107 protein-coding genes, 4 tRNA genes and 1 pseudogene (2 of these 112 running past the window's edge) are annotated in these 113,535 nt (G+C 66.6%); 70 read left to right on the top strand and 42 right to left on the bottom strand.

Annotated elements, in window-relative coordinates:
- The 3 genes from V4U86_RS23915 to fadD8 form a co-directional block, all read right to left on the bottom strand.
- A protein-coding gene (locus tag V4U86_RS23915) for an RNA polymerase sigma factor (protein ID WP_395312188.1) crosses the window boundary here: on the bottom strand, positions 1 to 681 show its 5' portion. 525 nt of this gene lie to the left of the window's left edge; 681 of the gene's 1,206 nt are visible here — the first part of the coding sequence; its start codon is at positions 679 to 681; the stop codon falls past the left edge of the window.
- A 73-nt stretch (positions 682 to 754) separates the two neighbouring features.
- On the bottom strand, positions 755 to 982 hold the full coding sequence (locus tag V4U86_RS23910) for a hypothetical protein (RefSeq protein WP_395308344.1): 228 nt from the start codon (positions 980 to 982) through the stop codon (positions 755 to 757).
- Positions 983 to 1,056: 74 nt separating this feature from the next.
- Positions 1,057 to 2,658: a fatty-acid--CoA ligase FadD8 gene (fadD8, locus tag V4U86_RS23905; protein WP_395308343.1), complete on the bottom strand. Its 1,602-nt coding sequence runs from the start codon at positions 2,656 to 2,658 to the stop codon at positions 1,057 to 1,059.
- 60 nt (positions 2,659 to 2,718) lie between these two features.
- On the opposite strand from fadD8, the gene V4U86_RS23900 reads away from it, so the two are divergent.
- On the top strand, positions 2,719 to 2,967 hold the full coding sequence (locus V4U86_RS23900; protein ID WP_395308342.1) for a DUF3253 domain-containing protein: 249 nt from the start codon (positions 2,719 to 2,721) through the stop codon (positions 2,965 to 2,967).
- Positions 2,968 to 2,973: 6 nt separating this feature from the next.
- On the opposite strand, the gene V4U86_RS23895 is transcribed toward V4U86_RS23900, so the two are convergent.
- Complete coding sequence (locus V4U86_RS23895; protein ID WP_395308341.1) at positions 2,974 to 3,426, bottom strand: YciI family protein; 453 nt, start codon at positions 3,424 to 3,426, stop codon at positions 2,974 to 2,976.
- Positions 3,427 to 3,577: 151 nt separating this feature from the next.
- On the opposite strand from V4U86_RS23895, the gene V4U86_RS23890 reads away from it, so the two are divergent.
- The 5 genes from V4U86_RS23890 (at position 3,578) to V4U86_RS23870 (ending at position 10,026) form a co-directional block, all read left to right on the top strand.
- Positions 3,578 to 5,200, top strand: coding sequence for an amidohydrolase (locus tag V4U86_RS23890; RefSeq protein WP_395308340.1), 1,623 nt, complete (start codon positions 3,578 to 3,580; stop codon positions 5,198 to 5,200).
- Between the two features lie 30 nt (positions 5,201 to 5,230).
- Positions 5,231 to 6,790, top strand: coding sequence for a long-chain-fatty-acid--CoA ligase (locus V4U86_RS23885; protein WP_395308339.1), 1,560 nt, complete (start codon positions 5,231 to 5,233; stop codon positions 6,788 to 6,790).
- A 106-nt stretch (positions 6,791 to 6,896) separates the two neighbouring features.
- A complete protein-coding gene (locus V4U86_RS23880; RefSeq protein ID WP_395308338.1) occupies positions 6,897 to 7,850 on the top strand; it encodes an esterase family protein in 954 nt (317 codons plus the stop codon).
- Positions 7,851 to 7,874: 24 nt separating this feature from the next.
- The gene (locus tag V4U86_RS23875) at positions 7,875 to 8,834 is read left to right on the top strand and encodes an o-succinylbenzoate synthase (RefSeq protein WP_395308337.1); all 960 of its coding nucleotides are present in this window, start codon (positions 7,875 to 7,877) and stop codon (positions 8,832 to 8,834) included.
- 46 nt (positions 8,835 to 8,880) lie between these two features.
- Complete coding sequence (locus V4U86_RS23870; RefSeq protein ID WP_395308336.1) at positions 8,881 to 10,026, top strand: LLM class flavin-dependent oxidoreductase; 1,146 nt, start codon at positions 8,881 to 8,883, stop codon at positions 10,024 to 10,026.
- A gap of 123 nt (positions 10,027 to 10,149) precedes the next feature.
- Here the strand turns inward: V4U86_RS23870 and V4U86_RS23865 are convergent, their stop codons facing one another.
- Entirely contained in the window at positions 10,150 to 10,488 is a 339-nt protein-coding gene (locus V4U86_RS23865) for a type II toxin-antitoxin system HicB family antitoxin (protein ID WP_395308335.1), read from the bottom strand.
- Positions 10,489 to 10,578: 90 nt separating this feature from the next.
- On the opposite strand from V4U86_RS23865, the gene V4U86_RS23860 reads away from it, so the two are divergent.
- From V4U86_RS23860 to V4U86_RS23840, 5 genes are read left to right on the top strand one after another with little or no spacing between them, the layout of a single operon-like run.
- A complete protein-coding gene (locus V4U86_RS23860) occupies positions 10,579 to 11,541 on the top strand; it encodes a GlxA family transcriptional regulator (protein WP_395308334.1) in 963 nt (320 codons plus the stop codon).
- 9 nt (positions 11,542 to 11,550) lie between these two features.
- Complete coding sequence (locus tag V4U86_RS23855; RefSeq protein ID WP_395308333.1) at positions 11,551 to 12,261, top strand: DJ-1/PfpI family protein; 711 nt, start codon at positions 11,551 to 11,553, stop codon at positions 12,259 to 12,261.
- A gap of 10 nt (positions 12,262 to 12,271) precedes the next feature.
- Positions 12,272 to 13,060, top strand: a complete 789-nt coding sequence (locus V4U86_RS23850; RefSeq protein WP_395308332.1) for an alpha/beta fold hydrolase — start codon at positions 12,272 to 12,274, stop codon at positions 13,058 to 13,060.
- A gap of 9 nt (positions 13,061 to 13,069) precedes the next feature.
- Positions 13,070 to 14,764 (top strand): 2-succinyl-5-enolpyruvyl-6-hydroxy-3-cyclohexene-1-carboxylic-acid synthase, encoded by a 1,695-nt coding sequence (gene menD, locus V4U86_RS23845; RefSeq protein WP_395308331.1) that lies wholly within the window; start codon positions 13,070 to 13,072, stop codon positions 14,762 to 14,764.
- A gap of 47 nt (positions 14,765 to 14,811) precedes the next feature.
- Positions 14,812 to 15,312, top strand: coding sequence for a DUF3592 domain-containing protein (locus V4U86_RS23840; protein WP_395308330.1), 501 nt, complete (start codon positions 14,812 to 14,814; stop codon positions 15,310 to 15,312).
- On the opposite strand, the gene V4U86_RS23835 is transcribed toward V4U86_RS23840, so the two are convergent.
- The gene (locus V4U86_RS23835) at positions 15,270 to 15,932 is read right to left on the bottom strand and encodes a DsbA family protein (RefSeq protein ID WP_395312187.1); all 663 of its coding nucleotides are present in this window, start codon (positions 15,930 to 15,932) and stop codon (positions 15,270 to 15,272) included. The genes V4U86_RS23840 and V4U86_RS23835 overlap by 43 nt on opposite strands.
- A 96-nt stretch (positions 15,933 to 16,028) precedes the next feature.
- On the opposite strand from V4U86_RS23835, the gene V4U86_RS23830 reads away from it, so the two are divergent.
- Both V4U86_RS23830 and V4U86_RS23825 read left to right on the top strand, forming a co-directional pair.
- A complete protein-coding gene (locus tag V4U86_RS23830) occupies positions 16,029 to 17,171 on the top strand; it encodes a glycosyltransferase family 4 protein (protein ID WP_395308329.1) in 1,143 nt (380 codons plus the stop codon).
- 72 nt (positions 17,172 to 17,243) lie between these two features.
- A complete protein-coding gene (locus V4U86_RS23825) occupies positions 17,244 to 18,833 on the top strand; it encodes an MFS transporter (protein WP_395308328.1) in 1,590 nt (529 codons plus the stop codon).
- Between the two features lie 31 nt (positions 18,834 to 18,864).
- Here V4U86_RS23825 and V4U86_RS23820 read toward each other — a convergent pair whose 3' ends face one another.
- Positions 18,865 to 19,689: an SDR family oxidoreductase gene (locus tag V4U86_RS23820; RefSeq protein ID WP_395308327.1), complete on the bottom strand. Its 825-nt coding sequence runs from the start codon at positions 19,687 to 19,689 to the stop codon at positions 18,865 to 18,867.
- A 98-nt stretch (positions 19,690 to 19,787) separates the two neighbouring features.
- On the opposite strand from V4U86_RS23820, the gene V4U86_RS23815 reads away from it, so the two are divergent.
- The 3 genes from V4U86_RS23815 to V4U86_RS23805 all read left to right on the top strand — a co-directional run bounded on the left by V4U86_RS23815 (position 19,788) and on the right by V4U86_RS23805 (position 21,841).
- Positions 19,788 to 20,477, top strand: a complete 690-nt coding sequence (locus V4U86_RS23815) for a demethylmenaquinone methyltransferase (protein ID WP_395308326.1) — start codon at positions 19,788 to 19,790, stop codon at positions 20,475 to 20,477.
- Between the two features lie 80 nt (positions 20,478 to 20,557).
- The gene (locus V4U86_RS23810; protein ID WP_395308325.1) at positions 20,558 to 21,517 is read left to right on the top strand and encodes a CobW family GTP-binding protein; all 960 of its coding nucleotides are present in this window, start codon (positions 20,558 to 20,560) and stop codon (positions 21,515 to 21,517) included.
- A gap of 42 nt (positions 21,518 to 21,559) precedes the next feature.
- Entirely contained in the window at positions 21,560 to 21,841 is a 282-nt protein-coding gene (locus tag V4U86_RS23805) for a pyrimidine/purine nucleoside phosphorylase (RefSeq protein WP_395308324.1), read from the top strand.
- 7 nt (positions 21,842 to 21,848) lie between these two features.
- On the opposite strand, the gene V4U86_RS23800 is transcribed toward V4U86_RS23805, so the two are convergent.
- Both V4U86_RS23800 and V4U86_RS23795 read right to left on the bottom strand, forming a co-directional pair.
- The gene (locus tag V4U86_RS23800) at positions 21,849 to 22,835 is read right to left on the bottom strand and encodes a hypothetical protein (RefSeq protein ID WP_395308323.1); all 987 of its coding nucleotides are present in this window, start codon (positions 22,833 to 22,835) and stop codon (positions 21,849 to 21,851) included.
- Positions 22,832 to 24,460 (bottom strand): C39 family peptidase, encoded by a 1,629-nt coding sequence (locus tag V4U86_RS23795; protein ID WP_395308322.1) that lies wholly within the window; start codon positions 24,458 to 24,460, stop codon positions 22,832 to 22,834. The genes V4U86_RS23800 and V4U86_RS23795 overlap by 4 nt, the downstream gene beginning before the upstream one ends.
- A gap of 188 nt (positions 24,461 to 24,648) precedes the next feature.
- Between V4U86_RS23795 and V4U86_RS23790 the strand changes: the two genes are divergently transcribed.
- The 3 genes from V4U86_RS23790 to V4U86_RS23780 are packed head-to-tail and all read left to right on the top strand — an operon-like array spanning position 24,649 to position 28,834.
- Positions 24,649 to 25,755, top strand: coding sequence for a DUF2235 domain-containing protein (locus V4U86_RS23790; RefSeq protein ID WP_395308321.1), 1,107 nt, complete (start codon positions 24,649 to 24,651; stop codon positions 25,753 to 25,755).
- A complete protein-coding gene (locus tag V4U86_RS23785; RefSeq protein ID WP_395308320.1) occupies positions 25,752 to 27,494 on the top strand; it encodes a hypothetical protein in 1,743 nt (580 codons plus the stop codon). The genes V4U86_RS23790 and V4U86_RS23785 overlap by 4 nt, the downstream gene beginning before the upstream one ends.
- Complete coding sequence (locus V4U86_RS23780; RefSeq protein ID WP_395308319.1) at positions 27,491 to 28,834, top strand: hypothetical protein; 1,344 nt, start codon at positions 27,491 to 27,493, stop codon at positions 28,832 to 28,834. Before V4U86_RS23785 ends, V4U86_RS23780 begins: the two co-directional genes overlap by 4 nt.
- Here V4U86_RS23780 and V4U86_RS23775 read toward each other — a convergent pair.
- The gene (locus V4U86_RS23775) at positions 28,831 to 29,733 is read right to left on the bottom strand and encodes an oxygenase MpaB family protein (protein ID WP_395308318.1); all 903 of its coding nucleotides are present in this window, start codon (positions 29,731 to 29,733) and stop codon (positions 28,831 to 28,833) included. The genes V4U86_RS23780 and V4U86_RS23775 overlap by 4 nt on opposite strands.
- A 227-nt stretch (positions 29,734 to 29,960) precedes the next feature.
- On the opposite strand from V4U86_RS23775, the gene V4U86_RS23770 reads away from it, so the two are divergent.
- Positions 29,961 to 31,181 (top strand): TetR/AcrR family transcriptional regulator, encoded by a 1,221-nt coding sequence (locus V4U86_RS23770; RefSeq protein WP_395308317.1) that lies wholly within the window; start codon positions 29,961 to 29,963, stop codon positions 31,179 to 31,181.
- A gap of 2 nt (positions 31,182 to 31,183) precedes the next feature.
- Here the strand turns inward: V4U86_RS23770 and menJ are convergent, their stop codons facing one another.
- On the bottom strand, positions 31,184 to 32,398 hold the full coding sequence (menJ, locus tag V4U86_RS23765; RefSeq protein WP_395312186.1) for a menaquinone reductase: 1,215 nt from the start codon (positions 32,396 to 32,398) through the stop codon (positions 31,184 to 31,186).
- Between the two features lie 120 nt (positions 32,399 to 32,518).
- Here menJ and grcC1 point away from each other — a divergent pair, with 120 nt between their 5' ends.
- The 3 genes from grcC1 to V4U86_RS23750 all read left to right on the top strand — a co-directional run bounded on the left by grcC1 (position 32,519) and on the right by V4U86_RS23750 (position 35,080).
- Positions 32,519 to 33,526 (top strand): nonaprenyl/(2E,6E)-farnesyl/geranylgeranyl diphosphat synthase, encoded by a 1,008-nt coding sequence (gene grcC1, locus V4U86_RS23760; RefSeq protein WP_395308316.1) that lies wholly within the window; start codon positions 32,519 to 32,521, stop codon positions 33,524 to 33,526.
- An 80-nt stretch (positions 33,527 to 33,606) separates the two neighbouring features.
- Positions 33,607 to 34,473, top strand: coding sequence for a zinc metalloprotease HtpX (gene htpX, locus V4U86_RS23755; RefSeq protein ID WP_395308315.1), 867 nt, complete (start codon positions 33,607 to 33,609; stop codon positions 34,471 to 34,473).
- A gap of 70 nt (positions 34,474 to 34,543) precedes the next feature.
- Positions 34,544 to 35,080, top strand: a complete 537-nt coding sequence (locus V4U86_RS23750) for a hypothetical protein (RefSeq protein ID WP_395308314.1) — start codon at positions 34,544 to 34,546, stop codon at positions 35,078 to 35,080.
- A 15-nt stretch (positions 35,081 to 35,095) separates the two neighbouring features.
- Here V4U86_RS23750 and V4U86_RS23745 read toward each other — a convergent pair whose 3' ends face one another.
- Positions 35,096 to 36,121, bottom strand: a complete 1,026-nt coding sequence (locus V4U86_RS23745) for an NAD(P)H-dependent glycerol-3-phosphate dehydrogenase (RefSeq protein WP_395308313.1) — start codon at positions 36,119 to 36,121, stop codon at positions 35,096 to 35,098.
- A gap of 524 nt (positions 36,122 to 36,645) precedes the next feature.
- Here V4U86_RS23745 and V4U86_RS23740 point away from each other — a divergent pair.
- From V4U86_RS23740 to V4U86_RS23690, 11 genes are read left to right on the top strand one after another with little or no spacing between them, the layout of a single operon-like run.
- Positions 36,646 to 37,506 carry an MlaE family ABC transporter permease gene (locus V4U86_RS23740; RefSeq protein WP_395308312.1) on the top strand — a complete coding sequence of 287 codons (861 nt, stop codon included), beginning with the start codon at positions 36,646 to 36,648 and terminating at the stop codon, positions 37,504 to 37,506.
- A gap of 1 nt (position 37,507) precedes the next feature.
- Positions 37,508 to 38,365 carry an MlaE family ABC transporter permease gene (locus V4U86_RS23735; RefSeq protein ID WP_395308311.1) on the top strand — a complete coding sequence of 286 codons (858 nt, stop codon included), beginning with the start codon at positions 37,508 to 37,510 and terminating at the stop codon, positions 38,363 to 38,365.
- The gene (locus tag V4U86_RS23730; RefSeq protein WP_395308310.1) at positions 38,366 to 40,009 is read left to right on the top strand and encodes an MlaD family protein; all 1,644 of its coding nucleotides are present in this window, start codon (positions 38,366 to 38,368) and stop codon (positions 40,007 to 40,009) included.
- Positions 40,006 to 41,061 carry an MCE family protein gene (locus tag V4U86_RS23725; RefSeq protein ID WP_395308309.1) on the top strand — a complete coding sequence of 352 codons (1,056 nt, stop codon included), beginning with the start codon at positions 40,006 to 40,008 and terminating at the stop codon, positions 41,059 to 41,061. Before V4U86_RS23730 ends, V4U86_RS23725 begins: the two co-directional genes overlap by 4 nt.
- Positions 41,054 to 42,094, top strand: coding sequence for an MlaD family protein (locus V4U86_RS23720; protein ID WP_395308308.1), 1,041 nt, complete (start codon positions 41,054 to 41,056; stop codon positions 42,092 to 42,094). Before V4U86_RS23725 ends, V4U86_RS23720 begins: the two co-directional genes overlap by 8 nt.
- Positions 42,091 to 43,215, top strand: coding sequence for an MCE family protein (locus V4U86_RS23715; protein WP_395308307.1), 1,125 nt, complete (start codon positions 42,091 to 42,093; stop codon positions 43,213 to 43,215). The genes V4U86_RS23720 and V4U86_RS23715 overlap by 4 nt, the downstream gene beginning before the upstream one ends.
- Positions 43,215 to 44,474 (top strand): MCE family protein, encoded by a 1,260-nt coding sequence (locus V4U86_RS23710; RefSeq protein WP_395312185.1) that lies wholly within the window; start codon positions 43,215 to 43,217, stop codon positions 44,472 to 44,474. Before V4U86_RS23715 ends, V4U86_RS23710 begins: the two co-directional genes overlap by 1 nt.
- Positions 44,471 to 45,733: an MlaD family protein gene (locus V4U86_RS23705; RefSeq protein WP_395308306.1), complete on the top strand. Its 1,263-nt coding sequence runs from the start codon at positions 44,471 to 44,473 to the stop codon at positions 45,731 to 45,733. The genes V4U86_RS23710 and V4U86_RS23705 overlap by 4 nt, the downstream gene beginning before the upstream one ends.
- A 23-nt stretch (positions 45,734 to 45,756) precedes the next feature.
- Complete coding sequence (locus tag V4U86_RS23700) at positions 45,757 to 46,437, top strand: hypothetical protein (RefSeq protein WP_395308305.1); 681 nt, start codon at positions 45,757 to 45,759, stop codon at positions 46,435 to 46,437.
- Between the two features lie 12 nt (positions 46,438 to 46,449).
- Complete coding sequence (locus V4U86_RS23695; protein WP_395308304.1) at positions 46,450 to 47,241, top strand: RsiV family protein; 792 nt, start codon at positions 46,450 to 46,452, stop codon at positions 47,239 to 47,241.
- A complete protein-coding gene (locus tag V4U86_RS23690) occupies positions 47,241 to 47,522 on the top strand; it encodes a hypothetical protein (protein WP_395308303.1) in 282 nt (93 codons plus the stop codon). The genes V4U86_RS23695 and V4U86_RS23690 overlap by 1 nt, the downstream gene beginning before the upstream one ends.
- A gap of 69 nt (positions 47,523 to 47,591) precedes the next feature.
- Here V4U86_RS23690 and V4U86_RS23685 read toward each other — a convergent pair whose 3' ends face one another.
- A complete protein-coding gene (locus tag V4U86_RS23685; RefSeq protein WP_395308302.1) occupies positions 47,592 to 48,083 on the bottom strand; it encodes a YajQ family cyclic di-GMP-binding protein in 492 nt (163 codons plus the stop codon).
- A gap of 78 nt (positions 48,084 to 48,161) precedes the next feature.
- Between V4U86_RS23685 and V4U86_RS23680 the strand changes: the two genes are divergently transcribed.
- From V4U86_RS23680 to V4U86_RS23670, 3 genes are all read left to right on the top strand, one after another.
- Positions 48,162 to 48,247 (top strand) — tRNA-Tyr (locus V4U86_RS23680).
- Positions 48,248 to 48,330: 83 nt separating this feature from the next.
- Positions 48,331 to 49,512, top strand: a complete 1,182-nt coding sequence (locus V4U86_RS23675) for a serine/threonine-protein kinase (RefSeq protein ID WP_395308301.1) — start codon at positions 48,331 to 48,333, stop codon at positions 49,510 to 49,512.
- A 54-nt stretch (positions 49,513 to 49,566) separates the two neighbouring features.
- A complete protein-coding gene (locus V4U86_RS23670) occupies positions 49,567 to 50,157 on the top strand; it encodes a hypothetical protein (protein WP_395308300.1) in 591 nt (196 codons plus the stop codon).
- A gap of 1 nt (position 50,158) precedes the next feature.
- Here the strand turns inward: V4U86_RS23670 and V4U86_RS23665 are convergent, their stop codons facing one another.
- Complete coding sequence (locus V4U86_RS23665; RefSeq protein WP_395308299.1) at positions 50,159 to 50,539, bottom strand: DUF6319 family protein; 381 nt, start codon at positions 50,537 to 50,539, stop codon at positions 50,159 to 50,161.
- 306 nt (positions 50,540 to 50,845) lie between these two features.
- Here V4U86_RS23665 and V4U86_RS23660 point away from each other — a divergent pair, with 306 nt between their 5' ends.
- Entirely contained in the window at positions 50,846 to 51,223 is a 378-nt protein-coding gene (locus tag V4U86_RS23660; RefSeq protein WP_395308298.1) for a hypothetical protein, read from the top strand.
- A gap of 12 nt (positions 51,224 to 51,235) precedes the next feature.
- Here V4U86_RS23660 and V4U86_RS23655 read toward each other — a convergent pair whose 3' ends face one another.
- The 5 genes from V4U86_RS23655 to V4U86_RS23635 form a co-directional block, all read right to left on the bottom strand.
- Positions 51,236 to 52,432 (bottom strand): TetR/AcrR family transcriptional regulator, encoded by a 1,197-nt coding sequence (locus V4U86_RS23655; RefSeq protein WP_395308297.1) that lies wholly within the window; start codon positions 52,430 to 52,432, stop codon positions 51,236 to 51,238.
- A 91-nt stretch (positions 52,433 to 52,523) separates the two neighbouring features.
- Positions 52,524 to 54,503, bottom strand: coding sequence for an acyltransferase family protein (locus tag V4U86_RS23650; protein ID WP_395308296.1), 1,980 nt, complete (start codon positions 54,501 to 54,503; stop codon positions 52,524 to 52,526).
- A gap of 120 nt (positions 54,504 to 54,623) precedes the next feature.
- Positions 54,624 to 54,944, bottom strand: a complete 321-nt coding sequence (locus V4U86_RS23645) for a hypothetical protein (protein ID WP_395308295.1) — start codon at positions 54,942 to 54,944, stop codon at positions 54,624 to 54,626.
- Positions 54,945 to 55,022: 78 nt separating this feature from the next.
- Positions 55,023 to 55,496 (bottom strand): TspO/MBR family protein, encoded by a 474-nt coding sequence (locus V4U86_RS23640; protein WP_395312184.1) that lies wholly within the window; start codon positions 55,494 to 55,496, stop codon positions 55,023 to 55,025.
- Between the two features lie 67 nt (positions 55,497 to 55,563).
- Entirely contained in the window at positions 55,564 to 57,927 is a 2,364-nt protein-coding gene (locus tag V4U86_RS23635; RefSeq protein WP_395308294.1) for a lysylphosphatidylglycerol synthase transmembrane domain-containing protein, read from the bottom strand.
- A gap of 176 nt (positions 57,928 to 58,103) precedes the next feature.
- On the opposite strand from V4U86_RS23635, the gene V4U86_RS23630 reads away from it, so the two are divergent.
- Positions 58,104 to 59,414: a DUF4407 domain-containing protein gene (locus V4U86_RS23630; RefSeq protein WP_395308293.1), complete on the top strand. Its 1,311-nt coding sequence runs from the start codon at positions 58,104 to 58,106 to the stop codon at positions 59,412 to 59,414.
- A gap of 86 nt (positions 59,415 to 59,500) precedes the next feature.
- Complete coding sequence (locus V4U86_RS23625) at positions 59,501 to 61,270, top strand: bifunctional serine/threonine-protein kinase/transporter substrate-binding domain-containing protein (RefSeq protein ID WP_395308292.1); 1,770 nt, start codon at positions 59,501 to 59,503, stop codon at positions 61,268 to 61,270.
- Between the two features lie 21 nt (positions 61,271 to 61,291).
- On the opposite strand, the gene V4U86_RS23620 is transcribed toward V4U86_RS23625, so the two are convergent.
- Entirely contained in the window at positions 61,292 to 61,426 is a 135-nt protein-coding gene (locus tag V4U86_RS23620) for a hypothetical protein (RefSeq protein ID WP_395308291.1), read from the bottom strand.
- A gap of 152 nt (positions 61,427 to 61,578) precedes the next feature.
- Here V4U86_RS23620 and V4U86_RS23615 point away from each other — a divergent pair, with 152 nt between their 5' ends.
- A complete protein-coding gene (locus V4U86_RS23615; RefSeq protein WP_395308290.1) occupies positions 61,579 to 61,797 on the top strand; it encodes a hypothetical protein in 219 nt (72 codons plus the stop codon).
- 4 nt (positions 61,798 to 61,801) lie between these two features.
- Here V4U86_RS23615 and V4U86_RS23610 read toward each other — a convergent pair whose 3' ends face one another.
- On the bottom strand, positions 61,802 to 62,695 hold the full coding sequence (locus V4U86_RS23610; protein ID WP_395308289.1) for an NYN domain-containing protein: 894 nt from the start codon (positions 62,693 to 62,695) through the stop codon (positions 61,802 to 61,804).
- A 122-nt stretch (positions 62,696 to 62,817) separates the two neighbouring features.
- Here V4U86_RS23610 and V4U86_RS23605 point away from each other — a divergent pair, with 122 nt between their 5' ends.
- The 6 genes from V4U86_RS23605 (at position 62,818) to V4U86_RS23580 (ending at position 68,952) form a co-directional block, all read left to right on the top strand.
- The gene (locus V4U86_RS23605) at positions 62,818 to 63,906 is read left to right on the top strand and encodes a fatty acid desaturase family protein (protein ID WP_395308288.1); all 1,089 of its coding nucleotides are present in this window, start codon (positions 62,818 to 62,820) and stop codon (positions 63,904 to 63,906) included.
- A 119-nt stretch (positions 63,907 to 64,025) separates the two neighbouring features.
- A complete protein-coding gene (locus V4U86_RS23600) occupies positions 64,026 to 64,775 on the top strand; it encodes a GAF and ANTAR domain-containing protein (protein WP_395308287.1) in 750 nt (249 codons plus the stop codon).
- Positions 64,776 to 64,991: 216 nt separating this feature from the next.
- Positions 64,992 to 66,113, top strand: a complete 1,122-nt coding sequence (locus V4U86_RS23595; RefSeq protein WP_395312183.1) for a glycosyltransferase — start codon at positions 64,992 to 64,994, stop codon at positions 66,111 to 66,113.
- Complete coding sequence (locus tag V4U86_RS23590; RefSeq protein ID WP_395308286.1) at positions 66,101 to 67,117, top strand: glycosyltransferase; 1,017 nt, start codon at positions 66,101 to 66,103, stop codon at positions 67,115 to 67,117. The genes V4U86_RS23595 and V4U86_RS23590 overlap by 13 nt, the downstream gene beginning before the upstream one ends.
- Positions 67,114 to 68,592, top strand: coding sequence for a glycoside hydrolase family 130 protein (locus tag V4U86_RS23585; protein ID WP_395308285.1), 1,479 nt, complete (start codon positions 67,114 to 67,116; stop codon positions 68,590 to 68,592). Before V4U86_RS23590 ends, V4U86_RS23585 begins: the two co-directional genes overlap by 4 nt.
- Before the next feature lie 210 nt (positions 68,593 to 68,802).
- Positions 68,803 to 68,952: a hypothetical protein gene (locus tag V4U86_RS23580; protein WP_395308284.1), complete on the top strand. Its 150-nt coding sequence runs from the start codon at positions 68,803 to 68,805 to the stop codon at positions 68,950 to 68,952.
- 11 nt (positions 68,953 to 68,963) lie between these two features.
- On the opposite strand, the gene recD is transcribed toward V4U86_RS23580, so the two are convergent.
- The 3 genes from recD to recC are packed head-to-tail and all read right to left on the bottom strand — an operon-like array spanning position 68,964 to position 77,016.
- Positions 68,964 to 70,586, bottom strand: a complete 1,623-nt coding sequence (gene recD, locus V4U86_RS23575; RefSeq protein WP_395308283.1) for an exodeoxyribonuclease V subunit alpha — start codon at positions 70,584 to 70,586, stop codon at positions 68,964 to 68,966.
- Positions 70,583 to 73,846, bottom strand: a complete 3,264-nt coding sequence (gene recB, locus V4U86_RS23570) for an exodeoxyribonuclease V subunit beta (protein ID WP_395312182.1) — start codon at positions 73,844 to 73,846, stop codon at positions 70,583 to 70,585. Before recB ends, recD begins: the two co-directional genes overlap by 4 nt.
- A 5-nt stretch (positions 73,847 to 73,851) precedes the next feature.
- Positions 73,852 to 77,016, bottom strand: a complete 3,165-nt coding sequence (gene recC, locus V4U86_RS23565) for an exodeoxyribonuclease V subunit gamma (RefSeq protein WP_395308282.1) — start codon at positions 77,014 to 77,016, stop codon at positions 73,852 to 73,854.
- A gap of 140 nt (positions 77,017 to 77,156) precedes the next feature.
- Between recC and V4U86_RS23560 the strand changes: the two genes are divergently transcribed.
- Entirely contained in the window at positions 77,157 to 77,492 is a 336-nt protein-coding gene (locus tag V4U86_RS23560; protein WP_395308281.1) for a hypothetical protein, read from the top strand.
- Positions 77,493 to 77,569: 77 nt separating this feature from the next.
- Here the strand turns inward: V4U86_RS23560 and V4U86_RS23555 are convergent, their stop codons facing one another.
- The 9 genes from V4U86_RS23555 to V4U86_RS23515 all read right to left on the bottom strand — a co-directional run bounded on the left by V4U86_RS23555 (position 77,570) and on the right by V4U86_RS23515 (position 84,858).
- Positions 77,570 to 78,277, bottom strand: coding sequence for a crotonase/enoyl-CoA hydratase family protein (locus V4U86_RS23555; protein WP_395308280.1), 708 nt, complete (start codon positions 78,275 to 78,277; stop codon positions 77,570 to 77,572).
- Between the two features lie 11 nt (positions 78,278 to 78,288).
- Complete coding sequence (locus V4U86_RS23550) at positions 78,289 to 79,137, bottom strand: hypothetical protein (RefSeq protein WP_395308279.1); 849 nt, start codon at positions 79,135 to 79,137, stop codon at positions 78,289 to 78,291.
- 78 nt (positions 79,138 to 79,215) lie between these two features.
- Entirely contained in the window at positions 79,216 to 80,082 is an 867-nt protein-coding gene (locus V4U86_RS23545; protein ID WP_395308278.1) for a phospholipase effector Tle1 domain-containing protein, read from the bottom strand.
- Positions 80,083 to 80,280: 198 nt separating this feature from the next.
- On the bottom strand, positions 80,281 to 81,342 hold the full coding sequence (locus tag V4U86_RS23540) for a DUF4352 domain-containing protein (protein ID WP_395308277.1): 1,062 nt from the start codon (positions 81,340 to 81,342) through the stop codon (positions 80,281 to 80,283).
- Between the two features lie 88 nt (positions 81,343 to 81,430).
- Positions 81,431 to 82,150 (bottom strand): MBL fold metallo-hydrolase, encoded by a 720-nt coding sequence (locus tag V4U86_RS23535; RefSeq protein ID WP_395308276.1) that lies wholly within the window; start codon positions 82,148 to 82,150, stop codon positions 81,431 to 81,433.
- 43 nt (positions 82,151 to 82,193) lie between these two features.
- Positions 82,194 to 82,493, bottom strand: a complete 300-nt coding sequence (locus V4U86_RS23530; protein ID WP_395308275.1) for a hypothetical protein — start codon at positions 82,491 to 82,493, stop codon at positions 82,194 to 82,196.
- 2 nt (positions 82,494 to 82,495) lie between these two features.
- Positions 82,496 to 83,149, bottom strand: coding sequence for a DJ-1/PfpI family protein (locus V4U86_RS23525; protein ID WP_395308274.1), 654 nt, complete (start codon positions 83,147 to 83,149; stop codon positions 82,496 to 82,498).
- Between the two features lie 77 nt (positions 83,150 to 83,226).
- Entirely contained in the window at positions 83,227 to 84,189 is a 963-nt protein-coding gene (locus V4U86_RS23520; RefSeq protein ID WP_395308273.1) for a GlxA family transcriptional regulator, read from the bottom strand.
- Positions 84,190 to 84,198: 9 nt separating this feature from the next.
- Entirely contained in the window at positions 84,199 to 84,858 is a 660-nt protein-coding gene (locus V4U86_RS23515; protein WP_395308272.1) for an HD domain-containing protein, read from the bottom strand.
- A gap of 173 nt (positions 84,859 to 85,031) precedes the next feature.
- On the opposite strand from V4U86_RS23515, the gene V4U86_RS23510 reads away from it, so the two are divergent.
- From V4U86_RS23510 to rplA, 14 genes are all read left to right on the top strand, one after another.
- Positions 85,032 to 85,478, top strand: a complete 447-nt coding sequence (locus tag V4U86_RS23510) for an RrF2 family transcriptional regulator (RefSeq protein WP_395308271.1) — start codon at positions 85,032 to 85,034, stop codon at positions 85,476 to 85,478.
- Positions 85,475 to 86,638 carry a globin domain-containing protein gene (locus V4U86_RS23505; RefSeq protein WP_395308270.1) on the top strand — a complete coding sequence of 388 codons (1,164 nt, stop codon included), beginning with the start codon at positions 85,475 to 85,477 and terminating at the stop codon, positions 86,636 to 86,638. The genes V4U86_RS23510 and V4U86_RS23505 overlap by 4 nt, the downstream gene beginning before the upstream one ends.
- A 263-nt stretch (positions 86,639 to 86,901) precedes the next feature.
- Positions 86,902 to 87,582, top strand: coding sequence for a hypothetical protein (locus V4U86_RS23500; RefSeq protein WP_395308269.1), 681 nt, complete (start codon positions 86,902 to 86,904; stop codon positions 87,580 to 87,582).
- A 223-nt stretch (positions 87,583 to 87,805) separates the two neighbouring features.
- A tRNA-Thr gene (locus tag V4U86_RS23495) sits at positions 87,806 to 87,878 on the top strand.
- Positions 87,879 to 87,915: 37 nt separating this feature from the next.
- A tRNA-Met gene (locus V4U86_RS23490) sits at positions 87,916 to 87,989 on the top strand.
- Between the two features lie 27 nt (positions 87,990 to 88,016).
- On the top strand, positions 88,017 to 88,184 hold the full coding sequence (gene rpmG, locus V4U86_RS23485; protein WP_023985310.1) for a 50S ribosomal protein L33: 168 nt from the start codon (positions 88,017 to 88,019) through the stop codon (positions 88,182 to 88,184).
- 9 nt (positions 88,185 to 88,193) lie between these two features.
- Positions 88,194 to 88,670: a (3R)-hydroxyacyl-ACP dehydratase subunit HadA gene (hadA, locus tag V4U86_RS23480; RefSeq protein WP_395308268.1), complete on the top strand. Its 477-nt coding sequence runs from the start codon at positions 88,194 to 88,196 to the stop codon at positions 88,668 to 88,670.
- Complete coding sequence (gene hadB / locus V4U86_RS23475; RefSeq protein WP_395308267.1) at positions 88,657 to 89,085, top strand: (3R)-hydroxyacyl-ACP dehydratase subunit HadB; 429 nt, start codon at positions 88,657 to 88,659, stop codon at positions 89,083 to 89,085. Before hadA ends, hadB begins: the two co-directional genes overlap by 14 nt.
- Before the next feature lie 3 nt (positions 89,086 to 89,088).
- Complete coding sequence (hadC, locus tag V4U86_RS23470) at positions 89,089 to 89,601, top strand: (3R)-hydroxyacyl-ACP dehydratase subunit HadC (RefSeq protein ID WP_395308266.1); 513 nt, start codon at positions 89,089 to 89,091, stop codon at positions 89,599 to 89,601.
- 119 nt (positions 89,602 to 89,720) lie between these two features.
- Positions 89,721 to 89,793: transfer RNA gene (locus tag V4U86_RS23465), tRNA-Trp, on the top strand.
- A 69-nt stretch (positions 89,794 to 89,862) separates the two neighbouring features.
- Positions 89,863 to 90,318 carry a preprotein translocase subunit SecE gene (secE, locus tag V4U86_RS23460; RefSeq protein WP_395308265.1) on the top strand — a complete coding sequence of 152 codons (456 nt, stop codon included), beginning with the start codon at positions 89,863 to 89,865 and terminating at the stop codon, positions 90,316 to 90,318.
- 28 nt (positions 90,319 to 90,346) lie between these two features.
- Positions 90,347 to 91,132 carry a transcription termination/antitermination protein NusG gene (gene nusG, locus V4U86_RS23455; RefSeq protein WP_395308264.1) on the top strand — a complete coding sequence of 262 codons (786 nt, stop codon included), beginning with the start codon at positions 90,347 to 90,349 and terminating at the stop codon, positions 91,130 to 91,132.
- 52 nt (positions 91,133 to 91,184) lie between these two features.
- Entirely contained in the window at positions 91,185 to 91,613 is a 429-nt protein-coding gene (gene rplK, locus V4U86_RS23450) for a 50S ribosomal protein L11 (RefSeq protein WP_087031297.1), read from the top strand.
- A gap of 91 nt (positions 91,614 to 91,704) precedes the next feature.
- Positions 91,705 to 92,421 (top strand): 50S ribosomal protein L1, encoded by a 717-nt coding sequence (rplA, locus tag V4U86_RS23445; protein ID WP_395308263.1) that lies wholly within the window; start codon positions 91,705 to 91,707, stop codon positions 92,419 to 92,421.
- A 61-nt stretch (positions 92,422 to 92,482) separates the two neighbouring features.
- Here rplA and V4U86_RS23440 read toward each other — a convergent pair whose 3' ends face one another.
- From V4U86_RS23440 to V4U86_RS23430, 3 genes and pseudogenes are all read right to left on the bottom strand, one after another.
- Positions 92,483 to 93,307 (bottom strand): endonuclease/exonuclease/phosphatase family protein, encoded by an 825-nt coding sequence (locus V4U86_RS23440; RefSeq protein ID WP_395308262.1) that lies wholly within the window; start codon positions 93,305 to 93,307, stop codon positions 92,483 to 92,485.
- A gap of 194 nt (positions 93,308 to 93,501) precedes the next feature.
- Positions 93,502 to 93,768: a hypothetical protein gene (locus V4U86_RS23435; protein ID WP_395308261.1), complete on the bottom strand. Its 267-nt coding sequence runs from the start codon at positions 93,766 to 93,768 to the stop codon at positions 93,502 to 93,504.
- Positions 93,769 to 93,771: 3 nt separating this feature from the next.
- A pseudogene (locus V4U86_RS23430) lies at positions 93,772 to 93,963 on the bottom strand (protein-tyrosine-phosphatase); the annotation flags it as partial.
- A 928-nt stretch (positions 93,964 to 94,891) separates the two neighbouring features.
- Between V4U86_RS23430 and V4U86_RS23425 the strand changes: the two are divergent.
- The 6 genes from V4U86_RS23425 (at position 94,892) to V4U86_RS23400 (ending at position 102,697) form a co-directional block, all read left to right on the top strand.
- A complete protein-coding gene (locus V4U86_RS23425) occupies positions 94,892 to 96,433 on the top strand; it encodes a sugar transferase (RefSeq protein ID WP_395308260.1) in 1,542 nt (513 codons plus the stop codon).
- A 101-nt stretch (positions 96,434 to 96,534) separates the two neighbouring features.
- On the top strand, positions 96,535 to 97,920 hold the full coding sequence (locus V4U86_RS23420) for a hypothetical protein (protein ID WP_395308259.1): 1,386 nt from the start codon (positions 96,535 to 96,537) through the stop codon (positions 97,918 to 97,920).
- Positions 97,920 to 99,083, top strand: a complete 1,164-nt coding sequence (locus tag V4U86_RS23415; RefSeq protein ID WP_395308258.1) for a glycosyltransferase — start codon at positions 97,920 to 97,922, stop codon at positions 99,081 to 99,083. The genes V4U86_RS23420 and V4U86_RS23415 overlap by 1 nt, the downstream gene beginning before the upstream one ends.
- 48 nt (positions 99,084 to 99,131) lie before the next feature.
- Positions 99,132 to 100,205 carry a polysaccharide pyruvyl transferase family protein gene (locus V4U86_RS23410; RefSeq protein WP_395308257.1) on the top strand — a complete coding sequence of 358 codons (1,074 nt, stop codon included), beginning with the start codon at positions 99,132 to 99,134 and terminating at the stop codon, positions 100,203 to 100,205.
- 72 nt (positions 100,206 to 100,277) lie between these two features.
- The gene (locus V4U86_RS23405) at positions 100,278 to 101,495 is read left to right on the top strand and encodes a lipopolysaccharide biosynthesis protein (RefSeq protein ID WP_395308256.1); all 1,218 of its coding nucleotides are present in this window, start codon (positions 100,278 to 100,280) and stop codon (positions 101,493 to 101,495) included.
- A gap of 29 nt (positions 101,496 to 101,524) precedes the next feature.
- Positions 101,525 to 102,697, top strand: coding sequence for a glycosyltransferase family 4 protein (locus tag V4U86_RS23400; protein WP_395312181.1), 1,173 nt, complete (start codon positions 101,525 to 101,527; stop codon positions 102,695 to 102,697).
- Between the two features lie 58 nt (positions 102,698 to 102,755).
- On the opposite strand, the gene V4U86_RS23395 is transcribed toward V4U86_RS23400, so the two are convergent.
- Both V4U86_RS23395 and V4U86_RS23390 read right to left on the bottom strand, forming a co-directional pair.
- Positions 102,756 to 103,181 (bottom strand): methyltransferase domain-containing protein, encoded by a 426-nt coding sequence (locus V4U86_RS23395; RefSeq protein WP_395308255.1) that lies wholly within the window; start codon positions 103,179 to 103,181, stop codon positions 102,756 to 102,758.
- Between the two features lie 600 nt (positions 103,182 to 103,781).
- Entirely contained in the window at positions 103,782 to 105,968 is a 2,187-nt protein-coding gene (locus V4U86_RS23390) for an acyltransferase family protein (RefSeq protein WP_395308254.1), read from the bottom strand.
- Between the two features lie 328 nt (positions 105,969 to 106,296).
- Between V4U86_RS23390 and V4U86_RS23385 the strand changes: the two genes are divergently transcribed.
- On the top strand, positions 106,297 to 107,526 hold the full coding sequence (locus tag V4U86_RS23385) for a twin-arginine translocation signal domain-containing protein (RefSeq protein ID WP_395308253.1): 1,230 nt from the start codon (positions 106,297 to 106,299) through the stop codon (positions 107,524 to 107,526).
- A gap of 170 nt (positions 107,527 to 107,696) precedes the next feature.
- The gene (locus tag V4U86_RS23380; RefSeq protein ID WP_395308252.1) at positions 107,697 to 108,713 is read left to right on the top strand and encodes an NAD-dependent epimerase/dehydratase family protein; all 1,017 of its coding nucleotides are present in this window, start codon (positions 107,697 to 107,699) and stop codon (positions 108,711 to 108,713) included.
- 72 nt (positions 108,714 to 108,785) lie between these two features.
- Here the strand turns inward: V4U86_RS23380 and V4U86_RS23375 are convergent, their stop codons facing one another.
- The 4 genes from V4U86_RS23375 to V4U86_RS23360 all read right to left on the bottom strand — a co-directional run.
- Entirely contained in the window at positions 108,786 to 110,192 is a 1,407-nt protein-coding gene (locus V4U86_RS23375) for a polysaccharide biosynthesis tyrosine autokinase (RefSeq protein WP_395308251.1), read from the bottom strand.
- Between the two features lie 79 nt (positions 110,193 to 110,271).
- Positions 110,272 to 111,984: a DUF4012 domain-containing protein gene (locus V4U86_RS23370; protein WP_395308250.1), complete on the bottom strand. Its 1,713-nt coding sequence runs from the start codon at positions 111,982 to 111,984 to the stop codon at positions 110,272 to 110,274.
- Between the two features lie 216 nt (positions 111,985 to 112,200).
- On the bottom strand, positions 112,201 to 112,671 hold the full coding sequence (locus tag V4U86_RS23365) for a hypothetical protein (protein WP_395308249.1): 471 nt from the start codon (positions 112,669 to 112,671) through the stop codon (positions 112,201 to 112,203).
- Positions 112,672 to 113,384: 713 nt separating this feature from the next.
- Positions 113,385 to 113,535 carry the 3' end of a hypothetical protein gene (locus V4U86_RS23360; protein ID WP_395308248.1) on the bottom strand. 311 nt of this gene lie beyond the right edge of the window, so only the last 151 of its 462 coding nucleotides appear in the window; its start codon lies beyond the right edge, outside the window — the gene reads right to left on this strand; the stop codon is at positions 113,385 to 113,387.

Below are 113,535 nucleotides of genomic sequence, written 5' to 3'. Positions count from 1 at the left end.
GGAAGACTGGAACTCCATCAGGGCGACCAGGGCGTGCACCTCCGGCTCGTCCGGGGTCAGCGCCTGCAGGACCCGACCCAGACGCAATGCCTCACTGCACAATTCGTCGCGTACCCAGCGCTGCCCGGCCGACGCCGAATAGCCCTCGTTGTAGATCAGGTAGATCACCGACAGCACGGCTGACAGCCGTGGCCCGAAGTCGGCCCGGTCGGGGACCTCGAAGGCCGCTCCGGCGAGCGCCTTTTTGGCCCGGGTGATCCGCGCGGCGACGGTGGCCTTCGACGTCAGGAAAGCGCGGGCGATCTCGTCGACGGTCAGCCCGCCGACGATGCGCAGGGTCAGGGCGATCTGCGCCTCCCGTGACAGCGACGGATGCGCGGCGATGAAGATCAGCCGCAGCACGTCGTCGTCGATGCGGTCGGGATCCCAGAGTTCCTCGGTGTGCTGCTCCAGGTTTCGGGCCAATTCCGCGTACTTGGTGTCCAGGCTGTCCTGGCGTCGCCACATGTCGATGGCCTTGCGCTTGGCCACGGTGGTCAGCCACGCCCCGGCATTGCGGGGGACACCGGTGCTCGGCCATTGGGTCAGCGCGTCGACCAGGGCCTCCTGGGCCAGATCCTCGGCCAGCCCGATATCGCCGACGATGCGGGTCAGGGTGGCGACGATCTTGGCCGCCTCCATGCGCCAGACCGCGTCGACGGTGTCGCGTAACTCGGGCACTCCGTCACGTTAGCGCGGGCCACACCGGCGCGGGTCAGGCGTCGGCGGAGTCCTCGGCCTCGGCGCGGAAGAAGAACATGCTGGCCACAAAGCTGGCGAGGGACAGCAGCCCGACCGTGATCGTCAGGCCGATGCGTTCGAAGCCGAAAGTGCCGACACTCATCGCGAATCCGATGATCGCGAGCATGCTCAGGAACAGCGCCCAGGTGCTGAGCGCCTCGGACCGGGCGGGAGGAGCGGCGACAACGGTGCGGTCGTTCATCGGATGGTCCTATCTCGAAGCGGTTAGCGCGTCTGTACCCCACTTTGTCCGGCGCCAATCCCGCTCCGGCAGGATCAGCCCACCGAACGCGCGGCGCCCTCCCAGAACTGCGCGCGGACGGCCTTCTTGTCCGGCTTGCCGAGCGCGGTGATCGGCACCGAGTCGACGACGACGACCTGCTTGGGCACCTGCACCGAGCCCTTGCGCTCCTTCACCGACGCCTGGATCTCCGCGATCATGGTGTCGATCGCGGCGGCGTCGGTCGGGGCGTCGGGGCGCAGCACCACCACGGCCGTCACCGCCTCGCCCCACTTCTCGTCCGGGGTGCCGATCACGCACACCTGTGCGACCGAAGGATGTTCGGCCACAACGTCTTCGACCTCACGCGGGAACACGTTGAAGCCACCGGTGACGATCATGTCCTTGGTGCGGTCGACGATGAAGTAGAAACCGTCGGAGTCCTCGCGGGCCAGGTCGCCGGTGTGCATCCAGCCGTCGCGGAACGTCTCCGCGGTGGCCTCGGGCAGGTTCCAGTAGCCGCCGGACAGCAACGGACCGGCCACACAGATCTCGCCGACCTCGCCCTGGGGCACCGGGTTGCCGTCCTCGCCGAGCAGCGCGACCTTCGCGAACAGGGTCGGTCGGCCACACGAGGTCAGCCGCTTCTCGTCGTGATCCTTCTTCGACAGGTAGGTGATCACCATCGGTGCCTCGGACTGCCCGTAGTACTGGGCGAAGATCGGCCCGAACCGGCGGATGGCCTCGGCCAGGCGCACCGGGTTCATCGCCGAGGCGCCGTAGTACACGGTCTCCAGCGAGGACAGGTCCCGGGTGTGGCTGTCCGGATGGTCCATCAACGCGTAGATCATCGACGGCACCAGCATCGTCGCGGTGATCTTCTGTTCCTCGATGATGCGCAGCACCTCGGCCGGGTCGAACTTGGTCAGCACGATCAGCTCGCCGCCCTTGACGATGACGGGGGTGAAGAACGCCGCGCCGGCATGCGAGAGCGGCGTACACATCAGGAAGCGCGGGTTCTCCGGCCATTCCCACTCGGCCAGTTGCACCGTCGTCATGGTGGTGATCGACTGCGTGGTGCCGATGACGCCCTTGGGTTTGCCGGTGGTGCCGCCGGTATAGGTCAGACCGCCGATGTGATCGGGCGGCAGGTCCGCGGCCACCAGCGGGCGGGCCGGGTACTTCGCCGCCTCGGCGGCCAGGTCCACCGCCACGTCGGACAGTTCGGTCGGGACCGGCCCGATGGTGAGGACCTGCTTGAGCGAGGGCACCTTCTCCAACAATCCCAGCGCCCGCTCGACGAACATCGGCTGCGGGTCGATGATCAGCGATGTGACTCCGGCGTCCGAGAGTACGTAGGCGTGGTCATCCAACGAGCCGAGAGGGTGTAGTGCGGTGCGGCGAAACCCCTGGGTCTGCCCGGCGCCGATGATCATCAGCACCTCGGGACGATTCAGCGACAACAGCCCGACCGCCGCACCGGTACCGGCGCCGAGCGCCTCGAAGGCCTGAATGTACTGGCTGATACGGTCTGCGAGCTCGCCACCGGTCAACGTGGTGTCGCCGAGGAACAGCACCGGCCGGTCCTTGTGGCGCTGCAGCGCGCCGACGGTGAGATGCCCGGAGTGCAGGAAATGGCGGAGCTGCGCGTCACTCATAGCTTCAGATTAGAACGTGTTACAGATTTTGTTTCAAGAGGCCGCGTGTTCACTGGAGTCATGAGCGTCGAAGCCGACCTGCGCCGGGCGATCCTCACGCTGGCCCGCGAACGTGGACCGGACAAGACCATCTGCCCCTCGGATGCCGCCCGCGCGGTCGGCGGGGAGCAGTGGCGCGATCTGATGGAGGACGCCCGCGCCCTGGCGCGGGAACTGGCCCGCCGCGGTGAGGTCGAGATCAGCCAGAAAGGTGAAGTGCTCGACCCCGACGCCCCCTGGCGCGGACCCGTGCGGATCCGCGCCAGATAGCGCGTCCTAGCGGCCGGCCGCCACCCGCGCCGACTGTGCGGCCTTCTCTGCCAGGTCGGCCTTCCACTGGATCTCCTTCTGGATCCACGGGTTGGACGTGTCGAACTCCTCGGTCTCGCTGACCCGGCGGACCTCCAGTCGCACCCCGGGCCCCAGCGGGCACTTGCGCGCCCACTGCTTGGCTTCCTCGACAGAGGAGGTCTCGATGATCCAGAACCCGTTGAACAACTCCTTGGCCTCGGTGTACGGACCGTCGGTGACCACCGGCGGGTCGGCGGCGAAGTCGACGACGAAGCCCTCCTCGGGTTCGCACAGACCCTCACCGGCCAGCATGACGCCCGCCTTGATGAGTTCCTCGTTGTAGCGGCCCATCGACTCGATCACCTCGTTGAAGTCGACGTCGGCGAAGTCCGCGGCGGCGGACGGGTCGACCCGCATGATCATCATGTAGCGCGACATTGTGTTCTCTCCTTGTTCCCTGGTGTGTCCATCGAAGGGCTGTCTGTCGGGCCCTCACCGATACGTCGAACGGAACCACTGGAGAATCGACACGCGCCACGAACTTTTTTCATCGCACGTTCGCCCCCTCGCTGGAACTAACGTTGCCGCCATGCCCAGCCCCCAGCACCCGGCCGATTTGGTGATCACCGGCACCGTCCTCACCGTCGACGAGGCGCGGCCCACCGCGCGCAACGTCGTCGTCGCCCACGGCCGCATCGCGGCGGTGGACGTGCCCGAGGACCAACTGCCGAGCTGGATCGGACCGGACACCACGGTGGTGTCCGCCGGTGACGGCTGTGTGTTGCCCGGATTCGTGGAGGCGCACGGGCACCCGCTGATGGAGGCGGTGGCGTTGTCGGACCGGATGGTCGACATCCGGCCGGTGACGCTGCAGTCGGCCGAGGATGTGGTGGCGGCGGTGCACGCCGAGGTGGCCCGCCGCGGCGCCGACGGTGCGTACCTCAACGGCTGGGACCCGCTGTTGCAGAAGGGATTACCCGATCCGACGTTGGAGTGGCTGGACGGTGTCGCCGACACCCCGCTGGTGATCCTGCACAACTCGGGGCACAAGGCATTCTTCAACACCGCGGCGGCGCGGGCGGTCGGGATCACCCGCGACACCCCGGACCCCGCCGGGGCGCGGTACGGTCGTGACGACGCCGGCGAGCTGGACGGCACCGCGGAGGAATCCGCCGCGGTGTTCTCGTTGATCGGCGGTGTCATCTCGGTCGGTGATTACCCGGCGATGCTGATGGCCGAGTGTGACCGGCTGACCCGGGCCGGCCTGACCACCTGCTCGGAGATGGCCTTCGACCCGATGTTCCGGCCCGTGCTGGCCGCCATGCACGATCGGTTGACGGTGCGGCTGCGTACCTACGAGATGTCCACCGCCGAATTGCACACCGAGGCAGCACCTTTCGACGGCGACGACATGGTGCGCCAGGTCGGCATCAAGATCTGGGTGGACGGTTCACCGTGGGTGGGCAACATCGACCTGACCTTCCCGTACCTCGACACCGAGGCCACCCGCACCATCGGTGTGGTGCCCGGGTCGTGCGGGCACGCGAACTACACCCGCGAGCAGCTCTCCGAGATCGTCGGCGCGTTCTTCCCCAAGGGCTGGCAGCTGGCCTGCCACGTGCACGGCGACGCCGGTGTGGACACCATCTTGGATGTCTATGAGGAGGCACTGCAACGCTGGCCCCGAGAGGATCACCGGCTGCGCCTCGAGCATGTCGGCGCCATCACCGACGAGCAGCTGGAGCGCGCACACGCGCTCGGGGTGACCTGCAGCCTGTTCGTCGACCACCTGCATTACTGGGGCGACGTCATCGTCGACGGCCTGTTCGGGCCGGAGCACGGTGATCGCTGGATGCCGTGCGGGTCGGCGGCCGCGACCGGGATGCGTATCTCCTTGCACAACGATCCACCGGTGACCCCGGAGGAACCGTTGCGCAACATCAGCGTCGCCGCGACCCGGACGGCTCCGAGCGGACGGGTGCTCGGTCCCGACCAGCGCCTGACGGTGGACCAGGCTATCCGGGCGCAGACCATCGACGCGGCGTATCAACTGTTCGCCGACGACCGGCTCGGGTCGATCGAGGTGGGCAAGTATGCCGATCTCGTTGTGCTGTCCGCCGATCCACGCACGGTGGACCCCGAAGAGATCGCCGGTCTGGAGGTCCGCGCGACCTACCTCGCCGGGCGGCTGGTTCATCCGAAAACCGCATGAGTTGACAGCTGTCATGGCAGGCTGTCGGGCATGTCTGAGCTTGCAGAGCCGCGCTTTCTCGACGAGCGCGTCGCACACTGGGCAGCCGCGAAGCCTGATGACGAGGCGGTCACCTATCTGAGCCGGACCTGGACCTGGTCTGAGTTCGACGACCGGATCCGCCGGGCGGCCGGAGCGCTGGCGGCACGCGGGATCGGCCGCGGCGACGTGGTCGGCTTCCTGGACAAGAACCACCCCGCGTGTGTGGAAGTGACGCTGGCGGCGGGATCGCTGGGTGCGGCCACCACGATCGTCAACTTCCGGTTGGCCGGCGACGAGGTCGAATACGTCCTCAACGACTGCGGCGCCAAGGTGTTGTTCGTGGGCGAGGAGTTCGTCCCGACGGTGGCATCCATCCGCGACCGGTTGCCCGGCGTGGCCGAGATCATCGTGGTCGCCCCCGAAGGCGACGACGAGTACGAGGCGGTGCTGGCCGCGGCCACTCCCGCCGAGCGTGCACCTGACCTGCACACCGAGGACACCGTGGTGGTGATGTATTCCTCGGGCACCACCGGCCGGCCCAAGGGCGTCACCATCAGCCACGCCAATCTGATCGCACACACCGTCAACGCCTTCGACGAGTGGCCGTTCAAGGATGGCGACAAGAATCTCGTCTCGATGCCGCTGTTCCACGTCGGTGGCACCTCGTACATGCAGTTCGGGCTCTACAACGGCGCCCCCAGCTACATGACCCGCGACATCGACGGTGCGGCACTGGCCGGTGGCATCCTGGCCGGCTGCAACCGGACCTTCCTGGTACCGGCCGTGCTGGCCACGGTGCTGCAGGCCGGCCCGGACGCGGTGGCGCTGTTCGGTGCGCTGAAGACCTTCTCCTACGGTGCCTCGCCGATGCCGTTGCCGTTGCTGCGCGAAGCACTCAAGGCCTGGCCGGACACCGACTTCATCCAGGTGTACGGGTTGACCGAGGTCTGCGGGGTGGCCACCCGGCTGGGGCCCGACGATCACCGCGGGGACAACCAGGACCGGCTGGTCAGTGCCGGTAAGCCGATCAACGGTGTGCAGGTGCGGATCGTCGATCCGGACACCCTCCACGACGTCGCGGTCGGCAAGCAAGGTGAAATATGGTTCCGGACAAAGCAGTTGATGAAGGGGTACCACAACCTGCCCGAGGCCACCGCGGAGGCCGTCACGCCCGACGGTTGGTTCCGCACCGGGGACATCGGCCGCCTCGACGAGGACGGCTATCTGTTCGTCGAGGACCGGATCAAGGACATGATCATCACCGGGGGTGAGAACGTCTACTCGATCGAGGTCGAGCGGATCCTGGCCGAGCACCCGGCGGTCGTCGAGGTCGCGGTCTTCGGGGTGCCCGACGAGAAGTGGGGCGAAGCCGTCAAAGCCGTTGTGGCACTGCAGGACGAGACTCCCGAAGCCGAATTGATCGGGTGGGCCCGCGAGCGTCTGGCCGCCTACAAGTGTCCCAAGACCGTCGATGTGGTGGCGGCGTTGCCGCGCAACCCCACCGGCAAGATCCTGAAGCGTGATCTGCGCCAGCAGTATTGGGAGGGTCGCGAGCGCGCCACCGTCTGAGTGACAGCGGCATCGCAGAAAAGACTGCGCTGTGCGGCTATTTTTCTCGGTCCGGCCGGAGTAGTTTTGCGCCCATACGTGTGCCCGAAGATACGGGGGATACGGCATGGCGGATACACGTGAATTTCAGAAACTGGTCCGGACAGCGGCGATCCTGACCGTCCTGCTGGTGACGGTCGGACTGCTCGGGCCGCCGCAACAAGCCGGCGCCTGGTCCAGGGCGGGGCTGCCGGTCGAGACGGTGATGGTGCCGTCGGCGGCCATGGGGCGCGATGTCAAGGTCCAGTTCCAGGGCGGCGGAACCCACGCGGTCTACCTGCTGGACGGCCTGCGTGCCCGCGACGATGCGAACGGCTGGGATATCGAGACCCCCGCCTTCGAATGGTTCTATGAATCCGGGCTGTCGGTGGTCATGCCGGTCGGCGGCATGTCGAGCTTCTACACCGACTGGTACCAACCGGCTGCGGGCAACGGCAGGGTGCAGACCTACAAGTGGGAGACGTTCCTGACCAGTGAGCTGCCGCAGTGGCTGGCCGCCAACAAGGGCGTGTCGACGACGGGCAATGCCGTGGTCGGCCTGTCGATGTCGGGCAACTCGGCGCTGATCCTGGCGGCCTTTCACCCACAGCAGTTCAGCTACGCGGGGTCGCTGTCGGCGTTCCTGAACCCGTCGGTCGGGGTCTGGCCCGGTCTGATCGGGTTGGCGATGAACGACGCCGGCGGATTCTCGTCCGCCGCCATGTGGGGCCCGCAGGGAGACCCGGCCTGGGCACGCAACGATCCGACGCTGCAGGTGGGGCGGTTGGTGTCGAACGGCACCCGGATCTGGGTGTACTGCGGGACCGGCACGCCGGGGGAGTTGGGCGGCGGCGGGGTGTCCGGGCTGCTGGAGAACACCGCGCTGCAGAGCAACCTCAACTTCCGCGACCAGTACGTCGCCGCCGGCGGGACCAACGCGGTGTTCAACTTCCCGCCGACCGGGACCCACAACTGGGGCTACTGGGGTGCGCAGCTGCAGCAGATGAAACCGGATATGCAGCGGGTGCTGGGCGCCGCCTGAGCGTGCTTCGGCATGATGGGCGACATGGTGAATGCGCCGTCGCTGGAGGAGATCCTGGCACGCCTGCATGTCGTCGCGCTGCCGATGCGGGTCCGGTTCCGCGGCATCACCGTTCGTGAGGTGGCGCTGTTCGACGGCCCGGCCGGCTGGGGCGAGTTCGGCGCGTTCCCGGAGTACGGGCCGGCCGAGGCCGCGCACTGGCTGGCTGCCGGGATCGAGGCCGCCTACCAGCCGGCACCCGCACCCGTGCGGGACCGCATTCCGGTCAACGCGACGGTGCCGGCCGTGGATCCGGCCCGGGTGCCGGAGGTGCTGGCCCGCTTCCCCGGCGCGCAGACGGCGAAGGTGAAGGTCGCCGAGCCCGGCCAGACGCTGGCCCACGACATCGCCCGGGTCGACGCGGTGCGTGCGCTGGTGCCCAAGGTGCGGGTGGATGCCAACGGTGGCTGGAGTGTGGCCGAGGCGGCGACCGCCGCGGCCGCCCTGGGATGCCTGGAGTATCTCGAACAGCCCTGTGCCACAGTCGAAGAGCTCGCGACGCTGCGTCGCCAGATCGCGACCCCGATCGCGGCGGACGAGTCGATCCGCAAGGCCGACGACCCCCTGCGGGTGGCGGCGCTGCGGGCGGCCGACGTGGCGGTGGTCAAGGTCGCCCCGCTGGGCGGGGTCCGGCGGCTACTGGAGATCGCCGGGCAGATCGGGATCCCGGTGGTGGTGTCCAGTGCGCTGGACAGCGCGGTCGGGATGTCACGCGGGCTGCTGGCCGCGGCCTGTCTGCCGGAGCTGCGGTACGCGTGCGGGCTGGGGACCGGCGGACTGTTCGTCGAGGACGTGGTCGATCCGGTGGCCCCGGTCGACGGCTGCCTGTCGGTCGGGTCGGTGGTTCCGGATCCGGCCCGGCTGTCCGGGTTGGCCGCGCCGGGGGAGCGCAGGCAGTGGTGGATCGACCGGATCCGGGAGTGCTACCCGCTCATATCCGAGTAGTCCACTACGCGATCCCCCGCGGTGCGACTGTCGGACACTGCTGGGTATGAGTCGTTTCCGGGTGGGGCTGATGGACCCGCTGATCGCGGGCCGGCCTTCTGCCGACACATTTGTCAGGGCCACATATCTGACCGCGCTCGCGACGCGGGTCGACTCGTTCTGGGTGCCGGACCATTTGAACGCACTGTTCCCGCGTTCGCTGTGGCAGCCCAAATACTGTGGTGCGGCCAAGTTCCTGCCCTCGGCTGACGCCTGCCTCGAACCGTGGACCATGCTCGGTCACATCGCCGCGCGCAATCGCGTCGGGCGGTTCCACCTCGGCGTCGGCGTCACCGACACCGGCCGGCGCAATCCGGCGGTCACCGCGCAGGCCGCCGCCACCATGGGCCTGCTCAGCAAGGGCCGGTTCATCCTCGGCATCGGTCCGGGCGAGCGCGAGGGCAACGAACCCTACGGGGTGCCGTGGGATCGGCCGGTGGCCCGGTTCGAGGAGGCGATGGCGACCATCCGGGCCCTGTGGAACTCCGGCGGCGAACTGGTCAACCGGGATTCGGAGTTCTTCCCGCTCCGCAATGCCATCTTCGACCTGCCGGCCTACCGGGGGAAGTGGCCGGAGATCTGGGTGGGCGCGCACGGGCCGCGGATGTTGCGCGCAACCGGCCGCTACGCCGACGCCTACTTTCCGGGGTTCCCGCACACGCCGGCGGAATACGCGCAGCGGTTGGACGTGGTTCGCTCCGCGGCCTCGGATGCCGGCCGCGACCCGATGGCGATCACTCCCGCCGTATGGCTGCCGGCCGTCGTCTGCCGCACCGATGACGACCTCGACGAGGCCTTGGAGTCCGAAGTCCTGCGGGCCGGAATGTTGAACGCCTCCGACGCCTATTTCGCGCAGCACGGGGCACAGCACCCGCTCGGCGGAGGCTTCGCCGGAGCGCAGGACCTCCTGCCCCAGGACTGGGACGAGCAGACGGCACTGGCGCTCATCGAGAAGGTGCCCAAGCAGGTGGCCCGCAACGCGGCGCTGTGCGGACGTCCCGAGGAGGTCCTGGAACGGGCGGCGGTGTGGCGTGATCACGGGGTGCGCCACCTCGTCATCGCCGATTTCACCGGCATGCAGCGGAATCTGCGGAAAGGGATTACGGCCAAGCCGTTGGTGGCGAGGGTTCTGCGGTCGCTGCGCCGGCTGTGAGTGCCGGTCCGGCACAGAATTTGGGGGCAGAACACCTTCGGAGAAGCAGTACTACCGGTAGTACCGCGGTCCCGGTGGTACTGCCGGTAGTACCACGTTTCGAAACGCATTGCGGCTGCCGACTCAGAAGTCGTGCCGATCCTGCCGATTCACCAGTTTCTGCACCACCCACTGATTGAGCGACACCCGCTGCTCGGCAGCCTCGACGGCCAGGTGAGCGTGCAGTTCCGGGGTCAGCCGCAGCACGAACTTCCCGCTGTATTCGCGGTCGGTGAGTGAATCCGGTGGTTTCCAGTCGGCGGCGAGCGCCCCGGCCACATCCTCGTTCACCAGCCGCTCGACGGCGGCGATGGCCTCGCCCGCCGTCTGACCTCGGCCGCGCAACCCGGGAAACTCGAGGCAGTGACCGATGTAGCACTGCTCGGTAGGCGACCACATCGCCCGGTAGGTGTACTGCTTCATCCCCGCAGCATCGTCCGACCGTCCGACATGTCCTGATCTGTGGGGACCATGGCGTAGACGCCATCCGGAAACTCCCTCACCATGAGATGCGTGAAGCGATCGGTGGTGCTGCTCGGCTATCCGGGCGTGCAGGCACTCGACCTGGTCGGTCCGTACGAGGTGTTCACCGCCGCCTCGCTGGCACTGGCCGGACTGGGGCGCCACGAGGACGGCTACGACGTCGTCGTCGCCTCCCCGGACGGTCGCCCCGCCAGCACCGGGACCGGTCTGGAGATCGTCGCGCACCGGCTGCCGGCCCACCCGGTCGACACCGTGCTGATACCCGGCGGCGCGGGGATCGACGATCTCCGTCGCGACCCCGCGGTGCTGGACTGGCTGCGGCGCTCGGCCTCCACCTCGCGGCGGGTGGTCAGCGTCTGCACCGGGGCGTTCCTGGTTGCCGAGGCCGGCCTGCTCGACGGCTGCCGGGCCACCACCCACTGGGCCTTCGCCGACCGGCTGGCCGAGGAATTCCCTTCCGTGGCAGTCGATCCCGATCCCATCTTCCTGCGCAGTTCGGACACGGTGTGGACGGCGGCCGGTGTCACCGCGGGCATCGATCTGGCGCTGACCCTGGTCGAGGAGGATCACGGCACCGACCTCGCGCAGACCGTGGCCCGGTGGCTGGTGCTCTACCTGCGCCGCCCGGGCGGGCAGACCCAGTTCGCCGCCCCGGTCTGGGCGCCGCGCGCCAAACGGGCCCCGATCCGCGAGGTCCAGGAAGCCATCGAGGCCGAACCCGGTGGCGCACACAGCATCAGCGATCTGGCCCGACGCGCCGCGATGAGCCCGCGGCACTTCACCCGGGTCTTCACCGACGAGGTCGGAGAAGCGCCCGGCGCCTACGTGGAACGGATCCGGACCGAAGCCGCCCGGCGCCAACTGCAGGAAACCGACGACACCGTCACCGTCATCGCCGCCCGGTGCGGCTTCGGTACCGCAGAAACGATGCGGCGCAACTTCGTTCGTCGCATCGGCATAGCGCCCGACCATTACCGCAAGACCTTCGCCTGAGGAGAGATGATGCAGATCGCCATCGTGCTGTACCCCGGATTCACCGCGCTGGACTTCATCGGTCCCTACGAGACGCTGCACTACCTGCCCGACGCCGAGGTCAGGTTCGTCTGGCATGAGCCCGGCCCCGTCACCGCCGACTCCGGTGTCCTGACCGTCGGCGCCACGCACTCCTTCGCCGAGACCCCGTCCCCGGACGTCATCCTGGTGCCCGGCGGGCCGACCACCTTCGAGCACGCCCGCGACGAGCCGGTACTGGCCTGGCTGCGCAAGGCCGACGCGACCTCGACCTGGACCACCTCGGTCTGCTCGGGGTCGGTGTTGCTGGCCGCGGCCGGGTTGCTGGAAGGACGCAAGGCCACCTCCCACTGGCTCGTGGTCCCGATGCTCAAGACCTTCGGGGTGAGCGCGGTCGGCGACGAGCGGGTGGTGCATCAGGGCAAGTACGTCACCGCCGCGGGGGTGTCGGCCGGTATCGACCTGGGGTTGTGGCTGGCCGGGCAGATCGCCGGTGAGGCCAAGGCCAAGGCGATCCAACTGGGCATCGAGTACGACCCGCAGCCGCCGTTCGACTCGGGCCACATCTCCAAGGCCTCGGCGGCCACCAAGGCCGGCGCCACCGCCCTGCTCTCCCGGGACGTGCTCAAGCCGGCCACCCTGAAGGCCAGTACAGCGCTGCTGTGGGACCAGGCGATCCGCAGGGTGCGCGCCCGCAAGTAGGCTCGAGCAAGTGAATCTTGCTTACGTCGACAAAGGCGGCACCGGCGAACCGGTGCTTTTCATCGCGGGCCGCGGCGGCGCAGGCCGCACCTGGCACCTCCACCAGGTGCCGGTATTCCAGCGCGCCGGCTACCGCGTGATCACGTTCGACAACCGCGGCGTCGGGGCCACCGAGAACGCCACCGGCTTCAGCACCGAGCAGGTGGTGGCCGACACCGCCTCGCTGATCGAGAAGGTGGTCGGTGGACCGGTCCGGGTGGTCGGGGTGTCGATGGGTTCGTTCATCGCCCAGGAGCTGATGGTCTCGCGACCCGAGCTGGTGAGCCAGGCCGCGCTGATGGCAACCCGGGGCCGGCATGACGGCGCCCGCGACTTCTTCAACAAGGCCGAACGCGAATTCCACGAGGCCGGCATCACCCTGCCGCCCAGCTATGACGCGAAAATCCGCCTGCTGGAGAACTTCTCACCCAAGACCCTCAACGACGACCGGGCCGTGCGGGACTGGGCCGAGATGTTCACCATGTGGCCCACCAAGTACACCCCGGGCCTCAAGAGCCAGCTTGCCGTTTCCCCGGAGGGCAACCGGCTGCCCGCCTACCAGCACATCAAGGTGCCGGTGCTGGTGATCGGCTTCGGCGACGATGTGCTGATGGCCCCGCACCTGAGCCGGGAGGTGGCCGACGCCATCCCGAACGGTCGCTATCTGGAGATCCCCGACGCCGGTCACCTGGGGTTCATCGAGCACCCCGACGCCGTCAACGAGGCCATCCTGGAATTCTTTGCTGAACCAAAGCTCTAGGCTGTTCTGGTGAACCCCTCGACGACCCAGGCCCGCGTCGTCGTCGACGAACTCATTCGCGGCGGCGTGCGGGACGTGGTGCTGTGCCCCGGGTCACGCAACGCCCCACTGGCGTTCGCGCTGCACGACGCCGACCGCGCCGGGCGGATCCGCCTGCACGTGCGTATCGACGAGCGCACCGCCGGCTATCTGGCGATCGGTCTGGCGGTGTCCGGGCAGGCCCCGGTGCCGATCGCGATGACCTCGGGCACCGCCGTGGCCAACCTGGGCCCGGCGGTGGTGGAGGCCAACTACGCCCGGGTCCCGCTGATCGTGCTGAGCGCCAACCGCCCCTACGAACTGCTGGGCACCGGCGCCAACCAGACCATGGAACAACTCGGCTACTTCGCCGGGCAGGTGCGGGCCAGCATCAGCCTGGGTCTGGCGGAAGGACCCGGGGGCGAGCGGAGCGACGGGGGGCGTCTGCGTGATCTGGCCGCGCTGAACGCCCAGTGGCGCTCGGCCACCTGCCGGGTTCTGGTGGCGGCCAAGGGATCCCGCAGCGCCAACGCGGGACCGGTGCAGTTCGACATACCGCTGCGCGAGCCGCTGGTGCCCGACCGCGACGACGCGGGTGACATTCCGGCGGGTCGCCCGGACGGCCGGTCCTGGACCCACACCCCGCCGGTCACCTTCGACCAGCCACTGGAGATCGACCTCACCCCGAACACCGTCGTCATCGCCGGACACGGTGCCGGGTCGCACCCCAACCTGGCCGGGCTGCCGACCGTGTCGGAGCCGACCGCCCCGACAGGCCTGCACGCGGCCAACCCGCTGCACCCGCTGGCGTTGTCGCTGCTGCACCCCGAGCAGGTCATCATGCTGGGCCGGCCGACCCTGCACCGGCCGGTGTCGGCGTTGCTGGCCGACCCGTCGGTGCCGGTCTTCGCGCTCACCACCGGCCCGCGCTGGCCCGATGTGTCCGGTAATTCGCTGGCCACCGGCACCCGGGCGGTCACCACCGGCACACCCGACCCGGCCTGGTTGCGGCGGTGCGCCGAGTTGAACGAGCGCACCTGCGCGGCCGTGCGGACCCAGCTCGAGCAGCACCCGCACACCACCGGCCTGCACGTCGCGGCCGCCGTCGCCGACGGACTGCGCGACGGGGACCAGCTGGTGCTCGGCGCCTCCAATCCGGTGCGTGACATCGCCCTGGTCGGGCTCAGCGCGCCCGGGGTCAAAGTGCGGTCCAACCGCGGCGTGGCCGGTATCGACGGGACCGTCTCGACGGCCATCGGCGCCGCACTGGCCCATGAACGCAGCGGGGAGGACGGCGGGTCGCCCCGATCGCCGAAGACGATCGCGCTGATCGGTGACCTGACCTTCGTGCACGACAGCTCCGGGTTGCTGATCGGGCCGACCGAGCCGCGCCCGCGCAACCTGACCATCGTGGTGTCCAACGACAACGGCGGCGGCATCTTCGAACTGCTGGAGCAGGGCGACCCGCGGTTCTCCGATGTGTCCTCGCGCATCTTCGGCACCCCGCACGACGTCGACATCGCCGCGCTGTGCCGGGCGTATCACGTGGACAGCCGCCAGGTCGAGGTGGACGCGCTCGCCGACGTACTGCGCGAACCCTTCGAGGGCATGCGGGTACTGGAGGTGAAGGCCGACCGGTCCTCGTTGCGGGCGCTGCATGCCGCCATCCGGGCGGCACTCGGGTGAACTCCCTCGCCGCGCTGAAAAGCCGCTGGTGGCACAGGCTTCCGCGGATGTTCGGCGACGGCACCGAAACCCGGGCGCAGCGCGTCATCCGGCGGGTGCGGGTGGGCATCATCCTCGGTGCCGCCCTGGTCACCTTTCAGTCGGTGCTGCTGGTCATCGGTGCCTGGGAGAACGACCGGCGGATCGAACGCAACATGGCGGTGGCTGCCGCCGAGGTGCTCGACGCCGGCCCGCGCCGTTCGACGATCGAGTTCGTCACCCCCGACCGGATCACCTACCGGCCCGAACTCGGGGTGCTCTACCCGTCCGAACTCGACACCGGCATGCGGATCTACGTCGAATACGACCGCACCGACCCCGATCTGGTGCGCGTGCGGGACCGCAACGCGGCGTTGGCCATCATCCCGGCGTTGTCGATCGCGGTGCTGGGCTGGCTGATCGCCGGCGTGGCGCTGCTGGTGGTCGCGGTGATCGCCCGGCGGATCGCCGAGCCGGTCGCCGCGGATCAGGTCGAGGCGACCAGTTTGTCCAGCCAGTCCTTGTCGTAGATGTCGACCTTACGATCGTTCATCAGGTCGTAGACCGTGGGTGTACCGGTGTTCAGCGGATCGATCAGATACAGGTATTCGTAGTTCATCTCGTCCATCTCGGCTGCGTCCACCGCGCCCTCACCGTCGGCGATACGCTGCGCCAGTTCCTCCGGGACCCCGGCGGTGCGGGCCTTCTCGGCCATCTCGTCGTCGGTCGGGCCCTTGCCGGACGGATCCTGGTCTGCCCACAGTTCCTCGACGAAGCGCTGGAATGCGACAGCCGGGGTGCGGTCATCCTGGGCCACCACGAACAGCGCATTGCTGACCCGCTCGGAGTAGTGGTAATCGGCGGTCTCCAGGAACGTCATCGGCCGGTAGGTCACCGCGAGTTGACCCGTCGCAAGGTAATGCCGGATGGAGTCGCCGGCGTCGCGCTGCAGGTCCGCGCAGTGTGAGCACTGCGGCTCGGCGAAGATCTCGATCTGCACCGGCGCGTCGGCGAACCCGGCGACCACCCCGTAACCGTCCTCGCTCACCTGCGTCAACGGCTTGTCGGGGTCCGATTGCGCGCTGCCTTCGATCTGGCGGCTGCAGCCCACACCGGCCAGCAGCGTCAAACCGGTGAGCAAGGCCAACATTCGATGCACGTGGCCCACCGTACCGTCGTCGAGGTGTTCGCACGCCCGATGCCCGCGCGCAACCGTGCCGCCACCCGGCGCTGAGACAGTGCTGGTGTGCGCGTTGCGATCGTTGCCGAATCCTTCCTCCCGAATGTCAACGGCGTCACCAACTCGGTACTGCGGGTGATCGAGCATCTCCGTCGCACCGGCCACGAGGTGCTCGTCATCGCGCCGGACACCCCGCGGGGCCAACCGCCCGCCGACCGCGTCCACGACGGTGTCCGGGTGCACCGCGTGCCGGCACACATGTTTCCCACCGTGACCTCGCTGCCGCTGGGTGTGCCGCGCCCCCGGATGGTCGGCGTGCTGCGCGGTTTCGATCCCGACGTGGTGCACCTGGCGTCCCCGGCCCTGCTGGGCTGGGGTGGTGTGCACGCCGCCCGGCATCTGGGGGTGCCGTCGGTCGCGGTGTTCCAGACCGATGTGGCCGGCTTCGCCGAGAGCTACGGCGTCGGCGTGCTGTCCCGGGCATCCTGGGCGTGGACCCGCCGGCTGCACAGCAAGGCCGACCGGACCTTGGCGCCGTCCACCTCGGCCATGGAAAACCTTGCTGCCCATGGTGTTCCCCGGTTGCACAAGTGGGGTCGCGGGGTCGACATCACGGGTTTCGTGCCCTCGGCCCGAGATGCCGCGTTGCGTGCCCGCTGGTCGCCCGGCGGTAGGCCGATCGTCGGCTTCGTCGGCCGGCTGGCACCGGAGAAGCACGTCGAGCGGCTGGCCGCGCTGGCCGCACGCCCGGACCTGCAGCTGGTCGTCGTCGGCGACGGCATAGACCGCGCCAAACTCGAATCCAAGATGCCGACAGCGGTTTTCACCGGTGAACTGCGCGGTGCGGCGCTGGCGGCGGCCTACGCCAGCATGGACGTCTTCGTGCATCCCGGTGAACACGAGACGTTCTGCCAGGCAGTGCAGGAGGCGATGGCCTCCGGTCTGCCGGTCATCGCGCCCGACGCCGGTGGCCCACGCGACCTGATCACCCCGATGCACACCGGCCTGCTGCTGGGCGTCGGCGAGTTCGAGTCCCGGTTGCCCGGCGCGGTCGAGCATCTGCTCGCCGAGCGGCCGCGTTACTCGGCCGCGGCCCGGCGCAGCGTGCTCACCCGGACCTGGCCGGCGGTCTGCGATGAGCTGATCGGCCACTACGAGGCCGTCCAATCCCGGCGGGCGCCCGCGTCTGTACGCCGACACGCCGGGTAGGCGGACAGTCTGCGGTCGCTCCGCGGCAATAAACCCGCCACGCCGGCCGCCCGCTCCACCGACAATTGGTCGGTGAGCAACTCCACCCAGTCCCCGTCGACGTGGGCGCCGCTGCGATCACCGATCTACCGCGCGCTGTGGATCGCGCAGCTGGTCTCCAACTTCGGCACCTGGATGCAGACCGTCGGCGCGCAGTGGATGCTGGTCGGCGACCCGCGGGCCGACGTGCTGGTCCCGCTGGTGCAGACCGCGACCACCCTGCCGGTGATGCTGCTGGCGTTGCCCTCGGGGGTGCTGGCCGACCTGATCGACCGCCGCCGGCTGCTCATCGCCACGCAGGCAGCGATGGCCGCCGGTGTGGGACTGCTGGCCTGCCTGACCGGCGCCGGGCTGACCACACCGACGGTCCTGCTGATGTTGTTGTTCATGATCGGCTGCGGTCAGGCACTGGTGGCCCCTGCCTGGCAGGCCATCCAGCCTGATCTTGTTCCCGCTCAGCAGATTCCGGCGGCCGCGGCGCTGGGGAGCATGAGCGTCAACCTGGCCCGGGCCATCGGCCCCGCCATCGCCGGCGTGCTGGTATCCCTGTCCGGCCCCACGTTGGTCTTCGCGCTCAACGCGGTGTCCTTCGGCGGAATCGTGATCGTGCTCGTGGTGTGGCGGCCGGTCGCGGTCGAACGCAGTGAACCGCCGGAGCGGGCGCTGGCGGCGCTGAGTGCGGGTGGCCGGTTCATCCGCAGTTCGCCGATCGTGCGGCGGATCCTGCTGCGCGCTGCCTTGTTCATCGCCCCCGGCAGCGCCCTGTGGGGGCTGCTCCCGGTGATCGCCAGCAGGCAACTCGGCCTCTCGTCTGCCGGGTACGGCGTACTGCTGGGCGCTCTCGGCGCGGGTGCGGTGCTGGGCGCGTTCCTGCTGTCGCGGCTGCGGTCGCGCTTCGGCCAGAACGCGCTCCTGACCACCGGCGCGGCGGGTTTCGCAGCGGCCACCACGGTGCTGGCGCTGGTGCCGAACTTCGCCGCCGCGGTGGTGGCCCTGCTGGTGGGCGGGGCGTCCTGGCTGCTGTCGCTGTCCACGCTGAACGCCTCCATGCAGCTGAGCCTGCCGTCCTGGGTGCGGGCCCGCGGCCTGTCGGTGTATCAACTGGTCTTCATGGGCGGGCAGGCGGTGGGCTCGCTGGTGTGGGGCCTGGTCGCCGCGGCCTCCACCAGCGTCACCAGCCTGCTCATCAGCGCCGGCCTGCTGGTGGTGTGCGGGCTGTCCTCGCTGTGGTGGCCCCTGCATGCGCGCACCGGGGACATCGACCTGACCCCGTCCACGCACTGGCCCGAACCGAACCTGGTGTTCGACCCGGCACCGCTGGACGGCCCCGTCCTGGTGATCACCGCGTACCGGGTCAGTCCGGAGAACGAGCACAACTTCCTCGCCGCGATGGAGGTGCTGGGCCGGTCCCGGCAGCGCACCGGGGCGGCCCAGTGGCGGCTGTTCCGCAGCGTCGAACACGAGTCGACGTTCGTGGAGACCTTCGTGGTGCGCTCCTGGGGGGAGCACATGCACCAGCACCACACCCGGCTCACCGGCCACGATCTGCTCGTCGAGCAGGCCGTCGAGCAATACACCGACGGGGTGCCGGTGTCAGAGCACTACCTCGCGGTGCGTGACTGACCCGACCTGGCCCGACCCCCGCGGAGGAAAATCAGCCCTGCGCCTCGATGGACACCGGCTGCCACTCCCGCCACGTCGCCAGCCGCTGCGCATAGTCGGCCTCGGCCAGCTGCAGCGGCAACTCACCGAAGAACACCCGCAGCGGCGGCTGCTCGGCGTCGACGATCTTGAGCACCGCGGCGGCCGATGCCTGGGGATCACCGGACTTCGCGGTGCGCTTGGCGCGGGCCTCCTGAGCCTGCCTGTGCGCCTCGGCATACTCCGGCAACTGGGTGGCGTGCCGGGCCGAGGACCCCGCCCAGTCGGTGTCGAAGCCACCCGGTTCGATCAGTGTGACGTGGATGCCGAAGCCGGCGACCTCCTGGGCGAGCGCCTGCGAGAAGCCCTCCAGGGCCCACTTCGAGGCGTGGTAGATCCCGACGTTCTGGAAAGCGGTGATCCCGCCGATCGAGGACACCTGGATGATGTGCCCGCTGCGCTGGGCCCGCAGGAACGGCAGCGCGGCCTGGGTCACCCACAGCGCGCCGAACACGTTCGTCTCGATCTGGTCGCGCGCCTGCGCCTCGGACAGTTCCTCGATGAAACCGAACTGCCCGTACCCGGCGTTGTTGACGACCACGTCGAGCCGGCCGAAGTGCTCATGGGCGGTCCGGACCGCCGCGAAGTCGGCCTCCCGGTCGTTGACGTCGAGGTGCAGCGGCAACAGCGCATCGCCGTACTTGGTGGCCAGGTCCGCCAGCGTCGCGGTGTCCCGCGCGGTGGCGGCCACCTTGTCGCCGCGCTCCAGGGCGGCGATCGTCCATTCCCGTCCGAAACCCCGGGATGCCCCGGTGATGAACCAGACTTTTTCAGCCATAACGTCTCTCCTCGTGATGCCGTCTTCTCAGGCGGTTCCAACGTCATCACGGAATCCCCATTCCCGGAAGGTCGGGACTCACAGGTAGTTTTAATCCGATGAGTAGGGCGTCGCTGGAGAAGGACCCGCACGAGGTCGCATCGATGTTCGATGGCGTGGCCCGCCGGTACGACATCACCAACACCGTGATGTCCCTGGGACAGGACCGGTACTGGCGTCGCGAGACCCGGTCGGCGCTGCAGATCGGCCCGGGGGACCGGGTGCTGGATCTGGCCGCCGGGACGGCGGTGTCCACCGTCGAGCTGGCCACCTCGGGGGCCTGGTGCGTGGCCGCGGACTTCTCCGTCGGGATGCTGGCCGCGGGTGCGAGCCGCGATGTGCCCAAGGTCGGCGCCGACGCCACCCGGCTGCCGTTCGCCGACGGCTCGTTCGATGCGGTGACCATCAGCTTCGGGTTGCGCAATGTGGTCGACCACGTCGCGGGCCTGCAGGAGATGGCGCGGGTGACCCGCCCCGGCGGGCGGCTGGTGGTGTGCGAGTTCTCCACCCCGACCAACGGACTCTTCGCCACCGCGTACAAGGAGTACCTGATGGGCGCGCTGCCGATGATGGCGCGTGCGGTGTCGAGCAATCCCGACGCCTATGTGTATCTGGCCGAGTCGATCCGGGCCTGGCCGACGCAGGTGCAGCTGGCAGAGCGGATCCGCGAAGCCGGCTGGGAAGCGGTGCGCTGGCGCAATCTGACCGGCGGGATCGTCGCGCTGCATGCCGCGGTGAAACCGCTCTGAGTCGCGGTGACCCGAGGACGAAGCTGAGTGAGCATCGCAGCGAGGCACGAGCGAGGAGCGGAGCGAAGCGGAGACGAGACATGAGTACGCCGGTCCTGGCGCTCGCCGGTTTCCTCGGTGCCGGTAAGACGACGCTGCTCAACCATCTGCTGCGCAACAGCCGCGGTGTGCGAATCGGGGCTCTGGTCAACGACTTCGGCGCGGTCAATATCGACGCCATGTTCGTCGCCGGGCAGGTCGACGCGATGGCTTCGCTGTCCAACGGGTGCATCTGCTGCGCCACCGACGCGTCCGAGGCCGCCGAGATGCTGGGCCGGCTGGCCGCGGTGCGGCCGGCCCTGGACCTGATCGTGGTCGAGGCCAGCGGCGTCGCCGAACCGCCGGTGCTGGCCCGCACCATCGCGACCGCGGGCGACGACCGGTTCCACTACGCCGGGCTGGTGCTCGTCGTCGACGCCGCCCAGCCCGCCGACCTGGGGCACGGGGTGCGGGTGGCGGATCTGGTGGTGCTCAACAAGGTCGGTGCAGCCGCCGATCCGGACGCGGTGGCGGCCCGGGTGCGCGCACAGAATCCGGTGGTTCCGTTGGTGCACACCGATTTTGCGCGGGTCGACCCGACATTGTTGATCGATCCGCCGGTGCGCCGGCCGCCGCAGGGGCCCACCCAGTTGTCGCTGGACGAGCTGCTGCGCGAGGACTCCGACCATCACGACCACGCACACCCGGCCTATCAGAGTGTGCAGTTCAGCGCCGAGGCGCCGGTGAATCCACGCCGGTTCCTGGCCTTTCTGCAGGACCGCCCGGCCGGGCTGTACCGGGCGAAGGGCTTCGTCGATTTCGGGGCGGCCGGCCGCTACGGCGTGCAGCTGGTCGGAAGCTCGCTGCGGTTCGACAAACGCGGTGCCGCGGGGCGGGGCAGCACGCTGGTGCTCATCGGCACCGGCCTCGACGAGGACGCGGTGTTGTCCGCGCTGCAGGACTGCACCCGCGAGCCCGCCGACGAGAACGCCATGCTGGCCGTGCACAAGTACATCGTGTGACCGGAGTATCCTGGCCGCTCGCCCGATCCACGAGGAGTCGCAGTGTTCAAGGTCAACGAGTATTTCGACGGTGCCGTCGCGTCGATCGCCTTCACCACTGCGGACGGGCCGGCGACGGCCGGGGTGATGGCCGTCGGCGAGTACGAGTTCGGCACCTCCCAGCTGGAGATCATGACCGTGGTGTCCGGCGCGCTGACGGTCCTGCTGCCCGGTCGCGACGATTGGGAGACCTTCGCCGCCGGAACACAATTCACGGTGCCCGCGGACAGCAAGTTCAAGGTCCGCACCGAGGTCGAGACCGCCTACCTGTGCGAGTACCGCTGACGCCGGACTAGGCGGCGACCCGGGCCCCCACCCCGGCGCACAGGGCGTTGACGTGGCGCACGGTGTGGGCGATGTGGTTGACGCCGGGCACCGCGTCGGTGGTGTCATAGCTGACGTGCGGTCCGGTCCGGGTGGCGATGAACTGCAGCGCCAGCACGGCCGCCTCGATGATGTCCACCACCGTGGCGCCGTGAGCGGCGCCCGGGGGCAGCACCGCGACTGCGGGGTTGTTCAGCAGCTGACCCGCCAACCCGGCGGACGGACCCAGCGCCGCCAGTCCGCCCAATCCGCCCAGCGGCCCGAGCAGGTCGACCAGCAGTTGCACCACACCGCGGGCGATCGACTGGACCATCGGCAGCGGTGTCGGGGCCAGACCGATGTCCACCCCCATCGAATAGAAGGTCCGGATGATCTTGCCGGCCCCGTTGAGCGGGGTGGCCGTGTACAGGTCGATACCCGGCGCGCCGTTGGCCGGCCCGTTGGCCGCGTAATGCCAGCGCGGATCGGGCACCGTGATGCGCGCCGGGCTGATGCCCGCACCCCCGGGATCGGGTGTGCCGCCGCCGGTCACCGCCTCCGGCCGCATCGGGTCGCCGAAGCTGAAACCGCCGACGAAGTCCGGGAATCGGTGCTCAAGCACCCCACCGGGCAGCAACTCCAGATACACCTCGCCCGCGCACTGGGCGCCCTGGCTGTACCCGCCGAGCCCGAAGGTCTGATGTGGGTGCGCGTCGATCCAGTCGATGGCCCACTGCTTGCCGATGGCCACACTCTGCCGGTAGCTGGGCGCGTTCGGGTCGGGGCTGGAGACCGGCCCGAACGACCACGGCGCCTGCGCCGGTACCTCGAAGACGAGGTCGGGGTCGGCGTTCTGCACCACCCAGGAGCTGTATCCGGTGCCCGGTGGCGCCCAGGTTCCCGAGAACGTCAGCCAGGCGTGACGTACCCGGCGCACCCCACCGATATCGGCGAGCAGGTCGCCGAAATCGGTCATTGCGGTACACGTTTCGCGGGCGCCTTCTTCGCGGCCTTGGCTGCGGGGCGTTTACGGGGGATCGGCCTGCCGTTCCCGTTGCCGTTGGTGCGCACCTCGCTCTCGACGAACGCACTGGGCGGCAGGCCATTGGCGGAGCGCCACTGGATCGCGAACTCCATCAACTCCAGCAGCACGTCACCGGAATCACGTTCGACACCGTCGGAAAACACGTGCCGCCAGGCGATCTGCTCGTTGATCGGCACGATCTGCTCGAAGGCGTCGGTGTGTCCGGCGTGCTCGGTGCCATCCGGCTGCCTGCGGTTCCACGGTCCGCGTTCGGGGTCGTCGACGATCTGATTGAACGCCCGCGGGTGACGCGAGTATGCGAAGCGCCACTCGAACGGCCAACCGTTCGCCGCGGTGCCCGTGGTGGCGTTGCGAATCTCCTGTGCATCGGTCATGGCGATATCTCCTGTCTGAGTGGTGGGTGTGAGCAGGGCTTTGAGTTCGGAACCCATGGCACGGCAGCGGTTCCAGCGCAGCATGCGGTCCTCCAGACCGTTCACCCCGCCGTTGATCCTGCGGGTCACGCCCTCCAGGTCGTCGGCGTCGGCCTGGGCGTTGATGTCGGGGCGCGCCACCGTCCAGTACCAGACCGCGCCCAGGAAACCGAACTCGTCGTTGCCGAGCAATTCTGGGGAGTCGACGAAGAAGGTCGGTGACGGCACCAGCCCACGGCTGTGCGCCCACTGCGACACCTGGGTGTAGTTGTGCCGGCCGGTCACCTGGATCGGGCCGCGGCCCTTGAAGCGGCGCCCGTCGTCGTGTTGGAGGTTGCCGAGGTCCCTGCGCCCCTCGTAGGCGCTACCGTCGGCGATCTCCTCCATGTACTTCAGCCCGCCGGATTCGTGCCCGATCTGCGCCAGCCACATGGCGATTCGACCCTCACTGGTGCAGTCACTCTCCTGCAAAGCCCGGGACACGGCGGGCAGCAGTGCACGGTACCGGTCGAAGGACACGCTGCCGCCCATCGCGCGCATCAGGATCTCGGCGGTCTGATCGCTCGGTGAATCCGGAGCCAACGGGTTCACGTCGACGTCGGCGTAGCAGTATCCCTTGGGCGGGATCAAGGTGGCAGCCTGGTCGAAGCTGATCCAGTAATTGAACGGGTCGAACCCGCTGTCGGCGATCCACAGCGCACGGCCGCCGGGGGTGTCGTCGTACCCCATGCACGCGACGTAGTGGAAGACGGTGCCGCCCCGGTACTTCGGGGAGGCGCTGCCCTTGACGCCACGCGGGTAGTTCGACGGCGGCGCCACCCAGTTCATCACCGCGCCGAACCCGCTGTTGATCGAGTCGACGATGTCGGACCACAGTTTGTCGCGCTGCGCGGCGGTCGGCGGATCGTTGGGCATGTTCACCGACGTGTACCGGGCGTCGGGGATCTTTTTGTCGAGTACCCGCTCGATGAGCCCGATGAAATCGGTTCCTGCTGTGGTGGTGCCGATCGCGCGGGCCAGGTCACCCTCGGCTTCCCGGATCCCCCGGGAGTTCAGCACCACCTGCGTCGAGGCAGGCCCGCACCAGAACGGTGTCTCCTGCACGACGATGGTCCGGTCGTACGGCAGAATCTTCTCGCTCATCACCACTCCCTGGTCGTCTCTGGCATCACTGGCGATCGTGACGCCGCCGGCGGTCGGTGATGTGCGTAGCCGGGTACTCGTTTATCCGCTCTGTGCCACGCTCGAATTCGAGTACCCGGCTACCCAGGTCGGTGGCCCTCGGCGCTCCTACCGTGGCGGTGTCGGTACCCATCCGCGGAGGAGTTTCGATGAAGAACATCGTGATATGTCTCGACGGCACCTCCAACGAGGTCAAGGCCAAGGCCGTCACCAACGTCTTCAAGATCGTCGAACTGCTGGACCTGCAGGATCCCGATCGCCAGCGCGTGTACTACGACCCCGGCGTCGGAACGCTGCCGGCGCCGGGCGCCTGGAGCGGTGTGGCCAAGCGGGTTTCGGTCCTCGCAGGACTGGCCCTGGGGCGCGGCATCCGGCAGAACATCGCCGAGGCCTACACCTATCTGATGCGGACCTGGGAACCCGGGGACCAGATCTTCGTCTTCGGGTTCAGCCGCGGCGCCTACACGGCGCGGGCGTTGTGCGGCCTGTTACGGACGGTGGGGTTGCTGCGGCCGGGTTCGGAGAATCTGGTGCCGTACGCCATTCGCGTGTATGCCCGGAATCCGCGGGACGCGGACCTGTCCGGCGCGGAAGGCTGGGACCGGATCAACCGGTTCGCCGGTGCGTTGGCACTGCAGACCCCGGGCGCCACGGTGTCCTGCCCCGTTCGCTATCTGGGAGTGTTCGACACGGTGAAGGCCACCAGCTTCATCGGACCCGACTTCAAATGGCCGTGGACGCGCCGGCTGGCGAACGTTCAGACCGTCCGCCACGCGGTGTCGATCGACGAACGTCGCCGGCCGTATCAGCCCTACCTGCTGACGTTTCCGCCAGCAGGCCAGGCGTACCCGCAGATGGAGGAGGTCTGGTTCGCCGGTATCCATTCCGATATCGGGGGCGGATTCCCGGACAACCCCGAGCTGGGCGATATCTCGATGCGCTGGGTGCTGGACGGGGCCGTCGACGCGGGACTGCACATCCGCGACGACGAGTACGCCCGGCGGTACACCCTCGTCGAATCCGACGCCCGCGTGCCGATCAGCCGGATGAGCTGGGGCGGCCGGCTCGCCGGCGCCGCACCGATCGGCAGCCGGCGGGCGGTGCCCGCGGACGCCGTCATGCACGGCAGCGTCGGGATCCGCTGCGATGCCGACGACGCGTATCGACGGTGCCTTCCCGAGTCGGTGACCTTTCTGGACCGGGGCGCCTGGACGGGCGTCCCCGGTGATCGGCCCGCCGCGGTGGGGGTGCCATGAACGCGCGGCACTGCACCGTCACCATCGTCGCGCAGGACCCGAGCGTCGAACGTAACGGGCAGGTGGTCACCGCGGAGGTCAAGATTCCGCGTGAAGACCTCGAGGACGGCCCGATGGGCTGCTCGCTGTATGTCGTCGACTACGACGCGTCCGCCCGCCGGATGTACCGGCCCGCGTCCGTCCGCAAGGGCCCGCCGCAGCTGAAGAAACGCGACGAGATCCTCGCCGACCCGGTGTTCCACGCCTGGAACGTGTACGCGATCGTCATCCGGACGTTGGTGCGGTTCGAATCGGCGTTGGGCAGGCGGGTGCGCTGGGGTATCCGCGGGCACCAACTCAAGGCGGTACCGCACGCGTTCGAGGACGCGAATGCGTTCTACTCGCCCGAGTCCGAGGCGTTGTTGTTCGGCTACGTGCGCGGGGAGACCGGAGCCGAGAACACCTACCTGTGTCTGTCCCACGACGTCGTCGCGCACGAGACCACCCATGCGCTGCTGGACGGGCTGCGCGGCAGTTTCATCTCACCGTCCTCGGCGGATCAGGCGGCGTTTCACGAGGCCTTCGCCGACATCGTGGCGCTGTTGTCGGTGTTCTCCCTGCCCGAGGCCGTCGAGTACCTGATCGACCCGGACGGTGACCGCGACCGGGTGCCGAAATCGGCGCTGTGCGTCGCCCGGCTGGCCGAGACCGACCTGTTCGGGCTCGGCGAGAACGTCGCCCGGGTGGATGCGCTGCGCAGGTCGGTGAAGATCGTTCCGAGCCCGGACCTGTTGCAGGAGGACACATTTCTGGAAGTACACCGGCGCGGTGAGATCCTGGTCGGTGCCGTGATGCGGACCTTCCTGCACGCCTGGCATGACCGGATGAACCGGCTCTTCCCGGGGGAGAACGTGGCCATCGAGCGTGGCATCGTGGCCGAACAGGGCGCCGACATCGCCGATGTGCTGCTGACCATGTGCATCCGGGCGATCGACTACACCCCTCCGATCCATATCACCTTCGACCACTTCCTGAGCGCGATGCTGACCGCCGACCGGGAGGTGCGGGCCGACGACAATCGGTACAGGCTGCGCTCGACCCTGCGGGAGCAGATGGCCGGCTTCGGCATCACCGGCGCCTCCCGCGGCAAGGACGGCTGCTGGCTCAGCCCCGGGGAAGCGGAAGGACTGGCGCACAACGGGGTCCACTTCTCGTCGTTGCAGACCGACGACACCGAGATGTTCCGCCACGTCTGGAACAACCGCACCAAACTGCATCTGAATCCGCACGCGTTCACCCAGATCAAAAGTATCCGGCCTTGCGTGCGAGTGGCGCCCGAGGACGGCTTCCAGGTTCGCGAGACCGTCGTCGAGTGCACCCAGTACCTGAAGATCCCGGCCAGCGAGTTGCCCGCCTACGGACTTCGGGAGCTGAAGTCGTTGCCCTCGGACACGCCCATCGAACTGCGGGGCGGGTCGACACTGGTCCTCGACGAGTACGGCGACCTGAAATACGAGATCTCCGACAAGCTACCCAGTCCGCTGGCTGTCGACCGGACCCCCGAGGCGGAACGGCGGCGGCGCTGCAAACGGTGGAACGACCGGATCCGGTTCATGTACTGCAGCGGGCAGTTCACCGGTTCCGGCAGCGCCGCGGTGTCGTTGGCAGTACGTCATCGGGACCGCAACACCGACCGTGACCTCGACGCCACCGCCGAACTCGACCGGCGGGCGCGCAGTGCGATGGAGGAGTGGAGATGACGCGCAGCCAGAAGTCGGTCAGACGGGCGGGTATCCGGGCCTACAACGTCGGCTTCGGGGACTGCGTACTGCTGTGGATGGATTACGACGACGGCATCCGGCGCGCCATCCTGATCGATTTCGGGTCAACCGAACTGCCGGGGGATTTCCCGAAGAACCACCTGGACCGGGTGGCCGAGGATATCCGCAAGGTGGTGTGTAACCGGACCGAGAACCCCGACCCGTCCATCACCGACGGGCGGCTGCAGATGGTGGTGGCCACCCACCGCCACGCCGACCACATCAGTGGGTTCGGCCGCGCCCGAGCCGCCGCGATCATCCGGGATCTGGGGCCTCGTAAGGTCGTTGCGCCGTGGACCGAGAACCCCCGGCTGCCCTCCGACGCGACCGCCCCGGTCGGGCACAAACGGCTGGTCTCCACGATCGACAACATGCAGTCCTTCGCGGCCGGGGTTCGAACCGAGGCGATCAAACTGGATCGGCTGCAACGCTTTCCCGACGGCGTGGGTGAGCGGTTGCGCTTCCTCGGCGAGAAGAACATCGCCAATGAGCGAGCGGTGCGGTGTCTACAGGACCTGGCCGAGGCCGGCACCGGGATGTACGTCAAGTACGGAGACGACCTGAGCGATCAGCGTCTGCTGCCCGGGGTGACGATCAAGGTCCTCGGCCCGCCGACGCTGGCCGAGGCGCCGTCTCTGGCCCGGCAGGCCCAGATGAACGAGCAGTTCTGGCATCTCGCGTCGAACTGGGGCCGCGCCGCCCGGGGCGGCGACGCGACGTGCGAAGACCTCCGGCCGCTGTTCGCCTCGACGATGACCCGGGTGCCGCAGGCGGCCAGGTGGTTGACCCCGCGCATCGACCGCGCGCACGCCGACAACATGCTCTCGCTGCTGCGGACCATGGATTCGTCCCTCAACAACACCAGCGTGATCCTGCAGATCCGGATCGGTGACTCCCTGCTGATCTTCCCGGGCGATGCCCAGATCGAGAATTGGAGCTGGATTCTGTTCCATGCCAACGGCTTGGAGGCCGACCGGCTGCGCGAGGAGCTGACCCGCACGAACATCTACAAGGTCGGGCACCACGGCAGCCTCAACGCCACACCCAAGACGATGTGGAATCAGTTCCTGCACCGGGGGGAGTCGGACTCCACCGCCAACCGGAGACTGATCACCCTGCTGTCGACCTTGGACGGCAAGCACGGCAGCCGGGAGGACAACACCGAGGTGCCGCGACAAACACTGGTGCGGGCCCTGAAAGCGGAGTCGACCCTGTACAGCACCGAGATCCAGAAGAGCCCGTGGTGGACCGACATCGCGGTACCCGTCCGATGCGATTAGATGAGGTCCTTCTTGCGCCTGATCCGGCGGCGGACATCGCCCATCATCACCTGGCTGCCGCCGTGCCGGATGAACCGCGGCAGGAACCGGTTGACGAACGACACGAACACGAACAGGTTCTCGAACCGACGCTGATCGGCGGCGGAGAAGCTCAAGCCCATCGCGTCGCGGAACACCGGCGCCAGTGACCCGATGGTGAGGAACTTCAGCAGCGGGCCGAAGGTCACCCGCAGCGGCCAGCGGACGATCTTCAGATCCACCATGCGCATCAGGTATTCGCGGATGTGGTCGTCGATGGCCACCCGCTGGCACGCGGTGTTCCAGTAGACGTCGAAATCGGCTCGGGTTGACGGCCATTGGTCCGCGGTGACCTGCAGGGTGGTGCCCAACGGCTGCGCCGAGCGGTAGAACTGTTCGGCCTGCTCGTCGGTCATCGCGCCGTGCAACAACTGGAAGGTGTCCTCGAACCCGACGAACAGGCAGGCTGCCACCCACAGTTGCAGCTCCCGGTCGAAGGCGTTGTAGCGCACCGGGCTGGCGTCGGTGGTCTGCACCTGACGGTGCGCACCGTCGACCGCTTCACGGAACGCGCGACGCTCGTCATCGGTGCCGAGGATGGCCACCGCCAGATACTGCGTGGTGGTGCGGGCGCGCTTCCACGGGTGTTCCATCAGGCTGCCGGATTTCACCCGGCTCTCGGCGACGCCATAGCCGACCTCGGGCCAGGCCAGCTGCATGATCACGTTGGCCGCCGCCCCGGCGAAGGACCAGAAGTCCAGCGCGTCCTGGATCGCCACGTCGCCCCGGTGCCAGCGCGGCGTGCGCTGCTCGATGGTGATCCGGGTGTCGGCGGTGGTGAGACGCGGTGGCGACCCGAAATCGAGGTAGCCCGCGGGCATGGCGCCCCTCCTCCCGAACTTGTCCGGCAACGTCGAAGACTGCGGTCTGGTGTGAAGCCTGTCACATCGCGCGGAGCCCACGCAAGGCGCTATGTGAATACAGATTCGCCCGCCGGAATCTCCCGTCCAATGGGAAACACAAGGTCATCTAACGAAGGACCGAGCCGATTAGTAAAGAGATATTCGCTCCGAGTGGAGATCGCGGGCAGATGCATTACCGTGGGGGTATGTCCACAGCCGACAGCCCCGCGCCACCCGCAGTACGGCGTCGGCCGCGGGACCGTAAGGCCCAGATCGTCAAGGCGTCGGCGGAGGCCTTCAGCGCGCTCGGCTACCACGCGGTGAGCATGGAGGAGATCGCCGCCCGCGTCGGTATCTCCGCGGCCGCGCTGTACCGGCATTCCTCGAGCAAGTACGTGCTGTTCCGGGACGCCGTCCTGGGGCTCGGGCAGCAACTGGTCGACAGCACCGACCTTCCCGATGAGGATCGGGACCCGGCCACACTGCTGACCGAACTCATCGAAGCGGTCGTGGACACCTCCATCGCCAATCGAACATCCGGCGGGATGTACCGCTGGGAGGGCCGCTATCTCAACGACGAGGATCAAGCGGCGCTGAAGAGCCAGATCGGGTTGGTCAACCGGCGGCTACAGAAACCGCTGCTGCAGTTGCGTCCCGAATTGACCTCGCACGAGCGCTGGATGCTGTCCTCGGCTGCGCTGAGTGTCACCGGCAGCGTCACCGATCACCGGGCGTCGCTGCCGGTCGCCGAGATCAGGGAGCTGCTGACCGGCCTGGCCTCGGCCGTGCTGACCGCGACGCTGCCCGCACCGTTCGACGAGCCCGAACCAGAACCTTTGGTGCCCAACAGTCTGAGTGTCGGCGGTCGCTACGAGCTGTTGCTGCAGGAGTCGCTGCTGCTCTTCCACAAGAAGGGCTTCCGGGAGACCAGCATGGAAGACATCGCTGCCGCGGTAGGTATGAAAGCCTCCGGCATCTACCGGTACTTCCCCGGCAAGGCCGATCTGCTCGTCGCCTCCTACCGGCGTTCCGCCGACCGGGTCTCCGGCGACGTGTCGAGTGTGCTTGCCGCGGAATCAGATCCGGAACAGGCACTGGCCAAGCTGATCGACCTCTATGTCGCCCGGTCGTTCCGCGAGCCCGAGATCGCGTATGTGTACTACGCCGAGCGCGGCAACATCCCCGAGGCAGAACGTGCACCCATCCGCAACATCCAGCGTGCCACGGTGGACGAGTGGGCCCGGCTACTCGCCGCTGCCCGTCCCGAATTCAGCCACGCACAAGCCACATTCGCGGTACACGCCGCGCTGGCCCTGGTGGTCGACCTGGGCCGGCTGGTGCGCTACGAGAACAGCGGGCATTCCCGGGCCTGCGTGCGGCTGCTGATGGAGATGACGCTGCTGGGGCGTGAGCCACACCTGGTTTGAGGTCAGCTGAACGGTTTGCGTTCGTCGATGCGGCGGGACGCCAGACCGGCCGAACGCCACACCCGCGCGATCCAGTCCTCGTCCTCCTCGGTGACCAGGTTGCCCATCATCCGCACCGCTACCTTCATCAGGAAATGCGAGCGCATCGCCACCGGTCCGGCGGCGGGCAAGAACCGCGGCAGCGTCAGCAACAACGCGAGTCGGCGCGCGGCGGAGAACCCGCGACCGTAATGCTCGGTCAGCACCGCCGGCCAGGACTCGGTCAGGTCGCCGGACCCCAGCAGCCCTGCGGCCAGTCGCCCGGTCTCCAGGCCGTAGTCGATGCCCTCCCCGTTGAGCGGGTTGACGCAGGCCGCCGCATCGCCGATCAGCATCCAGTTCGGGCCGGACACCCCCGATACCGCCCCGCCCATCGGCAGCAGGGCGGACAGCCCGGCCCGGGGCTCGCCCTCGAAACCCCACTCATCCCGGCGCAGCCCGCAGTAGTAGGACATCAACTTCGGCAGTCGGACTTCGGCCGGACGTTTCGCGGTGGCCAGCGCGCCCACCCCGATGTTCACCTCGCCGTTGCCGAGCGGGAAGATCCAGCCATAACCCGGCAGCACCTGGTTCTCCGGGGACCGCAATTCCAGATGTGAGGTGATCCACGGCTCGTCGGCCCGCGGCGAGGCGATGTACCCGCGGATCGCGACCCCGTACACCGTCTCCTGATGCCACGACCGGCCCAGCGTGCGGCCCAAAGTGGAGCGGGCGCCGTCGGCGACGATCAGCTCACCCACGCCGACCTCGGAACCGTCATCGAGGATCAGTTCCGATACCCGGCCCGCCGAGTCGTGGCGCACATCAACCACTTTGACGCCGAGCAACATCTTGGCGCCGTCGTCGGCCGCGACCATGCGGATCCGGTCGTCGAGTTCGGTGCGGGGGACCGCGCTGCTGTTCGGCGGGAAGGATGGCCCCGGCCAGGGGATCTCCACATCGGCACCGAAACCGGACATCCGCAGACCGTGGTGACTGATCCGGCCGCCGAGCCAGTCCCCGAGCCCGAGGCGCTGCAACTCCGAGATGGCGCGCGGGGTCAGGCCGTCGCCGCAGGCCTTGTCCCTGGGGAACTGAGCGGAGTCGATGACGAGCACGTCCCGGCCGGCGCGGGTTGCCCATGCGGCAGCCGACGCGCCCGCGGGTCCGGCGCCGACGACAACCACGTCTGCCTTGATCGTCCCCGAGCTGCTGGTGCGCCCCCGGTCCCCCGAGTCGCTGCGCTCTCCCCCGCGAGCGGGAGGTGCCCCCAGCCCGCCGTCTCCGGTGCTGTCCACGCCACCCAGTATGTTGGACGAATGAGGACACCGGCGAGCGTGGTGGCGGGAGTGGACTTCGGGGATCCCGAATTCGCTGCTTCGGTACGCGACGGCGTGGCGCGCATCGAAGAATTGATGGCCACCGAGTTGGGCCGGGCCGACGAGCTGATGGCCGAGGCCGTCCAGCATCTGTTCCAGGCCGGCGGCAAGCGGTTCCGCCCGCTGTTCACCGTGCTGGCCGGATCGCTGGGCCCGCGGCCGGACGACCACGAGATCACCATCGCCGGCGCCGTGATCGAACTCGTGCACCTCGCGACGCTGTACCACGACGACGTGATGGACGAGGCCCAGGTGCGCCGCGGTGCCGACAGCGCCAACGCGCGGTGGGGCAACAACATCGCGATCCTGGCCGGTGACTACCTGTTCGCCACCGCCTCCCGGCTGGTGTCCCGGCTCGGCCCGGACGCCGTGCGGATCATTGCCGACACCTTCGCGCAGCTGGTGACCGGGCAGATGCGCGAAACCCGCGGCGCGGCCGAGCACATCGACGAGATCGAGCACTACCTCAAAGTCGTCTACGAGAAGACGGCCTGCCTGATCGAGGCGTCCGGCCGGTTCGGCGCGACCTTCTCCGGCGCCGGCGAAGAGCAGATCGAGCGGCTGGCCCGGCTCGGCGGCATCGTCGGGACCGCCTTCCAGATCTCCGACGACATCATCGACATCGACAGCGACCCGGAAGAATCGGGCAAGGTGCCCGGCACCGACCTGCGCGAGGGCGTGCACACCCTGCCCGTGCTCTACGCGCTGCGCGAATCCGGGCCCGACGCCGACCGGCTGCGGGTGCTGCTGGCCCGGCCCGTCGAGGACGACGACGAGGTCGCCGAGGCGCTGACGCTGCTGCGCCGGTCGCCGGGCATGGTGCGAGCCAAGGAAACGGTGCGTGAGTACGCGGTCCGGGCCCGCGAGGAGCTGGACAACCTGCCCGCCGGCCCGGGCCGCGACGCCCTGGCCACGCTGGTGGACTACACCGTCACCCGGCACGGCTGAACTCCGCGCCTGCGGCCGGGTCGGAACCAACGAGCAAATTCGGGCGTTGGATCAGCAGAGACTTTCGTAGGAGGAAGCTGATGACCTGGCATCCCCATGCCAACCGGATGAAGACCTTCGCGCTGCTGGTCGGCATGTCTGCGCTGATCGTGTTCATCGGTTCGCTGTTCGGCAACCAGTCGATCCTTTGGCTATCGGTGCTGTTCGCCGTCGGCATGAACGCGTACGTCTACTTCAACAGCGACAAGATGGCGCTGCGCGCCATGCACGCCCAGCCCGTCACCGAGATGCAGGCGTCGGCGATGTACCGGATCGTGCGCGAGCTCGCGACCACCGCCCGCCAGCCGATGCCGCGGCTCTATATCAGTGACACCGCGGCGCCCAACGCATTCGCCACCGGCCGCAACCCGCGCAACGCCGCGGTCTGCTGCACCACCGGCATCCTGCAGATCCTCGACGAACGCGAACTGCGCGCGGTGCTGGGCCACGAGCTGTCCCACGTGTACAACCGCGACATCCTGATCTCCTGTGTCGCCGGTGCGCTGGCCTCGGTGATCACCGCTCTGGCCAATATCGCGATGTTCGCCTCGATGTTCGGCGGCAACCGCGAGGGTGGGGTGAATCCCTTTGCGATGCTGCTGGTTTCGCTGCTCGGGCCGATCGCGGCCACCGTGGTCAAACTGGCGGTGTCCCGTTCCCGGGAGTACCAGGCCGACCAGTCCGGCGCCGAGTTGACCGGCGATCCGCTGGCGTTGGCCAGTGCGCTGCGCAAGATCGCCTACGGCGTGCAGGCCGCGCCGCTGCCGCCGGAGCCGCAACTGGCCGATCAGGCCCACCTGATGATCGCCAACCCGTTCCGGGCCGGGGAGAAGATCGGCAAGCTGTTCTCCACCCACCCGCCGATCGAGGACCGCATCCGTCGCCTGGAGCAGATGGCCGGCCGGTGATTTCGGCGCGTTCACGTATGCAATACGAACTCCGAGCGCGCCGAAATCGCGGACGCGTTAGGGTGACGCCATGCGCATGCGAGGTTTGCTCACCACTCTGGGGGCCGCCGCCGTGATGAGTGCCCCGGCGATCGCCGGGGCCGAACCCGCACCACCGCCACCGCCGCCCCCGGGCCCCGCCATCAATGCCTGGGAACTGGTGATGCCGTCGGCCTACGCGGTCAACGACGGCAGTCTGTACGCCTTCACCACCCCGGGGGACATCACCTGCGTGATGAGCCGCGGGACCGGCGGCTACGGCTGCAGCGGCCCGTTCCCGGGTGCACCCAACGGCGCCAACGTGGTCTCCGGCGGCCAGGCGGGCGCGCCCGGTTTCGCATCCGCCGCCAACCCGATCTACGTCGGGGACAAACCGGCCCAGCCGCTGCCGCCGAACTCGCGGATCAGCTTCCAACACGTCAGCTGCGGCACGGACGGGGTGCTCACCTCGTGCCAGAACTCGTTCGATCAGTCCGGCTTCGTGATCGGCCCGGCGGGCAGTTACATCCTCAACCCGACCAATCCGCTGCTGGACCGGCCCGAGGGACGCAACCCCTACCTCAACTGACCGCCGCGCCCGGACTCAGAAGCCGGCGCCGTGCACCTCGTGGCCGGGCTTCTCCAGCATCAAGCCGCGGTAGGCGTCCTCGACCGTGCAGCCGCGGTTGATGACGCCGTCGACCTCACGGGCGATCGGCATCGGAATGCCGTACTGCTCGGCGAATTCCATGATGACCGAGGCCGCCTTGACGCCCTCGGCGACCTGGTTCATGGCCGCGATGATCTCGTCGACCGTCTTGCCGGACCCGAGCTCTTCACCGACGTGCCGGTTGCGGCTGCGCTGACTGGTACAGGTGACGATGAGATCGCCCATCCCGGCCAGTCCGCCGAAGGTGTCGCGGTGCCCGCCCATCGCCACCCCGAGCTTGGACATCTCGGCCACCGCGCGGGCCATCACCATGGCGCGGGTGTTCTCCCCGATGCCCAATGAGTAGCCCATCCCGACCGCGATCGCGTACACGTTCTTCAACGCGCCGGCCATCTCCACACCCACCACGTCGTCGGTGGTGTAGGTGCGGAATCGCCTGGTGCGGAACAGGTCCGCCAGGTTGGCGGCCAGATGCTGATCGGGCATCGCCAAGACCGCGGCGGCCGCGTAGCCCTCGGCGACCTCGCGCGCGATGTTCGGCCCGGCCAGGATGCCGGCCGGATGCCCGGGCAGCACCTCGTCGACGATCTGGCTCATCCGCATGTTGGTGCCCTGCTCCAGACCTTTGACCAGAGACACCACCGGCACCCACGGGCGCACTTCGCGGGCCAGTTCCTCCAGCACGCCGCGGAATCCGTGCGAGGGCACGCCCATCACGATGACATCGGCGCACTGGGCTGCCTCGGAGAAATCCGTGGTGGCCCGCAGCGCCTCGGGCAGCGCCACCTCGTCACCGAGATACCGCGAATTGCGGTGGTTGTCGTTGATGTCCTTGGCGGTGTCCTCCGAGCGCACCCATTGCAGGGTCGGGGTTCGTCGCGCGCAGATGGTGGCGACGGTGGTGCCCCAGGATCCTCCGCCCAGGACGACGACGTTGGGTTCGCGTTGCGCAGGTGCCATCCGGTCAGCGTATTGCCGTGGCCCGGCCGGTGACCGCAAGTTGCTGAACTGGCGTGTACCCGTTCGATCACGATGCCCAGCGGAAACGGCGTCGTCGGCCCTCCCGGGCCCGCGAAGAGGGTGTCGATGAGGGCCCGCCGAAGCGGCTAAGTTAATCGGTATTTACGAGTGTCCGGCTCCGTCGCGAAGTGTGCGGGAGCGCCCCTCACCACGGGCGTGTGGCGTCGCCGATGACCCGGCCCGGGCTACGGAATGCGTCGTAAAAATCCTCGATAACCCCATTCCGCGTGGTTCTACGCGGGGTGCGCGGAGCAACCTGTCGAGCCGAATCGAAACGATCAACGCGCTTAGCTGTAGGTGCTACGCTGCACACTCGATCTATGTGAATGGAAATTCTGCAAAACGTTGACGCCGGCGGAGCCGCGACGATACGGTGCCAAACACTGCGAGTGTTCTGCCGGAGGCGCCGGGGCTCGGTGTCGGGAGGGATGTACTTTGCCTGCTCTATCTCTGTGCGAGAGAGGGTGACCACGTCGCGCGAGCGTCCGTCCAACGGGGGAGACGGGCTCGAAGCCATCGGGGACTGGGCAACCGGGTACACCAGGCGCCATCCGATCGCCGCGCTACAGACCGTCGGTGACCAGTTCGTGTTGGGTGTGCGCACCCTCCAGCATCTGTTCATCGATCTGTTCACGGGTCGGTTCCAGTGGCAGGAGTTCATCCGGCAGGGTTCTTTCATGGCCGGCACCGCGGTGGTGCCGACGGTGTTGGTGGCGTTGCCCATCGGGGTGACGCTGTCCATCCAGTTCGCCCTGCTGGCCGGTCAGGTCGGCGCGACCTCACTGGCCGGTGCGGCGAGCGGGTTGGCGGTGATCCGGCAGGCCGCGTCGCTGACCGCGGCCATCCTGATGGCGGCCGCGGTGGGGTCGGCCATCACCGCCGATCTCGGTTCCCGGACCATGCGCGAGGAGACCGACGCCATGGAGGTCATGGGTGTTTCGGTGATCCGGCGTCTGGTGGTACCGCGGTTCGCCGCCGCAATCATGATCGGCGTCGCGTTGACCGGCGTGGTGTGCTTCGTCGGCTTCCTGGCCAGCTTCCTGTTCAACGTGTACTTCCAGAACGGCGCACCCGGCAGTTTCGTGGCGACCTTCGCCTCGTTCGCCACCACCGGAGACATGGTCGTCGCCCTCGTGAAGGCGGTGATCTTCGGTGCGATCGTGGCCGTGGTGGCCTGCCAGAAGGGGTTGTCCACCGCCGGCGGGCCGACCGGTGTCGCCAACTCGGTGAACGCGGCGGTGGTCGAGTCGATCCTGCTGCTGATGATCGTCAACGTCGTGATCAGCCAGCTCTACATCATGATGTTCCCGAGGGTCGGTCTCTGACATGGCCGCAACGACATTCGTGCCCAAGCTGCTGGCGCCCTGGGTTTCGCTCGGGCACCGCATGGCCATGCCGTTCGCCCGGCTCGGGCACATGGTGGTGTTCTTCGTCCGTGCCATCACCGCAATCCCGTTGGTACTGCGCCAGTACCGTAAGGAATTCATCCGGCTGCTCTCGGATGTCACCTGGGGCAACGGTTCTCTGGTCGTCGGTGGCGGCACCGTCGGGGTGGCGGTGGTCCTCGGTATCACCGTCGGCGCGCTGGTCGGGATCGAGGGTTACAACTTCCTGGACCTGCTGGGGCTGGGGCCCGCCACCGGCATCATCTCCTCCCTGGTGAACACCCGGGAGTTGGCGCCCATCGCACTGTCTCTGGCGTTCGCGACCCAGGCCGGCTGCCGCTTCACCGCGCAACTCGGCGCCATGCGGATCGCCGAGGAGATCGACGCGCTCAACGCGATCGCGATCCGACCCATCCCGTACCTGGTGACCACCCGGTTGATGGCGGCCACCGTGGCCACCGTCCCGCTGTACGTGGCCTGCCTGGCGGTCAGCTACCTGACCACCCAGATCGTGGTCGCGGTGATCAGCGGTGGGGCGAACGGTTCCTATACGCACTACTTCACACTCATGCTGTCCGGTCAGGACATCCTCTACTCGTTGATCAAGGCCGTGATCTTCGTGTGGATCGCCTCGACGGTGCAGTGCTACTACGGGTTCTACGCCTCCGGTGGTCCGGTCGGCGTCGGTGTCGCGGCCGGGCACGCCATGCGCGCCAGCATCACCGTGGTGATCATCGTCAACATGCTGCTCACCATGGCGCTGTGGTCGGTGGACTCCGGTGCAAGGTTCGGAGGGTAGATGTCGAGTCCCCTGGAAATCGACGGACGCGGGCCGTCCAATCGCCAACTGTTGGTGTGCGGCATCGTCGTCGCGCTGGTCGGCGTGCTCGTCGCGACGCTGCTGCTGATCAAATCCACCGGGCGCATGGACCCCTACGTCAAGGTGGTCGCCGCCCTGCAGAACGTCGGTGACGGTCTGCCCCAACGTTCCGACGTGAAGTACCACGGCCTGCTGGTGGGCATGGTCGACGGTGTCACCCCGGCCACCGACGGCCGGCCCAACTTCGTCGACATCAACCTCGACCCCACCTATGCGTCGGCGATCCCGAGCACGGTGACCGCGCGGGTGGTCCCGAGCAACGTATTCGCCGTGTCCTCGGTGCAATTGGTCGAGAACGGTCCCGGCCCCGCGATCACGGCCGGTGCCGAGATCGTCGAGGACACCGAACTGCCGACGGTGTTGTTCCAGACCACCATCAGCAAGCTGCGCGACATCCTGGCCGCCACCGGCCGCGGCCGCGAGGACGACACGGTGGGCGTGCTGGCCGCGGTCAACGCGGCCACCGAGAACCGTCGCACCGAGCTGTTGGCCAGCGGCGCCCAGTTGAACCGGATGATCGACGAGGTCGATTCGATCGTGGCGACCGAGCCGGGACCGACCACCATGTCGGCGCTCATCGACGCGGCCCGGGGACTGCAGACCACCGCCCCCGAGTTGGTGGATGCGCTGCACCTGGCGGTCAAGCCGATGCAGACCCTGGTGGAACAACGCGCCCAACTCGATTCGTTGGTTGCGGCCGGTCTCAAGACCACCGGCACCAGCCACACCGCGCTGAACAACCACACCGACCGGCTGGTCACCATCACCTCCGAGATGACGCCGGTGGTGGGGAATCTGGCCGATACCTCGCACCACTGGCTGCCCGCGTTCCGCAAGCTCAACGGGCTGTCGGACAAGTTCCTGGCCGAGGTGTGGCGGCCCGAGCGCGATGCCGGCAACATGCGGATCAACCTCTCGCTCACCCCGACTTACACCTATACCCGGGCCGACTGCCCGCAATACGGCGAGCTGAAGGGGCCGAGCTGTTACACCGCACCGCTGGTGGTGACGCGACCGGCGCTGCCCGACACACTGCTGCCGCAGAACTACCAGCCGCCCAAGGATCTGGCGCCGCCGCCGGGCACCATCGTCGGGGAGAACGGCAACCTGGTCGCGGTGGGGCCGCCGCTGGTCAATCCCTACCCGAACCTGGCCGACCCGAATCCGCCACTGCCGCCGGGCATGTTGCCGGCACCGCCGGTGCCCGGCACCGCGAACTCCGCGTTGCCGGTGGTCCCGCCACCGGCGGTGAACCAATCCCCGCTGGCCCCGGTGGCACCCAAACCTGGTGACCCGGTGCGCCCGCCGGCGCCCGGCCCCGCACCGGCGCCCGGCCCCGCACCGGTGCCCGCACCCGGCCCGGCCCCGGGTCCCGCGCCGGGGGCCGCGGAAGCCGCACCCGTCTCGTTCGGCGGCAATGTCGGCCCGGTCGGCAGCCCGCAGGAGCGCGCGATGCTCAGTGTGGTCACCGGCCAACCCGCCAGCACGGCAACGCAATTGCTGCTCGGCCCGGTGACCCGCGGGATGACGGTGTCGCCGGCCGGGGGAGAGGAGCCCCGATGAAAGCGCGTGGCGCCCTGATCGGGTTGTCTCTGTTCATGGTGGTGGCCCTCACGTTGACCTGGATGGTCTATGTGACGCTGCGCCGGGACGTGGCGGGTTCCACCGTGCCCTACGCGGCGGTCTTCACCGACGTGTTCGGGCTGCGCGAGGGCGATGACGTCCGGATGGCCGGCGTGCGGGTGGGCCGGGTCGAGTCGGTCGAACTCGAAGGCGCCCAGGCCAAGGTGTCCTTCGTGGTGCAGTCCGACCAGACCGTGTTCGGCAACACGGTCGCCTCGGTGACCTACCAGAACATCGTCGGACAGCGGTATCTCGGTCTGTCCCTGGGCAAGCTCGGTGAGACCACACCGTTGCCGGCAGGCAGCGTCATCCCGGTCGAGCGCACCGACCCGTCCTTCGACGTGGGCACCCTGCTCAACGGGTACGAACCGCTGTTCAGCCTGCTCGACCCCAAGCATGCGGACAACCTCACCAAGGGCGTCATCGCTTCGCTGCAGGGCGATGAGGGGTCGCTGACGGCCCTGATCGACCAGACCGCCGAACTCACCGACGCTTTCGCCGGACGGGACGAGGAACTCGGCGGGGTGATCACCGACCTCAACAAGGTGGCGGCCAACCTCGCCCAGCACAACGACGATCTCGACCACATCGTCGGTCAGGCTCAGACGGTGGTGTCGACCTTCGATGCCCGCCGGCCCGAGCTGGTGGACTCGATGGGCTCGATCGCCAAGGTGGTGCGCCAACTGTCGACCATCACCGATGAGGTCTATCCGTCGTTGAACGAACTCGTCCAGCGTCAGCCGGGTTTCGCCTCGCACATGGTCGGCATCGAACCGCAGCTGGCGTTCCTGGGAGCGAACCTCCCGCTGCTGTTGAAGGGGTTCGCCCGTATCACCGGCGAGGGCAGCTATGCCAACGCCTATGCGTGTGAGCTGAACGCCACCGGCTTCTTCCCCGGGCTCAACGACGTGACACCCATCATCGTCAACGCCGCGACACCGGGGAACAAAGCCCAACACACACCCAAGTGCAGGAACATGGCCAATGGCTGAGACAACGAAACCCAAGCGGCGCAGGGTGATCGAGAGCTACAGCCGGCTGTGGCTCGGCGTGATCGCGATCGCCGTGGTGTCGGTGCTGATCGGAGTCCTGCTGCTGGTGCGGGTGGCCGACGTCGGGTACACCACCTACACCGCGCGGTTCCTGCAGGCGGCTGCCCTCAAGGTCGGCAACCCGGTTACGGTAGCCGGCATCCCGGTCGGTGAGGTGAAGTCCATGAAGCTGGCCGGTGACCACGTCGAAGCGAAAATCAAGGTGCGCAACGACGTCGCCCTCGGCCAGGATTCCCGGGCAACCATCATGATCACCACGATCCTCGGATCCCGTTATCTGTCCCTGGAACCGGCCGGCCCCGGCGAATTGCCGGACCGCACATTCGATCTCACCCACACCGAGGTGCCCTATGACCTGCAGGAGGCGCTGACCGACGTCACCACGACCTTCGATCAGGTCGACTCCGATCAGTTCGCCGAGACGTTGCAGATTCTGGGCAAGCAGATGGAGACGCTGCCGCCGGTGGTCCCGCAGGCTCTGGCGAACACCCACACGCTGTCCTCGATCATCGCCGAGCGCCGCGACCAGTTGGGTGAGCTGCTCAAGACGACCGAACTGGTCAGTTCCACGCTGCACCGGCAGAAGGCGACGATCGGGAACCTGATGAATCAGGGCAACTCGTTGTTGAGTGAGTTCGTCGCGCGCCGGGCCAGTTTCCACGCCATGATGAACGGGCTCACCAACCTGGTGCAGACCTTGAGCAGCATCGCGATCGACGACCGGCCGGCACTGGAGAAGCTCCTCGACGATCTGAATGAGCTGTCCACGCTGCTCGGCAAGAACGACGGGATGCTGCGCAGCATCCTGCAGACCGCACCGATCGTAGTTCGCAACTTCGCCAACATGACCGGCACCGGCAACGCGATCGACTTCTACGCGGCCAACGGTCTGCTGGTCGACTCGTGGATGTGCGCAATCAGCGGCCGGGCCAAGCAGTTCAGCCTGATCCAGTACTACCAGGACTGCAAATGAGCGGTAAAAAGAGCAAGACCAAAGCCATCGTGATCGCCGCCGTCGGCGTGGCCGTGGCCCTGGCGGTCACCGCCGCGGCGGTGACCTTCACCAAGGACCGGTTGGACACCATGACCGTGACGGCCCAGTTCGACAGTGCGGCAGGCCTGTACGAGGGCAATGTGGTCGCGGTGCTGGGGATGCCGGTGGGTGAGGTCACCAAGATCACCCCGAAGACCGGATACGTCGAGGTCGAGTTCACCGTCGACAAGGACGTCGACGTTCCCGACGATGTGCAGGCGGCGACCATCTCGAATTCGATCCTGACCGACCGGCAGATCGAGCTGACCCCGCCCTACCGCGGTGGTCCGAAGCTGCAGAACCACGACACCATCGGGTTGAACCGCACCCGGACACCGGTCGAGTTCGCGCGGGTGCTCGACGTCCTGGACAAGCTGTCGGGTTCGTTGCGCGGCGACGGGAAGGGTAACGGCCCGCTCGCCGATGTCGTGAACTCCGGTGCTGCCGTCGTCGACGGCAACGGGCAGCAGACCAAGGACGCACTCGGGGAACTGTCCAATGCCTTGCGGCTCAGCTCCGATCGCGGTGCAGTCACCAAGGATCAGCTGACCACCATCGTGCGGAACCTCGGGTCGCTGTCGGAGGCGGCGGCCGAAAACGATGCCATGATGCGCGAGTTCGGTTCCTCGGTACGGGCGCTGAGCCAGATCCTCGCCGACGAAGACCTGGGCAGTGGCACCACCGGCAAGAAGATCAACGAGGTGCTCACCAATGTCGGTGAGGTGTTGGAGACCCACCGGGACGCGATCAAGGGCCTGGTGTCCAACGGCGAGATCGTCACCAAGACCACCGTGGAGCACGAACGCGATCTGATGGAGCTCCTCGACGTCGCCCCGATGACCCTGGACAACCTGTACAACGTGACCGACCAGAAGAGCGGTGCGCTGCGGGTGAAGGTGGTGACCGACAAGATTCTGTTCGAAAACCAGCTGGTCAAGGAGGTCTGCAACATGATGGGCCTGCGGCAATTGGGGTGTTCCACTGGCACTCTGCAGGACTTCGGACCGGACTTCGGGTTGAGCTACATGCTTGAGGGTCTCGCCGCGATGGGGCAGAAGTGATGCGGGCGAGCCGGGTTCGCCGGGGGGCCGCGGCGCTGGCGGTCACCAGCTGCCTGACCGTGTCCGGCTGCTCCGACATGAGTTTGGCGAGCCTGCCGCTACCGGTTCCCGGCGTGGGGTCCGGTGGCTACCAGTTGACCGCGGTGTTCTCGAACGCGCTGAACCTGCCCGCCAACGCGAAGGTGAAGCTGGCCGGTGCCGATATCGGCGAGATGGATTCGATGGAGGCCCGCAACTACACCGCGGTGGCCACCCTGCGGATCATGGACGGCGTGCAGTTGCCCCAGGGCAGCACCGCGGAGCTACGTTCAGCAACCCCGCTCGGTGACGTGTTCATCGCGATCAAGCCGCCGCCGTCGGCCGGGCCGTCGGTGCCGCTGTTGCGCGACGGCGACACCATCGGCCTGGAATCGACGGCTGCCGCGGCGACCGTCGAATCGGTGCTGAGTTCGGCGGCGATCCTGGTCAACGGTGGTGCGGTGCGCAACTTCACCAACCTCATCAACGGATTGGGCAAGGCGACCGGTGATCAGGGAGAGGCGTTCGGGACCCTGGTCCGCAAGACCAACCACACCCTGGGCACCCTGAATGCACGGTCGGAGGAAATCTCCACCGCGATGTCGGAGACTTCGCGCCTGGCATCGGCGATCGAGGCCAAGAATCAGATGCTCGGCGAGGTGATGGCACAGGCCCGCCCGGCCACTGACACCCTGGCCGAGCACACCACCCAGATTGCCGACCTGGTCACCGAGATCGGTGACGTGTCCGACCAGTTGCGGAAGTTCCCGTCCATCGCGGGCACCGACACCAGTGGCCGCAGCGTCATCGCAGACGCCAACCGGGTGGCGGGCGCGTGGAACGATGTGGCGCTGGCCCCGGACACGTCGCTGTATGCGCTCAACCGGCTGATCCCGTTGTTCGTCAAGCTTTCCTCCAGCAGTGCAATCGCTTTGGACGCGAGCATCGACCGGCTGGTGCTCGGCTCCATCCCGGACATCGGGTTCGCCGGAGACACCGGCCTGCACGGACCGAAACGCGCCGATTGGCACCAGTTGGTCGGCACGCTGAAGTACAGCCTGTTCCGCCTGCAGGAACGGGTGGTGGGCAAGGGCCCGAATGTGCCGCAGGTTCCGGTGATCCCCAGCCCGACGGAACCGGGCGAGATCATCGTGGATCCCCGTGCGCCGGAGGCTGTCCCGACGCCGGCCCCGGCAGCTGCCGAGGGGCCTGCCGCGGCGCCGGGGGAGGCCCCCCGATGATCGCCACTGCCGCTGACCGGATCGTCGGCCTCGTCCGCTACGGCTACCGCCGTCGGGCCTGGCTGTCCGCGCTCGGCCTGGTCATGACGTTGGTGGTGGCGACCGGGTATCTGCTCTTCGGGGCGCTGCGGGTGAATCCGTTCGCCTCGAGTTACCGGCTCACCGTCGAGCTGCCGGAATCGGCTGGGCTGCTGCCCAATCAGGACGTCACGCTGCGCGGGGTGCCGGTCGGCAAGGTCGAGCGTCTCGACATCACGCCGGGTGGCGTCAACGCCATCGTCAATGTCCGTTCCACGGTGCGGATCCCGGAGTCCAGCGATGTCCGGGTGTCGGGACTCTCACCCGCCGGGGAGCAGTACATCGACTTCGTCGACAACGCGGAGTCGGCCGGGGACTCGACCACGTTCCTCGCCGACGGCGCCGTCATCACGCAGGGCCGGGCCACCGTGCCGGTCAGCCTGGCCGATCTGCTGGCCAACGCCGACGGGGCGCTCGGTCAGGTGGATCCGGCCAAGTTGGAACTCATCAAGCGCGAACTGAGCATGAGCGACGCCGGTCCGCAGAAGCTCGCCGACATCGTCGACGGCGGTACCTTCTTGCTGACGACGCTGGATTCTGTACTGCCGGAGACCAGTTCGCTGCTGCGGACCAGTCGGGTGGCGCTCACCCTGGTCGGGGACAAGAACGCCGGCATCGCCGTCGCCTCGGACAACCTCACCGAGACCTTCGAGGGCGTCGACAAGATGCGCGAGGGTTATCGCCGACTGACCGATCAGACGCCGGGCACCCTGGCCGCGGTCGACAACCTGTTCGTGGACAACTCCGACACCATGGTGCAACTGCTGGGGAATCTGAGCACCACCTCGCGGCTGCTCTATCTGCGGGTGCCGGCCTTGAACGCATTGTTCCCGTCGTACCGCACCTCGGTGCTCGACGCCCTCGGCAGTGCGATGCACACCGGTGGGTTCTGGGCGACTGCCGAGCCCTATCCGCGCTACACCTGTGACTACGGCACACCGAAGCTGCCGCCCGCGTCGGCCGACTATCCGGAGCCGTTCATGTACACCTATTGCCGAGACGTGCATCCCGGGGTGCTGGTGCGCGGCGCCAAGAATGCGCCGCGGCCGGCCGGTGACGACACCGCCGGACCGCCGCCGGGTGCCGACCTCGGCAGGCAGACGGATCCCACCCCGAAGGGGCGGTACACGATCCCGACGCCGTACGGCGGCCCGACGCTACCGATCGAGCCGCCCCGCTGACCGAGCTGTCCAGCTAGGAGATGATGAAGTCCGTGAGCGACAACAAGGACACCGACGAGAAACCGGACGTCGTAGCCGAGACCGAGAAGACCGAGAAGGTAGACGAGACCGAGAAGGACGCCGCAGACGGGGCTGGAACGGCCGACGCGACCGAGATCGAGACGTCCGCTGCCGAGGTCACCGAGCCGGCCGACACCGCGACCACCGATGGGCCCGCTGCGCGCCGGTGGCGCCGCCCGGTGCTGATCGGGGTCGTGGTCGCCGCGTTCGCCGCCGTCGCGGGGACGGCCGGGTACCTGGGCTGGCAGCTCAACCAGGAACGTCAGATCGAGCAGGCCGGTGAGCAGGCCCGCCAGGCGGCCACCGACTACGCGCAGGTCCTGACGAGCATCGATTCGGACAAGGTCGACGAGAACTTCGACGCGGTGCTCGACGGTGCGACCGGCGGATTCAAGGATATGTACTCGCAGTCCAGTGCGGAGCTGCGTCAGCTGCTGATCGACAACAAGGCGACCGCCCACGGAGTGGTGCAGGAGTCCGCCGTGCAGTCCGCCAGCAAGGACGAGGTCGTGGTGCTGCTGTTCGTCGACCAGTCGATCACCAACACCAACGTCCCGGACCCGCGGCTGGATCGCAGCCGCATCAAGATGACCATGCAGTACGTCGACGGCCGTTGGCGCGCAAGCAAAGTCGAGTTGCCCTAAAGGAGACGCGTGATGCGCCTGCTGTCCTCTCTGGCCGTGGCCACCGCGGTGGCTGCCACCGTGGTGGCCGCCGCACCCACCGCCGCGGCGTCGGCCCCGTCCTTCTGCACGGATATCGGCGGCCAGTGGGACGGTCAGTACTGTCGCGCCACGGTGCCGTCGGAGCGAAAGGCGACCCGGGATATCAAGATCGCCATACCCGGCGATCTCGTCGACCACCCGGCCGTCGGGCCGGTCATCCGGGAGTACCTGGGCACGCTGATGAACAACTGGAAGACCGCGGGCGTGAAGATGGTCGCGGACAGCTTCGGCGAGGGCAACTACGAGATCTTCCGCCGCGGCGACATCCTCAGCATCGTCTTCCGCGAGACGTACCACGCCGACGGACCGGACTTCAACAACGGCTACCGGACGTTCACCTTCGACATGGCCGACGGCCGGCGGCTGCAGTTGGCCGATCTGGTGAAGCCCGGGCTCGATCCGCTGGTCGCCATCCCGCCGCTGGCCCAGCCGTTCGTCGAACACGCCCTCGACGTCGCACCGCCGCCGCACCAGCCGCGCACCTACCCGTTCGTCATCGAGCGGTGGGGCCCGGACAAGGTGTACTCCGGTGCGTACAAGGCGTGGGCGCTGACCCCCGACGAGCTCATCATCTACATGCCGGACTACCCGGTTGCCCGGGACCGTCCGATCAACTTCACCCCGGGCATCATGCAGTGGTCGATGGACGGCGGCACCGTGCAGGCGCACATCCCGCTGGCGGCGCTGAGCCCGGTGCTGCAGCCCCGGTTCGGCGGGAGCTGATGAACGTCATCGGCATCGGCCAGTTGCGCAGCTACACACGGGCCTACATCGAACGTGTCCAGGCCGGGGAGACCTTCGAGGTGCTGCGGCGCGGCCGTCCCATCGCCCGGCTGCAGGCAGTACGGGAATCGCCGCCCGATATCGACCCGACCATGATCCCCGTGCCGCTGGCCGATCTGCGTACCCGGCCCGCTCAGGTCCTGGACCGGCTGAGCGCCGGTAGCACCGTCCTGGTCACCTACGGGGGCCGTGACGTCGCCACGCTGCAGCCGGTCGACTGATACCACGCGCGAGACCGACGTTTCTGCGGTCCACGGCCTCGCCAGACCGCAGAAACGTCGCTCTCGCGGCTAGCGGTAGTTGACGAACTGCAGCGCCACTTCCAGATCGGCGCCGCGCAGCAGGGACTGCACGGCCTGCAGGTCGTCGCGCTTCTTGGAGCTCACCCGGATCTCGTCGCCCTGGATCTGCGCCTTGACCCCTTTGGGGCCCTCGTCGCGGATCAGCTTGGTGATCTTCTTGGCGTTCTCACTGTCGATGCCCTGCTTGATGTTGCCGATGACCTTGTAGGTCTTGCCCGACGGTTGCGGCTCGCCGGCATCGAAGGCCTTCATCGAGATGTCGCGGCGGACCAGTTTCTCCTTGAAGACGTCGACGGCGGCCTTGACCCGCTCCTCGGTGGAGGACACCAAAATGATGCCTTCCTCACCCTGCCACTCGATCGTGGTGTCGGTGCCGCGGAAGTCGAAACGGGTCGAAAGCTCCTTGGCTGCCTGGTTGAGGGCGTTGTCGACCTCTTGCCGGTCGGCCTTGCTGACGATGTCGAAGCTTGAATCCGCCACTGGATCCTCCTGCTGAGTGTTGGGCCGTTTTCGTCTTCGGTACATCCTCGTTGTACCCTGCTACTCGCACCAAATTCCGGCAGGTTGCCCGAGCGGCCAATGGGAGCGGACTGTAAATCCGTCGGCTAACGCCTACACAGGTTCGAATCCTGTACCTGCCACCATGATCAGGCCCCCTTTCGAGGGGGCCTGACGTGTTTGTGGGCACCGTGTTCGGGTCTCGCGGCGGGCGGCTACGTTGGACGACATGTCCGACCGCGAGATGCTGTTGGGCCGCTACGAGCTACGGGGAGTGCTGGGGCGCGGCGGGATGGCCGAGGTCCGCGACGGCTGGGACACCCGCCTGCACCGCGCGGTCGCGGTCAAGCTGCTCCATCCCGCCCTCGGCACCGACGCCGACACCCGGCGTCGGTTCGAGGACGAGGCACGCTCGGCGGCCGCCCTGAACCACCCCAACATCGTCAGCGTGCACGACTGCGGGGTCGACGACGGCCGGTTCTTCATCGTCATGGAACGCCTGCCGGGGCAGACCCTGCACGATCTGATCGCCCGCGGGCCGTTGCCGGCACCCCGGGTGCGGGCCGTCCTCGACGACGTCCTGGCCGCCCTCACGGTCGCGCACGGTGCCGGGGTGCTGCACCGCGACATCAAACCGGCCAACATCCTGGTATCGGCCGATGGCACCGCGATGAAGGTCGCCGACTTCGGCATCGCCAAGACCGCCGGTGCCGCACACACCATGACGGGCCAGATCATCGGCACGATGGCGTACATGAGCCCCGAGCGCCTCGGGGGCGCCGCGGCCTCGGTGGCCGATGACCTCTACGCCCTCGGCATGATCGGCTTCGAGGCCGCCACCGGGGGGCAGGCTCTGCCCCAGGACAACCCGGCGGTACTGGCGCGCGCCATCCTGGACGGGCCGGCGCCCTCGCTGGCCGGTGCGCGCCCGGATGTCGACCCGGTGCTGGCGGCGGTGGTGGACCGGGCGGTGTCGAAGGATCCGCGGCAGCGGTTCACCGATGCCGCGCAGATGCGTGCCGCTCTGACCACCGGCATGCCCCGGCCGGCCACCAAGGTGCTCGACGCGCCCCTGCCGCCGCCGGCGGACCCGGACTACTTCGTCCCGGCCCGCAAGCGCAGGCTCAGCCGCAACCAGACGTTCCTGGCCGCCGCCGCGGCCTTCCTCGTCGCTCTGGTGGCTCTGCTGCTGGTCACCGTCGACTCCCGGCCGGCCGGCGGCGGGACGGAGCCGGTGGGCACCAGCAGCGTGGCGCCGCCCTCGCCGCCGCCGAGTTCGTCACCGGCGCCCGTCGTGTCCCCGGTCGCGCCGCCGCCCGAACGGCCGAAGGGGGACAAAGGGGAGAAGAAGCGCAACGGCAATTCGGGCAACCAGGACAACCCGGGAAACGGGAACAAGAAACGGGAGTAGTCCGGCTACCCCCAACTCACGCAGGAATCCCCGCGGACCTGCAAAGATGGTCCCATGCGACTGCACAGCATGTTCGCCGCCGCCGCGGCGGCGGTGACGACAGCTCTGGCGCTGGCGGCGGCCCCGGGCGCGCAGGCCGAGACGGCGCCGACGCTGCCGGTATTCGTCCCGTACCCGTCGGCGTGGTCACCGGACTACAGCCTGTTCCCGTACAACCTGTGGCAGATCCGGGTGACCCCCGAGCAGGTCACCGCCCAGCGCGACGCATGTCAGTGGTTCAACGCGCAGTACGGCGACCTCACGGCCCAGGTGCACGGCTTCAAGAACTTCCTCGACGAGGTGGGTGATAATTGGTCGGCGCCCGGAGTTCAACAGTCGGCCGACGTCGTCACGGCCAATCTGAACCAGTCCGCGGCCTTCCTCGATCCCCGGGTGCACACCCTGTACATCACGAATTACCCTGACCAGAGCCAATATTCGCCACTGTACAACGGTGATTCGTTCTACCACCTGTGGTATCAGTACACCCAGATAAGCGACAAGATCCGGCAGCAGCTGCCGTCCGGGCAGATCCACGCCAACGTGGTGACCGCCGACGTCTACGGCAATGTGATCCGGGACTCGGGCATCTGCGAGCGCGCCTGACTCAGTCCAGGTCGGCGAGCGCCCGGCGGGCAGCCTCGAGTTCTGCTTCGAGCGCAGAAACCTTGGCCGCCTGCTGAATCCGGGCCTCCTCGATGACGGCGTCGATCGGGCCGGACAGATCCTCGTGCAGTTCCCGGGCGGCACGTGAGACCGCTGCCGCGGCCACGGCGAGGTCCCGGGCCAGAAAGGTGCCGCCCTGTTTGAGTTCGGCGCGCCACTCCCCGTCGGCGGTGCCGGAGACCGTCAGCACCAACTCGAGCATCTTGGCCCTCTTGCCGGGAGACTTTCTGGTCTTGGGCTTTTCGGTGTTCCCGATGGTATCCGGAACCGCGGCGGGAGCCGCCGACGGAGCCGGGGCGGGAGCGTCTACAGTCATCGTCACGGTGAACTCCTTGCTGCACATCACCCGCACCGGGCGGGCCTACGGTCAGGCCTATTAGAACACACGTTCGACTTGCGGCGATGTTGCGACGCGGCAACGTTTCTGTGGACCGGCTGCCGACTCGCTGAATCCGCCTACAGCAGTTGGCCAGAGCCTTCACAGTGCTCGGCACTGGTATCCACAGCGGTGCGGGTGTGACCCTTTGCGAACCGTCGGCCCTCAACGTGAAGGTCGCACAGCCTCATACCATTTCGCCACCACCGCGGCCGCTCCGGCCTCCGCGGACGAGCCACGCAGGGGACCGCCATGGACGACCACCTTCTCAAGAAACGCGCGTTGGTACTGGGCGCCGTCGCGGCGCTGATGTCGGGCGTCATCGGCCTCGCCGCGCCGGTCCAGGCCGCCAGCGGGTTCGTGATGCCGAACATCGACGGCATGAACCTGCAAGAGGCCGAGGATGCGGTGAGCGCGGCCGCGCACGGTATCCCGCTGCACATGCATTCGCACAACATCAAGGGGATTCCGCAGCGCCAGCTGAGTCTGGCCGACTGGCTGGTCTGCGAGCAGGTGCCAGCCGCCGGCGAGAAGATCGCCAGCGCCACGGACGTGAACTTCGGTGTGGTGCGCGAGTTCGACGCCGCCCGCAACAAGTGGGACGACATGGTGGCGCACGCCTGCGACTGACTGCTCGACCGGTCAGGCCTTGAGGACGGCGGTGACCAAGCGATGTAGTTCGGCGGCGATGCCGGGTCGGTTGCGCATGCTGGCTATCTGGCTGATATCGGTGACCAACCCGATGGAGGCCAGTGCCAGCATGCGAGCGTAGGGCGGTGAAATGCTCGGTCTGACGCCGAGGATCGCGGTCACCCATTCGTCGACATACTCGCGCTCGCTGATTCGAATGGATTCCTGTGCCTTCTGCGGGAGATAGGCCAGGTCCGCATCCCGGATCGCCAGGATCGGTTGGTGTGGGCCGAGTGCCAGTTCGATCAACGTGCACGCGATGACGTCAACCGCTTCATCCGGTGAATTCGCTTCTGGCAGCCGGTGATTGGTCACATAGTGCAGACCTTCCGCGCCGCGGTGAAGGATCGATTGGAGCAGCTCGGCCTTGCCGTTGAAGTATTGGTAAAAGGTGGCTATCGCCGTGTCCGATTCGGACGCGATCTCCTCGATGCTGACGGCGTGGTAACTCTGCGCGTGGAACAACCGGGTCGCGGAACTGAGGATCCGTTCTCGACGGCCCGGTGGTCTCCGCGGATCTGGATTCGTGGGGGCGGTCGTCGCGACAGCGCCGTCGAGGTCGCAGTTCAGCACAGCTATGGCCATCGATTGCAGAATGCGTTTGGCCCCAGCAATATCGACACGTTTGCGCGCGGGCCCGGCAGCGAAGTAGATGCCGAGAATGCTCCATGCGCGCAGCTCGGCTTCACCGCTGGGCTCGGTGCCGTCGCCCAGGCCGAGCGCCAGCACCGTGCGGCGCAGAACGTCGCGCAGTTCCAATCGAAACTGATCCTGCTCAACCGGGGAGAGTTGGTGCCGCTCGCGTTTCCACAGCAGGACTTCGTTTCTTTCCAGCACCAGGTCGGCGAGTTGGGTGAGGAACATCGCCGCGCGCTGGCCGCGGTCGAGGCCACCATCGGCGGCCACCGAGGCGATGGCGTCGACTGCCGCGAGCTGCTCGGAAATCGCTTGTGCCAGAATGTCGCTTTTCTTGCGAAAGTGCCGATACAGCGCCGGACCGGTGAGGCCGACGGCGGCGGCGACGTCGTCCATGCTGACGTTGTGGTACCCGCGTTCGGTGAACAGGCGTGCTGCGGCTTGGGATAACTGGAGCTTACGAACGGAGGTCGGCGCGTGTTGACGAGCGGGTTGCGCCACCTCGGCACCCATGCCTTTCCTGCCATGCGGCGATCACTCGGTCCGAATCAGTGAGCCATAACCATAGTTCACACTTCGAGACTCGCGCGAGACCGCTTCAGCATCACCACCAACCGGTGGCGTCCGCCAACTGCCGGCCGAGCTCGTCGACCATGGTGCGCACATAGCTCCCGGACAGGTGGTGGGTGTCGTGGTAGATCAGCACGTTGCCCTCGACGGCCCGGCAGATGGTCGGACGGCAGACCGCATCGGAGAGGTCGAGCAGCTGCAACATCGGGAAGGCGGCCGCGTGGTCCAGCGTCGGATTGCGGTCCCGCAGGGCCTCTTCGCGGGCCAACCCGCAGGTGTCGGGGTCGTCGCCGGCGGCCAGGCAGTCCACCGGGGAGAAGAACCGGCCCTCGCGCAGCATCCACGGGGTGTCGCGGATACCGAGAATCGGGATGCCGTTGTCCGACAGCTCCTCCCACACCCCCAGGTAGTAGTCGGGGACATAGTCGCCGGGGCCGTCGAGCACCGGGCGCGTCGTGGTCAGGAACACGAACTCGGGTCGGTCGGCGATGATCTGCGCCAGCGCATTGTCCGACCAGGTGCGGCACGACGGGTAGGGGGTGAAGGGTCCGGCGATGATCGGCACCTCCGCGGTGGTCAACGGACAGCCCATCTTCAGGTAGGTGACGACCCGGAAACCGTGCTGACGGCCGAGCGCGTGCAGTGCGGTCACCCAGTGCTCGGAATGCGATCCGCCGGCCAGGGCGATGGTGCGGGTGGCGTGCGGGTCCCCGTACACGCAGCTGACCACCTCTTCGCCGCTGAAGTCGGCGAGGCACTTGTCGAGCGTCGTCGGGGGCACGTCGTCGGGTGCCTCCAGCCCGGTGGGCCGCACCGGCAAACGGGGGGTCTTGCGGCCCTCGGTCAGTGCCAGGGCACCCGGATAGTCGCGCAGGGTCAGAGCCGTGAGTTCGGAGCCGCTGTCGCGGACGCGTTCGACGTGACCGCGCCAGCCCAGCGAGCCGATGACCAGCGCCACGATCAGACAGGCGGTGACGGTGCCGGTCAGGATCGGATGCCAGGCCGGCCACCACCGGGTGTCCACGCAACGCCAGGTCGCCCACGCGGCCACCGCAGCCACGAGCAGGATCGCGGTGGCCGCACTGACGCCGAGCGCATCGTTGTTGGTGTGCGCCATCCAGAAGATCAGCAACGGCCAGTGCCACAGGTAGAGGGCGAACGCCCAGCCCGCCCAGCCGGCGTAGGTCGGCGCGGCATCGCCCGCCGCGGACCCGGCGAGGACGATCAGAACCGTCGTGAGCACCGGGACCAGCGCCCACGGGCCGGGGTAGTCGGTGACGCCGTCGGCCAGGAGGCCGGCCGCCACGACCGCGATCAGGCCGGCCGCCACCGCCACCCGGCTCAGCCATCCCGGCCACCGCAGCCGGCCGGCCGCGAACGCCGCGAGGACACCGGCGAGCACCTCCCAGGCTCGGGTGAAACTGCTGTAGTAGCCCAGGGTCTGGTCGTCGGAGTGCTGCAGGAAGGCCCACACCATCGACCCGAGGGCCGCCGCGGCGACGGCCACCAGCAGTGCGGTGCGACGGCGGATCAGCCAGGCCAGCAGCAGGAAGATCAGCAGAACCTGAGCGGCAACCGAGAGCGCCCACAGATGCTGCAGCGGGGTGACCGTCTCCTCGGCCTGCGCATAGTCGGCGGCGGTCGTCGCCAGCAGCCAGTTCTGGTAGAAGCCCAGGCCGGCCAGGGTCTGTTCGGCGAACGCCTCCCACCGGGTCTGCGGCTGAACCGCCAGCGTCAGCCCCGCGGACGCGCCGAGCAGCAGCACCAGCGCCGGGATCACCCGGCGGGCCCACCACCAGATCTCGCCGCCCGCCGAGCCGTGGCGCAGCACCCGGGCGCCGACGTAGTAGCCGGCCAGCACCAGCAGCACGTCGACCCCGGCGGTGACCCGGCCCAGCCAGAAATGCCCGACGATGACCAGGGTGACGGCGAGCGCCGCGAGAATGTCCAGATCGCGGCGGGTGCGCCGGGCGACCGGCGCGACGGGTACCGGGGTGCGCTGTGTTGTCTGCAAGATCGGAAGTCCTGGCTCGTCGCCGGCCCGGTCTCAGGCACGCGCTTACGCCGCAGAGAGCATAACGGGGCGTCGGCGCCGAGCAGCAGTCACGCTGCTCGGCGCGGTACTACCGGGCTGCTAGCACTGCCCCGGTCGGTTGACGGCAACGGCCGTCCAGGACTTGGCATTGATCTTCTTGCCGGCCGCGGGGGACTGCTTGCAGACCTCCCAGACCGACAGCGCGCGCACCGACCCGGCGTACGGACCGGCGTTGGAGATGTACTCCAGCCAGGGGCCCTCGGAGCCAACCGTCTCGGAGTACAGCTCCTGTGCCTTGGCCAGGTTCATGCCCTCCAGTGACGGCATCACCCACACCGACGGCGCGGCCGTGGCGGCGGGGGCGAGGGCCACCGACATCAGAAATGTTGCGGCACCGGCCGCTGCAATCGTTCTCAGCACGCGAACTCCCTGGGTTGTGTCGAGCAACGATAGACGACCGGTGCACCCGGAATTGACGAATGACACGTTTTTCGGCGGTCAGCGCCGATTGAGCGCCCAGATACTGGTGGACAGCACGGTGGCGAAGGTGCACCACAGCGGGTACAACCCGAGCGGGGCCGCCTTGGCTCCGCGGACCGCAACCGCCCGTCGGGTCAGATCGGCGCTGCTGGCGGCGAGCAGTCCGGCGGTGACGGCCGAGGCGCCGAGCTTGCGCCGGTTGAAGAACAGCCACGACCAACTGCCGTTGAGCACCAGGTTGATGGTCAGCGCACGAATGTAGCTGCGCCGCACCTCCGGTGGCGCCTCGTCGAGGGTGCCCGCGGACACCACGGCGATGTCGGCGTACAGCGAGGTCCATGCGATCGGGAACGCCTGGCGCGGCGGCTGGAACGGCGGCTTGCGCAGCTTGGCGTACCAGGTCGACTCGACGGCGGGCTTGGTGGCGATGCCACCGACCAAAGCCGTCGCGGCGACGGCGAGGGCAGTCGGGGCCAGCGTCTTGATCTGCAAAGGACACTCCAGGGTGTGCGGGTCGGGGGTCCTCACCAGGTATCCGGAATGCGCAGTCGGCAAACCCTCAGATCATGTCGTTGCGGGTCAGCCACCGCATCACCGGCCAGCCGACGAAGACCGGCAGCCAGCAGGTCAGCACCCGATACAACAGCACCGCGGGCACCGCGATCGCCGCGGGCACGCCGAATGCGGCGAGACCGCCGATCAGCGCGGCCTCCACCGCGCCGACACCGCCGGGGGTGGGGGCGGCCGAGGCCAGGGTGCCGCCGATCATGGTCACCACGGTGACGGTGACGAACGAGGTGTTCCCGCCGAACGCCGCGATGCTGGCCCACAGCGCCAGCGCCGAGCCCAGTGTCGTGCCGGCGGCGCCCAAGACGATCAGCCCGAGCCGTTTGGGTGCACGGGACAGCTCCCACAGGTCGGTCTTGACCTCCTGCAGCTTCGGCCGCACCGCCGAGGACAACCAGTGCCGCAGCTTGGGCACCGCCAGGAAGACACCCACGAGGCCGAGGGCGACGCCGGCCACCAGATACAGCACGGTCGCGCTCGGCACGAAGTGCTGCAGGTTCGCCGAAGTGCCCGCGATGGCGGTGAACAGGACGAGCAACAGCACGTGCACCATCACCTGCACGCTCTGTTGCAGCGTGACGGCGGCGGTGGCCCGCATGGTGCTCAGTCCGCCCTTCTGCAGCACCCGGGTGCTCAGTGCCAGACCGCCCACACCGGCCGGCGTCGTGGTCGCGGCGAAGGTGTTGGCGATCTGCATGATCGCCAGGTGCCGGAAGCGCACCAGTCCGTCGGCGCACGCCCACAGTGCGCCGGCCGCGCCGAGGTAGCGCAGGCCCGACACGGCCAGCCCGAGCAGCGCCCACCACCAGTTGGCGTTGCTCAGTTCGTCGAAGAAGGCGGGCACGGTGCTGATGAACGGATAGGCGACGTAGACCAGCGCCACCCAGAGCACCAACTGGATGACCTGGACCCGGGTGAACCGGGTGATGGTCTCGGTGCGGATCTTGTCGGCCCCGGTCTGGTGCTGCACCTGTTCCCGGGCCGCGGCGATGACCGCCTTGGCATCGGCCACCGAGTCGCGGATGCGGGCGGGCACAGCCGTCTTGGTCAGCCGCCGGGAGGCGGTCAGCACGGTCTCGGTGCCGAACGCGTCGATCGCGGCGGCCACCGCCGAGGCCGGGTCGTACATCGCCGATGTGGTCACCAGCAGCTGGGCGATATCGGATTGCAACTGCGCGTCGGTGGCCCCGTACTCGGCGTTGGTGAAACCGCCGAACTGCACCCGGCCGTCATGCACGGTGATCTCCCCGCAGCACAGGTCCCCGTGCGAGATCTGGTTCTGGTGCAGTGTGCGCAGGGCCTGCCAGACGTCGGTGACCGCGGCGGTCTCCACGCTCAGCGGCACTCCGCGGGCCGGCTTGCGGGCGAACAGCGTCCAGCCGCGGTCCAACGCGTTCACCGTCACCGAGGAGATGTTGGACAGTCCGAGGTCGTCGATCGCGATGGCCATCAGCGCGCGATGCTCCACGACGCGGCGCATCGAGGCGTGCAGCGGCGCGGTCTCGTCGGCGCGTAACCGGAGCTTGCGCCACAGCTGGCTCAGGGCGCCGCCGCTGCGCTGGTTGGGTCCGTACAACTCGACGACGGCCGTGCTGTCCGGCCCGGTCGCCGCCAGCACCACCGGGCCGGACCCGGGCGGCCGGATCACCGCGAGCGCGGACACGATGAATCCGCGCCGGGCCAGCGCCCGTACCGCGCCGTCGAGCGGGACCTCCAACGCCGGGGTGCCGACCACCCACACCACCAGCGCGCCGACGAACCAGCCGACCGCCAGACCCAGCAGTGAGCGGGCCGGGACCACCGCACTGACCACCAGATGGATCGGGACGAACGCCAGCAGCAGGGTCCACCAGTAGCGGCGCAGCCGCCGCGACAGCCACGGCCCGGACACCGTGAGCACCGCGGCGAGCAGGGCGATCCAGCGCGGGTCGTCCAGGAACTGGGACAACTGGGTGTCCAGGCGGTCGCCCAGGTCGAAGTGCCACTGCGGCGCGGCGATGCCCCGGCCGCTGATCGACAGTGCCAGCACGGCCAGCACACCGGCCGCGGCGTAGGCGGCGAGCAACGTCCAGTGCCTGCCGATGATCAACTGGACCAGGATGATGAACGGCAGCGCCAGGATGGCCACGCCGTAGGCCAGATAGACCAAGTTGGACTGGGTCGGGGTGAGCACGCCGATGATCTCGGACACCGAACGCTCCAGCGCCACCCAGTCGTTGCGGGTGATCAAGGAGCTGGTGATGACGACCGCAAGGGCGACCGCGGACAGCACCACCCGCAGGATCTCGTTGGTCCGCCGGGTCAGCGGTTGCAGCAGGCTGCCGGTGACGCTGATGTCCCGACCGTCGACTCGCACGGGGACCAACGTAACCGGGCGGCGACGCTGCGCGCGCGAAGCGAAGCGTGCGGCGCTGTGAGAGTATGCGGGTATTCGTAGCCGGCGTGAGGGATTCCGCGTGGCGCACAGCACAGATCAGAGACTTTGGAGCCTCAATGCGTGCCGATCGAATAGTTGAACTGCTGGTAGCCGCTATGGCGGCCGGGGTGAGCGGGCTGGCCCTGGCGGCCTCGACGACGTGGCCGGTGGCGGCTGTCGTCGCAGGTGGGCTCGTCGTCGCCGTGTTGTTCGGCGCGTTTGCGTGGGCTCTGGCGCACGGATCGGGGCCGCTGGTGCCGCGCGTGGCGGTCGGGGTGGTGGTCGGCGTGCTGCTCGGGGAGCTGGCCGCCGTCGTGCTCTTCGGCGGGGCCGTGGACGCCCGCCTGGCCCAGCGGCCCACCCCGGCCGTCGAGGCGGCCGCGGCGGCTCTGGCGCAGGCCCGCGCCGACCGGGCCGGGCTGGACGAGGCCGTCGCGCGGGCCGATCAGCGTCGCGATGATGCGCTGGTGGTGGCCCGCTGCGAGGTCAACCCGTCGGCGCAGTGCCCGCAGATCCGCATCACCGGATTGCCGGGCGCCGGGCCGGAGGCCCGGACCGCCAACGATTTCCTCGGCGACGCGCAACGCGAACTCGATGCGGCGGTGGCCGACCGGGACGGCCGGGCCGCCGCGCTGGACGCCGAGGTGCGCACCCGCGAGCAGGCGCTGACCCGGGCTCGGGACGGCGCGCTGAGCGGCGGCCTGGGCACCCGGTGGCAGGCGATGAACGGCTACACCCTCGAGCATCCGGGCTCGCTGGCGCTGCGGCTGCTGGTGCTCGGCTTCTTCGTATTGCTGGCCCTGCTGCCGATGCTGCTGAAGCGCTGGCACGGCGCCACCTCACAGGAGGCGGAGTCGGCCGCCGATACCGCGATAGCGGTGAAGCGGGCCGAGGTGCGCGCACAGGTCGAACAGCTCTGGGCCGAGCAGGAATTGAACAGTGCCCGGATGGCCGTCGCGGCGCAGAACGAGATCGACGCCGAACGGCAACGCCGCCGCGTGGAGGAGGCGCTCGGTCGGCCCGAGCCCGTCGAGGTGATCGCCGAGCCGGCCGCCAAGGAACTGGAACCGCATCGCGGTAACCCGGTGCCGATCATCCCCGACGTGACCAGGGCCGCGGCGCGGTTCATCCGGCCGTTCGTACCACCGGTTGTGGCCGGGGCGGTGGACGGGGTCACGAGGATCGTTTCCCGGCCACTGCGGCAGGTGTTCGAGGAGACCGAGGAGTTCCACTTCACGATGCGGCGTACGCATCGGGTGACGCTGCAGACCGAAGGCGGGGATCAGCCCGAGTCGACGACGGAACGCGAATGGGTGGATGTCTCCGCACCGCGGATCGAGTCGCATCGCGGCGTCGTACTGGACGGATCCGAGGACTTCCGGCAGATCGGCGAGGCGGACGGGCCGCGCCAGTTGCCGCCCGCCTAACTGTCCGTCCATGACATTTTTGCCAATTGTGATGTAACTTCGATCGACAGCTCGACGCCCGAAGGCCTGCACCGAGAGGAAAACCGGTGGACGCGACCCCCTTCGGGCACTATCAGCTCCAGGAGCTGATCGGCCGCGGCGGGATGGGCGAGGTTTACCGGGCCTACGACACCAAGACCGATCGCATCGTCGCGGTGAAGGTGCTGCCACCCCAGCTCGCCCAGGATGCCGTGTTCCAGCAGCGGTTCCGGCGCGAATCGCAGGCCGCCGCCGGGGTCAACGACCCGCATGTGGTGCCGATCCACGGTTACGGCGAGATCGACGGCCGACTGTATCTGGACATGCGGCTCATCGAGGGGCGCACGCTCGGGGCGATGCTGTCGGACACCGGCAAACCGCTGGATCCCGCCTTCGCGGTGCAGATCATCGAGCAGGTGGCTTCCGCGCTGGACGCCGCCCATGAACTCGGCCTGATCCACCGCGACGTCAAACCGTCGAACATCTTGCTGACGAAACAGAATTTCGCGTACCTGATCGACTTCGGGTTGGCCCGCACCGCAGGCGAATCCGGTATGACGACGGCGGGCAGCACGCTGGGCACGCTGGCCTATATGGCCCCGGAACGCTTCGACGGCGGGTTCGCCGACGCGCGTGCCGACACCTACGCGCTGACCTGTGTGCTCTACGAATGCCTCACCGGGGCACGGCCCTATCCCGCCGACAGCCTGGAGCAACAGATCGCCGGGCACATGGTCTCACCCGCCCCGAAACCGTCGGAATCCAATGCGCGCCTTGCCGCTTTCGACGAGGTCATCGAGAAGGGCATGGCCAAGAAGCCGGCCAAGCGGTACCAGACCGGCGCCGAGTTGGCGGCCGCGGCGCGGCGCGCGTTGACGGCGCCGGTGCGGGCCACCGGCTCGGGACGGCACACCGCGGCGCGGTCGGCGGTCCGGCGCACCGAAGGTAACCGCCGTCTGCCGCAACGGGCGCTACTCGTGGCCGGGGTGCTGGTGGTGGTCGGCGCCGGTGCGGTCGCGGCGTGGAACTGGTGGGATACGCGGTCGACGCAGGACTGGCCAGACGGGGCGGTGCCGGCCATCGCGGCCGCCGTGCCCGCCGACATCCGTGAATCGGGCAAGCTGGTCGTCGGGGTCAATGTTCCCTACGCGCCCAACGAGTTCACCAACTCCGACGGCGAGATCGTCGGCTTCGACGTCGACCTGATGGATGCCATCAGCCGCACCATGGGCCTGACCCCGGAGTACCGCGAGAAGGAATTCGACGACATCCTGCCCGCGGTGCGGGACGGTTCACTCGACGTCGGCATGTCGTCGGTCACCGACACCCTGGACCGGCAGAAGGTGGTCGACTTCGTCACCTATTTCGAGGCAGGCACGCTGTGGGCGCAGCGCAAGGACTCCTCGGTCGATCCGACGGCCGCATGCGGTCTGCGGGTGGGTGTGGCGTACAGCGTGATTCAGGACACCGTGGAGATCCCGGCCAAGAGTGACCAGTGTGTGGCGGCCGGCCTGCCCCCGATCGAGAAGGTGGTCTTCAGTCGGCAGGACGATGTGACCGCCGCCCTGATCGCCGGGGACATCGACGCCATGTCCGCGGATTCGCCGGTCACCGGGTTCGCGATCAAACTGTCGGGTGGGGCGCTGGTGCCGGCGGGCACGGTGTCCGACTCGGCCCCCTACGGTTGGCCGGTGGCCAAGGGGGCGAAATTGGCCGAGCCGCTGCTGCGCGCGCTGGAGCATCTGATCCAGACGGGGGAGTACAAGACCATCGCGACCATGTGGGGCGTGGAGCGCGGGATGCTCGCCGACCCGAAGATCAACGGGGCCGCACGCTAGCTGACGTGGACCCCGGCTGGATCAACGCTTCTTGGAGTGCAGGACGTCCTCGGTCGTGGCATGGCGGGACGAGTCGGCGCGCTTGGCGGCCCGCTTCTCTTTCAAGGACTTACCGGATTTCTTGGTCATGCTCTGACGGGGAGACTTGTCGGCCATGGTGGCCCCTTCGGCGAGGGGGCCTGTAGTGGTCCCTGTACTTCGACCATACACGTTGACACCTCCCTGGTCGCAGCGTTGACTGGAGGCGCAGCCGAGTGAGTTTAATTGCGAAATCGCGAATTTCACGCCCGGCCGGCAGAGAGATGATCATGGCGACACACAACATCGGTGCCCGAGTCATCGGCAACCACGCCGACATGGGCCCGCAGAAACCGAAGAACGATCGGGTCGACGAACCCGCCGAGAACGGGCGGGTCACGCTGCTCGACATCGTTCGTGCCGGAAATCGCCGCCGCGCGGCCCGGCTGGATGAGGATTGCGCCGAGTCGCGGTGGAGCTCCGAGGGCGGCGCAGGGCCCAGAATCTGATCTCTCAGTCGGTGCGTAGCCGAACCATCCGAGTGGTCGAGCTTTCGTCCAGTTCGACGATATCGGCGCGGGAGCGCAGAAAATCACTGAAAGATTTGAAACCCAACGACTTTTCGCTGAACGACGGATCCATTCGCTTCATCTGTGCCTTTACCGCCGAGTTGTGCAACCAGTCCACGTCGTCCTTCTCCAAGCCGATTCGCAGGGCGCGAGTCAGCAGTGCCGTGGCGGCGGGTTGCGGGTCCGGCTCCGACTCCGTTTCCGAATCCGATTCTGAATCCGATTCGTTTGGCTCCACCTTCTTGGAGCGCCGGGTGGTCTTCTTCGGCTCGGGGACAGATTCGGGTTCGAACACCGGCACGCCCGGCAGGGCGTCGTAGATGACGAAGTCGTCGCACGCGGCGGCCAGCGCGCGGCTCGATGAGCCCGCCACCCCGATGCCCACCACGTAACGGCCGAGCCGTTTACAGCGCTGGGCCAGCGGGATGTAGTCCGAGTCACCGGCCACGATCACCACATGGGTCAGATCGGGCAGCCGGAACATGTCCTCGACCGTGTCGACGGCCAGCCGGATGTCGGCACCGTTCTTGCCGTAGGCGGCCGCGGGGAACAGTTGCACCAGGTCGACCGCTCGGCCCACGAGTTGCCGGCGGTACCCGGCATTCACCTCGGCCGACCAATCGGCGTAGGCCCGGGTGAGGACGAGCGTCCCGAACGAGGACGCGAAGTCCAGGATGGCGCCGACATCGACGGTCGCGCGGTCCAGGCGCGCGGTCTCCAAACCCTTGGCTTTGTCGCGTTGAAAGGAATTGCGCCCGTTGACCTGGTCGTATCGCGAGATGACAATGTTGTCGAAGTCGAGATAAACCGCGACCCGGGCGGTGGCGCTGTCAGTCATGCCCCCAGTCTTGCTCATCGACCGGGCCGTGTGGCGCGGACGGTCCGCTGAGCCTAGGCTGGGCGGTACGTACTTTCTCAGGTGGCCCGCACGCGCCGCCGATCGAACCATCGGAAAACAGAATGGCAGTCAGCGATATCGCGGTGTACGCGAAGTTGTCCGAAGCCGACATCCAGGCGTTCGGCGCTGAACTGGACCTCATCCGCAGCGATATCGAGGAATCCCTCGGCGCGCGGGACGCGTCCTACATCCAGCGGGTGATCGCCTTTCAGCGGACGCTGGATGTGGCGGCCCGACTGCTGATCGCCACAAGCCGGGCCAGGGCCGGATGGCTTGTCGGTACCTTCTCCCTGGCGTACGCGAAATCCATTGAGAACATGGAGATCGGGCACAACGTCAGCCATGGCCAATGGGACTGGATGAACGATCCGGAAATCCACTCCAGCACCTGGGAATGGGACATGGTGGGGCCATCGGCGCACTGGCGGTACTCGCACAACTACCGCCATCACGTGTTCAGCAATGTGCTCGGTGTGGACGACGACCTGGGGTTCGGGGTACTGCGGGTGACCCGCGATCAGCCGTGGAAGCGTGAGTACCTGCTGCAGCCGCTGCGGAACGTGCTGTTGGCCGTGCTTTTCGAGTGGGGGATCGCACGGCACGGATTTCATTCCGAACAGCAACGGGCCACCACCGAGGAACAGAAGCGCGCGGTGAGTCGGGACATGCTGGGCAAGATCCGTCGCCAGGTCGTCAAGGATTACGTGCTGCTGCCGGCGCTGAGCCTGCGCAGCTGGCGCAGGACGTTGGCCGCCAACGCCGCCGCCAACCTTCTGCGCAACCTGTGGGCCTACGTGGTCATCTTCTGCGGGCATTTCCCCGACGGCGTGCAGCAGTTCACCCCCGAATCCCTGCGCGGCGAGACGAAGGCGCATTGGTATCTGCGCCAGATGCTGGGTGCGGCCAACTTCAAGGCCGGTCGTTTACTGGCGCTTTCGAGCGGGCACCTCTGTTATCAGATCGAACATCACCTGTTCCCCGACCTGCCGAGCAACCGTTACGCGCAGATCAGCCTGCGGGTGCGCGAATTGTGCGAGAAGTACGGCATCCACTACATCACCGGGTCGCTGCCCAGGCAGTACTTGCAGACCATGAGAACCGACTTTCGGCTCGCGTTACCCGACGGTGGTTGGGCGGCTGTTGCCGTGTGACCCCCGGGTCACACCTTGAAGGGGTGAATCCCTTTGAGGGCGTTGATTTGACGCTACACCGGATCGGGTGTGGCGCGTCGACTACGCTCAGGGCCTGACCTTTGAAGGCGGAACTCCCTGTGAAGGATGATACGACGACGGAGGCGGCCGATCTGCAAGCCGGTCTGGGCCGGCTCGCCGGACTGGTCGCCGACAGTCTCGGACTACCTGAGGTGTTGGCCGAGGTGGCCGGCTCCGCCGTCCGCGCGATACCCGGCTCCGACGGCGCCGGGGTGGCGCTGATGCGTGGTTCCCCGCACGATCGGACGGTGGCGGCACTGGCCGCGAGCGAGCACTTCGTCACCGAAGTCGACGAACTCCAGTACGTGACCTTGCATGAGGGGCCGGGTCTCACCGCCGCAGAACAACGCCGCTGCGTGTGGTCGGGGTCGTTGGGCGGTGACCGGTCGTGGCCGCGGTTCGGCCCGCGGGTGGGCCGGATGGGCGTGCACAGCGCGTTGGCCCTGCCGCTGACCGTGGCAGACCAGGTGGCCGGCGTGATCACCGTGTATGCCTACGGCAAGGACAGATTCGGTGGGCATGCCGCCGAGATCGGAGAACTTTTCGCAAAGCCCGCGGCGGTCGCGGTTCACAATGCCCGCATCCTCGCCGATGCGTTGACTTTGACCGATCAGTTGCGGGCGGCACTGTCGACGCGGCCGGTGATCGACCAGGCGATCGGGATCATCCGGTCGCGCACGGGCCGCAGTGCCCCCGAGGCGTTCGCCCAGTTGCGGACCGTGAGTCAGGCCGAACAACGCAAACTCGCCGAGGTCGCCGAACGCGTCGTCGACGAGGCGGTCCGCAGGGCCCGCCTTCGCCAACGCTGACCAGGTGAATGCGGGTCAGGGGGTGTAACGTGGAGGAAGTTGGGACCCCAGCCGGTCCGGGATGAGTCAGCTGTCCGCCGTTGAACTCGCCGAGCGACCGCTCGCGCCGGACATTCAGTTGGCATCCGTCTGTTTGGACCACCGTTGACAACTGCTCCTATCGCTTCGAATTTTCGCGTTCCGCACGCCGCCTCATGGGAGCGCCCGCGCGCACGCATTCCTTCCATCGGCCTGCTCAGTACCTACCCGCCGACGCCGTGCGGCCTGGCAAATTTCAGCGCGGCCCTTGTCGACGGCCTGTCCGCCAACGGCTCCCAGGTCAACGTGGTGCGGGTGGCAGACGGGGCGCCCAGCTGCAGCGCTCGCGTCGTCGGCGAGTTGATCAACGGCTCACCCGCGTCCGTCGCCCGGTGCGCGGATCTGCTCAACCGTAGCGACGTCGCGATCATTCAGCACGAGTTCGGTATCTACGGTGGCGCCGACGGCGACGAAGTGATCGATATCCTTGGCATGCTTGTGATTCCGTCGATCGTGGTGCTGCACACAGTGCCCAGGGAACCGACCTCACATCAGCGTTCGGTGCTTGAGTCCGTGATGAGGATGGCCGGTGACGTGGTCGTGATGTCCGAGGCGGCCGGAGCGCTGCTGCGTACCCAGTTCGGCGCCGAACACCGGGTCTCCATGATCCCGCACGGTTCGACGGCCCCGACCGAGGCGCCCGGCAAACGCGCCGGGAGGCCGACACTGCTGACCTGGGGACTGCTCGGCCCGGGCAAGGGCGTCGAGCGGGTGATCGATTCGATGAAATCCCTGCAGGACCTCCCGGGTAACCCGCGCTACCTGATCGCCGGGCGCACACACCCGAAGGTGCTGGCAGCCGAAGGCGAGGCCTACCGGGACGCACGCACCGAGCAGGCGAAGCGGGTAGGGGTCGCGCGGTCGGTGTCCTTTGATGCCACCTATCGCAGCACTGCGTCGCTGTCGGCCTTGGCGCAGGCCTCCGCGTTGGTGGTGCTGCCCTACGATTCCACCGAACAGGTCACCTCCGGGGTGTTGGTCGATGCGATCGCCAGCGGTCGGCCCGTCGTTGCCACTGCCTTCCCGCATGCGGTCGAACTGCTGGGATCCGGCGCGGGACTCGTTGTCCCCCATGATGACCAGGAGGCCATGACATCGGCACTGCGGTCGGTGCTGAACGAGCCGCGGATGGCCGGGGCCATGGCCGCGGAGGCGCGACGCATGGCGCCCGCCATGGCCTGGCCGGTGATAGCCCGTTCCTATCAGGCTGTGGCACAACTACTCATGGCGAAACAAGCGGGACTCTCGTGGCGCCGCTGACGGTGCGGTTCGACCATCTGCTGCGCATCTCTGATCAGCGTGGCACGTTCGAACATGCACTCGGTGCCGAACCCCGGCGCGAACACGGCTATTGCACCGACGATATGGCCAGGGTGCTCGTGGTGACCAGTCGTCAGCTCGAGCCCCACCCGACCGTGCAGGCGCTCGAGCGGGTGGCTGTGCGGTTTCTCGATGAGGCGCAGGCGTATTCCGGGGGCTGCCGTAACAGGATGGACGTCAGCGGGCGGTGGACCGACTCGTACGCTCTGGAGGACTGCTGGGGCAGGTGTCTGTGGGGCCTGGGCACGGCGGCCGCGCACAGTGATATCGGGCTGATCCGCAGGCTGTCGGTGGTGCAGTTCGAGCGGGCCGCACATGCGCGTTCACGCTGGCCGCGCGCGTTGGCCTTCGCTGCGGTGGGTGCCGCCGAGCTGCTCAGCGTGGATCCCGGCAACAAGGCTGCCCGTTCGCTGCTCGACGACTACGTCGCGGGCCTCGCCGGACCGACCGGCGATCCGGCCTGGCCGTGGCCGGAGGGACGGCTCACCTATGCCAATGCGGTATTCCCCGAGGCGATGATCGCGGCCGGCGCTGCGCTCGACGACCCTACGCTGTGCCAGCGCGGGCTCGAGCTGCTCGGCTGGCTGATCGAGCAGGAGACGGCGGCAGGTCATCTGTCTCCGACGCCGGTCGGCGGTTGGTCGGCCGGCGAGCCCAGGCCGGCCTTCGATCAGCAACCGATCGAGGTGGCCGGCCTCGCCGATGCGAGCGCCCGTGCGGCGGGCGTCGATCCGGGCGCGATCTGGCCGGACACCGTGCGCGCCGCCGCGGCCTGGTTCCAGGGCACCAACGACGTCGGCGTGCTGATGTGGGATCCGGACAGCGGCGCCGGTTTCGATGGGCTGACGCGCGACGGGGTGAACACCAACCGGGGTGCGGAGTCGACGCTCGCGCTGCTGTCCACCTTCCAGCAGGAGCAGCGTTTCGCCGGTGTTCCGCAATGACCCGGACCTGGGACGAGCTGGTCACCCGGAGTCCGCAACGACTTGAGGCGGACCGCTCCCGGGTCCTCACCCAGCTGTTCGTCCCCGGCCAGGAAGGATTCGAGGACCGCGAGTCACGGTCGGGGGCGGTGCTGAGACGGATCCTCGCACTCGACGAGAACGAGGTGGCGACGGCGCTCGATGATGTCATCGCACGTTTCGCCGGGCGCCACAGAAATCTCGATGTCACGTTCGGCCGGCATGCCCGGGTGCTCGCCGACCGGCTCGATCCCGGTCGCGAACTGTCCCAAGCGCGGATTTTGTTGCTGGGTGCAACCTTCACCAACGAGGTCGCCAGCGAGGGAGCGGCGCTGTGCAATCCGAGTATGGTCGCCCATCCCGATCAGGGCGGTGTCGCGGCGGGCAGCCTGCGTTTCGTGATGAGTGTCCGCGGGATCGGTGAGGGCCACCGGTCGTCGATCGGGTTCCGTACCGGAACCGTCGACGAGGCCGGTCGGGTACACGTCGAGGATGCGGTGCCGTTCGCTACGGCGGGTTCGGTCACGCCGGCCCTGCTCGACGCGGCGGCGTTTCGCAGCGAGCTCGTCGGCGGCGACGATGCCGAGGAAGCAGCCGGTTTCGTGTTCGGGGCACTCGGGGAATCGTTCACCCGGTCTGATCTGGACGAGCAGTTGAACCGGCTGCACGATCATCGCGCCACCCGGGGACACGCACCGGACACCATCGCAAAGATCCGAGCGCTCGCAGATCGTAGCTATGCTCTCGAATTCCCTTCGAATACAGCGCTTTCTGAACGTGTGCTGTGGCCGGCCACGGCGGCCGAATCGATCGGAATGGAGGACGCGCGGTTCGTACGCTTCGTCGAGGACGACGGTATGGTCATCTACCACGCCACCTACACCGCTTACAGCGGATCGCGGATCAGCCAGCAATTGTTGACCACCACCGATTTTCGATCTTTCACGTCGGTACCCATGGTCGGCCCGGCGGCCGCGAACAAGGGGATGGCACTGTTCCCGCGCCGCATCGGTGGACGATACGCCGGGATGTCCCGGTCGGACCGCGAGTCCAACATGGTCGCCTACACCGATGATCTGTCGGTGTGGGATACGACAGCGCCCTGTCAGCATTCGGTGCAGGCCTGGGAGGCGCTGCAGCTGGGCAACTGCGGACCGCCGATCGAAACCGAGGAGGGCTGGCTGGTGCTCACCCACGGTGTGGGCCCGATGCGCACCTACCGGATCGGGGCGATCCTGCTCGACCTGGACGATCCGACCCGGATGATCGGCCGGCTGGCCGAGCCGCTGTTGAGTCCGGCCCCCGACGAGCAGGACGGCTATGTCCCCAACGTCGTCTACTCGTGTGGGGGATTGGTGCACGCCGACACCCTGGTGCTGCCGTACGGCATCGGCGACGCGGCGATCGGCATCGCCACCGTGCCCCTGCCGATGCTGCTCTCCGCACTGCGTCGTTGACCTGACAACTTCGACTAGTTCCTCTAACCAACCCAGTTGACGGGCGGTGGTATGGCGAGCTAACAAAATTTTCGTTCCACACCGGCCATTCCGGGCCGTGTGCTGGGCAAATGCGCGTAAGTAACCGACGCAAAAACGATGCCCGATTGAGTGTGATTCACCGCACGTCGTGCGCTACATTGTGACGGCAGTCATACGAAAGGGTTCGACATGAGCGGTGTAATCCTCGCCATTGTGATGGTCTTGCTGGGCGCCGGCTCCATCGCCGCCGTCGTCGCCGCCGCCGTGTTGGGGTACGGCACGATCGCCCTGGCCATCGGCATCATCTCCAGCGCCGCCTTCGCCGCGAAGACGGTCTGACCCGACCTTCGTCAGGGCCGCTGCCGCAGTCGCGGCCCCAGCCCCGTTGCGCGCACCGCCTGACGCTCGATCGCCGCGCGCACCTCGGTCTCTGAACCCACCACCCGCACCCGGCTCTTCGCCCGGGTGACCGCGGTGTAGAACAGCTCCCTGGTCAGCAACCGGGAATCCTCCGGGGGCAGCAGAACGGTCACCTCGTCGGCCTGGCTGCCCTGGGATTTGTGGATCGTCATCGCGTGCATGGTCTCCACCTCGACGAGGCGGCCAGGCGTGAACGAGAGGCCGCCGATCGCGACCCGCAGACCGTCCGGCGCGGCCACCGTCACCCCGGTGTCCCCGTTGTACAGCTTGAGTCCATAGTCGTTGGCGGTCACCAGGATCGGGCGGCCGGCGTACCACGTCGACCACAGCGGTTCACCGGTCGCTTCGGTCAGCCAGCGCTCCACCTGACGATTCCAGTGCGTCACCCCGAACGGCCCGCGCCGGTGCGCACACAACAACCGGTGTTCCTCCAGCGTCGCCGCCGCGGTGGCGACATCGCCGAGGACGCACGCCTCCCGCAACCGAAGTGCCTGCGGCAGCAGCACATCCCGCAGTGGCGCTACCGAGGACGACCACTCGATGTGCTCGTCGCCGGCCCGGAGCACCTCCAGCGCGGCGTCGGCGTCCCCGGCCCGCACCGCGGCGGCGAGCTCGCCGATCGCCGCGCCGAAGCGATGCGAGGTCGTCAACGACGCCACCCGGTCGGCGCCCAGCCCGTCCACCAGATCCGCCAGCACCGCGCCCGCCTCCACCGAGGCCAGCTGATCGGGGTCGCCCACCAGCAGCAGCCGGGTCTGCGGACGTACCGCCTCCAGCAGTCGGGCCATCATGGTCAGCGACACCATCGAGGTCTCGTCGACGACGATCACATCGTGCGGCAACCGGTTACCGCGATGGTGCCGGAACCGCGACGAGGTGTCCGGACGCGCTCCGAGCAGCCGGTGCAGCGTGGTGGCCTGCAGCCCGGCCAGTCGGGCCCGGTCCTGCGGGTCGAGCTCGTCGACCTGCAGTTGCACGGCCTCCTGCAACCGGGCCGCCGCCTTACCGGTCGGCGCGGCCAGCGCGATCCGCGGTGACGGCCGGCCCGCGAGTGCGGCCTGTTCGGCCAACAACGCCAGCAGCCGCGCCACGGTCGTGGTCTTACCGGTGCCCGGGCCGCCGGTCAGCACGGTAAGTCCCTGGGAAAGAGCCACTTTGGCGGCGGCACGCTGTTCGGCGAACTGGTCGGGAAACAACCGCAACACGTCGGGGGCGTCCCCGGCCGGGACGGTCCCCACCAGCGCCAGCACATCGGCGCACACCTGCTGCTCCTCCAGCCAGTACCGGTCCAGGTACAGCAGATCACCGAAGAGCCGCAACACCGGCGGCGTCGCGGCCAGTGGGCTCGCCGCCACCGCCGCCAGCCAGGAATCGGGCTCCAGCCCGACAGACGGTGCCGCCTCGCGCAGATCCACACACACCGATCCGCCGCGCAGCGCCCGTACCACCAGACGCACGGCCAGCGCCACGTCCTCGGAGCTCTCCCCGGCCAAGGCGGTCAACCGCTGCGCCACCTGGATGTCGGCGGGTTCGAAGTCGATGTCGATGGTCATGAATGCCCCAACAGGTCGGCGACGGCGATCACCAGCGCGGCCGGCGGCTGCCAGCTGAACACTCCGGCCGGATGCCCGTCCTGCACCGGGGTGGACGCACCGCACATGCCCCGCACGAACAGGTACAGCACTCCACCGAGGTGGCGGTCCGGGTGGTAGCCGGGCAGCCGCCAGGACAGATACCGATGCAGCACCACGCTGTACAACAGCGCCTGCAGCGGATAGTCCGAGTGCAGCATGGCCTCGGCCATCCGTTCACGGCCGTAATCGGCGGCGGTCAGTGGCGTATCGGCGACGCCCAGCCAGTTCGTCTTGTAATCCACGACAACATATTTCGCGACGGAACCGTCCCTGATGCGCAGCACCGCGTCCACCGACCCGGACAGATACCCGCGCAGGGGTTGGCGGCCCAGCGCGCCGGCCGACAGCCGCGCCGCGTAGGAGGCCATCGGATCGTCGGCGCTCAGGTGTTCGGCGAGCAGTGCGCCGACATCGGCCAACCTGGGGAACCCGTCGGCCGCGCTGTCCCCGCCGGCCATCGGGAACTCGAAGTCCAGCTCCCGCAACCGGTCCGCCAACCCGATCTGACGCAGCGTCACTCCGGGCGCCAACGGGCCCAGATCGGTGTCGTGCATCGGTATCAGGGCGGCCGCCAGCTCCGCCGGTTCGACGGTGACGGGCCAGCGTTCGGCATGCCGGCGCACCTCGGCCTCCAGTTCGGCGGCCAGATCACCGGCCAGCGGATCGGCGGTCTCCAGCACCGCATGCACCAGCGAGCCGAACGCCGCACCGGTCGGCAGGTCCGCCATCGGAGACGGCACATCCATGCCGGAAGCCGGTGCCACCAGCGGGATGTCGGCGACCTCGTCGTCGAGTTCGCCGACCTCGGGTTCGCTGGATACCGGGGCCTCCTCGGCGGCGCGCAGCAGACCCGAGTAGGAGGTGCGCCGCCACGAGGTGTCGATGGCACGGTGGAAGTGGCGCACCGCCAGACCGGTGGGCGCCGGGCCGGGCGGGGGCGGGATGATCGGTTCGACCGCCGATTCCTCCAGCACCGGGCCGCCCGCCTCCTCCCAGGCCCGCAGCCGGGCCATCGCGTCGACGTCGGAGACCTTGGCGGGGCTGCACACCGCGGGCACCTCCGCCTCGCCCGGGGCGCGGCCCCGCAGCAGCCGGGACAACCCGCCGTTGGGTTCATCCCAGGACGGCGCCCACCAGGCCACCACCTGCGAGCAGGCCCGCGTCAGCGCCACATAGGTGAGCCGCGAGTCGTTGGCGGCGGCCTCGGCCTTCCCGGTGCGCAGCACGATCGGATCCGGCTCGCCGACGTGCAGGCAGCGTGCGCCGTTGTCGTGATACAGCACCGGATTCGGGTCCGGTGAGTAGCGGTTGAAGGCGAACGGCAGGTACACGATCGGGTACTGCAGACCCTTGGACACCCACACCGTCATGATCTGTACCGCGGCGGCGTCGCTGTCCAGGCGCCGGTTGCGTTCGGCGGACCCGGAATCCTCGGTCGTCTGGGTGCGCAGCCAGTCCCGCAGTGCGGGCAACCCGAAACCCTGCCGGTGCGCGGTGTCCTGCAGCAACTGGGTGACGTGTGCCAGGTCGGTCATCAACCGTTCCCCGCCCTGCCAGGACAGCACCGCCTTGCCCATCCCGGCCAGCTGGGCAGCCTCGAACACCGCGGCCACCCCGCGTTCGCGGGCATGCCCGGCCCAGCTGCGTAGCTCCTCGGCAACCCGGTCGGTCAGTGAGTCACCGCCGGCGGCAAGGGATTCCGCGGTCTCCCGGAAGAACATGGTCGACGCCGCGGCGCGGACCAGGCCGGGGCGGTGCGGCTGCTCGAACGCCTCCAGCAGACACAGCCAGTCCTGCGCGGCGGCCGAGGCGAACACGTTGGAATCCCCGGTGTACACCGCGGGGATACCGGCCTCGGCGAGTGCGGCGTCGCAGGCCCGGGCGTCCTTGTGGGTCTCCACGATGACGGCGATATCGCGGGCCTGCAGCGGCCGACCGGCGAAGGTGGCGCCGCTGGTCAGCAGCGCGCCGATGTCGGCGGCCAGGTCGCGGCCGATGTGTTCGCGCAACCGGTCGATGCCGATGGTGCGGGTGCTCTTGGTGCCGCGGGTCACCACCCGCAGCCGGAACGGGTCGTTGCGCGGTGCCCCGGCCAGCCGGTGTCCCTGGTGATGGGCTTTGACGTCGTGCACGACGATGCCCGGCCCGCCCAGTTGCGCGCCGCCCAGCACCACCTGCAACCGGTCCACCAGCGCGGCATCACTGCGCCAGTTGATGCCCAGAGTCTGCTTGTCCCCGGCGGTTTCGGCAGCCCGCAGGTAGGTGTCGATGTCCCCGCCGCGGAACGCGTAGATGGCCTGCTTCGGGTCGCCGATCAGGATCAGCGTCGACGCGCCCGCGAACGCCCGCTCGATCACCTGCCACTGCACCGGGTCGGTGTCCTGGAACTCGTCGACCATGACCACCGGCCAGCGCTGCGGCATCCGCACCCGCGCCGCCGAATTCGGGTCGGCCAGCGCGTCGGCCAGCCGGGTCAGCAGATCGTCGTAGCCCAGGATCCCGCGGCGACGCTTCCGGATCTCCAGTTCGTCGAGGACACTGCGCGCGAAACTCAGGCACTCCGCGGTGAGCGATTCCGGGTCGGCCTCGGTCGGGCGCAGTTCGGTGGCCGGATTGCGCACCACCTGGGCGGCCAGTTTCTGCGCGTCCCGGTAGGTCAGTTGGGGACTGTCGGACTCGTTGCCGAACCGGGCCAGATACAGGTCGTCGACGATCTCGGACACCAATTCGTCGAGACTCTCCACCAGGGTGACACCGCTGTCGCTGTCCCCGGCGACGCCGAGCGATTTCAGCACGATGTGGCAGAACTGATGGGTGGTCGCGATGGTGGCGGCGTCGAATCCGGCCAGCGCGTCGCGCAGCCGCTGCTGCCGGGCGTCGTGGTCCTCGGCGATCAGGTGACGCAGCAGATCGTTGTCGGCCGCGGACGGATCCGCGAAAGCGGCCAGCGCGCCGACGATCTGGCCGCGCACCCGCTCGCGCAGTTCCTGGCTGGCGGCCCGGCCGAACGTGATGAGCAGCATCTCGTCGAGCGTGGCCCGGCCCTCGGCCACCATCCTGGTGACCAGACCGGCCAGTGCGAACGTCTTGCCGGTGCCGGCGCTGGCCTCCAGCACCGTCGTCGACGCGGGAGCGGGCAGCGGACCGGTCAGGTCGAAGGTGCGTACCTCGGAACTCACAGGACTCACGGCGCCACCCCCTCGGCGTGCAGCAGCGGCACCCACAGCCGCTGCGCGTACTCGTCGAGGCCGACCAGTTCACCCAGGTCCGGGTCGCGGCCCCATACCCGGGCGATGGCGGGATCGTCGCGTTCGTTGCGCCAGCGGTAGGTCGCCGCCTGTGCGGGGTCATCGCCGACGTAGCGGGCGCCGGCCCAGGCATACGAGGTCTTGATCGGCAGCGGTAACGGGCGGCGGCGGCCCTCGTCGTACATGTAGACCAGATCCCGCAGCAGGCCGGTCGCGTCATTGGGGCCGTCCAGGTTCTGGGTGCGCGGCGCGGTGCCGCGCGGCGGTCGCCCGATACACACCGCCGAGAACCGCTGGCCGCGCGCAGCGGTCAACGCCAGCAACGGAATCCAGGATGCCAGCAGATGCTGGCCACCGAGCTTGGAATAGGTGACGGTGACCAGGCGGTCGGTGAACACCGAATTCACCGTGCCGGTCAGCCGTCGACCTGCCCCGAGGTCGATGTCCACGTCGAATGCCTGCCCGTCGCCGCGGCGGTATTGCAGCGCCTCGGCGGCCAGCTGCGCAGCCTGGTCCCGCAGTGCGACCACCCGGCGCCAGCCGAGCTTGCCCGGCGGCAGGGTTCCGCGCCGCCACTCGGCCTGCTGGGCGTCCTGGGGGGTCATGCCGCGCATGATGTCGCCGAGCATCCGGTCGCCGACCGTCCACTCGGCGAGCGCGTCGATCTCCACGGGCATCACATCGGACACGCCATCCACATCCCAGGGCAGGGTGTAGTCCAGCGCGCGGAAGAAGCCCTTCACCGGGTTCTTGAAGAAGGCGATCAGGTCGGCCAGTGACACATCGGCCGGCGGCGGTGCGGGTAGTGGGCCGGAAACGAACACCGGTTGCGGGGCGCGTTGCCCGGCCATCGAGCGGGCCGTATCCAGCACGGTGGGGTCGAAGGTGAACGGTGCGTCCGGGATCAGCGCGCCCGGTTGCACGTTGGCAACGTCGAAGGGCTGCAACGGGTGCCGGGTCACCAGGTCGCCGACACCGGCTGCGGTGGCGGTCAGGGTGTCGAGCAGTTCGGCGATCGGCACCGCCGGGGGTCGGGGCTGGCCGGTGTACTCGTTGGCGCCGGTGTAGGTGATGACCAGTGTCTGGGTGGTGGCGCCGATGGCGTCGAGCAACAGCTGGCGGTCCTCGGAGCGGATGTCCCGCTCGCCGGTCATCGGGTCGCGGGCCAGCGCGTCGTCACCGTCGACTGCGCCGAGCCGGGGGAACACCCCGTCGTCCAGTCCGACCAGGCACACCACCCGGTGCGGCACCGAGCGCATCGGCACCATGGTGCACACCGTCAGGGTGCCGGTGCGGAAGTTCGCGCGGGTCGGCCTGCCGGCCAGGTGCCGATCCAGCAGTGCCCGAATATCGCTGAGCCGCAACAGCACCGAGGGGTCCGCGCGGGCGGCGATGTCGGCGAACTCGCGCTGCGCCTGGGCGGCAGGCCATTCCTCGTCGTCGAAGGCCAGCGCCTCGATACCTTCGGCCAGCGCCTGCAGCCAGTCGGCCAGCGGCCGGGTGCCGCTCAGCGCGTGGATGGTGTCGGTGAGTTTCTGCACGAAGTCGGCGAAGCGCCCGGCCAGTTCCACCCGGTTGCTGCTGACGTCGTCGAGCGGCAGGGTGGTGCCCAGCCAGGCTCGCGAGTCGTCGGACATGGCAACCCCGGCGAGCACCCGGTCGACACCGAATCGCCAGGTGTTGTGCAGGAATTCGACACCGTAGGGGGTGCGGTGCGGCTGGTCCAGCCCCCAGCGGATGTTGGCCTCGCGCACCCAGGCGGTGACGGCGTCCATATCGTCGTCGGTGAAGCCGAACCGCGCCCGCACCGGCGCGGCCGCGGCCAGGTTGAGCACCTCGCTGGCGCCGGCCCGGCCGCCGGCCAACGCCAGTAGTTGCGCAGCCACCGAAAGCAGCGGATTCGTCTGGACCAGCGCCCGGTCGGCCAGCCGCACCCGCAGTCGGTGCGCCGGGTGCGCGTTGCGCACCACCTCGCCGAGGCCGAAGCCGGCGGTGATCAGCGGTGCATAGGTCTCGATGTCCGGGCACATCACCAGGATGTCGCGCGGCTCCAGGGTGGGGTCGTCGGCAAGCAGGCCGAGCAGCACCTCGCGCAGCACATCGATCTGGCGGGCCGGGCCGTGACAGGCGTGCACCTGTACCGAGCGGTCGGCCGGGTGGTGGGTGCGGCCCTCCTGCCGGATGGCGTCGGCGGCGATGTCGGACTGCAACCAGCCCAGCAGTGTGTCGGGATGGCTTGCCGCGGGCAGGAATTCGTCGGTTGCGGGTGCGGGCAGCCCGCGTTGCAGTTCCCGCAGGTCGCGGCCCAGGGTGGCCAGCAGGGGGTGCCCGACGGCGCGGTGGCTGGTGTCCTCGCGGCGCGGGACGGGGTGCTGGGTGTCCTGAAGGGCCTGCCAGAGCGGCTGGCTGGGGTGCGGGAGCCAGAGGTGCAGATCGTGGTGGGTGGCCAGGGCGCCGAGCAGTTCGATCTCGGTGGATGGCAGCCGGGTGTGCCCGAACAGCGACAACCGTTCGGGTAGATCGCTGGGGGAGTCCCGAAGCCGGGCAAGGGTTTCCGCGTGTCGGATGTGCGGTGCCGGGGACGCGATGCGCTGCACCAGTCGGTCCCACAGCGGGCGCTGCCAGGCCAGGTCGGCGGGCAGATCGTCCCAGTCGACGAGGAGCTGCGGGCGCTGGCGGGCGTAGGAGGCGAACAGTCCGGCCAGCCGGCGGGCGACGGCGTAGCGGCGGCCCTGGCGCAGTTCGCGTTCCTCGCCGGCGGCGAAGTGGCCGAGGTGGTTGGCCAGGGTGGCACACCAGGGCTCGTCGAGGCTCTCGTCGATGACGGTCAGCAGCTGCCACACCATGGCGTCGGCGGCCCACGGGTCGGTGTCCGCCGTACCGGTGAGCTCGGCGATCAGCGAGTGCGGGTTGCGGAACGCGACGTTCGCGCACACCCCGAGCCGGTTGGACAGCCGCTGACTGAGCCAGCGTTCGACACCCTTGGCGGGTACCAGCACCAGTTCGGTGGCGAACGGATCGGCCAACGGCTGCGCGAGCAGCGCGCCCAGACCGTCGGCGAGCTGATCCGTCCGCTCCGCGCGGTGCAGGTGCAGGGCCATCGGCGTCAGCGTAGTGCGCGGGTCCGACAGGAGTGCGCGCTCACCGCCGTGGCTCTCCGGAGAGGGTATGCGCGAGCCCACCTCGGAGCGACAAACGAGCGACAATCGGGCTTGTCGGACGGTTCTGCCACCGTGTGCGCATGGAAGCCGGGGAACCTCCGCTGCGGGTGCGCGGCATCGAACTTCGATACCTGCTCACCTGGCTGTTGTGTCAGGACGGCCCCTGCGGTGTCGGGGAGCTGATCGACCGGTTGGCGATGTACGGGTTCGACGTCGAAGGCCGCCCGTCGAAGACGGTGTCCGATGCGCTCCGGTGGGAGATCCGGCGCGGACGGCTCATGCGCCCGTACCGGGACTGGTACATGCTCGGGGACATCCCGCGCGCCACCGAGGATCGCATCCACAAACGGGTGCTGCGGCTGCGGATCCAGGCGGGCACCCTGTCGGCGGAACGGGCCGCGCTCTACGACTTCTGAGCTGTCGCTCGATTGTCGCTCCGAGGTGGGCACGGGCAACCCCACCCCGGACAGAGCCGGGGCGGGGTGCGAAACCCTCAGGCCTTCCCGAATTCGGCTGCCAGCCCGTCGATCCCGGCCTGGATCGCCGCGATCGCGGATTCGCGGGCCTTCAGCTTGCTCGCCACGTGCGCATTGAGGTGCAGGGTGGCGGCGTACTCCGCGGCGACCTCCTGCGCTCGGGCCAGTACCGCGTCGCGCTCCACGATCTCGTCCAGCCAGCCCGCCGCGATCGCCTCATCCCCGGCGTACACAGCGGCCACCGACACCGCCCGGGAGTAGGCCGGGGGCGTCAGGCGCATCCGCATGATCTCCAGCGCCGCCACCGGCAGCGTCATCCCGATCGCCACCTCATTGGCCTGGCAGCGCGAGCGCTGAGACCCCACCCGGTGGTCACCGCTGAGCATCAGGAAGGAGCCCATCGCGATTGCGGGCCCCGTTGCGGCCATCACGACCGGCACCGGGAACGTCAACAGCCGGATCGCCAGTTCGAAACCGCCGGAGAGCATCCCGTGCCCGGCCGCCACATCGCCGGAGGCGAACACGCTGAGCTCGAACCCGGCACTGAACACCCGTTCGTTGCCGGCCAGCACCACGGCCTTCACCGTGCCTGCGGTGATATCTGTTTCGGCCTGATCCAGGGCCGTGGCGATGGCGGCCTGCATCGCGGGGGACAGCGCGTTGACCTTGCCGTCGTCGAGGGTGACGGTCGCAACGGCGTCGTGCACAGCGTAGGTGGCAGTCATACCGCCGGACACTACTTAGCTCGGTGCTTGATTCCGATGGCGGGGCTGGAGTGATGTCGACCGCTCGGCGCCTCCTGACCGATCCATGGGAAGTCCAGCTCGGTGGTCTCGTCGGACTGGCTTGTCCGCCAACGGTCCTGGGTCTCGCGCACGGCCCGGTTCATCCGGTCGATCTCGGCCCGGAACACCTCGGGCCGAGTCTCCTTGGAGGCGTAGTGGAAATAGGTCAGGACGCTGCGCAGCAGTTCCAGTTTCTGTTTCTCGCGTTTGGCCAGATCGTGGGTCGTCATCAACTCCAGTCGCTGCACCGGTTGCAGCGTCGCCCAGTCCAGCACCACCGACGACTCGTAGGTCTGGCGGTCCGCGGACCGGCGGCCGCCACCCGGGTGGTCCGCGTACCGCAGGGTGCCCTCGAACCGGGACCCGATCTGCCCGCCGAACTGCTCCCGGCTGATCGCCGAGTCCCAGACCGTTCGCCACTCTTGGCCGGGTGCCAGCTGCCTCAGTTCGCTGGGTAACCGTAGTTCGGCCACCTCGGGCAGGCCGTCGGCGGGCCCGTCCTCGTACCGGCCGACGGTCAGCGGCGCGTCGAACTCGACGCGGATGTCGTGCGCCGCGGACTTGCCGAAGTTCCGCACCACCAGCTCGATGACGTGCCAGTCCGATGGGTGCGGCTCCATGAACATCTCCACGTGGGGCCGCAGTTCATCGCGCTTGAGCTGGCGATTCTTTTTCAGCGCCCGGGCGGTGAACAGCAAGGCGCCCAATCCGAGCGCCAGCCCGGCCCAGGCCGCCACCGTCAGCCATCCGGTCGAGTCGAGGCCGCTCAGATCGGCCCACCGATCGCTAAACCATTCCACCGCGTCCCCACCTGTTCGTCCGGTTGCGCTTCGGACACTAGCGGTTCGCTGGGGCGTTGGTAACCCGGGGAGCGGAGTTTAGCTGGCTGCGGCCAGGGTGTGCGGCCGCAGCGGGGCGACCGGTTCGGTGGTCAGCAGCCGCTCACCGCGGTCCAGCCAGTCCTGATCTGCCCACTCGACACGGGCCGGCAGCCGCCGCCAGTACGCCGGGTGCGCCCGTAGGTGCATCTGGACGCTGGCGTGCACGACCGCGTCATCGGGCACCCGGCGCAACCCCAGATTCAACGCCGAACTCTCGGCCTCGACGTGCGCCGACGGTGTCCGGTGCACGCGGAGTCCGGCCTGTGTGGCGCCGTCGAGCATCCAGTCCAGCGTCAGCGCGCTGGACACGATGTCGCGGTGCGATCCCCGGAACCACACCTCTTCGACACCCTCGACGTGCTGCGGGGGCCGGGCGGCATCGATGGCCAGGGCGTGCCGCCCCGCGACCACGTCGACCGGTGCCGCGGTGCCGCGGATGCGGACGGTGTCCCAGAGGCCGAGGAACCGCACCGGCAGGATGATGTCGTCGCGTTCGGCCAGCCCGGCGGCGACCTCGGTGACGTGGCGCCATTCCTGGGCGGTCCGCGCGGTGCGCGGCAGCGCGTAGGTGGACAGCATGTAGCTGCGCAGTTCGCCGTCGAGTACGCCGATGGTGCCGAGCAGCCGGGTGAGGGCCTGCGCGCAGGCCGCGCCGCTGCCGGCCCCGAACACGAAGACGTCATCGCCGGGTTGCCAGTGGTCGACGAGGTGGGTGTAGGCCGCCGCCACGGCGGCGCGGGCGTCCTCGGGGCGGCGGTTGGTGTACTGCCGCCAGCCGACCTGGCCGGCCTGGTCGATCAGCCGGAAGAGGGCTGTGGCATTGCTTTCACCAGAGTGGTCGAAACACAGCACGATGTTCTTCACAGCGACCCCCGGTGGTGCAATTTCAAAAGAACCTAGCGAACAATTCTGCCAACCTGCCCTGGTGCTGACCAAGGCGTAATCTCGCTGATTCCCCACAAGACTTCAACGAAATTGAGCGTCAGAATGCTAGCTCGCTGCGGAATCGGTTGTCTGTCCGTCAACTGACGTACACGTCAACCGCCCGCGGGCAAAACCGGGTCAGGAAAGTGGGATGACGCCGCCCGCGCTGGCGAGATCTCCGTGCACCTCGATGGACTCCGGGGCGGTGCCCGCGGGTACGTCGAACGCGATGGCGACATCGGCCGGTTGGCCCGGATAGAGCACGGCGGAGATGCCGCCGAGGTAGAAGGTGCTCTCGGTTTCGGGGTTGTAGGTCTGTCCACCGGCGGTCAGTATTTGCTGGTCGGCGAGGAACGTGGCGGGGAGTTCGCCGTTGTTCAGCAGGGTCAGTCGCACCACGACGAACTCGCCTGCGGCCGACTTGGTGAGCATCTCGTTCTCCACCGCCGCCACCGTCGGAGTGACCTCGAAACCTTTGCCGGTGATGGTCACCTCGCCGTCGACGACCTGAGGTCCGCCCCCGGTCGGGGCCTCTGCGGGGGCCTGGGATTGGTCGGCGGATTCCGTTGCGGGGCCCGTCGCCCCAGCGACCTCGGACGTCTCGTCCGCCCCGGTGGCCTCAGACGTGTCGGAGTCGGAGCCCCTGGACGTGAGCACCCAGATGAGCACGCCCACCAGCACGACCACCAGGGCACCGATGCCGATCAGATAGGCCTTGGCCCGCCCGCCCCCGGATTCGCCAGGCGTCTGCTCGGGTACCGGGACGGCGGCGGAGGGTTGGTCCACCAGCGGCGCGACGGGCTCCGGCGGCACCGCCGCGGCGGCAGGCTCACCCGGATAGGCGTACGGCTGCTCGACCGCCGCGGTGGGTTCCGACGGCGCTGCGGGCTCGGGGACCACCACCGGTTCGGCGGGCTCGGAGTCTGGCGACTCGGGGGCAGAAATTTCGGCGGGCTCCTCGGGCTCGATGGCCTCGGGTTCCTCGTCCGACGGTTCGGCCTTGCCGGCTTCCTCCCACGAGGGCATTTCCATGTCCTCGTCCGGCCACGGCGGCAATTCCGCAGGCCAGGCCGATGTTTCTTCGGTGGACTCCGGGGCGTCGGGGCGTTGTGCGGTCCACTCCGTGCCGTCCCAATAACGTTGACCACCGGATCCGTCGGGATCCGGGTACCAGCCGGCCGTGGTCGGCGGTGTCGTCATGCGGGGTTTCCTCCCTATGCGCGCCACCGGGGCGCTCTGACCTCGAAGAATAGTCCAGGCGTAGGTACGCCGCGAGAGTATGGCCCGCTCAGCCGCCCATCAGCATGCGCCACTGATCCAGATTGCTGGCGCGGTAGACGTAGTTGGAGCGCTTGACATCCGAGAGCGGCGCACTCGGCTCCGCCGAATACCAGTGACCTGGGAACACCGTGGGATCGCCGGACAGCTTCGAGAGCGCCTGCAGGCTGTGGAACATGTCGTCGACGTTGCCGCCGGGGAAGTCGGTGCGTCCGCAACCTTCCAGGAACAGCGTGTCCCCGGCGACCAGTCGGCCGTCGAGGAGGAAGCACTGGCTGCCCGGGGTGTGCCCGGGGGTGTGCAGCAACTCGATCTCGATGTCACCGACGTTGACCTTGTCGCCGTGCTGGTGCGCGCTGAGTTCACTCATCGCGATTCCGGTGACGCGCGAAACCCATTCGGCCTCATGTGCATTCACGTGCACCGGCACGCTGACACGTTCCAGCAACTCGGCCACCCCGGCCAGCGTGAAGCCCATCATGGTGCCGCCGACGTGGTCGGGGTGGTGGTGGCTGACCAGCACGCCGGACAGTCGCATGCCGTCGGCTTCCAGCGCGTCGACGAGCTCGCCGGCCGCATACGCGGGGTCCACGAGCACCGCGTCGCCGGTCTCCCGGTCACCGATCAGATAGGCGAAGTTACGCATCTGCTGAGCTATCGGGTCGCTGGCCGCGAAGTCACGGCCGGACAGCAACTGACGGAAATACAGGCGATCTTCTCCGGAAGCCATGGCGACACTCTATTGGGCGGCCCCGGTTCACCCATAACCGCAGTTATCCGCGGCGCACCCCGCAGACCGCGGAGCTGGGCAGCCGGCCGGCACGCGAATGTCCGGCAAATCGGTCCCCGTCGAGGTGCACGTCGAACTCCAGATGCAGCCGCATCGGCTTGGTGATGGACTGCCGCCAGGTCACGTGCTCGCCGTCGACCACGATGTCGGACAGCGTCACCGTTTCGTGCTTGCCCGCGGCGCTTCCGCGCAGTGCCCCGTCGTGTTCGGTGAAGGTGTAGCGGACCTCCAGCGACCCGATCGGGGTCTTGATCCGGACGTCCCAGTCCCCGGTGATGGTCATGTTCACCAGACCTTCGGCTCTCGGCCGGTGTCCATCCACACCGTGCCGCGCCGCTCGTAGGCGAACATCTGCTCGACGGCGACTGCGATACGCGGGCCGTAATTGCGGTGCAACAGATGCAGGGCCAGATCCAGCCCTGAGGTCACCCCGCCCGCGGTGACCAGATCGCCGTCGTCGACCACCCGGGCCGACACCGGGATGGCGCCGGTCGCCTCCAACACGTCGACGCCGAGATGATGTGTGGTGGCGTGCCGGCCGTCGATCAGTCCGGCCATCGCCAGTGCCAGCGACCCCCCGCACACCGTGGCCACCGTGACGGCCGGGTTGTCCAGCGCGGCACGGATCAACGGCACGGCCTCGGTGTCGCCGAACCGGGCCAGCAGCACCGGGATGGTCGCCACCTCGTCGGGGTCGCCATCGAGTGGGCCGACGGCTCCGGGCACGATCACGAAACCGGGCCGGGCCGGATCCAGCCGGGCGGTGGCCTGCAGGGGCAGTCCGCGGGAACCGCTCACGACGGTGCGGGGCCCTTCGGCGGAGACGAGTTCGACGGCGAGTTCCCCGCCGAGATAATCACTTCCGGCGACCAGGACTTCGTAGGGGGCGATGACGTCGAGTGGGTCGAACCCGTCGAACAACACGATCTGTGCGTACATGTCCTTCATCGTGCTGGGGGAGGGGAGTGTCCGGCAGTGGCTGACGCGTCACCCTGCGCCACGATCTGGCCAATGTTTCAGCCGGCCTGCTGCTCCCGAAAAGTGTTGCGGTAAACCTGCGGAGCGACACCGCTGAGCCGGCGGAACTGCTGGCGGAAGTTGGCCGGCGAGCTGAATCCCACGTCGCGCCCGATCCTTTCGACGCCATGGGCGGAGTGTTCGAGAAGTTCCTGCGCGTGCCGGACCCGGACGCCGTTGACCCACTGCATCGGGGTCTGGCCGACCTCGGCCTGGAAGCGCCGACTCAGGGTCCGCACACTCATCGCGGCGTGCGTGGCGATGTCGGTCAGGGTGATGTCGCGATGGGCGTTGCGCTCGATCCACGCCAGCACCGCGTCCAGCTCGGTCCGGGATCCGATGGCGTTGAGAGGAAGCGTGTTTCGCACGATGAACTGCGCCTGCCCGCCGCTGCGGTGCAATGGCGCGACGGCGAGCCGGGCGGAGGTCGCCGCGGCGGCGGCACCGTGGTCCTGCGCCACCATGTACAGACACAGATCCAGCCCGGCCGATGCGCCGGCCGAGGTGAGGATCTGACCTTCGTCGACGTAGAGCACGTCCGGGTCGAGGTTCACCCCCGGATGCGCGGCGCGGAACAGGTCGGCGGCCATCCAGTGCGTGGTCGCGCGCAGCCCGTCGAGCAGTCCGGCCGCGGCCAGCACGAAGGCGCCGGTGCAGATCGAGGCGATGCGGGCGCCCGCGTCGTGTGCGGCCCGCAGCGCGTCGAGCACGTCGGGGGACACCTCGGCGGCGGCGTCGTTGCGCCCGGGCACGATGACGGTGTCCGCGCCGGCCAGTGCGTCCAGACCGTGATCGGTGCTGATACGCAGCGGCCCGGCCGGGACCAGCGGTTCGGTGCCGCACACCTGCAACCGGTAGCCGGGGCTGCCGTCGGGCAGGGTGGCCCGGCCGAACACCTCTACCGGGACACTCAGGTCGAACGCGATCACGTCGTCCAACGCCAGGATCGCCACCGTGCGCATGGGCGGACCCTAACAGCGCTGCTCGAGGGCGGCCGGCCGATCGCCCCACGGCGCTGCGTGCACCATCTGCGGGAACGTCACCGACGGGCCGTTGACGATCTGGTGGATGTGGGCCGGGAACGAGAACGGCGGGGCCTTGTCCGGGTCGGCCAACGTGCCGCGGGCGATCTCCGCGGCGATGGCGAATCCGAGGTCGTGGCGCGGCCAGGCGGCGTGCACCCGGTCGGCGAAGCCGGTGGGCAGGACATCCGACCCGAAGCCGTTGATGTCCAGCGAGATGCCACCGAAGGCAACCGCCTGGACGGGGCCGAAGCGGTGCGCCAGGCCGACACTGGTGTGCAGGGCGATGGCCTGCCAGACCGGGATGCGGCGGTGCTCGGCCAGGCCGTGCTCCTGCAGGAACCGGGCGGCGGCGTCGGCACCGTCGACTTCGAAACGCTGGTTTCCGTCGCCGTGGCCGGTGAGGCCCAGGTCGTGCAGGACGCAGGCCAGGAACACCAACTCCTCGTCGTAGTCGATGCCCTGGGCAGCGGCGAGTTCGCGGGCGAACAGATAGCTGCGGGCGCAGTGGTTGGCCAGATATGCGGGGGAGACACCGATGACCAATCGCATTGCCGCCGAGCAGATATCGGTGTCGGGCAGGTTCCAGGCCGCGGTGTCGATGTCCATGCCCGTCAGGCTGCCGGATCCGCCGAGAACGGGACAGTGGCCAGATGGCCACATTCCGCCTATATCTGGCCATCGGCGCGTCGGCGCTGGTGGAAAAACCGCACGAAATCGCGTGTTTAACCGCACATCCAGAAAAGTCGCATCTGCGGTGCAGGATTTGTAGCGTCAGTGCCATGCAACTCACCCGGTTCACCGATCTGGGGCTGCGCACCATGATGCTGCTGGCCGCGGGCGACGCGGCCGACCGCCGCATCACCACCCGCACCATCGCGGTCGGCGCCGGCGCTTCCGAGCATCACATCGCCAAAGCCGTTGCGCGCCTTGTCGAACTCGGCATGGTCAATGCCCGGCGCGGCCGGGTGGGTGGGCTCTCGCTGACCGAGGAGGGCCGCACGGTGTCGTTGGGCTGGCTGGTGCGCCGGCTGGAAGGCGACGCCGAAGTCATCGACTGTGACGGCGGCAGCCCGTGCCCGCTGATCGCCGCGTGCCGGCTGCGCCGGGTGCTCGCCGGGGCCAAAGAGGCCTTCTACCGCGAGCTGGACAACCACACCCTCGAAGACCTGGCCGGCAGCGGCTTGCTGCCGGTCGTGACAATTCCGCTGGAAAGGATCACCCCATGACCGTCGTCGCTGCCCCCGAGGAACTGCAGCCCGCGCACGCCGAGATCATCACGGCCACGCTGCCCTTGGTCGGAGCCAACATCGATGCGATCACCCAGGCCTTCTACCGGCGGCTGTTCGACGCCCACCCGGCGCTGATCCGCAACCTGTTCAACCGGGGCAACCAGGCCCAGGGCGCCCAGCAGCGCGCACTGGCCGCGTCCATCGCGACGTTCGCGACCCACCTGGTGAACCCCGACCTGCCGCACCCGGCCGAACTGCTGTCCCGGATCGGGCACAAGCACGCCTCGCTGGGGGTGACCGCCGAGCAGTACCCGATCGTGCACGAGCACCTGTTCGCCGCGATCGTCGAGGTGCTCGGCGCGGACACCGTGACCGCCGAGGTGGCCGAGGCCTGGGACCGGGTCTACTGGATCATGGCGCAGACGCTGATCGACCTGGAGCGCGCGCTCTACGCCGAGGCCGGGGTGGCCGACGGTGACGTCTATCGGCGCGCGCAGGTGAGCGCCCGGGTCGACGACCCGTCCGGGGCGGTGTTGGTGACGGTCAGCGGCGTCGACGCCGATTTCGGGGCAGGGCAGTACGTTTCGGTGGGCGTGACGCTGCCCGACGGGGCCCGTCAGCTGCGTCAGTACAGCCTGGTCAACAAGGGCGGAAACGGTGAGCTGACGTTCGCGGTCAAGCCGGCCGGCGAGGTGTCGGAGTGGATCCGGGACAACCTGCGGGTCGGCGATCAGCTCGACATCACCCTGCCGTTCGGCGACCTGCCCGCCCCGGCGCCCGGCGTTCCGCTGGTGCTGATTTCCGCGGGGATCGGCATCACCCCGATGATCGGCATCCTGGAGACACTCGACGCCGACGCCCGGGTGCAGGTGTTGCACGCCGACCGCAGCAGCCACACCCACCCGCTGCGCGAGCGCCAACGCGAGCTGCTGGCCGCGCTGCCCAACGCGACGCTGGATGTCTGGTACGAGGACGGCGGTGACGGAGCGCGCCAGGGCTTCCTGTCGCTGGACGGCATCGAGCTGCCGGCCGACGCCGAGGTCTACCTGTGCGGCGCGGACGGCTTCGTCCGGGCCGTCCGCGACCAGCTGGTGGCCCGCGGCGTGACCCGGGTGCACTGCGAGCTGTTCAGCCCCAACGACTGGCTGCTGGATTAGGTCTGACGAGCCAAACTCACATCAGGGACGTCTGTCAGTAAACGGGCGTCCCTGATGTGATTCGCGCGACTGCTTGTCGGGTGCCGGTGCCACCATCCCGCCATGGGGGTTTTCATCGGCAGCGAGGCGTTGGCGGCGGGGAAGGTGACCCGCAATGACCTGCGTCGCCAATACAGACGCTTGTTTCCCGACGTGTACGCCCGGCTGCGCCCACCCTGCAGGACCGCGCGAGGGGCGCTTGGCTCTGGTCCGGCCGGCGCGGAGTGATCGCGGGTGTCGCGGCCTCCGCCCTGCACCGGGCCAACTGGGTAGCGATCGAACAACCCGTCGAGATGCTCTGGCACAGCACCCGACCGCCGGCGGGCGTGGTCGTGCGGAATGAGCTCTACGCGGACGACGAGACGACGATGTTCTTCGACGTGCCGGTCACCACCCCGGCCCGCACCCTGTTCGACCTGGGGCGACATCTACCCCGGGATGAGGCGGTGGCGCGGATGGATGCGCTGCTCTGGCGCGGACAGGTGGAGGTCGATGACGTCGAGCCACTGGTTGCGCGGTATCCCGGAGCGCGCGGGGTCCGGCGCCTGCAGACGGCGCTGGCGTTGACCGACCGCGGTGCGGAGTCGCCTCAGGAGACGCGGATAAGACTGCTGCTGACCGATGCCGGCATGGCGCCCACCGGTACCCAGATCCCGGTGTACGACGTGACGGGCCGGATCGTCGCGAAGGTAGACATGGGGTGGGAAGACCTCAAGATCGCCGTCCAGTACGACGGGCGCCGGCACCAGACCGACCGGGTGCGCTACGTCCGGGACCAAAAGGTGAACCGGGCGCTGGCGGAGCAGCACTGGATCGTCATCCGGGTGATCATCGAGGACTCCGACGCTGACGTCGTCGGCCGCGTCGCGACGGCCTTGGTCAGCCGGGGATGGCGGGCCGCGTGACCGGATCGGGGTAGAGGGGTTTCAGTGTGGGACCGATGGGTTCGCGAAACGGAAACCGGGTAGCCGAAACCAGGGAATCGGCTACCTACCTTCAGTCTGGGTGCCAAAGACCCGGGACGAGGCCCCGAAAAGCCCCCAAAACAGGCCAACTACCTGGCGTTTTGGCTCCACCGACGCCGGGAATGTACCCTCTTTAAGGCCCTACGGCCGAAGGTAGTGCAAGGCCCCCTTAGCTCAGTCGGCAGAGCGTTTCCATGGTAAGGAAAAGGTCAACGGTTCGATTCCGTTAGGGGGCTCGGTAGACGCCCGGCGGCTCCCGCCCGCGTCGATCGGGGCGGTGTAGCTCAGCTGGTTAGAGCGCACGACTCATAATCGTGAGGTCGGGGGATCGAGTCCCCCCACCGCTACAGGCAGAACAACGAGAGGCAAGAGACGTGGCGTCGAGTACCGACGTACGGCCGAAGATCACTTTGGCCTGCGAGGTGTGCAAGCACCGTAACTACATCACCAAGAAGAACCGGCGGAACGATCCCGATCGCCTGGAGATCAAGAAGTTCTGCCCGAACTGCGGTCACCACCAGCCCCACAAAGAGTCGCGTTAACTCTTAGTCGTGTCGCTGTCGGAGAAGATTGTCGGGATGCACTTCCGGTATCCCGACGCCTACGAGGTCGGTCGCGAAAAGATCCGCGAACACGCCCTCGCCGTCAAGAATGACGATGCGTTTTATTTCGATGAGGCTGTCGCCGCCGGGCTCGGGCATGACTCGCTGCCGGCGCCGCTGACGTTCATCTGCATCTTCGGTTACACGGCTCAGTTGGCTTTCTTCGACAACGCGGGGATCAGTATCAAGGACGCTCAGATCGTCCAGGTTGATCAGGCGCTGAAGTTCGAACGGCCCATCCGGGCCGGCGACAAGTTGTATTGCGACGTCTACGTGGACTCGGTCCGTCAGGCGCACGGCACGGACATCATCGTCACCAAGAACATCATCACCAACGAAAACGGTGACATCGTTCAGGAGGCCTACACGACCCTTGCGGGGCGTTCGGGCGACGGAGAAGAGGGCTTTTCAGATGGCACTGCGTGAATTCAGTTCGGTCAGCGTCGGCGACACCCTTCCCGAGAAGGTGATCCCGCTGACCCGTCAGGACCTGGTGAACTACGCCGGGGTTTCCGGCGATTTGAACCCGATCCATTGGGATGACGAGATCGCCAAGCAGGTCGGCCTGGACACCGCGATCGCGCACGGCATGCTCACCATGGGGCTCGGTGGCGGCTACGTCACCTCCTGGGTGGGTGACCCGGCCGCGGTCACCGAGTACAACGTGCGGTTCACCGCCGTGGTGCCGGTTCCCAACGACGGTGTGGGCGCCGAGATCGTCTTCAACGGCCGGGTGAAGTCGGTGGATGAGGAAGCCAAGTCGGTGACGATCGCACTGTCGGCGACCACCGGTGGCAAGAAGATCTTCGGCCGCGCCATCGCGACCGCGAAGCTGGCTTGATCCATGGCATTGAAGGCAGACATCCGCGGGATGGTCTACAAGTACCCCGAGGTCTTCATCGTCGGGCGCGAGCAGGTCAAGAGTTTCGCAAAAGCGGTCAAGTCCGAGCATCCGGCCTCACTGCACGAAGAGGCGGCCGCCGAACTGGGCCATGACACTCTGGTCGCGGGCCCGACGTTCGTCTCGATCCTGGCCAACCTGGTTCAGCAGGACTTCTTCCGCAATGTCGATGTCGGCATGGAGACCATGCAGATCATCCAGGTCGACCAGCGGTTCGTGTACACCCGCCCGATCAAGGTCGGCGATCAGCTCAACGCTGAGCTGGAAGTCATGTCGGTCGAGAACCGGTTCAATGCCGACATCGTCGTCACGCGCAACATCCTGCGCGACGAGAACGGCGAGGTGGTCATGGAGGCGTACACCACGCTGATGGGTCATGAGGGGGACAACTCGGTGTCGGTGCGCTACGACCGCGAGTCTGGCCAGGTTCTACGTACGGCTGCAGCAGGGGATTAGTAACTAAGTCTTGGGCCGATGTACACTCGGCTCTCGGGGTTTTCCCACTACAGCGCGCTGTCCGTCGGTTCGGAAATCGGCCGGTCGGGGAGCGCGTCACTGTGTGAGGCCTCGAACGAAGGGGCGTAGCTCAATTGGCAGAGCAGCGGTCTCCAAAACCGCAGGTTGCAGGTTCAAGTCCTGTCGCCCCTGCTCAAACTGAATACTCGACAAGTGTGGACACTGGAAGGTGACCACACGCAACCAGACGAAAGGCATGCGGTGAGCGACGATCAACCGCCTCTGGGGCCTTCGGCAGGCGAGGGGCCGGTGGACGGCGGGACGAGCGGTTCCGCCGGGGCTCCCGCCGGTCCGCTGCGTCCTTCGGGCAAGCGGTCGCGACGCACGGCAGCCGAGCCGGCCGGGGGCGCCGTCGCGGTGGCTGGAGACTCTGGGGCTGACGACGCGGACGATGCCGGTACCGACGAGAAGCCGGCCAAGCGTACGAAGACCGCGAAGGCCGCCAAGTCGACGGACGGTGCCCGGCTGAACCCGTTCGCCTTCGTCTGGAACTACCTCAAGCAGGTCGTCGGGGAACTGCGCAAGGTCATCTGGCCGAACCGCAAGCAGATGGTCACGTACACCACGGTTGTCTTGGTGTTCTTGGCCTTTATGGTGGCGATGATCGGTGGTGTCGACCTCGGGCTGGCCAAGCTCGTGTCGTACATCTTCGGCTGACCCACGTATTGAGAGAGGACTGACAACCGTGACTAGCTTCGACGGCGACGATCAACTCGACGCCGAAACGCCTTCGGGTGAAGCCGTCGACGTGATCGACGAGACGCCTGCGGCTGACGAAGCCGGTGAGACCCCGGTGGAGGCAGAGGCCGCTGAGCCTGCGGAAGCCGCAGAGGACGCTGCCCTCGAGGACGAGGATCCGGCGGTCGCCCTGAAGAAGGACCTGCGGACCCGTCCGGGCAACTGGTACGTCATCCACTCGTACGCCGGTTACGAGAACAAGGTGAAGGCCAACCTCGAGACCCGCGTGCAGAACCTCGACGTCGGCGATTACATCTTCCAGGTCGAGGTGCCCACCGAAGAGGTCACCGAGATCAAGAACGGCCAGCGCAAGCAGGTCAACCGCAAGGTGCTGCCGGGCTACATCCTGGTGCGCATGGAGCTCAACGACGAGTCCTGGGGCGCGGTGCGCAACACGCCCGGTGTCACCGGGTTCGTGGGTGCGACGTCCAAGCCGTCCCCGCTGTCGCTGGACGACGTGGTGAAGTTCCTGCTTCCGCCGGCTGCGGCGAAGAAGCCCGCCGCCAAGACCAGCGCGGCTGCCGCGTCCACCGAGGCCACCCTGGAGCGCCCGGAGATCCTGGTCGACTTCGAGGTCGGCGAGTCCGTCACCGTCATGGACGGTCCGTTCGCGACGCTGCCCGCGTCGATCAGCGAGGTCAACGCCGAGCAGCAGAAGCTCAAGGTGCTGGTGTCGATCTTCGGTCGTGAGACGCCGGTCGAGCTGACGTTCACGCAGGTCGCGAAGATTTAGTTTTCGGGCCCGGATATCGGCCGGGCCCATTGAGAGAAGGAAAAACCAGAGCATGGCCCCGAAGAAGAAGGTCGTCGGGTTGATCAAGCTCCAGATCCAGGCCGGGCAGGCCAACCCTGCTCCGCCCGTGGGTCCGGCGCTCGGCCAGCACGGCGTCAACATCATGGAGTTCTGCAAGGCGTACAACGCCGCGACCGAGTCGCAGCGCGGGAACGTCATCCCCGTGGAGATCAGTGTCTACGAGGACCGCACCTTCACGTTCGCCCTGAAGACCCCGCCCGCCGCCAAGCTGCTGCTCAAGGCCGCAGGCGTGCAGAAGGGTTCCGGCACCCCGCACACCACCAAGGTCGCCAAGGTGACTTGGGATCAGGTGCGCGAGATCGCCGAGACCAAGAAAGAAGATCTCAACGCCAACGACATCGACGCTGCCGCGAAGATCATCGCCGGTACCGCTCGGTCCATGGGCATCACTGTCGAGTAGCTTGCGGATCGACCAGACAAGGGTCGAATATCCGTTTCCCGTGGGAGAGCCCGCTTCGGCTCGCAACCACGACCTCTGAACTGGAGAACAAATGAGCAAGAACAGCAAGGCTTACCGCGAAGCCGCCGCGAAGGTGGATCGCGAAAATCTCTACACCCCGCTCCAGGCCGCGAAGCTGGCCAAGGAGACCTCTTCGAAGAAGCAGGACGCGACCGTCGAGGTGGCGATCCGCTTGGGTGTCGACCCCCGCAAGGCGGACCAGATGGTGCGTGGCACCGTCAACCTGCCGCACGGCACCGGTAAGACGGCCCGTGTCGCGGTGTTCGCGGTGGGAGAGAAGGCCGAGCAGGCTGCCGCTGCAGGCGCCGATATCGTCGGCAGCGATGACCTGATCGAGAAGATCCAGGGCGGTTTCCTGGACTTCGACGCCGCGATCGCGACCCCCGACCAGATGGCCAAGGTCGGCCGCATTGCGCGCGTGCTCGGCCCGCGTGGTCTGATGCCGAACCCGAAGACCGGCACCGTGACGGCTGACGTCACCAAGGCGGTCAACGACATCAAGGGCGGCAAGATCAACTTCCGCGTCGACAAGCAGGCCAACCTGCACTTCGTGATCGGCAAGGCCTCCTTCGACGCGACCAAGCTCGCGGAGAACTACGGCGCCGCCCTCGAAGAGGTGCTGCGGGCCAAGCCGTCGTCCTCGAAGGGCCGTTACCTGAAGAAGGTCACCGTCTCGACCACCACCGGCCCGGGCATCCCGGTCGACCCGGCGGTCACCCGCAACTTTGCGGTGGAGGAGCAGGCGTAAGCCCCTCTTAGAATCTCATCCCGAAACCCCGTCCTTGTGGCGGGGTTTCGGCGTTTCCGGATCAGCTGGGATCCTGCGGAATCGCGATGGTGGCCAGCAGCGCTCGGTGATCCGAGCCCGGGATGTCGACCGAATGGATCGACTGTGCCGATGAATTGCGGGTCAGCACATGGTCGATGGCGATCACCGGCGGGATCCACGGGTGCGGGGAGTAGGTGGGCATGAAGCCCGCCCCGGTCTGGTTGACGGCATCGCGGTAGCCCGCGTCGAGTAGGTCGCGGAACTGTCGCATATCGGCCGTGGCGTTGAAGTCGCCGGCAATGATCACCGCGGCCGGCCCCGCGGTTTCGGCGTACTCGGCGAATTCGGCCTTGGCATTGGTGATGTGGTGATTCCACTTATCGAAGGTGTTGGCGCCGCCGGCGACCGGTGACATCAGGTGTACGGCGGCCACCACGGGCTGGTCTCGGACGCCAGGAACGCGGACACGCGCCGCAATGAAATTGTTCCGATAGGTCGGCCGGGGCAGTTCGGCGAGCGGATACCGGCTCCACAGGCCCATGCCGCCGGCGCTGGGTCGCGGATTGAGTATGGAATACGGAAAGACCTTGCGGATACCGGCTTCACGGAACCGCGCAGCCGCCTCGGCGGTCAGCTCGGGGACGGCGATCACATCCGCGCTGCTGACGGCGAGGTCGACGAAGAACCTCGCATCGGCCTCGCCCTTCTGGATATTGGAGGAGAAGATCCGAAGTTCGACGGTCTCGGGGCCGATGTCGGACGGCTGTCCCAGGTAGAACCACGGCGCCTGGACCGCCACCGACGCCGTGAGCACCATCGCCGCGGCGACTGCGAGCAGTCTTTTGCGATACACGATCGCGATCACCAGGGCTGCCAAAGATGCCAGCGGAGCATAGGGCGCGCTGGCGGCCACGATGAGCGCCGCCAGATTCGACAGCGACAGCGCTGGTGCCAGCAGCGCCGCCGCACCGTAGAGAACCGCAGCAGCGGCCAGAACAACCGGCAGTCCAGGACGTTGCGGATGCCCTGACCGGGGGCGACGTCGGTGTAGGCGAAAGCTCAGCGAGGACGGCAAAGTTCGAGCACCGGAGGCAGCAGCGCGGCGATCTGTCCGCCGACCGCCGTGAATACCTCCCGGCTTTGGCCGATGGGGTCGGGAATATCGGGGATGTCGCTCAAGATCAGCTGGGGCCGCAGATTAGCGAGATCTACTAGGTTCTTGGCCCCGAGGTCCTCGACGAGCCGCGCGGCTTCCGGAAGACTGAAGGTCCTTTTGAGTCTATGTGGAGCAAGCTCCAGGACCCTGTCGCGATGTGCACCAGTCATCGTGAGTATCAAATCTGCGGTAGACGCGATCTTCGGAGTCAACTGCCTCGCAGCGAAGTTGGAGGCGTCCCCGCCAAGTCCCTCAAGGACGCGCTCTGCATCGGGGTGAATCGGGTGAGCGATGACTGCACGGCTGCCCGCACTCGTGGCCACGAAGTCGGAGATGCCAGATTGTGCGCAGTACGCCTGTGCCAGACGTTCAGCGGTGGGTGAACGGCAGATATTCCCAGTACAGACGAAGAGGACGTGCAGAGCAGGCTCCTTAACTCGATGTTTGAGTCGTACTCTCGTTCGTGCTCAGCCGCCACGAGATCCGTATTCAAGTATCGGTGCAGATCGCTTCCGGGTGCCACCCGTCGGCCTTTTGGGAAGACATCGATGATTCTGGCAAAAACACCGGGGCGAGTACGCGGGGGTCGGATCCGACGGATTCATCGTTAGTGGGCAACTCCGGGTCAACCGCGGCAGCAACTGCCCGGCGGCCCTATGTAACCGGCCAGACTCGGGATCATCAGAGGTTCCCCGAAGAGGAAGCTTCTAAATGCAAGAAATTTGCTGTAATGGCGCGCCCGGCGCACAGTTGGGCTGCGTCGGGGCGTGTCCGCATTGCGAAGTTGGCATGGCAGGCAAATGACGCCCAAGTGAAATACCGACCGTTCATGCGAGTCCAGCAAACAATAGCGAAATGGACGGTCAATCGTGCCGAAACAAGGGCGCGCCAAGCCGGCCTTGAGCCACCTGCAACGCGTCTACCAGCTCATTTACGTGATTGAGCACGCGGTTAGCTCGGGTGGTGAAGTTAACTTTGGGAAAAATCGCCAATCCAACTTTCTGAGCCGTCAATTAGGCATTAACATGCAGATCAATGGATATGGAGGCGGGCGGCAAAAGGGGCGGGGTGGCAGAACGTCGAGTAGTCGCTAATCTCTTAGTTAAACCTGGACGGCAAACCACCCAAACGTGGGCTGCAGGAGGTTGGGGGGATCGAGAATGGGACAGTCGTCCAACTCTTTCGCTGCCGGCCGGAGCGCATCGATTCGATCTGTGGAGAAGCCGGTCCGCGCACGACGTTTGCCAGTTGACGTGGCCGTAAATAATACATCAGATGGGCAGGTCTGAAGGCATGACAGTGGTCGATCCCTCATCCGCAGCAGTGCTTCGCCATATTGATACGGACGCCGACTCTGACCTTCAGGGGCGAGAAGGCGAGCGCTACCGCGATGCACGCTCCGTTGCAGACCGGCTGATCGATGGGGACGCCCAAGCGAGCGGAGTTGTCGTAGGCAACCCGGGCTCGTATCTGTCGCCGCGCCAACGGGAGCGGTCTCCGAGGCGTTACCTGGGTCGTGTGCGGGCGTGGATGGTTGTGCCGGTCGTCGATTTCCTGATGATGCTTGCTCCACTCGCATGGCGACCGCCTCAGCCTCTTACGGTCCTGACAATGGCGGTACTGGGTGTGCTGCTGCTGACCAACGGCGGTCGCTATGTAGCCCCGCTGCACCTCAGTGTTCTGGACGAGCTCCCAACGATCATCACGCGGCTGCTGGCTTCGGTGGCAGCCGTCGCCGCGATAGTGCTTTTTCTGCATCAGAAGGCCCAAGTGCAGGTCTTCCTCGAGACAGCGTGTCAGGCGGTAGCGCTCGTTGTGGTTGGAAGGGTTATCACTGGGCGACTGATCGGGGTTGGCAGGCGCTGCGGGATCGCCAAACATCGCACGATACTTATAGGCGGCGGACCGGTCGCCGCTGAACTCGCGAGAACTCTTGCAGAGCACCGGGAATACGGACTGAAGGTCGAGGGCTTCGTCGACAACGGCGAAGGGTTCGCTGCCGAGGAAAACGTACCGTTCTTGGGTCGCCTCGCGGATCTCGACATGGCTGTGGTGACGACCGGAGCGGACACCGTGCTGTTGGCAGATGGAAACTTCGATGAGCGTGCGCTGATGGATGCGGTACGAACTAAAGTATGCCGGACCACAGAGCTACTGGTTGTCCCCCGCATGCACCACTTCCACACGCAGACGGGGACTGCGGACCACATCGGATCCATTCCGATCATGCGGATCAGGAATCCCAACCTCGGTGGTCCGGCCCGGCTGATCAAGCGAGTGTTCGATATTGCGGTCTCTGCCACCGCATTGTTGGTCCTGCTCCCAGTGCTGGCGCTGGCTGCGCTGGCGGTGCGGATCGAGGGCGGACCGGGAGTAATATTTCGCCAGATCCGCGTCGGACGAGATGGAAAAACATTCGAACTCCTGAAGTTTCGATCAATGCGTCCGGCGAATGAGGCCGAATCTCAGACGCAGTGGAGCGTGGCGGAGGACAGTCGAGTTGGCCGTGTCGGGCGCATCTTGCGCTCAACATCGATCGACGAACTGCCACAGTTGTGGAATATCTTGCGCGGCGATATGACGCTTGTCGGCCCCCGGCCGGAACGTCCTCACTTTGTTCAGCAGTTCTCGACGCAATTTGATCGCTACGCACATCGGCATCGGGTCCAGGTCGGGCTGACCGGCTTCGCCCAAGTCAGCGGACTGAAGGGCGATACGTCGATTGCTGATCGCGCTCGCTACGACAACTTCTACATCGAGAACTGGTCGCTGTGGCTGGACATCAAGATCATCATTCGAACATTCCGTGCAGTCGTGCTGTACCGCGAAAGATAAGTCAGCGGAAGAGCCATTGAACAAGAACTTATGGCCAGTAATGATTCAGGCGCGCGTGTTCCAGGTCGGCGCAACAATCCAGATCGTGGAGCAGCACCGGCATGAATGACAGTCTCACACTCATTGTGCTCCTGGCAGGTCAGGGGGCGCTGGCCGGTTGGTTGATGTGGCGTAGTCCATACAACCCAGTGTCCGTGGTGGGAACGCTCACCACGGTCTTCTCTTTCTTGCCGGCTTTGTTGTTCCTGAACGACTCCGGGTTCGAGTCGTATTCATGGAGAAATTACGCAACCCCGGACGCCACCAACGGATTTGAAGCCGCGGCGCTGATAGGCATCCTCAATTCCTGCCTGCTGCTCGGCGCGGTTGCCGCCGAACAATCCCGCAAGCGGGAGCCTTTCCTGCGTGCGCCACAAGTAAGTGCGCCGCCTCGAGGAATGTATCTGTACGGTTCAAAGAAACTCGGGCTTGTCTCCGCCGTGTATTTCATGTTGTGGCTGGTGGTAGCCGTGATCCTCTACGGTCAGTCTGGTCAGACGGTGGCCGAGTTCCTGCTACCTATTAAGGAAACGGGGATTGCTTCGGAACAGTCCGGCTATCTACGCTCTTTGTACCTGGCTCTTCCGTCTGCGCTCGTCGTGATGAGCTATTGGCGTCATGGCAGCCTCAAGGCGTCCGGGTGGATCTGGGTGGTCCTGGCCCTCGTGGCGACCTTTTCAACCCATCAGCGGCGCGAATTGGTAACGACGGCACTGCTGCTGCTCAGCCTCGGCATGTTCCTGGGTCCGCTTCGAGATCAACTCCGCGGCAGGGTCAGCAGGCTGGACCCTTCGAAGAACCTCCGTCAGATGCGCATGATGATCGTCGTCGTGCTGCTCGCAGGTCTACTTCTGGTGCCCCTACTTTGGTACGCCAGAGTGTATTTCACCAACTGGGGTGAGGGCGATGAAGTCAACGTGTTCGAGATCCGTAGCTTCACAGACATTCTCTTCGGGAGCCCGTCGACAGGATTCCCGACCCTTGTTTACATTCAGGATTTTGTATCGAACTTCGGTACCGACCCGCTTTATCTCCTGGCGTACCCTCTGACCATCTTCATTCCGAGGGCGCTGTGGGAATCCAAGCCGCTGGATCTCGATTCGATTTTGGAAAGCCAGTACTGGCTCATGGAAAACCCCAGTTCGTTCTGGTTCGGCGAAATGTATTACGGCCTTGGCTATCTCGCGCCCTTGGCAACGTTGATCCTGGCGTTCCTTCTCTACCGGTTCTGCCTCAAGTGTCAATTCGCCCCGAACATTTGGTATCGAACCATGGGGGCGATCCTGTTCATGCAATGTGTCACCCTGTTTAAGAACGGGGTCACTGTGTTCATCATTCGGACATTGGTACTCGTTGCGCTCCTCGGCGCGGCATGGATCGTCTGTCGCCCGAGCCGTGACGAGATGGAGCCAGCGGCGAGCGATGAGAAGCAAGGTGTCCTAGTCTGATGCAGCACTCCGTCAGTGATCCGTTATTCCTCGTTCCTGCTGCGATCGCCTTGGTCTGCGCACTAGCGGTGATCTACCCCTACATCGTTTACCCGGCGATCCTTGGGTTGTTACCGAAGCGGCCGATCCGGCGAGGGCACGCGGATGCCGGTGACGGCCATCAGTTCACGTTGTTGTTCTGCGCCTACAACGAAGCGGAGTCGATGCCGGCAAAGCTCGCGAATATTCGCGATCTGAAGCAAAAGCATCCGCGCTTGTCTGTCCTTGCTTTTGATGACGCGTCTGATGACGGAACGGCTGAGATGATCGCACGCGAGTCTGAGCATATCCGGCTGTTCACCGGCGCAGGCCGCAACGGCAAGGCACACGGCATGAAGTTGCTTGCAGCCCAAGCTGAGACCGAGTACTTGGTCTTCACCGACGCGAACGTTCTATTGGACTTGAATGCTCTCGACGCGCTCAGCGCCTGCTACGCAGATCAGACAGTGGGTGGCGTTTGTGGCGCACTGAAGTACCTCGGCGGGGACGAAACATCCACCGCAGCAGTCGGCGGTCTGTACTGGAGAATGGAAGAGAGACTGAAGGACCTGGAGTCAAGCACAGGAAGCGTCATGGGAGCTGATGGCTCCGTGTTCTCGACCCGCCGGGCGCTCTATCCGAACTTTCCGGATACTGTGCTCGACGACCTGACGGTATCGATGGAAACGGTGTTTCGAGGCTATCGGCTGATCAAGTCCAATGACGTAGTTGCCTACGAGCGGCTGGTCTCAGCGCGGTCTGATGAATTCACTCGCAAGATCCGAATTGCGGCAAGGGCATTCGGGACGCACAGCTACCTTCGTCCTAAGCGGTGCAAGATGACGTTCTATGATCGGTTCCGGTACATGTCGCACAAGACCATTCGTTGGTTTGGCGGGGCATTTCTAGCAGTCGGCTTGGTCGCGGCCATAGCTGCAGCCGGGGTCGTTTCACCACTGCTTGCACTTGTGTTGTTGGTGGTTGTTGGCCTCGCGATGGCAGTGGGTCTGTCTACACACCGGGGTATTCTCTCGTCATGTACGGAGGTCGTGATCGCCATGGTCGCCACGCTCGTAGGTGTGAACCGTGCGATGCGGGGACATACCGCAGCGACCTGGAGCCCGGCAAAATCCCGTTCAGCGTAGAACGCATGGATTGCAGGGACTTCTAGCTCGGAAGGGGCAAGCCTTATTTTGAGAAAAGTCGCACTGCACGGTTCGTACTTTGGCTACAACTTCGGTGATACGTTGCTGTGCGGATTGTTCAGGCAGTGGATCCATTCGTCGTCGGATAGCGAGGTCGTACTGCCGCTCGCGTCTCGTCGTAACACTGCATTGATAGGGGCTGACGCGCGAGGAATTGGCGCGTTCCTGGGGTGCTCCGATCTGGTGTTCTGTGGCGGTGGATACTTTGGCGGCCCAGCAGGCCGAAGTGTGAGGTGGTCGATCCGAAACTTCTTTCGCCACTTCGTGATCGCCGAGTTGGCGATGTTCATGCGGAAGAAGGTCTACATTCTGGGGTGCGGCGCCGGCCCGATCTCGTCTGGTTTCCTTCGTAATCGATTGAGGGTCCTGGCGGAGTATTCCGAGAGGGTGATCGTCCGAGACGACGAATCCAGGGACTTCTTGGTCGAGATCGGGGTGACCCGGCCCATCGACGTCGATGTCGATGCAGCCATGTACATGGATCGATCGTTCTTCAAACGGGACGTCTCGGAGCCCGTAGCACCGGTGCCAGATAGCCGGTCGGATGCCAAAGTCGTGGTGGTGCACCTGACCGATTTTGAAGCACCCTACTGGGAAGCAATGGCTGCCGTTGTCGCCGACTTCTGTAATGGCCGGCGGGGCATCCAGACCGTGCTGATTACCGATAGTGTGACGAGAACGAGAAAGCTATCTGCACAGGAGAAGTCTGTTGAGCGGCTTTCACAACTGATTCCTACCGCGACCAAGGTTGCTTATCGGGGGGATCCAACGGACTTGTGCCAGGTGCTTGATGCGGCAGACCTGGTGATCACCAACAAACTGCATGTGGGGATTGTCAGCATCGTTCTCGGAAAGTCCGTGATATCGCTGCCACAACATGTGAAGACACCGCGGTTCTATCGGCAGCTCGATCTGTCCTCGGTGTGTCTGGTCGACAACCAGCCCGAGGGACTCGGCGAGTTGCTTGGTCTTTGGGAGCAAGGCAAACTTCCGCGTGCGGTACCGCGGGAGCGGGAGAATGTCTACCTGGCATCCTTGCGGCCTCTCGGCGTGGCCAACTAGATCGTGCTTGCAAACTCGAGGAATGCGCTCCGGCGGCTGTCCGGATCTCGATACGCCACAGATATTCGCAAGGTGGCGACCTCAGCGACCCTGAGCCAGCTGCTTTTCATTGCGTGCACGCCGGTCCTCACCAGGCTCTACTCGCCAGACGACTTTGGGGTGCTGGCGGTCTTCGTCTCAATCCTCGGGCTGGTGCCGGTCGTCGCCAGCTTCCGTTATGACATAGCGATTTCTCTTTCAGTTGATCGGCAGGAGTCGTTTCACACATTGGCGTTGTGCCTTTTCGGCTCAGTCTTGTGCACGGCCGCAGTCGTCGCGGTGTTCGGAAGCGGTCTGTTGGCGAACACTGAGTTTGTTCAACTTCAACCTTATTGGTGGCTGGTGGCGGTGGGCACTCTGGCTGTGGGAGTCTTCTCCGCGCTGAATGCCTGGGTCGGCTATGCGCAGCAGTTCGAACTCGTGGCCCGAGTAAAAGTCAAGCAGGCGGTATCGTCCGTCGCTGCTCAGATTGGGCTGGGATTGCTGACGGTTGGTCCGCTGGGTCTGTTGGTCGGATATGTCATCTCGCAGTTCTACGGCGCGACTTCCTTTGCGCTCGCGGTCTGGCGTGCTCGCCCACAGTGGTTCACGGCGCGTGACGTGTGGGCAGCGGCGTGCAAATACCGTCGCTTCTTCTTCTTCGCTTTCCCGGCTGGCATAGTCAATCGGTTGGGAATTCATATCGTGCCAGTGTTATTCGGCTATTTCTACTCGCTGCCGACAGCGGGATTCTTCTTGCTCGCACAGCGGCTAGTGGCGCTGCCTACGATGGTGATAGGCACCTCGGTGGCCCAGGTATACACGAACAGGTTGGCCAAGGATTCGCTCACTGGCAGGACTCTTCTCCTGCCTACTTACATCAAGACGGTGTTGGTGCTCCTGGCGGCAGGGCTTGTTCCGATGGGCCTGCTGGTTGCCCTCGCGCCGTGGCTCTTCGGGCTCGTGTTCGGGGATGAATGGCGTCTAGCGGGTGAATTCTGTCAGATCCTTGTGCCTGCGTTCTATGCCCAGTTCGTAGTTTCGCCGATGATCCAGACGCTCAACGTTCTCGGTTACCAGATGGCCCAACTAATCTGGGACAGCATCCGTCTCGCAGCGATCGTTGCGGCATTTGTGGTGGCGTCGCGACTTGGCCACTCCGAGGTTGCGGCGGTAGTAGCCGTATCCACAACACTCTGTGCGATGTACATTCTGCAATTTTTGTTATCCGTGTGGGCTATCCGGCGGCACGACAAACGAATTCAGGTTTAGACGGGTCGATGAGAATCTCTTATGTGTTGATGCAATTCCCGCTGTCCACTCAGACCTTCGCGATGTCAGACATCGCGGCCTTGCGGTCCCTCGGCCATGAGGTGACTGTCGAGTGCTTGCTACCTCAGGATCGCAAGCAGAAGCGACTCTGCGCGACCTATGAGCTTGATCATCGAGATATTCACAACGCAACGCTTGGCAACTACCTGCTTGGAGTGCCGCTCCTGCTGAAATATCTGGTCGAGAATCCAGCGTTGTTTCGATCTCTCGTCAGAGAGCTTGCCGGGAACCCGCGGCGACTTCTGATCTTCTTGGCGCTGCTGCCTCGGGTAGCCGCGCTGGTTTATGAACTGACGAGACGTCCCCCGGATGTTGTGCACGCCTTTTGGGGGCACTGGCCGTCCCTGGTACCGGCGCTGCTGAAACGCTATGCGCCAGGCGTGAGGACATCGGTTCACATGGGTGCCTACGATCTGTACGCCGGTTTTCCGCTGCATGTCACGGCTCGTGTCGTCGACGATCGGTTCACCCACTCCATCAGTAATCTCCCTCGGATCAGCGAGATGGGAGTAATCGGAGAGATCCATATGATCCACCGGGGCATTCCCGTGGGAGATCTCTCGCCGGCTGGTCCCGAGGGGACCGTGATACCGCAAATTCCGATGCAATTCTGTACGGCGTCAGCACTGGTCAAGGATAAGAACGTCGATAGGGCACTCCGAGTGTTCGCACTCATCAAACAGGCACATCCCGAAGCGACCTTCGTCATTGCCGGTGACGGACCCGAGCGGCGCAATCTCGAAGCACTGGCCAGCTCCCTCAACATCGAGGACGCGGTGTCGTTCGTCGGTTATGTCAAGCGTCAAGACCTTTTCCGGATCATGTGCGCAAGCCAGTTCTTTCTGTTCCTTTCTGGAAAAGTATCCGAGCGTCTACCGAACGTGGTGAAGGAGGCAATGCTGGCGAAGTGCGTGTGCTTCGTTTCGGCAACGCAGGGCATTGAGGAACTTGTTCAGGGGCCGGAGTACGGATTCGTTCTTGGAGATGGCGGCGATGTAGAGACAGTCGCTCGCGAAGTTCTCGATGCGTTGGATGACATCCACATCCTCAGATCTGTGGCTGAACGGGCCTACTCGCTGGTCATCGGTGGTTTTACATCGGAAGCAGCGATGAAGAAGTACGTTGCCGTTTGGGCAGGCTAATGGTCGAAGAATTTGCGATGCTCAGCCTAGTAGTGCCGTGGTAGGGAGACTTACGAAGCTATGCGCCTCGCCGTGCCCGGAAGACTGTGTCAGCCAAGCCCATCCGTTCGGGCGCATCGCCCGGCATCGCCTCTCGGCCGATAACCTCGACGGTGAAGCCGGCCGCGGCGATACGGTCGGCGAAATCCGGACCGTACTGGCGGACATGATCCCATTGCCCGAAGCGACGCTCCCGTTCACGGGGATCCAGATCTGGCGGACCGTCTTCGGTCGGGCGTTCCCAGAGGGGGACCAACAGCCAGGCTTCGCCGCCGGGCTTCAACGCACGACGTAGGTTGTTGAGAACCACGGAGTCGTCCGGCACGTGCTCCATGACGTGGCTGGCATAGATCCGGTCGAAGCGATCCTGGTCTGCGATCTCCATCAAGTCGATCTGTTGGATGCCAGGGACGTCGTAATGTGTGGGATCGAAATCGGCTGGCACGTACTCTGAGGCTGGGGTACGAAAGCGGTCGACCAGTCGATCCTCATTGGGTGCGCAGTGAAGGACGACAGCCCCAGTCGGAACGGTCAGCGCCCCCGAATCGAGTAGTGCATGCATCAGGCGCTCGCGCGGCGACGCGCCACAGGAGGGGCATCCCCACTCGGCTGTTGTTCCGTATCGGAAGAATCCGACGACGTCGCGTTGGCAGGCGGGGCAGTGTCGATTGGCAGGGACACCAAGCGATGTCATCGCCTTGAGTCGGGCACGCGAAAGACGTCTGCTGATAGCCTTGCGGACTCGCTTCACAGTGAGCATGGATGAAGAGTACTGGCGAGAACGGCGAATCGAACACCCTACTGCCCTCGAATTCTATTTTTTACCAACCGATCTAGACACAAATGCGTCGCCCGCGAGCAGTCTGTCGTTTGCTCCGATTGCGCTTCGCAACTGATGCATCTTCATGGGCGTCTGTGCGAATGTCTACGGACCGGTCGGCGGGAGGAGGTAGGGCGTCGTAGATTGCGGACATTGTCGGCATCCTGCGCTGCCTGACGGTTTCGCCCCGTGCTCTCAGCAAACTTGGGCCGATTTGGCGTAGTGCTAGGCGAACGTGTCTTTGCCTCTTAGAAGTTCGATGAAGGCAGGCGACAGCAGGGCGCCGTACTCAGGGCTGATATGGGCCCGGTCACGCTTTACCGGCGTAGTGCCGACGAACATCGGGCAGTAATGCGAGGGTGTGCAGAAAAGCGGCCACGTGTCGATCAGCTCCCCTCCGATCGACTGTACGAGTGACAAGTCTGCATCGCGTCGCTCTAGATGTGAAGGAGGCAGTGTTCCAACGCACTCTGCGGGCGACGTGTCCGGGCGATAGCAATCTGCTGGCGTTTTGTCCGCGGGCGGCGGCGTCAGTAAAGCGACGCTGCCGACAGACTCAGAAAACCTCTCGATCATCTGTTGGGTATATGACTTCCATTCAGCTGGGGAGAGTGCCTGATTGGTCCCCTTGATGGTTCGCTCGCCGTAGGTATTGGCAATCAGAACAGCTTGGGGGCGAATGCGATTGATGTTGTCAACTATGTGGTTCTTGCGTGAGGGACAGGCCTCGGCCACAGCGCTGTCAGCGCTCTGCACCTCTGCGTCTATGAACGGGCAGCTGATCGAGACCTGAGCCAGCATTCGCCACTGGCCCGCAGACGCGTCGATGAATGCGGTCAAGGGCGCTAGGTACGAAAGCGCAATCGAGTCGCCGGCGAGTATCAACGTTCGTGGGGCCGACTCTGAACCAAACCAACAATCAGTTGTGACTCCGTCACCGCAGTGCTCAATCGATGGTGGTGCTGCGGGCCCGTCGATGACCTGTTCCATACTGGGACTCAGTGCCGGCCAACTCGAAGTTTTCACGGCAGCCGTGATCTCGGCGCGGAGCCGACTCATCGCCGGTGGAAGATCTTGCGCGTCAGGGACACTCGGAGTGTCGACAGACGCGTTGGATATATACGTCGGTGCTTCCCGGGGCGCGCTGGTCAACGGGAGTAGACCGAGGCAAAGAAGCGCGACTCCTGCCAGTCCCGCGATCTGTCGTTCCCGTGTCATCGTGAACGTCAGTCGCGAGGCGATGTTTCGCCGCACTCGCTGACGCCAGTCGCGGTGCCGGTGCTGATGCCTCCACTCCTGCTCGCCGCGCGGCTTCAACCAGGACGACGCGAGAATCGGCTGTTCGACGAAATGGTATGCCAATACGGCCAACGCGCAGGTCAACCCGATAACGCATACGTAATACCGCCATCCAACGTCCACAAACGTGCCGAGAAAGACCAGCACAGGCCAGTGCCACAAGTAAAGGGAGTACGACAGGTCTCCGATGGCAACGCTGAATCGATTGGTTATGGGCAGCAGATACCGGACCGGCCCACCCGTCCCGGCAGCAATCACCAGGCTCGTCCCAGCGACCGGAAGGATCGCCCAGGGGCCGGGAAAGCTCATCCGCTCGGTAATCCAGAATGCTCCGAATGCGATGAGTCCTAGACCCGCCCAAGCCATGTACGGCCGGATCGAGTTCGGTAACAGGGTCATCCTCGAAGCGAATATCGCGATGAGTGCACCGAATCCAAGCTCCCAGACGCGCGTGAACGTGGAGAAGTAGGACCACGTCGGATTGGATGCAGAATCGATCACTGCCCAGGTGAACGACGCCGCAACCAGGGCGAGCATGATTCCCCCCGCTATACGGTGCCGCGTCGACACGCTGGCCTTACGGGCAGTCAGTAGCACGACTATTGCCATGACCGCCGGCCATACAAAGTAGAACTGCTCTTCAACCGACAGCGACCAGAAATGCCGCACCGGTGAGACTGCGCCGTCGGCAGTAAAGTAGTCCGTACCGGTCAGTGCGAACCGCCAGTTAGACAAGAACGCGAAGGCCCAAAAACTGTCCCACCAGACTGTGAGGGCACGACCCGGCGTGAACATCAGCCAAGCTACGCCTGCAATTGTCGCCAAGGTGAGGGTCGCCGCAGGAACGATTCTCCGCACACGCCGTCGGTAGAACTCTGCGAATGAGACGCGGCCGTACTTCTCAGCATCTCGCAACAGAATGCCGGTGATCAGAAAACCTGAGATCACGAAGAAGACATCGACGCCTATGAAGCCGCCCCGTGGCCAACCAAAAATGTGGTCGAGCAGTACCAAAACCACAGCCACCATGCGTAGTCCCTGGATGTCCAGGCGTAACCCAGAGGTCTTGTATTGCTCAGATCGTTCTGCCAGCTGAACCGAGACCGCAGCCATTGCCCACCCTTCGTCCTTAGCGAGACTGTATTGCACGGTTCTCCAGCGTGCGCCCGGATACCGCGCGGATGACCTGTGGTGTGATGGCTTCCTTTGTGTAGCAGCCTGATTGCAGACCCAGTCATGTCGGATGTGGCAATTCGGCTACTATTTGCCGTAGCTCCCTGACGAGGGCTAGCAGCGCCGGGATTCTCTCGGCGTGGGCAGTTGCGGATGTGATCGCCGTCCTGTCCTGCGGCGCCGCTGCAGGGCTCGACTTGTGAGGTGACGCCCTTGGTCGACTGAGAGTGGCCATGTAAGTCGACACCTGATTTAGGAAGGTCCGCCAATGGCATTGACTCGGAGAGGTTTCCTATCCGGCTGCGCAGCGGCCGGTCTGGGTGCGGCAGCGTACGCGACCTTCCCGACGTCGTGGAAAAGCCTGTCCGATTTCGGCGCGGTTGCCGACGGGACCTACCATCCGGCTACGGGCCGAATGGCCGGTACAGACAATACAGACGCCATCAATGCGGCTCTCACCACAGGAAATCCGGTAGTGATTCCTCCGGGTCTCTATTATTACGCCGGAAGTTTGCACACGGATGTCGAGGGAAGCGGGTTGATAGGCAGTGGAAGTCGGCTTTCGTATTTGATAACTGATAGGAGTCGTGATCGCCACATATCGGTGGTGGCTGGCACGACCAACACGCAGTGGATCAACTTCGGCATGATCGGACCGTTCGATACCGAAGGCGACGGCTTGAACCGCGCGATCACGATCGGCGTGGACTCCACCCTCACCGACCTGGCGGGTAGTCATTGGGATGCCGCCGGCACCTGGATCGACGAGATCGAGGTATTCGGATACCGCGTAGGTTTGCACGTAGCGCATGCAGACAACGTCGAGTTCGGATCGATCGGTGTGTTCGAGGCTGGTGATAGTAAGGCTGAACCAGGCTCCTACGGAGTGACCTGCTCGGGATCGAACCTTCGGGGCCGGTCACTTCGCGCTGTCAACACAACCACGCGTGCCCGTCACGCCCTGTACTACACAGGCTCGGCCAACGACTGCTTCGTTGAACTAGTCGAAGCGAAAGGATTTGACCTTGCCGCCGTTCAGAATCGTTTCAGGGAAGGCGGGGGGCAGCGGAACGGATTCGGGTTCGGAAAGTTCATCGATTGCAATACCAACGAAGGCGCCGAGCCGGTGAATTCCCTTCGTGGCGTGGTGAACTTCGGAAGTGCAGGCGACATTGCCGTAGCTGGAGCCGGGGGAGCGAGGATTGGCGACTACTACACAATCGATTGCGGCGGGTTTCCCGGGCCCTCTTTGAAATACGTACCCCATTCTCGTTGTGGCACGGTCACAGTATTTGGCCATTCTGGCGACTTCACGGCTCAGCGCTACGGTGCGCACATCGACCATTCGAACGATGTGAAACTACCGCTTCTGGTCTTTGTCGGATGCTTCAGCGGTGCGGGATTGAACCGCGCGGAGTTCGATCCGCTGGTGGTTGACGATTCCGTGGACTGTTACGGGGGTGGGGTGCGGTGCATCCCAGCGGCGGACTCGCCCTGACTTACTCGAACCCGCCAGATCACCGCATGCGCTATGCGGTGTTCGTCGTGCTGTTGGCGGTTAGGATTGTGTGGTGAGATGCGCCGCTCTCTCTTGGGGTTTGGCGCCTGCTAAGAACGGCTCGGCTTAGCCAACTGCCGGGGTGCTCTCGTGAGAAGAGGTCGAGGTCTATGCGCGTATTCATCACCGGCACGGCTGGATTCATCGGTTTCCATCTTGCGCGTCAACTTCTTCGAGACGGACATGAAGTAGTCGGGTACGACGGCGTGACGCCCTATTACGATGTCGAACTGAAGCGTGCCCGGTTGGAAATTCTCGGGCGATTCGAGCGCTTCACGGCGGTCGAGGCGATGTTGGAAGACATGGTGGCATTGGACGGCACTGTCTCCATGCAATCCCCAGAAGTCATTGTGCACCTGGCCGCTCAGGCAGGCGTGCGGTACAGCCTGGAGAACCCGCAGGCCTACGTCGATTCGAATATAGTAGGGACGTTCAATCTGCTTGAAGCAGCTAGAAAGACGCCGCCCCGACATCTGCTGTTCGCCTCAACGTCTTCTGTGTACGGAGGTAACGAGAAGATGCCGTTCAGCGAAGCTGAACGAGCTGACTTCCCGGTGTCGTTGTACGCCGCAACCAAGAAGTCGGGCGAAGCGATGTCGCATTCTTACGCACATCTTTTCAAGATCCCCACGACGTGTTTTCGGTTCTTCACGGTGTACGGGCCATGGGGACGGCCTGATATGGCGCTGTTCAAGTTCGTTGAAAAAATCCTGGTCACAAAGGAACCGATCGACGTTTACGGTGAGGGAAAGATGCGGAGGGATTTCACCTACATCGACGACCTGATCAAGGGGATCACTCTGCTCATCGAAAGCCCACCGGTGGAGGGGAATCCGGTGAGGTCTGAGGACGTCGTTGATTCGATATCCCCTCTTGCCCCATGGCGATCCGTGAACATCGCTGGCGGCCAGCCCGTGGGATTGATGACGTTCATCGAGACAATCGAGAAGCATTTGGGCCTCGAAGCGCAAAAGGCCTTTCTGCCGATGCAGAAGGGCGATGTGCATGCCACGTACGCCGACGCACGGCTGCTCAAGGCGCTAACTGGATTTGAACCGTCGACATCTATTGACGACGGGGTGCGTGCTTTCGTGGACTGGTACCGCGACTACCGCAACATCGGCTGAACCGAACGCAGACCGCCCGCCCCGGCGCAGTCACAGACGTTGATTGCGCGTAGGCGGGCGGTCTGGGGGCGACTACGGCCTTGGTTCTTGCTTCTTCGCGTGATTCGGCGAGCGCTTCCTGTCGCTGTCTTCTCCGTAGTAGCTGTACGTGTACCCGTAAGCGGAACCGCCGCGGAGAGGGGTCATGGTGAATACAGCTCCGAGCAATGGTGCGCCAACACCGCTTAGGCTATCCACCGCGTGGGTGAGCTGTTCGCGCTTCGTACTCCCGAATCGTGCCATCACCAACACCCCGTCGGAACTGGCTGCCAAGATCGCGGCATCGGTGACCGCCAATAACGGCGTCGAGTCCACGATGACGTAGTCGAACTTCCCCCGTAGTTCCGCCAGCAGCTTCTTGGTTGCTTGCGATCCTAGAAGCTCACTCGGATTGGGCGGAATAGTGCCGGCGGTGAGGACTGTCAGTCCATTGAAGCGTGTCGGCTGCAAGGCATCCTCCAACGTGGTCTGACCGCTGAGCACAGTGCTGAATCCGACGGGAGCGACAAGGTCGAGATACTTGTGCAGCGATGGGCGGCGCATGTCACCGTCAACCAGCACGACGTTGTTCTCGGCCTCGGCCAGTGCGAGCGCGATGTTGATTGCGGTGGTGGACTTGCCCTCGCTCGGAACCGAACTGGTGACGACGATGACTCGAGGTGGATTGTCCACTGCCAAGAACTGCAAGTTCGTACGAAGCTTGCGGAATGCCTCGGCAATAGAGGAATTATCGCTATCGAACGAAATGGCCGGGTGTTTACGGCGTTCCTTGTCCAGAGGGATGGTTCCGACCACGCCCGTCCCGGTGATCGCTTCGAGCTCGTTCTTCTCCTTCACGGTGTTGTCGAGAAGGTCCCGCCCTATCGCCAGGCCGACACCGAGAACGAGGCCGAGCACGATGCCAATGCCGATGGTGCGCGCTGTCTTGGGGACGACCGGACTCTCGGGAATCGAGGCTCTTTGCTCTACAACGACTCGTGAGTCGGGACTTGAGCCATCCTCCGGTGTCTCCAATTCCCGCACCATCGCGACGAACTCGTCTGACAGAGTGTTCGCGATGTCGCGAGCCTGAACGGGAGAGGGATCGAGAACCTGCACAGAAATCAGCACCGTGTCCCGTTTTGCCGTGGCTTCGACGTTGTTCGCGAGCTCACTCGCTGACATGTCGAGTCCGAGCTTGTCGATCGTGCGCTGCGCGACGCTCTGGCCCTCGAGTAGCTGCGTGTATGAGATGACACGCTCCTGCGAGAACCGGTTGCCTTGATAGGTCTCGGAAAGTGTTGCGCCCGCGGAGGCCGACACGAACAGTCTCGTGGATGCCTGGTAAAGAGGCGTGGTCAGCAGCGTCGACACGATGGCTGCCAGCAGCGTGACCAAGAGAGTGACACAGACGATCATCCATCGGGTACGCAGCAGTTTAAAAAAGTCCTGCAGATTCAAATTCTGCCCCTCCGCTGCCGATTGACTGGGCCACATGAACGTTCACTTGACACTACTGATTGCCATCTCTGCCAGGGATTCAGCCCGCACATGACGGCACCGACACCACAGGCGATACCTTGTCCACTAAAGGCTGAATCGGCACACGCGCCGAACCCGGCGAGGTCGGCTCGGACAGCCTGAAGGTCAACTCGCCGGACTGGCCGGGTGGAATGGCCACCTGAATCTCAAAGGTGGGATGGTTCCGTTCTTTCCCCGTGATGACCGCAACCTTTTCGCCGTTGGACAGCGCGCTCTCAAGCTTGGCGCCTGCGGTGCCGAGCAGGCGTACTGAGGTGACCATCGTCCCGCTTGGTAACTCTACGGGGATCTCCGGGCTGAGTCCGCCTGCGCTGGCCACGTACTCAGGTAGCGAGCCACCTGGCGCGGCGTTCTTCAAACGCACTGTGATGGTGGACATCCTCGTATCTGAGTCACAACGGTCGGCAACGTACTCGATTTCGCGCTCTAGGTAGTAATCCATCTTGTTGCCGCCGAGATTGTTGATGACCACTTCCGCGTACGGCGCTGCATCGTCTGGGACGATGTGTGCCAATGGAGTCCGCTCAAGCAGTTCCTGTTCGGCAGGCACCGAACTCCATACCGCAATCCGGCCTTCGCTGACGGCTTTACCGAGCCCGTCCAGCAGTGCCCGCGGCGACCCGACCGAAGTCGTCATCTTCTTGACCACTTCACCGGCAATGTCCTGTAGATACTGCTTGCGAGCGACCTGATCGGTGGGGAAGCGGGTGTATGCCGTGGACTCGGTCAGTTCGACGACATTGTCCTTGGTGATCTTCTCGCCGTCGGGCATCGCCACCGGGCCGACCGCTCCCAACATGTAGCTGAGGGCAAATGGGTCGAGTGCGATGACGCCGTCGACGTTCATGCCCGTCTGCTGGGCCCACATGGACTTCCAGATCTGGGCGGCGTAGGGGAAGTGCGAACTCAGGTTGCTGTTGCGGAAGTCACCGAAGGGGTTGGCATACCCGTAGCTCTCCTGGAATTCGGTACCCAGGTCGATGGGGGTGAACTGTTTGTCGAGTTCGGTGTTGGCGCCCAATGTGTCGGCGGTCCCGGTGCCGTTCTCGAACCGCAGGACTCCGAATCCGCCCAGCATGCCGCCGGTGCCACGCGCTTCCGCGTTGGTCTGGAAGGCCATGAAGTACGTCCGGGGGCCGTCGGCACCCATCATCGGGGGTGCCAGACGCGCTGCCAGCGCCGTATTGTCCAGCAGCCCGGTAATTTCCGCCGTCTGGTCTTGGAGCTGTGAGCGGGCGTCGGCGAGCAGCGACACGAATCGCGGGTCGGAAATGGCCTGAGCCTGTGCATTGAGGCTCGTTGCCGCCTCCGACAGCTTGCTCAGGTTGGGTTCCTCATTGCGTAGCAGTTGCACGTCCACGCGACTGCCGTCTACGAGGCGGTCCGGAGACAACGCCGTGCCGGCTTCTGCTGCGGGCTTCAGCACGTCGCTGGCGAGTCCGAGCACGACGTCCGAGATCTGTTGGCCGGTCTCGAATGGGCTGCCCAGCCAGGGAATAGCTGAAGCGACAGACCACGGGAGTGAGTGCGTGGCGTCGCTGGCCTGCTGCGCGTGATACTGGGCATGGTCCGCGAAGCGCGAAGCGTCCTCGGACTTTCCTTGCTGGAGAGCCTGTTTCGCCTGCTGTGCATTGCTGCGCGCCTCTTCGAGGCCGGCTTTGGCGTCGAGGCCGCTCTTGGCGAGCCAGCCGATGAAGGCGGCTATCACCACGAGGGCAATTGCGCCCCCCAGCAGTATCGAACGGCGATGCCGTTTCAGTGTCGCACTGATTCCTGCGGGTCTCTCACCGCGATCGTCAGTTGTGGGGTCATGCTCGTCATCATCGACACGTTTGAATATCGGCACTCAGCGCGCTTTCCAAATCAGACGGCGCGGACCCGAACAACGGATCCGCGCCGGCGACGTCAATTCAGTGCAGGGCTCAAATTAGTTGCAGCCTCGTCCGACGGAGAGGCTCGTGGTGCCGTAGGGCCCGACCTTCACAGAGGCACCCATGAAGCAGGCCTCGAAGTTGAGGTTCTGGGTGAACCAGCTGTACGCCGGCTTGAGGAACCCGGGCACCAAGCTGAGCGGAGTGAACACGAGGACTTCGGACCGCTCCGGCGGGTTGGGGTTGGCCTTGCCGATCCACCAGAGGTCGTTCTGGAAGATGCTCCGGACGACGCTGCCGGGGGTGGAGGTGGCACCGACTGCGGATGGCGCGAAGGAGGTGGCGCAGGGGGTGCCGCTGACCGTGACGCAGTCCGTGTCGTCGGCTTGGCCTATCTGGCCGCCGACAACGCCAGCGGGCACCGGCACGGGCTGAGCATGTGCCACCGTTACGGGTGTGAGCGTTGCTGCGGCGGCCATGGCGCCGGCCGCTATACCGATGTTGATCTTGCGAGCTAAAGCAGACATTTAGTCCCCCTGTATCGACCTGAAGTTGTGAAAAGCATCCCAGAGGCGCCGGTGCCTGTCAACACATCGTCGCAGCTAGCGGCCCATGTTTCGTCGGAAATTGGACGAAACCAATTGTTCATATGGATGCAATGTGGTCGGGGAATTTGCGCACGGAAAGCCAAGGGGAACTGGACTGCCGTGCCGTAAATTGCTGAATCAACGGCGCCGTTAGTTGTTCGCTGGCGGCAGTTCCTGTCGCGTAGGTTGCGGGAATCATGTGGCCGTGCCATTTTTTGGAGGTCTGCGCTGGTAGGTGGGCTAACCGGTTTGATCGAGTTCGTAACCACGTTTGTGTCTCGGCGAACATCCCATCCTGCAGTCGACAAATATTGACGTTGCTGTTGATTCAGGACTGCGGGTAGGGCCGGTTCGCCTGCCGTCGCTACAACAACTCCGGGCGGTGCTCTCGTGGCGCCCGCCCGCGGACGGCGTACATTCAGCACGTGCCCAGCGAGAGATGTCAGTGCGGTCATGAACGCGCCGCGCACGAGCACTATCGCTCAGGATCTGAGTGCGCGCTCTGCCCGCCCGGGCACTGTCAGTCCTACGGAGGTCGGCGTGCGTCGTGGTGGCGGTCTTTGATTCCGGCCGGCCGACTCAAGAAGGCCCGCGCGAAAGAGTGAATCCCGCACCGCTGCAAGCGGTGCGGGATTCAGTGGGAGTTATCGGGATCAGTTGCAGCCCCGGCCGACGGACAGCTTGGTGGTGCCGTACGGACCGAGCGTGGCGGTCAGGCCGAAGACGCAGACTTCGAGATCCCACTTGGCGGTGAACCAGCTGAATGCCGGCTTGAAGAAGTCGGGCACCAGGCTGAGTGGCGTG

The sequence above is a fragment of the Mycobacterium sp. AMU20-3851 genome (genome assembly GCF_043974665.1).
Classification (GTDB): Bacteria; Actinomycetota; Actinomycetes; order Mycobacteriales; family Mycobacteriaceae; genus Mycobacterium.
Note: the sequence above shows the minus strand (reverse complement) of the source record. Positions and strands in the feature narration are given on the sequence as shown.

Excerpts from the sequence above, each read along its gene's own strand:
- V4U86_RS23910 (WP_395308344.1), bottom strand. The coding sequence starts at position 982 with ATGAACGACCGCACCGTTGTCGCCGCTCCTCCCGCCCGGTCCGAGGCG.
- fadD8 (WP_395308343.1), bottom strand. The coding sequence starts at position 2,658 with ATGAGTGACGCGCAGCTCCGCCATTTCCTGCACTCCGGGCATCTCACC.
- V4U86_RS23900 (WP_395308342.1), top strand. The coding sequence starts at position 2,719 with ATGAGCGTCGAAGCCGACCTGCGCCGGGCGATCCTCACGCTGGCCCGC.
- V4U86_RS23895 (WP_395308341.1), bottom strand. The coding sequence starts at position 3,426 with ATGTCGCGCTACATGATGATCATGCGGGTCGACCCGTCCGCCGCCGCG.
- V4U86_RS23890 (WP_395308340.1), top strand. The coding sequence starts at position 3,578 with ATGCCCAGCCCCCAGCACCCGGCCGATTTGGTGATCACCGGCACCGTC.
- V4U86_RS23885 (WP_395308339.1), top strand. The coding sequence starts at position 5,231 with ATGTCTGAGCTTGCAGAGCCGCGCTTTCTCGACGAGCGCGTCGCACAC.
- V4U86_RS23880 (WP_395308338.1), top strand. The coding sequence starts at position 6,897 with ATGGCGGATACACGTGAATTTCAGAAACTGGTCCGGACAGCGGCGATC.
- V4U86_RS23875 (WP_395308337.1), top strand. The coding sequence starts at position 7,875 with ATGGTGAATGCGCCGTCGCTGGAGGAGATCCTGGCACGCCTGCATGTC.
- V4U86_RS23870 (WP_395308336.1), top strand. The coding sequence starts at position 8,881 with ATGAGTCGTTTCCGGGTGGGGCTGATGGACCCGCTGATCGCGGGCCGG.
- V4U86_RS23865 (WP_395308335.1), bottom strand. The coding sequence starts at position 10,488 with ATGAAGCAGTACACCTACCGGGCGATGTGGTCGCCTACCGAGCAGTGC.
- V4U86_RS23855 (WP_395308333.1), top strand. The coding sequence starts at position 11,551 with ATGCAGATCGCCATCGTGCTGTACCCCGGATTCACCGCGCTGGACTTC.
- V4U86_RS23840 (WP_395308330.1), top strand. The coding sequence starts at position 14,812 with ATGTTCGGCGACGGCACCGAAACCCGGGCGCAGCGCGTCATCCGGCGG.
- V4U86_RS23835 (WP_395312187.1), bottom strand. The coding sequence starts at position 15,932 with ATGTTGGCCTTGCTCACCGGTTTGACGCTGCTGGCCGGTGTGGGCTGC.
- V4U86_RS23820 (WP_395308327.1), bottom strand. The coding sequence starts at position 19,689 with ATGGCTGAAAAAGTCTGGTTCATCACCGGGGCATCCCGGGGTTTCGGA.
- V4U86_RS23815 (WP_395308326.1), top strand. The coding sequence starts at position 19,788 with ATGAGTAGGGCGTCGCTGGAGAAGGACCCGCACGAGGTCGCATCGATG.
- V4U86_RS23810 (WP_395308325.1), top strand. The coding sequence starts at position 20,558 with ATGAGTACGCCGGTCCTGGCGCTCGCCGGTTTCCTCGGTGCCGGTAAG.
- V4U86_RS23800 (WP_395308323.1), bottom strand. The coding sequence starts at position 22,835 with ATGACCGATTTCGGCGACCTGCTCGCCGATATCGGTGGGGTGCGCCGG.
- V4U86_RS23795 (WP_395308322.1), bottom strand. The coding sequence starts at position 24,460 with ATGAGCGAGAAGATTCTGCCGTACGACCGGACCATCGTCGTGCAGGAG.
- V4U86_RS23790 (WP_395308321.1), top strand. The coding sequence starts at position 24,649 with ATGAAGAACATCGTGATATGTCTCGACGGCACCTCCAACGAGGTCAAG.
- V4U86_RS23785 (WP_395308320.1), top strand. The coding sequence starts at position 25,752 with ATGAACGCGCGGCACTGCACCGTCACCATCGTCGCGCAGGACCCGAGC.
- V4U86_RS23780 (WP_395308319.1), top strand. The coding sequence starts at position 27,491 with ATGACGCGCAGCCAGAAGTCGGTCAGACGGGCGGGTATCCGGGCCTAC.
- V4U86_RS23775 (WP_395308318.1), bottom strand. The coding sequence starts at position 29,733 with ATGCCCGCGGGCTACCTCGATTTCGGGTCGCCACCGCGTCTCACCACC.
- V4U86_RS23770 (WP_395308317.1), top strand. The coding sequence starts at position 29,961 with ATGTCCACAGCCGACAGCCCCGCGCCACCCGCAGTACGGCGTCGGCCG.
- grcC1 (WP_395308316.1), top strand. The coding sequence starts at position 32,519 with ATGAGGACACCGGCGAGCGTGGTGGCGGGAGTGGACTTCGGGGATCCC.
- htpX (WP_395308315.1), top strand. The coding sequence starts at position 33,607 with ATGACCTGGCATCCCCATGCCAACCGGATGAAGACCTTCGCGCTGCTG.
- V4U86_RS23750 (WP_395308314.1), top strand. The coding sequence starts at position 34,544 with ATGCGCATGCGAGGTTTGCTCACCACTCTGGGGGCCGCCGCCGTGATG.
- V4U86_RS23745 (WP_395308313.1), bottom strand. The coding sequence starts at position 36,121 with ATGGCACCTGCGCAACGCGAACCCAACGTCGTCGTCCTGGGCGGAGGA.
- V4U86_RS23735 (WP_395308311.1), top strand. The coding sequence starts at position 37,508 with ATGGCCGCAACGACATTCGTGCCCAAGCTGCTGGCGCCCTGGGTTTCG.
- V4U86_RS23730 (WP_395308310.1), top strand. The coding sequence starts at position 38,366 with ATGTCGAGTCCCCTGGAAATCGACGGACGCGGGCCGTCCAATCGCCAA.
- V4U86_RS23725 (WP_395308309.1), top strand. The coding sequence starts at position 40,006 with ATGAAAGCGCGTGGCGCCCTGATCGGGTTGTCTCTGTTCATGGTGGTG.
- V4U86_RS23720 (WP_395308308.1), top strand. The coding sequence starts at position 41,054 with ATGGCTGAGACAACGAAACCCAAGCGGCGCAGGGTGATCGAGAGCTAC.
- V4U86_RS23715 (WP_395308307.1), top strand. The coding sequence starts at position 42,091 with ATGAGCGGTAAAAAGAGCAAGACCAAAGCCATCGTGATCGCCGCCGTC.
- V4U86_RS23710 (WP_395312185.1), top strand. The coding sequence starts at position 43,215 with ATGCGGGCGAGCCGGGTTCGCCGGGGGGCCGCGGCGCTGGCGGTCACC.
- V4U86_RS23705 (WP_395308306.1), top strand. The coding sequence starts at position 44,471 with ATGATCGCCACTGCCGCTGACCGGATCGTCGGCCTCGTCCGCTACGGC.
- V4U86_RS23700 (WP_395308305.1), top strand. The coding sequence starts at position 45,757 with ATGAAGTCCGTGAGCGACAACAAGGACACCGACGAGAAACCGGACGTC.
- V4U86_RS23695 (WP_395308304.1), top strand. The coding sequence starts at position 46,450 with ATGCGCCTGCTGTCCTCTCTGGCCGTGGCCACCGCGGTGGCTGCCACC.
- V4U86_RS23690 (WP_395308303.1), top strand. The coding sequence starts at position 47,241 with ATGAACGTCATCGGCATCGGCCAGTTGCGCAGCTACACACGGGCCTAC.
- V4U86_RS23675 (WP_395308301.1), top strand. The coding sequence starts at position 48,331 with ATGTCCGACCGCGAGATGCTGTTGGGCCGCTACGAGCTACGGGGAGTG.
- V4U86_RS23670 (WP_395308300.1), top strand. The coding sequence starts at position 49,567 with ATGCGACTGCACAGCATGTTCGCCGCCGCCGCGGCGGCGGTGACGACA.
- V4U86_RS23660 (WP_395308298.1), top strand. The coding sequence starts at position 50,846 with ATGGACGACCACCTTCTCAAGAAACGCGCGTTGGTACTGGGCGCCGTC.
- V4U86_RS23655 (WP_395308297.1), bottom strand. The coding sequence starts at position 52,432 with ATGGGTGCCGAGGTGGCGCAACCCGCTCGTCAACACGCGCCGACCTCC.
- V4U86_RS23630 (WP_395308293.1), top strand. The coding sequence starts at position 58,104 with ATGGCGGCCGGGGTGAGCGGGCTGGCCCTGGCGGCCTCGACGACGTGG.
- V4U86_RS23620 (WP_395308291.1), bottom strand. The coding sequence starts at position 61,426 with ATGGCCGACAAGTCTCCCCGTCAGAGCATGACCAAGAAATCCGGTAAG.
- V4U86_RS23615 (WP_395308290.1), top strand. The coding sequence starts at position 61,579 with ATGGCGACACACAACATCGGTGCCCGAGTCATCGGCAACCACGCCGAC.
- V4U86_RS23610 (WP_395308289.1), bottom strand. The coding sequence starts at position 62,695 with ATGACTGACAGCGCCACCGCCCGGGTCGCGGTTTATCTCGACTTCGAC.
- V4U86_RS23605 (WP_395308288.1), top strand. The coding sequence starts at position 62,818 with ATGGCAGTCAGCGATATCGCGGTGTACGCGAAGTTGTCCGAAGCCGAC.
- V4U86_RS23585 (WP_395308285.1), top strand. The coding sequence starts at position 67,114 with ATGACCCGGACCTGGGACGAGCTGGTCACCCGGAGTCCGCAACGACTT.
- V4U86_RS23580 (WP_395308284.1), top strand. The coding sequence starts at position 68,803 with ATGAGCGGTGTAATCCTCGCCATTGTGATGGTCTTGCTGGGCGCCGGC.
- recD (WP_395308283.1), bottom strand. The coding sequence starts at position 70,586 with ATGACCATCGACATCGACTTCGAACCCGCCGACATCCAGGTGGCGCAG.
- recC (WP_395308282.1), bottom strand. The coding sequence starts at position 77,016 with ATGGCCCTGCACCTGCACCGCGCGGAGCGGACGGATCAGCTCGCCGAC.
- V4U86_RS23560 (WP_395308281.1), top strand. The coding sequence starts at position 77,157 with ATGGAAGCCGGGGAACCTCCGCTGCGGGTGCGCGGCATCGAACTTCGA.
- V4U86_RS23555 (WP_395308280.1), bottom strand. The coding sequence starts at position 78,277 with ATGACTGCCACCTACGCTGTGCACGACGCCGTTGCGACCGTCACCCTC.
- V4U86_RS23540 (WP_395308277.1), bottom strand. The coding sequence starts at position 81,342 with ATGACGACACCGCCGACCACGGCCGGCTGGTACCCGGATCCCGACGGA.
- V4U86_RS23535 (WP_395308276.1), bottom strand. The coding sequence starts at position 82,150 with ATGGCTTCCGGAGAAGATCGCCTGTATTTCCGTCAGTTGCTGTCCGGC.
- V4U86_RS23530 (WP_395308275.1), bottom strand. The coding sequence starts at position 82,493 with ATGACCATCACCGGGGACTGGGACGTCCGGATCAAGACCCCGATCGGG.
- V4U86_RS23525 (WP_395308274.1), bottom strand. The coding sequence starts at position 83,149 with ATGTACGCACAGATCGTGTTGTTCGACGGGTTCGACCCACTCGACGTC.
- V4U86_RS23520 (WP_395308273.1), bottom strand. The coding sequence starts at position 84,189 with ATGCGCACGGTGGCGATCCTGGCGTTGGACGACGTGATCGCGTTCGAC.
- V4U86_RS23515 (WP_395308272.1), bottom strand. The coding sequence starts at position 84,858 with ATGGACATCGACACCGCGGCCTGGAACCTGCCCGACACCGATATCTGC.
- V4U86_RS23510 (WP_395308271.1), top strand. The coding sequence starts at position 85,032 with ATGCAACTCACCCGGTTCACCGATCTGGGGCTGCGCACCATGATGCTG.
- V4U86_RS23505 (WP_395308270.1), top strand. The coding sequence starts at position 85,475 with ATGACCGTCGTCGCTGCCCCCGAGGAACTGCAGCCCGCGCACGCCGAG.
- hadB (WP_395308267.1), top strand. The coding sequence starts at position 88,657 with ATGGCACTGCGTGAATTCAGTTCGGTCAGCGTCGGCGACACCCTTCCC.
- hadC (WP_395308266.1), top strand. The coding sequence starts at position 89,089 with ATGGCATTGAAGGCAGACATCCGCGGGATGGTCTACAAGTACCCCGAG.
- rplK (WP_087031297.1), top strand. The coding sequence starts at position 91,185 with ATGGCCCCGAAGAAGAAGGTCGTCGGGTTGATCAAGCTCCAGATCCAG.
- rplA (WP_395308263.1), top strand. The coding sequence starts at position 91,705 with ATGAGCAAGAACAGCAAGGCTTACCGCGAAGCCGCCGCGAAGGTGGAT.
- V4U86_RS23435 (WP_395308261.1), bottom strand. The coding sequence starts at position 93,768 with ATGACTGGTGCACATCGCGACAGGGTCCTGGAGCTTGCTCCACATAGA.
- V4U86_RS23425 (WP_395308260.1), top strand. The coding sequence starts at position 94,892 with ATGACAGTGGTCGATCCCTCATCCGCAGCAGTGCTTCGCCATATTGAT.
- V4U86_RS23420 (WP_395308259.1), top strand. The coding sequence starts at position 96,535 with ATGAATGACAGTCTCACACTCATTGTGCTCCTGGCAGGTCAGGGGGCG.
- V4U86_RS23415 (WP_395308258.1), top strand. The coding sequence starts at position 97,920 with ATGCAGCACTCCGTCAGTGATCCGTTATTCCTCGTTCCTGCTGCGATC.
- V4U86_RS23400 (WP_395312181.1), top strand. The coding sequence starts at position 101,525 with ATGCAATTCCCGCTGTCCACTCAGACCTTCGCGATGTCAGACATCGCG.
- V4U86_RS23390 (WP_395308254.1), bottom strand. The coding sequence starts at position 105,968 with ATGGCTGCGGTCTCGGTTCAGCTGGCAGAACGATCTGAGCAATACAAG.
- V4U86_RS23385 (WP_395308253.1), top strand. The coding sequence starts at position 106,297 with ATGGCATTGACTCGGAGAGGTTTCCTATCCGGCTGCGCAGCGGCCGGT.
- V4U86_RS23380 (WP_395308252.1), top strand. The coding sequence starts at position 107,697 with ATGCGCGTATTCATCACCGGCACGGCTGGATTCATCGGTTTCCATCTT.
- V4U86_RS23365 (WP_395308249.1), bottom strand. The coding sequence starts at position 112,671 with ATGTCTGCTTTAGCTCGCAAGATCAACATCGGTATAGCGGCCGGCGCC.